Below are 113,595 nucleotides of genomic sequence, written 5' to 3' on the forward strand. Positions count from 1 at the left end.
GCGCCACAGGCCGCCACCAGCGGGGCCAGCGGGAGCGTGATCTTGTCGCCGACGCCGCCCGTGGAGTGCTTGTCGGCCGTCGGGCGGGACAGCGCCGAGAAGTCCATGCGCTCACCGGAAGCGATCATCGCGGCCGTCCAGCGGGCGATCTCGCGACGGTTCATGCCGTTGAGCAGGATGGCCATGTTGAGGGCGGCCATCTGGTAGTCGGCGACCTCACCGCCGGTGTACGCGTCGATGACCCAGTCGATCTGCGCGTCGCTGAGCTCACCGCGGTCCCGCTTGGTGCGGATGACGGAGACGGCGTCCATGGCCATGGGTTTCCTTCCGGTGGTGCACGGTGGTGCACGGTGGTGCGGCAAGACGTTCCAGAAACCGCGCGGCCCCTCTGCGCCAGTCAGAGGGGCCGCACGGGACTTACTTGGTGAGGTGACCCGGGCCGAAGGCCTGCGGGAGCATCTCGGCCAGCGGCAGGATGCCCGCCGGCGTCTCCAGCAGCAGCTCCGGGCCGCCGAACTCGTAGAGCAGCTGGCGGCAGCGGCCGCACGGGACGAGGATCTCGCCACGGCCGTCCACGCAGGTGAAGTGCGTGAGCCGGCCGCCTCCGGTGTTCTGGAGCTCCGAGACCAGCCCGCACTCCGCGCACAGGCCGATCCCGTAGGAGGCGTTCTCGACGTTGCAGCCCGACACGATGCGGCCGTCGTCGACGAGGGCCGCCACGCCGACCGGGAAGCCGGAGTACGGGGCGTACGCCCGGGACATGGCGTCCCGGGCCACCGTACGCAGCTTCTCCCAGTCGACCGTGTCGGCTGATCCGGCGGCGGGCGGGGTCACTTGCCCTGCCCCTTCCGGTACGGCATGCCGTCCGCCTTGGGCATCCTGAGGGACTGGGCGGAGAGCGAGAGCACCAGCAGGGTGACGACGTACGGCGCGGCCGTCACGACCTGGCGCGGGACCTCGTCCGTGCCGAGGTACCAGACGAACATCAGGGCCGAGATCAGCGCGGTGACGACGGCGGGGACGTACTTCTTCTGCCATGCCAGGTAGGCCGCGCCGAACACCAGGACGATCGCGAGGAGCAGGATCAGCGCGTGGACGTTGGTGGTGCCGCCGCGCAGGTTGAGGCTGTCGGTGTAGCCGAACAGGCCCGCGCCGAGGGCGAGGCCGCCCGGCATCCAGTTACCGAAGATCATCGCGGCGAGGCCGATGTAGCCGCGGCCCGCGGTCTGGCCGTCGAGGTAGACGTTCGAGGCCACGATGGACAGGAACGCGCCGCCGAGACCGGCGAAGCCACCGCTGATGATCACGGCGATGTACTTGTACTTGTAGACGTTGACGCCGAGGGACTCGGCGGCCACCGGGTTCTCGCCGCAGGACCGCAGCCGCAGACCGAAGGCCGTCCGCCACAGCACCCACCAGGTGGCCGGGACGAGGGCGACGGCGACGACGGTGAGCGGCGACAGGTCGGTGATCAGGCCGCCGACCAGTCCTGCGACGTCCGAGATCAGGAACCAGTGCTTCTCGTTGAGCGTGTCCAGCCAGCTCGACAGGCCCGGCACGTCGAAGGTGCCCAGCGAGTCGATCGGCGGGGACTGCTTGGCGGAGCCTCCGTCGGCGTTCTCGAAGGTGAACTTCGACAGGTAGCGGGTGGTGCCCAGGGCCAGGATGTTGATGGCCACACCGGAGACGATGTGGTTCACGTTGAAGGTGACGGTCGCGATGGCGTGCAGGACGGCGCCGAGCGCGCCGCCGATGATGCCGAAGGCGACGCCCGTCCACGGACCCCACTGGTAGCCGGCCCAGGCGCCGAACCAGGTGCCGAGGATCATCATGCCCTCGAGGCCGATGTTGACGACGCCCGCGCGTTCGGCCCACAGGCCGCCGAGACCGGCGAGGCCGATCGGGACGGCGAGGCGCAGCGCCGTGGACATCTGGCCGGTGGAGGTGATGCCGTCCGCGCCGGTGATGAGGCGGACGACGGAGGTCAGCACCAGAACGCCCGCGATGATCAGCAGGAGGACCGGGAGCGAGATTTTGCGGCCGCCCTTGCCGGGCTGCTTCGCCTGCGGCTTGGCGATGGTCGTGGTGCTCATCAGACCGTCACCTCCTTCTTGGTGTTCTGGGCGGCGGCGGCGAGCTCGGCGCCGACGCGCTTCTGCTGACGGCGCAGACCCCACTGGCGTACGGCCTCGTACGAGATGACGACCGCGAAGACGATGAGGCCCTGCATGATCGTGGCGATCTCCTTCTCGTACGCCACCGGGGTCGCGTAGTCGAGGGCGGGAGAGGCCTTGTCGAGGAAGGCGATCAGGAGCGCGGCGAAGGCGATTCCGACCGGGTTGTTGCGGCCGAGCAGGGCGATGGTGATGCCGGTGAAGCCGAGGCCCGTGGGGAAGCTCAGGCTGTAGGTGTGCGCGTCGCCGAGCAGCAGCGGCAGGCCGGAGAGGCCCGCGATGCCGCCGGAGATGAGCATGGCGGTCAGGACCATCTTCTTGGCGTCGACGCCGGAGGCCGCGGCGGCGGTCTCGGACTCGCCGGTGGCGCGCAGGTCGAAGCCGAAGCGGGTGCGGTTGAGGACGACCCAGTAGACGATGCCGAGCGCGATGGCGAGGAAGACCAGGCCGTAGATCTCGCCGACGTCCGCGCCGAGGTCGATGCCGGGCACCCAGCCGGAGTCCTTCATGATGCCGGTGGTGTTGTTGTTGCCGACCTGCACGCCCCACATGTTGTCGAGGGTGAGGTAGCCGATGACGCTGGTGGCGATCGCGTTCAGCATGATCGTCGCGACGACCTCGCTGACTCCGCGGGTGACCTTCAGGACGCCCGCGATGCCGGCCCAGAAGGCGCCGGTGAGGACGCCGACCAGGAGCAGCAGCGGGATCTGGAGGAAGGACGGCAGGGCGATGTTCGCGCCGACCACGGCGGTCATCATCGCGGCGAGGCGGTACTGGCCGTCGACGCCGATGTTGAACAGGTTCATGCGGAAGCCGATGGCGACCGCGAGGGCGGCGACGTAGTACATCGAGGCCTGGTTGACGATCAGAACCTGGACGTCGGAGTAGCCGGCCTGCTCCAGCATGAGCGTGTACGGCTCGATCGGGCTCTTGCCCGAGGCGATCAGCACGACCGAGGTCAGCAGGATCGCCGCGACGAGCGCGATGACCGGGCCGGCCACCGCGAGGAGCACGCGCTCCTTGTCGAACTTCTTCATCGGGCCTCGTCCTCCGGACCGGCAGCTTCCTCGGTGGTTTCCGCGTCGTCCGCGCGTTCTTCGTCCACGTGTTCCAGGTGACCGGACGCGGCGCCGGTCATGGCGGAGCCGAGCTCCTCCGGGGTGATGGTGGCGGGGTCGGCGTCCGCGACCAGCGTGCCGTTGTAGATCACGCGCAGGGTGTCCGACAGGCCGATGAGCTCGTCGAGGTCGGCGGAGATCAGCAGCACCGCCAGGCCCTCGCGGCGGGCCTCGCGGATGCGGTCCCAGATCTGGGCCTGGGCGCCGACGTCCACACCCCGGGTGGGGTGCGCGGCGATCAGGAACTTCGGGTTGTGGCTCATCTCGCGGCCGACGATCAGCTTCTGCTGGTTGCCGCCGGAGAGCGAGGCGGCGGTGACGTCGATGCCGGGGGTGCGGACGTCGTACTCCTCGACGATCCGGCGGGTGTCGGCCTGGGCGCCCTTGATGTTCAGCCAGAAGCCCTTGGCGTTGGGCGCCTCGGTGACATGGCCGAGGATGCGGTTCTCCCAGAGGGGCGCCTCCAGGAGCAGGCCCTGGCGGTGGCGGTCCTCGGGGATGTAGCCGACGCCGGACTCGCGCCGCTTGCGCGTGTTCCAGGGGGTGATGTCCTCGCCCAGGAAGGCGATGGTGCCGGAGTCGGCGTTCTTGGTGCCGATCAGCGCGTCGATCAGCTCGGTCTGGCCGTTGCCCTCGACGCCGGCGATGCCCATGACCTCACCGGCGTGGATGGTGAAGCTGACGTCGTCGAGGGCCTTCTTGACCTCGCCGCCGAGAGCGACCTCGGGCGAGATCATGCCGCTGACCCCGCCGGCCGTGGGCTCCGCCTCGACGCCCAGGGAGGCGCCGCCGCTGGCGTACACGGTGAGGTTGGCGACCTGGACGACGGGCTTGTCGGTGACCGTGGACTCGGCGGTCTCCGGGGTGGGCAGTTCGCTGCCGACCATCATCTCGGCGAGCTGGCGCGGGGTCGTCTCGGCGGGGACGGCCGTGCCGACGGTCGTACCGCGCCGGATGACGGTGATCTCGTCGGCGACGGACAGCACCTCGCCCAGCTTGTGGGAGATGAAGATGACGGACAGGCCCTCGGACTTCAGCTCGCGCAGGTTGTCGAAGAGCGCGTCGACCTCCTGCGGGACGAGCACGGCGGTCGGCTCGTCGAGGATGAGGGTCTTGGCGCCGCGGAAGAGTACCTTGAGGATCTCCACGCGCTGGCGGTCGGCGACCCCGAGGTCCTCGACCAGGAAGTCGGGGCGCACGCCGAGCCCGTAGCGGTCGGAGATCTCCTTGATCTTCTTACGGGCGTTGCCACCGATGCCGTACAGCTTCTCGCTGCCCAGCACCACGTTCTCCAGGACGGTCAGGTTGTCGGCCAGCATGAAGTGCTGGTGGACCATGCCGATGCCGCGTGCGATGGCGTCGGCGGGGCTGGAGAAGCTCACCTGCTCGCCGTCGATCGCGATGGTGCCCTCGTCCGGCTTCTGCATGCCGTAGAGGATCTTCATCAGCGTCGACTTGCCGGCGCCGTTCTCGCCGACGAGGGCGTGCACGGTGCCTTTGCGGACGGCGAGGTGGATGTCGTGGTTGGCGACGACACCGGGGAAGCGCTTGGTGATCCCCGCCAGCTCTACCGCGATCGTCGACTGTGCGGTGAGCGGAGGGCTGCTGGACGCGTCGATGGCGCACTCTCCTTGGGAAAGGGGCCGCTCTACGCGCGTAGCGCCCCTGCTTTAAATAGTGCCCGGATCGGGTCGAACTTGAATGATCTTGATAGCCGCCATGGCGGCATCCTGATCAGGTCTCGATCCGTTCCGAGCATTCTGCCGCGCGAACGGGGCGCGGGGAGGACATCCTTCCCGCGCCCGGTTCCGTGGCCGTAACGCTGCCATTACAGCGCTCCATTGGCCAAGGCCTCTGACAGAAGGTCAGGAGGTCTTCACCGTGATGGTGCCGTTCTTGATGCCCTCTTCGGCCTTCTTGATCGCGTCCTGGATCGCGGTGTTGCTCGCGAAGGCCGGGTTCGAGTCCGACACGCTCACGCCGCCGTTCTCGAGGCTGCCGCGGACGACACCGGTCGCCGGCTTGCCGTCCTTGACGGACTTGGCCAGCGTGTAGACCGCGCCCTCGACGTTCTTCATCGCCGAGGTGAGGATCGAGTCCTTGTACGCCTTCAGCGCGTCCTGCTTGTACTGGTCGGAGTCGACGCCGATCGCCCACACCTTGTTGGCGTTGGCGGCCTTGATGACACCCTGACCGGACAGACCGGCGGCGGCGTAGACGACGTCCGCACCGGCGTCGATCTGGCCCTCGGCGGCGCTCTCACCCTTGTCGGGGCTGGAGAAGCCACCCTCGGCGGCGGTCTCGGTCAGGTACTGCGACTTGACCGTGACGCCCTTCTTGGTGTCCTCGACGCCCTGCTTGAAGCCGGCCTCGAACTTGTGGATCAGCGGGACGTCCACGCCACCGACGAAGCCGACGGTGTTGGTCTTGGTGGCCTTGGCGGCGGCGACACCGGCGAGGTAGGAGGCCTGCTCCTCGTGGAAGACGAGGTCGGCGACGTTGTCGGCCTTGATCTGCTCGTCGTCGACGATGCCGAAGGTGGTCTTCGGGTACTTGGCCGCGACCTCCTTGACGGCCGGCGCGTAGGCGAAACCGACGCCGATCACCGGGTTGTAGCCCTGCTTGGCAAGGCTCTCCAGGCGCTGCACCTTGTCGGCGTCGGACTCGCCGTCCTGCGGCTCGACCGCGGTGGACTTGTAGCCGAACTCCTTGTCGGCCTTGTCCAGGCCGGCCGTGGCGGCGTCGTTGAAGGACTGGTCGCCCTTGCCACCGACGTCGTACGCGAGCGCGAGGCCCAGGTTCTTGTCACTGCTGTCGGAGGAGGACGACGACGTGGAGGAGCTTCCGCAAGCGGAAACGGTCACGGCGAGAGCTGCGGTGGCAACACCCGCAACCGCGATTCGGGACACCCGGCGCATGGAACTTGACTCCTTTGTGCAAGCGCCCAAACCAGGCGCTGGTTCCGCCGCAGCGTAACGCGCGTAGACCAGACGGAAAAACCCTTCTGTCCGGTCCGTTACCGAGCTGTGGCCACAGTTGCGGTCAAGGTTACGGACAGCAGTACGCCCCTTGCGGGAGGCAAGGGGCGTATGGGCTGCAAGGACGCTCGGAAGGGCGTAGCCGGAGCCGGTCGGAACGGGTTTCGGGCCGTTACTTGGTGTTTACCGTGATCTTGCCGTCGATGATGTCCTGCTTGGCCTTGTCGACGGCCGCGACGACGTCCGTCATCGCCTTGTACTTCGGGTTGCTGTCGGCGAATCCGACACCGTCGTTGGAGAGGCTGCCGCGGACCACACCGGACAGCGGCTTGCCCGCGTGGACGGACTTCACGAGGTCGTAGACGGCACCGCCGACGTTCTTCAGCGCCGAGCCGAGGATGTAGTCCTTGTACGCCGCCAGCGCGCTCTGGCTGTACTGGTCGGAGTCGACGCCGATGGCCCACACCTTCTTGGCCGCGGCCTCGGTGATCACGCCCTGACCGGAGAGACCGGCCGCGTGGTAGATGACGTCGGCGCCCGCCTCGATCTGACCGCTCGCCGCGTCCTTGCCCTTGTCGGGGCTGGAGAAGCCGCCTTCCTGGGCGGTCTCGGTCAGGTACTGCGACTCGACCTTGATGTTCGGGTCGACCGACTTGGCGCCCTGGACGTAACCGGCCTCGAACTTGTGGATCAGCGGGATGTCCACGCCGCCGATGAAGCCGATGTGCGACTTCTTGCTGGCCTTGGCGGCGGCGACACCGGCCAGGTACGAGGCCTGCTCCTCGTGGAAGACCATGTCGGCGACGTTCTTCGCCTGGATCTGCTCGTCGTCGATGATCCCGAAGGTGATCTTCGGGAACTTGGCGGCGACCTCCTTGACGGCCGGCGCGTAGGCGAAGCCGACGCCGATCACCGGGTTGTAGCCGGCCTGGGCGAGCTGGGTCAGGCGCTGCACCTTGTCCGCGTCGGACTCGCCGTCCTGCGGCTCGATGTCCTGGCCGCCGATCTTGAATTCCTTCTCGGCCTTCTCGAAACCGGCGTAGGCGGCGTCGTTGAAGGACTGGTCGCCCTTGCCGCCGATGTCGTACGCGAGGCCGATGCCCTTGCCCGAGTAGCCGCCGCTGCTGGATTCCGAGTCGCTCGACCCCGAGTCGGTGCTGGACTTCCCGCAGCCGGCGGCGGCGAGCGCGACGACCGCGACGGTCACCGCGGCCCGGGAGAATCTCGTCCTCCGAGATATCAGACGCATAGCAAGCACCCCTTCATCCCCACGGCGCCGTGACCGGCCCGCTTCCCCTTGGTGGCGCCGTTCAGGAGGGGCTCCCCAACAAGCCTTTCCCGGTGGCGATTCCGGCGCACAGTAACGCGCGTAGAAGCGGAGGGGAACGGGGTTTCTCCGGGCCGTTATCGATTCGTGCCGACGCGGGGTTACAAGCGCGTCCCCGCGGTTACGGGTGGGTGACACAAGGGGACGAAGGGGCGCCTTTCCGGCACCCCTTCGCCCGGCACCCTACGCCCGGGTTCCCCGCCGGCTTCCCTCGCCGGAGTCGCCTCAGTGAGCGCGGGTCGCCGCGTCCAGCAGCGCGGCCGCCGTGAAGAGCTCCACGCCGACGGTGATCGCCGACTCGTCCGCGTCGAAGTCGCCCTGGTGCAGATCGCGCACCGTGCGCTCGCCGGGCGGGCGGACCCCGAGCCGGGCCATCGCGCCGGGCACCCGCTCGAGGTACCAGGAGAAGTCCTCGCCGCCGAGGCTCTGTTCGGTGCTCTCCACGCCCGTCTCGCCGCGCCGGGCGACCATGGCGTCCCGCAGCAGCCCGGCGACGTCGCCGTCGTTGACGACGGGCGGGACACCCCGCACGTAGTTGATCTCCGACTTGGCCCGGTGCAGGTTGGCGACCTCGTCGATCGCCGCGACGACGATGTCCGGGGCCTGCCGCCAAGCCTCGATGTCCAGGCAGCGGACGGTCCCGGAGAGCTCGGCGTGCTGCGGGATCACGTTCGGCGCGTGGCCGCTCTCGATCCGGCCCCAGGTGACGGCCAGCCCGGCCCGGGTGTCGACGCGACGGCCGACCAGCGCGGGCACGTCGGTGACGACCCGGGCGACGGCGGTCACGAGGTCCGTGGTCAGGTGCGGGCGGGCGGTGTGGCCGCCGGGCCCGTCCAGCGAGATCTCCAGCCGGTCGCAGGCGGAGGTGATGGCACCCTCGCGCAGCCCGACCTTGCCCGCGTCGACCCGCGGGTCGCAGTGCACGGCGATGATCCGTCCGACCCCGTCCAGCGCCCCGCCCTCGATGGCGTCGGCGGCACCGCCGGGCAGCACCTCCTCGGCGGGCTGGAAGATCAGCCGCACGGGCCGCGGGAGCCGGCCCTGCCGGTGCAGCTCGGCGAGGACGAGTCCGGCGCCGAGGACGACGGTGGTGTGCACGTCGTGCCCGCAGGCGTGCGCGCGGTCCGGCACCGTCGAGCGGTACGCGCACTCGGTCTTCGTGTCCGGGATGGGCAGCGCGTCGATGTCGGCGCGCATCGCGAGGACGGGCACGCCGTCGGCCCCGGCCCCCGCCACGCCCCCTCCGCCCACGGTCCCGATGTCACAGATGAGACCGGTCCCTACGGCGAGTACGCGCGGCTTGAGGCCCGCCTTCTCTAGGCGGGCCTTGATCGCGGCCGTCGTACGGAACTCCTGGTTGCCGAGCTCGGGGTGCATGTGCATGTCGCGGCGGAAGGCCACGAGCTCTGCGCGCAGCGCCTCCGGCAAGGTGCCGGGAAGGGCGCCGGGCAGCGCACCCGGAAGTGCGCCGGGGAGCACGTCTTCCCCTGACGGATCGGCCTCGGACTCTCGGGACATCAGTTGCTTCACCCTCTGAAGGGTAGGACGCCGGGGCGGTCAACTGACCCGATCAACAAAACTTCAACCCGTTAGGCGAAGAAAAGCTGGCCGCGCGGCGCATGGCTGCTGTGGTGGATGGGTAAACTCGTCGGCTTCTCGGTCGGCACCCATACTTCTTCCTTCCTTTCACGATCGCATGGACCGCTCGAGGCACGCTGGGTTTGTCCACGTGCCGGGACCGATCCCGGAATCATCACCTCCGTGCAGCGATTGCGCCACGCTGGGCGACGGCCCGGGGCCCGGCCGGGCACCGTGCCCTCATGGAGACGATGACGTGCGGGTGCGGCGAGGATCAGATCCCCGGGGTCCTGGCGAGGGGCGTGGTGGCGCTGGCACTGACCGGGCTGACGGTGATGGCCGTCACGGCGTGTCTGCTCGCGGGTGTGCTGTGGGCGGTCACCCGGTGGCGCGACAGGGCGCGCGCCGAGCACGAGGAAAGCTTCTTCGACGGGTTCGGCCGTTGGGAGGAGGAACGGGCGGAGCCGCCGCTCCCACGGGGCGGCGGCTCGTAGACACCCTGGTCCCGGCCCTCGTCAGAGCACGCTCACCGCTGCCAGCCGGTGGACGTCCTTGGCCGTGCCCGTCACCCCGGACAGGAACCCCTGGGCTCTGGGCGAGGCGTGGTCCGTCAGCCAGGCCGGGTCGATGTCGCAGACCGCGACCCGGACGTCCGTGCCGGACAGGGCCAGCGGCAGGGTGTGGACGACCGTGGAGGGGAAGCTGAGGACGGTCCGGCCGATGGGGCCGCGGCGGGCGATCAGTTCCAGCGGGAGGTCCGGACGGACCACCTCCAGTCCCGTCTCGACGGCCAGCCGGTGGAGTTTCTCCGTGCTCTCCCGGCGGTGGGCGAAGTAGCGGGTCGCGCCGTGGGCCTTGGCCAGCGTCCGGACCGCCTCCACATAGCGGTCGGCGTCCACCACGCCGGTCTCCACCAGCGAGGTGCCGACCATGTCCGCGCTCTTCGTCACCCGCGGCGGGCCGAAGCGGTCGCGGGTCCAGGCGAAGACGTTGGACGTGATCGTGACGCCGTCGGGGGCGTCCTTCATGGGCATGGAGGAGAAGACCTCGACCTCGCGGTCCGGGCCGGGGGTCAGCCGGCGGCGGGCCGCGGCGGACACCGGGGCGAAGAGCACGTCGCGAGGGCCCGTGCGGCCGCCCTTGCGGTGCCAGCGGACGAGGCGTTCGCCGCGGGCCAGCTGGCCCACGAACTCCATCGTCGCCGTCCCGTCGTCCACCACGACCAGCTCGCTCGCCCTGGTGATGGTCAGCAGCAGCTGGACGTAGCGGGAGAACGGGTCGCCCATCACCATCCGTTCCGCGCGCCGCAGCAGTGGGGTGAGGCCGCCGATGGTGCGGAAGGGCGCCGTGGTGCCGCCGCGGGCCTCCTCCCAGCGGACCGTGTGCCCTTCCCGGCGGGCCAGCTCGGCCATGCGGCGCAGCTGGCCGCGGGTCATCGGGTCGGTCGGGGACAGGACGACGAGGGTCAGCCCCGCGCTGGGCTCCTCGCGCGGACGGAGTTCCCGGGCGTGCGCCCACTCCAGGACGTTCAGGAGCTGCACCGGACTCTCGACGAAGGCGAGGGTGTGGGGGGTGTGGCCGGTGTTCTTCCCGGCGCGAGGACTCATCGTCGGACGACCATCCCGTAAGGCACTCGGAGGGGTATTCAGGTCACACCGCGACCGGTTCGCCCGCCGCCGCCGCGATCTCCGCCTCCGCGACGACGCCCGAGACGCGGCGCAGCTTCTTCATGGGGCCGAGCTCCGAGTCGTAGACCTTCTTGACGCCGTCGCCGAGGGAGGCCTCGATGGTGCGGATGTCACGGACGAGGCGGGTGAGGCCGCCCGGCTCGACGGAGGCGGCCTGGTCGGAGCCCCACATCGCGCGGTCGAGGGTGATGTGGCGCTCGACGAAGGCGGCGCCGAGCGCGACCGCGGCGAGGGTGGTCTGGAGGCCGGTCTCGTGGCCGGAGTAGCCGATCGGGACGTTCGGGTACTCCTTCTCCAGGGTGTTGATCACGCGGAGGTTGAGCTCCTCGGCCTTCGCCGGGTAGGTCGAGGTGGCGTGGCACATGAGGATGTTGTCGCTGCCGAGGACCTCGACCGCGTGGCGGATCTGGCGCGGCGTCGACATGCCGGTGGAGAGGATGACGGCGCGGTTGGTGGAGCGCAGGGCGCGCAGCAGCTCGTCGTCCGTCAGCGAGGCGGACGCCACCTTGTGCGCGGGGACGTCGAACTTCTCCAGGAAGGCGACCGCCTCGGTGTCCCACGGGGACGCGAACCAGGCGATGCCCTTCTCCTTGCAGTACTCGTCGATCTGCCGGTACTCGTCCTCGCCGAACTCGACGCGGTGGCGGTAGTCGATGTAGGTCATCCGGCCCCAGGGGGTGTCGCGCTCGATGTCCCACTGGTCGCGCGGGGTACAGATCTCGGGAGTGCGCTTCTGGAACTTCACGGCGTCGCAGCCGGCTTCGGCGGCCGCGTCGATCAGCTTGAACGCGTTCTCGAGCTCGCCGTTGTGGTTGATGCCGATCTCGCCGCAGATGTAGACGGGCCTGCCGGGACCGACCTCGCGGGAACCGAAGGCGCGCAGACGGGAGTTGGTGCTCATGGCGCAGATGTCCTTACTTGGTGAGGGGGTCGAGAGAGGGTCCGAGGATCCAGCCGGCGATCTCCCGGATCGCGCCGTCGCCACCGGGGAGGGTGGTGACCGCGCGGGCGGCGCCGCGGACGACGTCGTGGGCGCTCGCGACCGCCACCGGCCAGCCCACGAGGGCGAAGCAGGGGAGGTCGTTGACGTCGTTGCCGACGTAGAGCACGCGCTCCGGCGCGATGCCCTGTTCCTCGCACCACTGCTTGAGCGCGAGGTCCTTGCGGTCGATGCCGTGCAGGACCGGGAGCTTCAGCTTCCGGGCCCGGGCGGCGACGACCGGGTTCTGTTCGGTCGACAGGATCAGCATCCGCAGGCCCGACCTGCGCAGGGCGGCGATGCCGAGGCCGTCGCCGCGGTGCACGGAGACGAACTCCCGTCCGTCGGAGTCGATCAGCACCCGGTCGTCGGTCTGGGTGCCGTCGAAGTCGAGGACGACCGCGTCGATGTCGGCGGCCGTGGGGAGGGAGCCGGGCCGGTTCGTGTCGAAGAGGGGCGCCAGCGCACGGGCCCGGTTCAGGTCGTGCGGGTCGTCGATCTCCAGGACCCGGGCGGGGTCGGTGCGGACGAGTTCCGTACGACCGAAGAAGCGGTGGCCGTGCGCGCGGAAGCCGTCGGTCTCCATGGCGTAGGCGGCGCCGGTCTCCAGGAGGTCCTGGGGCCGGTCCTGGCGGCGGGGGCGGAAGGCCTTGTCGTGGTTGACGCCGAAGCCGCCGGCCGGGCCGGGGCCCCCGTCTGTGTCGGCGTCGGCGTCGGCGTCCTGCGCGGTGTCCCCGTCGCGCCAGACGAAGCCGTGGAACGGGGCGACCGTCACCGCGGTGTCGGCGCCCTGCTCGACGACGGCCGCGGCGACGCCGTCGATGTCGTCGCGGACGAGGAAGGGGCTGGTGCACTGCACGAGCAGGACGGCGTCGACCGGGGAGCCGTGCAGTGCCTCGTGGGCGTCCAGGGCGTGCAGGACGGCCGCCTCGGAGGTCGCGGTGTCGCCGGCGATGGCGGCGGGCCGCAGCACGACCTCCGCGCCCGCCTCGCGGGCCGCCGCCGCGATGGCGTGGTCGTCGGTGGAGACGACGACGTCCGTCACGAGGCGGGTCGCCCGGCATTCGCGGACCGCGCGGGTGACGAGCGGTACCCCGCCCACGGGTGCGAGGTTCTTCGCGGGCACGCCCTTGGAGCCGCCGCGCGCGGGGATCACCGCGAGCACACGGCGCACCCCGGCTGGTGAGTCGGACATGGGTTTCTCTCCTTGACGGGTCACAGCTCCCCCATCCGCCGGATGACCGGGGCCACCCGCTGCACGCCGTGCCGGTAGGCGCCGCGCGCCGCCCGGCGCACGATCTGCCGGACCGGGCCCGGCTCCCGGTCGGCGGCGGGCGCGCCGGGCAGCGGGCTGCCGTCGGGGCCGAGGTGGTGGCGGGCGAGGATGCCGGGCAGATAGCCGGGCGCGGTGGCGGGCGTGTAGTAGGGGGTGAGGGGCGGAAGGCCTCCGGGACCGCTGAGCGCTTTGCCGATCCGCTCACGCGCCGCGTCGAAGGCCGTCGCGTACGAGCCGTCCACCGCGACGCCCTGCCGGGCCACCCACTCCTCGTCGGGGGCGGGCCGGTGCCCGGCGTCGAGCTGGTCCCAGGAGGCGAGGCAGCCGGAGCCGACGAAGTGGTGGTTGCCGAGCGCCTCGCGCACCCCGAGGTCGGTGAGGACGACCGTGGGGACCCGGCGGTGCAGGGACTCCAGGGCGGCCGTCGAACTGACCGTGACCATGAGGTCGGTGCGGTCGAGGACGTCGCCCATGTTTCCGTACACCAGACGGAAGTTGGGCGGCGGATCGAGCTTCTGCACCAGCTTCTGGTAGGGCAGCTCCTCGATGTGGGTGGTGTGCTCGCCCGGCTTGGAGCGGAGCTTCAGCAGCACCTCCCGCTCCGGGTGCAGCCGCGCGTGCCGCACCAGCCGGTCGAGCAGGTACGTACGGTCCCTGCGGTTCTCCGGCACGGAGGGCTGTGCGGCGAAGACGACGGTGTAGGGGTCGTGTTCACCGGTGTACGGGGCACCGCCCAGGAACGGCAGGGCCACTTCGGTCACCGAGGAGGCGTCGGCGCCCACGCCCTCGTACACGGCGCGGAAACGCTCCGCGTCCTGGCGGGAGTTGGCGAGGACGAGGTCGGCGCCGTGCCGCAGCAGCAGGCCGTCGGCGAGCTTCTCGTAGACGACGCCGACATAGCCGGTGACGACGACGGGACGCTCGGTCCGTCCCTCCCAGATCCGCTTCAGGCCGTGCAGGATCGCCTGGACGCCACCGCCGACCAGGGCGAGGACGAGGACGTCGTACGAGGTCCGCGTCATGGCGCGCAGGAACTCGAGCGCGGTGACCTCGCTCAGCGAGTCGGCGTGCACGCCGACCTCGGCCAGCTGGCGGGGGGTCGGGGTGGCCCGGCCGCGCAGCAGGAATCCGTCCAGGACGGGGGCGACTTGCGCCCCGCTCCCGGATCCGGCTTCCATGGAGGGCGCGATCCGCGTCGCGGTCAGCGCACCCCATTTCCATCGGGTGTCGGAGTCCGCGAGGACGGCAATCCGTGGGGGGTTGGCAGTACTTGCTGGCACAGCCAAGACGCTAGAAAGCAAAAGCCAGGCTTTGCCCAATCACCCCTCAACAAAAAGTTAACAGCGGACCACCGAACGCCGAACTGGCCCGCCTATCAAGCGAAAGCGCAGGGGGTGCACCATTCCGACACATCGAGTTCACCCCCCGTATCCGCACCGGAAAGTTTTGCCGCCGGGTGCCCTTCTAGGGTTTCGCAGGTGCCCAAGCTTTCCGTGATCGTGCCGTTCTACAACGTTCAGCAATACGCGCCCGACACCCTGACGAGCCTGCGTTCGAACGCACGCGAGGACTTCGAGTTCATCCTGGTCGACGACTGCTCGACCGACGCGACCTCGGAGATCCTGACGCGTGCGGAGCGAGAACTGCCGGGCGCGGTGTTGGTCAGACACGAAAAGAACGGAGGGCTGGCGACCGCGAGAAACACCGGCATAGACAAGGCGCGCGGCGATTATCTGACTTTCCTGGACGGCGACGACTGGCTTGCGCCCGGATACTTTCCCCGGCTCCTCGCCTCCATCGAGCAGCTGGGTTGCGACTTCGTCCGCACCGACCACGTGCAGTGCACCGCGCGGGCCCGGAGCATTCACCGCGTGCCGCACGGCAGGCGCGGGACGGTGATGAACCCGCGGGAGGCGATCCTGCCCGCCGACCGGTCCACTTCGGTGGACTACGCCTACGCCTGGGCCGGCATCTACCACCGCCGTCTCGTCGACCGCGGGCTGCTGCACTTCACCGACGGGCTGCGGACGGCCGAGGACCGGCCCTGGATCTGGAAGCTCCACCGGGAGGCCGACACCTTCGCCGTGGTGGGGCTGCTGGGCGTCTACTACCGGCGCGGGGTGGCCTCCTCCCTCACCCAGATCGGCGATGTACGCCAACTGGACTTCATCCGCGCCTTCGACCAGGTGATCGAGGAGACGGCGCGGGACGCCGAGGGCGAGAAGCTGCTGCCCAAGGCGGTGCGCACCTATTGCGCGATCATGACGCATCACCTCGGCTCGATCGAAAGGTTCGAACCCGCCGTGGCACGGAAACTGCGCTCCCTGTGCGCCGCCGCCCTGAAGCGAATGCCGCAGGACGTGCTCGCGGAGGTCATGGACTCGATGGACGTACAGCGGGCGAGTGCGCTGCGGCGGGTACGGCGCAGGCCGGTGGCGGCTCGGACGGTGGCCGTCTGATGCCTCGCACGACCCGGATCTTCTGCGTCTCGACCCTGTACGGCGCCGCGACCCTGGCCGCGGCCCTCGACGCCGGGCTCTTCGAACCGACCGACCGCCGGCTGCTGCTCGTCACCAACAACGCGGTCAATCCGGAGATCACGCCGTCCGTGGACGCCATGCCGGGCTTCGCCCGGATCCGTGAGCGCTTCGACGAGGTGCTGTCCTGGAACGAGACCATCGCCCCCTTCCACCCCGGCGGCTGGGGCCCCCGCGGGGACGACATCCCGATGTGGGAGCGGTACGTACGGCTGCTGTGGGACCTCGGTGACGACGAGGTCCGCCTGGCCGTGGAGTCCATCCAGGTGAACCCGGCCCTGGCGCTGTGCCAGATGTTCACCGGCGCGCCCGTCGACGCCTACGCCGACGGCCTGATGAGCTACGGCCCCACCCGCGACAAGATCGACCCGCTGGTCGGCACCCGGGTCGACCGGCTGCTGCACCTCGATCTGGTGCCGGGCCTCACCCCCCTGCTGCTCACCGAGTTCGGCGTGCCGCCGGTGCTGGTGCCGTCCGAGGCGTTTCTGAAGGTGCTGGGCGAACTCGCCGAGGACGAGACCGAGGTGCCCGCCCCCGAGGAGCAACCGGCGCTGCTCCTGGGGCAGTACCTCTCGGCGCTCGGCATCCTCGGCGACGCCGAGGAGGAGGAGCTGCACCTGGGCATGGTGCGCGGCGCCGTGGCGCTCGGGCACCGCAGGCTCGTCTTCAAGCCGCACCCCGTGGCACCCGCCCGCTGGTCCCGGCTGCTGGAGGACGAGGCGAAGAAGCTGGGCGCCGAACTCGCCCTCCTCGACCGGCCCGTCCTCGCGGAGGTGGCCTACCAGCGGCTGCGGCCCGCTCTCGTCGTCGGCTGCTTCTCCACCGCGCTGCTCACCGCCGCCGGTCTGTACGGCCTCCCGGTCGCCCGGGTCGGCACCGGCACGGTGCTGGCCAGGCTCGCGCCGTACCAGAACAGCAACCGGGTGCCGCTCACCATCGTCGACGCCCTGCTGCCGGATCTGGCGGACGGGCCGGCGGTGGAGGCGTGGGCCATGCCGTCGGCGGAGCGCGTGGCGGAGCTGGCCGCGCTGCTCAAGGCCGTCGGCTTCGCGATGCAGCCCAAGATCTACCCGGGGCTGCAGGCCGAGGCGGAGCGCTACCTCTCCACGCACCTCGACCCGCACACCTGGCGCTACTTCAAGCGCCGGCGCCTGGCGGCGCTGGCCCTCCCCGGTGCCGTCCCGGGCCAGCTCGCCTTCATCCCGCGCAACGCGACCGTCCGCCGCCTGGCGCGCCGGGCGCGGGCCCTGAAGCGCGCGACCGGCAAGCGGTAGCGGTCGGGTCTCCGGTGTGCCGGTCACCCCACGACCGGAAACCCGACATACCGGGACAGCTGTTCATCCGATCGTCATTCTTACGCCGCCGGTGAGTCAGCCGTCACTCATCCCGGACTTGTCGGAGCTGCATAGCGTTCCGTCGTCGAGCCGGCGGCCCATGGCCGTCCCTCACGACGGAACACCTCTCATGACTCCCACGGAAGGTCCCAGGATGAGCGCGGCTGACCAGGCGGCGGCACCGGCCCCGCCCCCGGCACTCCGGCTGAACCTTCTCATCCCCGACCGGGCGCCGGTCCGGCCCCGGGCGGAGAGCCGGCTGCGGGCCCTGGACGGGCTGCGCCTGCTGGCGGCCCTGATGGTCTGCTTCTACCACTACGCCGGCAAGAACGGCGAGGTCGCGCAGTCCTGGCACCAGTCCCCCGGCCAGAAGTTCCCGACGCTGTCGCAGTTCGCCACCTACGGCAGCCTGGGCGTGCAGTTCTTCTTCCTGATCAGCGGGTTCGTGATCTGCATGAGCAGCTGGGGCCGGAGCACGGGGGACTTCTTCCGCTCCCGGGTCGCCCGGCTGTACCCGGCGTACTGGGCGGCGATCGTCCTGGTCACCGCCGCGGGTCTGATCCTGCCGGTGGTGACCTCGCCGCTGCGCTCGGACGAGATCCTCACCAACCTCACCATGCTCCAGCAGCCGATGGGCGTTCCCCGGGTGCTGGGCGTGGACTGGACGCTCTGGGTGGAGGTGCGCTTCTACGCCCTGTTCGCGCTGTTCGTGGTCTGGCGGGGCGTCACCTACCGCAGGGTGGTGATCTTCTGCTGCCTGTGGACGCTGGCCGGTGTCTTCGCCCGGGTCGCCGACAACCCGCTGACCGACGAGCTGGTGATGCGTGACCACGCCCCGTACTTCATCGGCGGTCTGGCCTTCTACCTGATCCACCGCTTCGGCAACGACCTGCTGCTGTGGGGCATCGTCGGCTTCAGCTTCCTGCTCGGCCAGCGCTACTCGGTCACGGCCCTGTGGCACCCCGGCCCGCAGGGCCAGTTCCACCGCAGCCCGTACGTCATCCAGCTGATCGTCCTCGTCGCCTTCGTCGCCGTCGCCGCGGTGGCCCTGGGCTGGACGAGCCGGGCCAACTGGCGCTGGCTGACGGTGGCCGGGGCGCTGACGTACCCCTTCTATCTGATCCACGAGCATCTGGGCTGGTTCTTCATCCGGGTGCTGTACCGCGACTTCGGTCTGAACGCGTGGCTGACGTTCGGGACGACCGTCTTGTCCATGCTCGGTATCGCCTGGCTCCTGCACCGGTTCGTGGAGAAGCCGGTCGGGCCACGGCTGAAGCGGGCGCTCGCCGTGCGGCGGGCTTGAGCGGTCGGGCGGTGCCGCGGTACGCCGTAAGCCGTCCGCGGCACCGTCGTGGCCGGTCGCGCCCACGCGGCGGAGCCGCAGATCGACAGAGCCCCGCGCCCCTGAGCGGGGCGCTGCGCGTCCCCGCTCACCCACTCCGCCGCTATTGCGCCGTCTGCCGCAGCCGGCGTACCGCACGGCGTACCGCCGGGTGGCGGCGCAGGGCCTCGGCCCGGATCGGGCCGCCGCCGGGGAGGCGCAGGCTGGTGAGGCGGCGGCGCTTGAAGTAGCGCTGGTACGGGGACTGTTCGGTGAGATGCGCGGCGAGCCAGGTGACCGCCTCGGCGCGCAGGCTGTGGTACTTGCGGGACTGCATGCAGTACCCCACGGCCCGGATCAGCGGCGTCAGTCGCTCGGCCGCCCCCGCCAGTTCGAGCGGGGCGCCGAGCTCCGCGTGCTCCGCGTCGGGCAGCGCCACGTCGATGATGGTCAGCGGGACGCGGTTGCTGTTCTCGTACGGGGTGATGCGTTCCAGGAGCAGCTCCGTGCCGACCCGGGCGACGGGAATGCCGTAGAAGGCGGCGGCGGTCATCAGTGCCGTGGAGAAGCAGCCGATGACGAGCTCGGGCTTCAGGAAGGCGAAGACCGTCTCGGCGAGGATCGGTTCGTTCAGCACGGTGAGCCGCACGCCGAGTTCACCGGCGGCCGCCTCGAGGGACTCGCTGTAGACGGCGGGCGCGCTCGGGTGCGGCTTGAACAGCACGTCCCGGTGACCCGCGCGGGCGGCGGCACGCAGCATGCGGACGTGCAGCCGCTCCTCCTCGTCCTGGGTGATCAGGTCGATCGCGGAGAGGTACTGGCCGAGGAGCACGGCGGTGGCGCGGTGGTCGGCCGGGAGCCGCTCGGCGAGGACGCCGGCGCCGGACTCGCCGATCTGCGCGAGGACGTCGACCATCGCCTCGCCCGGCACGGCCTCGGGCCGGACGCCGTACTCGGACAGGAGCATCGGCCGCAGTCCGGGCACCAGGTCGAGGTGGAGCACGCGGGTGATGCGGCTGCTCATGCCGTGCGGGATGCGGTTGCGGGTCGGGCCGTAGCTCATCAGTCCGTCCGCGTACACGTGGATCGGGCTGTCCGCGAAGATGTCGGCGATCGCGCGGGACGGGTTGGCCTGGATGGACTCGCAGGCGATCTCGACCGGTTCCTCGCCCAGGTCCCAGGCGAGGCGTACGGCCTTCTCCCAGAGCCGGGTGTCCTGGGCGCGCGGCGACCAGCCGGCCGGGTGGTGCGGGGAGATGAACTCGTTCCAGGAGTACACCTGGTCGAACTCGGGGCGCAGCTTCTCGAAGCCGGCCATCCGGTCCAGTGGGGTGGAGACCTCGGGCGCGGCGGCGGTGTTGCTGACGACGAGGATGCGGCGGACGCCCTCGCGCGGGCCGAACCGGCCGGCGCGGATCGCGGCGGTGACGGTCGCGGCGGCGTACTGGGTGGCCGAGCAGAATATCTGGATCATGCCGCCACACCCTTCATACCGCCGCGGACCCGGCGCAGCACATGGACACGTTCCTCACCCATCCCCACCACGGCCTCGCTCAGTTCCTCCTCGCTCATCGCGCCCAGCGCCTCGGCGGCCAGCCGCTTCAGCTTCGCGGCGACACTGCGCTCGAACCGGCGCCGGTCGATCAGCTGGTGGGCGATGACGACGCAGAAGTTGCGCAGCGCCTTCCCGCGCAGCCGGTCCGCCTCGGGATCGTCGGCGAGTTCGGCGAGGACGAGGTCGAAGGAGCGGAAGAAGTCCAGCTGGCGCACGTCGCCGATCTGGGTGAGCGAACTGGCGATGCCCCGGCGGTAGAAGACCCCGTGCAGGCTGGCGACGACGTAGGACTCCGCCCTGCGGTGCAGGTCCCAGATCCACGGCCGGTCCTCGGCGGTGCGCAGCCCGTCGTGGAAGCGGAGCATGCCCCGCTCCAGGAGGCGGCGGTGGTAGACGCCGGCCCAGGCGTACGGATAGTCGACCATCGTGGTGTCGTCGACGGGGAGGATCGAGGTGCGCGGGTCGAGCGGGGTGTGGCGGCGGCCCTCGGGCGCCCGGTGAAGGGCCCGCTCGATACCGGTGACCTGCACATGGTCCGTGCGGACGAAGTCGACGTCGAACCGCTCGACGACGTCCACCAGCCGGGCCAGATAGCCGGGCGCGAGCCAGTCGTCGCCGTCGAGGAAGGTGAGGTAGCGGCCTTCCGCGACGTCGATGCCGGTGTTGCGCGCGGTGGCCAGTCCGCCGTTGTGCTCGTGCCGGATCACCCGGCTGTTCCCCAGCCGCTCCGTCAGGGCGAGGAGCGCTTCGTAGGTCCTGTCCTTGGTGGATCTGTCCTCGACGAAGATGAACTCGAAGTCGTCCCGCGCATTGTTGACCAGACTGGTCACCGTCTCGGGTAGATATGACTCGATGTTGTAGCAGGGGACGACGACGGACAGGGTCGGTGTGTTGGCCACGAGTGCGCACCTGGATTCTCAGCGGAAAGTCAAGTGATCCTAAGAAAGTAGGATCAGCTTCCGCATGTCCCGTCGCCGACCCTCAGGTGAATTCGGCGTGACATCCGGATCGGGTCGGGAAATGGCAGATGAAGAACGGGTGAGCCGGCGCCTCCCCTTTTCATCACCCCGTAATTCTCGCGGAATTCGATGCTACGTTCGCGCACGTGACCGACATATCCACCGCACCTCCGCCCGCCGCGCAGCGCGGGCGGAGTCCGCACGGACCGGCATCGCGTCGGCTGCGCCTCGGCTCTCCCGCGGGGTGGACCACCGCCCTCACCACGGCCGCGCTGCTGATCTACACGACCCTCACCGCCGGTGTCTTTCTCGACATCCGCTATGTACTCGCCGCCCTGCGGACGACGGGGGCGAGCGGGCTCTCCCCGTCCGAGATCTTCGCCCACCGGCCCTTCTTCTACCGCTGGCTGCTCGACGGTCTGGACTCCGTCACCGGCGGCTCGAACGCGGTGCGCGAGGCCCTCCTGCGGCTCATCGGCATCGCCCTGTGCGCGGCCGCCGGTCTGCTGCTGCACCGGACCCTGCGCCGCCGTATGCCCGAGCGGGACGCGCTGCTCGTCTCGGGCCTGATCGCCCTCACGCTGGCCTTCGCGCCCGTCATCGACTACTTGCAGCCGGAGTGGTTCGCGATCGTCTTCGCGACGGTCGGCGTCGCCGCCGCGCTGGGTGTCCGCGGCCGCTGGCAGGCCGCGGCGCTCGGCGCACTGCCGCTCGGTCTCGCCGTGCTGATGAAGTTCTCCACCGCGGGCACCGCCGCGATGGCGCTCCTCGTGGTCCTCGCCGTGGACCGGGTACGGGGCCTGCTGCTCGCCGCCGCGACCGCCGTCGGCACCGGCCTGCTGTTCGCGGTCAGCGCCTGGTCGGGCTCGCGCGAGCTCCAGTGGCTGCGCGACATGCCGCACATCAACGCGCACGCGCTGGGCAAGGACCCGATCGTCGCCTCCGACCTGCTGCTGCGGACCGCCGACTACCTGGGCGACCGGATCGCGGTGACGCCGGTGCTCGCGCTGCTGCCCGGCGCGCTGCTGCTGTTCGCCGCCACGCTTCCGTCGCGCCGGCAGCGCGTCGAGGCCGTGCTCGTCACGCTGCTGCTCCTGGTCGTCGGTCTGGCCGTCGTGGTCTACCAGGGCAACTGGTTCGCCTACCACGGCGAGAGCCTGCCGGTGGTGGCCGCGGCCCTGACCGCTCTCGCGATCGGCCGCTGGTACGGCGCGCACGGCCGGCCTCCGCTGTGCCTCACCGTGCTCGCCCTGCTGTACGGGGTACTGGCCCCGCTGCTCGCCCTCGTCCGTGCGGACGTGGACACGGACGTCGTCGCGTGGCTCGCCTCGGCGGCGGCGCTCCTCGCCGGGGTGATCGACCTGCTGTGGGTGCGGGCACCGCGCCCGCGCGCCCTTCGCGTTCCGGTCGCCCTGCCGGTCCTCGCGGTCGTCGTGTGCCTGGCCGCGACCGTGTGGCCCCTGTCCGGGGTCCGCGTGATCGAGGGGCGGATCGTCACGACCAACGCGGAGCTCAAGGAACAGGCGCGGTCGGCGCGAGCGGCGGCCGAGCAGGTGGACGCCCTGCTCCCGGACGGCGCGCCCGTGCTGTATCTGACCTTCGGCCAGCAGGCGTACTACATAGGCCACCCGACCGCCTGCCGGTATCCCTTCCCCACGTTCTTCAACGTGCCCAAGCAGCTCACCGACGTGCCTTCGCTGGAGTCGACCCGGGAGAACGTGCGCTGCATCACGCAGGAGCACCCGGCCGCCTACGCCGTCTACCAGCCCAGCTGGCTGTCGCTCGGCATCATCGACCCGCGGATCGCCGCCGACATCCGCAGGGCGTACAAGTGCCCAAAGCCGGAGGGGCAGCAGATCGTGGTGTGCACCGCGCGCCGCTGAGGCAGGTACGGCACAGCGGAACGGCCCCGGCGGTGAACTCCCCGCCGGGGCCGTTCCTGTGTGCGGCAGGCCGGGTCAGGCCACTCCCGCGATGCGCGCCGCCTTGTGCCCCAGCTCCACCGAGTAGCTCTGCCCCCGGTCCTGCGGGTAGATCTGCGCCATCGTCGCGAGGGTCACCCCGCTGAGATGGGTCTCGTGGCCGGGGATCAGCGCCTTGTACTCGGGCGTGACCACGGGCTGGGCGAAGGGCGCCCGCGAGAAGTGCCAGGCCTGGATCCAGGAGCGGTCGAACTCCGGGTTCACCCGCTGGAGCCACGGCAGGAACCGCTCCAGCAGCTCGGCCGGCTCGGTGGTGAAGCGCCGGTCGTCCCGCTCGACGTAGTTGCCCACGTAGAGGATGTGACGGCCCCCGTACTGCGCCGGGTCGATCATCTGTGTGTGCTCGACGACCGCCAGGAAGGGGAAGTCGGGCTCGTTGATGTTGAGCCAGTAGTACGGGATGGCGCTGCGGTCCAGCTCCAGGACGAAGCAGGTCGCGCCCAGGTACTGGTTGCGCCAGACGGCGTCGTCGGCGGGCGCGTCGGCGGCCTTGGCGAAGGCGGGCTGCGGAGTGGTGACGATCAGATGGTCGAAGGTGTACGAGGCGCCGTCGGCGGTGCGTACGGTGACCTGCCCGTCGCCGCCGTCCTGACGGATCGTCTCCATCCGCTTGCCGAACTCGACCTTGCCGCCGCGCTCGGCGATCCGGTCGGCGAGCGTCGCGTACACCCGCTCGAACCCGCCGTCCATATAGCCGAGTTCGAAGGTACGGCAGTGGACCCGCGCCCACAGCCAGGCCATGGACACCTGGTCGGCGCGGTCACCGAACTTGCCGCGCAGCAGCGGCTCCCAGACGGCCTCGGTGGCGCGCCGCCCGGCCCACTTGCGCAGCCAGCTCAGGGCGGTGCGGTCGGTGAACCGCTCCCCGTCGCGCACGACCTTCAGCCAGGCCGACGACAGACCGAAGCGGACGCCGGCGGGCAGGCCGTACAGCGGGGAGGTCAGCATCTCCAGCGGCGTGCTGAAGGGGTGGATGCGCCCGCCCCGGAACACACCGGTGGTGGTCTTGTGGAAGCGCAGGTCGCCGCCGAGACCCAGTTCCTCGATGAGCTCGATCATCGAGCGGTCGCTGCGGAAGATGTGGTGGTAGTAGCGCTCCAGCGGCACTCCCCCGACGGGGATGGACGCGGCGAGCCCGCCGAGTTCGTCGGCGGCCTCCAGGACGGTGACCGCGTGGCCCTGCTTGACCGCGTCGTACGCGGCGGTGAGGCCGGTCGCTCCCGCGCCGATGACGCCGAGGTTCATGCGAAACTCCACTTTCTGTTGAGCGCGAACTGGAAGACCAGCACCAACGGCAGCGAGCCGGCCTTCACCAGGTTCGGATCGATGCCGAGCCCTCGGGAGAACACCGCGAGCAGGACGAACGTCAGGGCGATACCGGTCAGGCCGACGGCGTAGAAGCGCAGATAGCGCCGCAGCAGACGGTCGCGCTTGCCGAAGGTGAACAGGGCGTTCAGGACGAAGTTGTTGGTGATGCCGAGGCTGGTGGAGAGCACGTTGGCCACCTGCTCGTGCAGGCCGGCCACGTTGTAGAGCAGCAGGAACGCGCCCAGGTCGAGGAGGACGCCGCTGCCGCCGACCAGCGCGTACGTGATCAGCTGCCGGAGGTCGCGGGTGCGGGTGCCGGTGCCGGTGTCCTTCGGGGTGTCGCCGCCCGCCGGGGCGTCGGTGCCCGTACGGGCGCCGGCCCGCACCATGTCCTCAGTGGCCATTGCCGGTGCCGTCACCGCCGGCCTCCGAGTCGTGCGAGATGACCTGCCGCACGGTGTACAGGGGCCGCCCCTGCACCTCGTTGTACGTCCGTCCGATGTAGCTGCCCAGCACGCCGAGCGACAGCATCTGCACGCCGCCCATGAACAGCACGACGACCATCAGCATCGTCCAGCCGGAGACGGTGATCTCGGGCCGCAGCACCTTCATGCCGAGCGCGTAGCAGATGCCGACGAGGGAGAGCGCGAGCACCGCGAAACCCAGCTTGGTGATCATCCGCAGGGGTGCGGTGGAGAAGCCGGTCAGGCCGTCGATGGCGAGACGCGCCATCTTGCGCAGCGGGTACTTGGTCTCGCCGGCGAACCGCTCGTCGCGGTCGAAGTGCACCTCGCTCTGCCGGAAGCCCATCGAGGCGACCATGCCGCGCACGAACCGGCTGCGCTCCCGGAAGCGTCGCAGCTCTTCGGCGGCGCGTCGGTCCATCAGCCGGAAGTCGCCGGTGTCCAGCGGGATGTCCACCTCGGTGGAGGACCGCAGCAGACGGTAGTAGGCGTGCGCGGTGGCCCGCTTGAAGAGCGTGTCCTGACGGCTGCGCCGACGGGCGTGCACGATCTCCGCGCCGTCCCGCCAGGCGTCGATCAGCTGGAGGCTGACCTTCGGTGGATCCTGGAGGTCGGTGTCCATGACGATCACGGCGTCGCCGCGCGCCTCGTCGATACCGGCCGTGATGGCCATCTGGTGGCCGAAGTTGCGTGCGAAGTCGACGACCCGGACGCGCCGGTCGTTCTTCGCGATGTCTTCCAGGATGAGCGAGGTGCCGTCGGCGGAGCCGTCGTCGACGTACACCAACTCGAAGGCGTACTCGGGGCGTTCGCGCAGGGCCGCCACGAGTTCCTCGTGGAAGTGGCGGATCCCGTCCTGTTCGTTGAAGACGGGCAGTACATAAGAGACGAGCGCGGCGCCACCCCGCTGACGGGGCACGCGGGACTCCTGCACCCGGCTGGATATGTCAGGCATTCGGCGAAACTAGGTGCGCGATGTGAACGCGATGAGAACGCGCGATGAGTGACGCAATGCGGTGAATCGACGGGCGTCTCCGGCTCGCGACCTACGGCCGACGGGCCTTGGCCATGGGGCCTACCGCACGCCGTACCGGGCGGCGATTCCGGCCACGATGATCTCCAGACCCTCCCCGAACTGCCGGTCGTAGTCCTCGAACATCTCCGCGCCCGCCTGCGCCGACAGCGGGAACTCGGCGAGCAGCCGGGCGCGTTCCGCCACGTCGAACCCCTCGCGCCGCTCGTCCGGCCGCGGGTACACGCCCTGTTCCTCGGTGACGAACCCGACGGTGTACGCGAACGCGGTCGACGTGGCGCGCACGGCGTCGGCGAGGGTGAAGCCGGCGGCGGTGAACAGGCGCAGGTTCTGCTCCAGCTGGACGGCGTGGTCGGTGCCGGTGAAGCGGGAGCCGCTGAAGACCCGCGCGCCGTCGCGGTAGGCGAGCAGCGCCGCGCGCAGCCCGTGGTTGGCCTTGCGCGTCCGGTCCTGCCAGGTGTCGGCGGGGTCGAGTGCCGTGTCCGCGACCATCCGCCGGAACATCTCGGTCGCCATCTCGTCCAGCAGGGCCTGCTTGTCCTTGAAGTGCCAGTACAGGGCGGGCGCCTTGACGTCCAGCTCCCGGGCGATGGCACGCAGGGTCAGCCCGTCGAGACCCGCCTCGTCGAGCAGCCTGAGCGCGGTGTCCGCCACCCGCTTGCGGTCGAGGGGGGCGCGTCGTTCGGTACTCACACTTGACAGCTTAACGCCGTTAAGGCCATTCTCGTGAACGACGGCACTTAACAGCGTTAAGGAGAGTTGCATGGATATGAACGTGGACGTCCTGATCGTCGGCGCGGGCCCCACCGGCCTCGCCCTCGGCATCGACCTGGCCCGGCGCGGAGTGGAAGCGCTGGTGGTGGAACGCGGCGAGACCCTCGCCCCCGGCTCCCGCGGCAAGGGCCTCCAGCCGCGCACGATGGAGGTCTACGAGGATCTCGGCGTCCTCGACGGGATCCTCGCCGCCGGTGGCGCGTACCCGGTCGGCATGGTCTGGGCGGACGGCGAGCAGGTCGGCGAGCACGCGATGTTCGACCCGATGGAGGACGGCGAGGAGGGCTGCCGCTTCACCGTCCCCTGGATGGTCCCGCAGTGGCGCAACCAGGAGATCCTGCTGGCGCGGCTGACGGAGCTGGGCGGGACCGTGGCCTTCGGCCGTGAGGTGGTGCGGCTGGAGCAGGACACCGAGGGCGTGACGGCACACTTCGCCTCCGGCGAGCCGGTCCGCGCCCGGTACGCCGTCGCGGCGGACGGCGGCCGCTCGGCGGTGCGCCGCGCGCTGGGCATCGAGATGCGGGGCGAGACGCTCGACCCGGACGCGGCCCTGGTGGCGGACGTGCGGATCCCCGACCTGGACCGGACCTGGTGGCATCTGTTCCCGCCGAGCGGGCCGGACTCGGGCTTCCTCGCACTGTGCCCGCTGGCCGGGACGGACCAGTTCCAGCTGGTGGCGCGGCTCCCCGGCGGGACGGATCCGGATCTCTCCCTGGAGGGCGTCCGCAAGCTGGTCTCGGAGCGCACCCACCTCGCACCCGGGGCGGTGACGGAGCTCTTCTGGGTGTCCGACTTCCGCCCGCGCGCCGCCCTGGCGGACCGCTTCCGCGAGGGACGGATCTTCCTGGCGGGCGACGCGGCACACGTCCACTCCCCGGCCGGCGGCCAGGGCCTGAACACCAGCGTCCAGGACGCGTACAACCTGGGCTGGAAACTGGGTGCGGTGCTGGGCGGGCGGGCTCCACAAGCCCTGCTGGACACCTACGAGGAGGAGCGCCGCCCCGTCGCCGAGCACGTGCTCGGCCTCTCCACCGCGATCCACCGCGAGGAGGCGAGGCGCGGTGCGTCGACCCGCCAACTGGGCCTGAACTACCGGCGTTCGTCACTGAGCGAGGAGACCCGGGAGAACCCCGGTCCGCTGTCCGCCGGCGACCGCGTCCCGGACCTGACGGTCGACGGCGTCCGCCTCTTCGACCGGCTCAGGGGCCCGGACTGGACCCTGGTGACCCTGCCGGACGGCGTGTTCCTGGTCCGCCCGGACGGCTATGTGGGCTGGGCCGGCGCCACGGAGGAAGGCCTCGCGTCCTACCGCGCACGGGTCGGCCTCGGCTAGTCGTCGCCGTCGAGGAGGGTGTCGACGGAGAGCTCGAGAGCGACACCGACGGACTCGGGAACGGGGACGGCCTGGCCTCGCTGGTAGCGGAGGGGGTCGGGGTACTTGCCGTCGACGGGGTCTCGATACAGGAGCACCACGTCATGCCTGCGGTCGGCGATGACGTAGACCGGGATGTTGGCCCTGGCGTAGATGTCGACCTTGGTGGCTGTGTCGTTCGTCCAGTTGGAGGACGTCACTTCCAACACCATGCGGAAGACATGCGGGGCATAGCAGTTCTTCTCGACCAGTGCGTCGTGGAAGTCGGCATCCACCACGGACAGGTCCGGCACGGCGTAATCATCCGGCCCGGTCGGCAACCACAAGCCGATTCCCCCGACCGTTTTCAGCCCGGCCTGCCGATCCCCGGCTTCGTGGCACGCCACGATCAGCCAGGACAGTGTCACTTGGTGCGGCCCATCCGGCGGCGGTGTCACGACAATGCTCCCGTTGAGGATCTCCACCCGGTGCCCGGGCAGCTCCTCCCACAGCCGGTCGGCAGCATCAGCGAGCGACGACTCGTGCAGCATCACAGCCACGGCACCCTCCTTATCGGGACCACCCTCCACGAGCCTAACCAGGAACGGGCATTTTCCGCCCCCGATCACCCATTCCAGGGAATCGCCCAGCTCAGAACGCATCCGACGGCACGTACGTCCCCCAGACCCCCCGGAGGGCGTTGCACACCTCGCCCACCGTCGCCCGGGCCCGCAGCGCGTCCTTCATCGGGTACAGGACGTTGTCCTCGCCCTCGGCCGCCTTCTTCAGGGCGTCCAGTGCCGCGTCCACCGCCCCCTGGTCGCGCTCGGCCCGCAGCTTCGCGAGCCGCTCGGCCTGCTGGGCCTCGATGGCCGGGTCGACCCGGAGCGGCTCGTAGGGCTCCTCCGTGTCGAGCTGGTAGCGGTTGACGCCGACCACGACCCGCTCGCCGGAGTCGGTCTCCTGGGCGATCCGGTACGCGCTGCGCTCGATCTCGTTCTTCTGGAAGCCGTGCTCGATGGCCGACACCGCGCCGCCGAGGTCCTCGACCTTCTTCATCAGCTCGACGGCCGCCGCCTCGACGTCGTCGGTCATCCTCTCGACGACGTAGGAGCCCGCGAAGGGGTCGACGGTCGCGGTCACGTCCGTCTCGTAGGCCAGCACCTGCTGGGTGCGCAGGGCGAGACGCGCGCTCTTGTCCGTGGGGAGCGCGATCGCCTCGTCGAAGGAGTTCGTGTGCAGGGACTGGGTGCCGCCGAGGACCGCGGCCAGGCCCTGGACGGCGACCCGGACCAGGTTCACCTCCGGCTGCTGGGCCGTCAGCTGGACGCCGGCCGTCTGCGTGTGGAAGCGGAGCATCAGCGACTTGGGGTTCTTCGCGCCGAACTCCTCCCGCATCACCCGCGCCCAGATCCGGCGCGCGGCACGGAACTTCGCGACCTCTTCGAGGATCGTCGTGCGGGCCACGAAGAAGAAGGACAGGCGGGGCGCGAAGTCGTCCACGTCCATCCCCGCCGCCACCGCCGTACGCACGTACTCGATGCCGTCCGCCAGGGTGAAGGCGATCTCCTGCGCCGGGGACGCGCCCGCCTCCGCCATGTGGTAGCCGGAGATCGAGATCGTGTTCCACTTCGGGATCTCGGCCTTGCAGTACTTGAAGATGTCGGCGATCAGCCGGAGCGAGGGCTTGGGCGGGAAGATGTACGTGCCGCGCGCGATGTACTCCTTCAGCACGTCGTTCTGGATCGTGCCCGTGAGCCGGTCGGCCGGGACGCCCTGCTCCTCGCCGACCAGCTGGTACATGAGCAGCAGCAGGGCCGCGGGGGCGTTGATCGTCATCGACGTCGACACCTTGTCCAGCGGGATCCCGCCGAACAGCACCCGCATGTCCTCGACCGAGTCGATGGCCACGCCCACCTTGCCGACCTCGCCGCTCGCGATCGGGGCGTCGGAGTCGTGGCCCATCTGGGTGGGCAGGTCGAAGGCGACCGACAGGCCCATCGTGCCGTTGGCGATCAGCTGCTGGTAGCGGGCGTTGGACTCCACCGCCGTGCCGAAGCCCGCGTACTGGCGCATGGTCCAGGGGCGGCCGGTGTACATCGACGGGTAGACGCCCCGGGTGAAGGGGTACTTGCCCGGCTCGCCCAGCTGCCCGGCCGGGTCCCAGCCCGCCAGGTCCTGCGGCCCGTACACCGGCTCGATGGGCAGTCCGGACTCCGACTCACGCGTCATGGGTGTGATGCCTCCCGCTGAGCAATACCCGCTGCTTCGACCACTCCGGTCACCTATCGGTCACCTGTCCGAACGGCCCGTAGGTTACCCGCCAGTACGGTCCGATCGTCCGACGGACTGTATCGGCACGCGCGCAGCCGGTGCAGAGGACCACGCTGGGACCTTCCTCACAGACTGTTCGCGGTGCCGCTCACCACAATGCCGGTCCGTTCGCGAGGCGTCATCCCGGGGGAACATCTCAGGCATGCGGATGCGGAGATCGATCGCCGTCCTGGCCGGTACGGCGGCTCTGGTGACGGTGTGCGGCTGTAGCGTGCAGGACCCGGACCGGGACGGAACGGCGCGCGCGCCCGTGCCTTCCGACGACGGCCGGACGGCCTCGCCGTCGGCGTCGGCCCGGACCACCACCGACGACAGGCCCAGCGCCTCGGCCATCGGCGCCCCGCCTCCCGCTGTCCTGTGGTCGCGCGGCGACAAGGGACGCGACGTCCGCGAGCTCCAGGCCCGGCTGCGCCAGATCGCCTGGCTCTTCGCCGGGCCCACGGGCACGTACGGCGAGGTCACCGAGGGGGCCGTGAAGGGCTTCCAGGGCAAGCGCGGGCTGCCGGTGACGGGGCGGACGGACACCGTCACCTGGCAGCGGCTGCTGAGGATGACCCGTGAACCCGGGGAGTGGGAGCTGTATCCGATGGGCGGCCAGCCGGCCGCCGCGCCCGATCCGCGCTGCCTGTCCGGACGGGTGCTGTGCATCGACAAGACGAGCAGGACCCTGCGCTGGATGGTCGACGGCCGGACCCTGACGACGGTGTCGGTCCGCTTCGGCTCGCAGTACACGCCCACCCGGGAGGGTGTGTTCCACGTCTACTGGAAGTCCCGCGACCACGTGTCCACGCTCTACCACTCACCGATGCCGTACGCGATGTTCTTCAGCGGCGGGCAGGCGGTGCACTACTCGTCCGACTTCGCCGCCCGCGGCTACGCGGGGGCCTCGCACGGATGCGTCAACGTGCGGGACGAGACGGCGATCGCGAGTCTCTTCGCACAGGTCAGGAACGGCGACAAGGTCGTCGTGTCCTGGTGAGCGCGGCGGCGCGAGAGCGGTGTGAGGTGTTTGGGGCGCGAGCGGGACCGGGGGAACGTGTCCCGCCCGCGCCGAGCGCACGAGCCGGAAGTACGGGGGGAACCCCGGCTCTGTGCAAGGGCCGATGACCAGTCGGCTCACTTCTTACTGCGCTCCGGCCGCCGAAAACGTCACACCCCTGGCGAAGAAACTTCGGCGATCCGCGAAACCGCAGGTCAGCGGCGGTGAGAAGACGAGTTTCCGCCGGAATCGCCGGAGCCGCCGCGCTCCCGGCCGTCACCACCACCGTCACCGTCACCGTCGTGGCCACCGCCGCCGTGTCCCTCGCCACGGCCACCGTGACCACGACCCCGGTCGCGGTCACGGTCACGGTCGCCGTAACGATCACGATCGCGGCCCCCGTCACCGTCGCCGTCGTCGTCGGAGCCGCCCTTGTCGCCCGAACCGGACCTGTCGCCCGTGGCGCCGCCGCGGCCTCCGCGGTCGCTCTGGTTCTTTCCGGTGTCCCGGCCGGTGGTGCCGTACGGATTGCGGTCGTCGCCTCGGGAGTTTTTGGCGGCGGTGCCGTCGAGGACACCCGCGCAGTACTCGGGCACGCGCTTCGGGCCGCCCGCGAGGTGCTCCAGGCTCTGGCGGCGCTCGGTGTCCAGGGTGCGGCCGGCGCTCAGGTCGCGGCAGGAAGAGGCCACGCCGGTCGGCCAGGTGCCGCGGGGGTCCGGGGTGGCCGAGGGCGCGCCGTCCGTCTTCCCGTTCCCGGCGTCCTCCCGGCCGGTGGCGCCCGTGCCGCCGTCCGGTGTCGCCGGGTCATCGTCGCCGCCCGAGGCGTCCGGCGTGGGCGGTACGAGCGCGCGCTCGTCCGGGGGCACGGGGGCCGAGACGGATGCCACGGGACGGGCGGGTTCGGCACCGTCGAACGGGGTCGGCAGGACACCGGTCCCGGCCGCGATCCCGCCCACCATCCCGGCGGCGAGCGCGGCGGCCAGCCCGAGCCGTACAGGTCGGCTCCACCGGGCCGGACGCCCGGTCTCCGGGACGCGGCCGCCGATGCGCACCAGTCCCGCGTCGGCGTCGTGCGTGCCCCGGAGCCGACCGGTGGCGGCGGCCTTCGTCCCACCGTGCAGGCCGGCGGGATCCGTGGCGAGGCCGGCCCGACCGGCCCGTCCCGCGAGGTCGGCGCGGTCCGCGTGGGCCTTGCGGAAGGCGGCCAGGGCCGCGGCCTCACCGGGCAGTTCCTCGTCGGCGGGCAGGGGCTCGGCGGCCAGCGCGGCGAGCGCGCCGAGGGTCCGGGCGAGCCGCTCGGCCTCTTCCCGGGCCACGGCATCGACAGCGTCGACAGCGTTGTCCGGTGACTCACCGCGCAGCAGACGCTCCGCCGTTTCGCGATCGAGCCACCTGTCCTGCTTGTCGGCCATCACATGTCCTTCTGCGTCCGCGCGCACGTATGCGTCACACCGGCGGACGTCACCGCGCGCGAGCGCGGTTCTCGCGGGGACGGCAGTGCGTCGAGCGCGCCGGCCGTCTCCGGGTCCTCGCCGAGCAGTTCGGCGAGCTTCTTCAGGCCGCGGTGCGCGGCCGTACGCACGGCACCGGGCCGTTTGCCGAGCGTCTCGGCGGCCGTCTTGGCGTCCAGGCCCATGACGACCCGCAGCACGACGGCCTCGGCCTGGTCCTGCGGCAACCGGGCTATGAGGTCCAGGGTGCGGCCGGTGGCCAGCGCCTCCATGGCCTCGCCCGCGGTGTCGGACTCGGCGGGGCGGCCGGTCAGTTCGGTCTCGTCGGCGACCGTCGCCGGGCGCCGGCCGCGCATGCGTATGTGGTCCAGCGCGCGGTTGCGGGCGATCCGGGCGGCCCAGCCGCGGAAACGGTCCGCGTCGCCGCTGAACCGCTCCAGGTCCCTGGCTATCTGGAGCCAGGCCTCGGAGGACACGTCCTCGGCGTCGAGGTCGCCGACGAGCGTGCGTACGTACCCGATCAGCCGCGGGTGCACCGTGCGGTACACAGTCCGGAACGCGGTCTCGTCCCCGTTCTGTGCCGCGAGCACCGCGGCTGTCAGCTCCGCGTCGTCCCCCACGTCGTGGTTCCTCGGTCGATGGTGCGCGGTTTTCTGGACCGCAGGTCGTTGCGGTGGTCTGCCGCTTGGCCGTCCGGCGCGAAAGGCACGTTACGACCTGAAACCGCCGCACGTCCATGTCCGTAGAACATGCAACTAACTCGTGACGCGAGCGGGCGCGCGCGGGGTGTGACAGAAAACGCACTCATGGCGCTGTAGGGAGTACGGGCCGCCGCGCGGCCCGTGCCGCGCGACGGCCGGGGCCTCTCCTGTGGGGGGTGGCGGCCTCGGCCGTTGCTTTGGCGGCAACCGGTTACTGGCTCCCGGCCCCGCTCTTGGCGGCCTTGGTGGCCTTGGTGGCCTTGGCGCTCTGCCCGACCTCGGGTGTCTTCCCGGCCTTCGGGGCAGGCTCGGCCTTCTGTGTCTTGCCGGCCCCGGAACCGACCTCCGCAGTCTTGTCGGTCTTCGGGCTCTTGCCGGGCTTCGGCCCGCCCCCGGCCGACCCCGATCCCGATGCCGATGTGGCTGCCGCTGCCGCCGCCTCGCAGTACGCCACGACGTTCTCCGCACCGCCCGCCGCCGTCACGAGCCGCTGCCAGGCGGTGGAGTCCGTCGCCTTGCCACGCCCCAGGACCTTCTCGTAGGCACGGCAGTGCGCGTCGGTGTCCTCGGCGCTCACGGAACGGTCCCGGTCGGTGGCAGCGGCGGGCGGCTGGGGGCTCACGGATTCGGCGTCGACGGACCCGGCCCCGGTCGCGGTCGCGGTCGCCGCCGGTTCGGGGCGACCCGCGCCGCCGGCGACGCCGTCCGTGGAGGACCCGACGGCGGCGAACGCGACCCCGCCCAGGGTGAGTCCGGCGACCAGCACGGAGAGCGTGGCCCGCAGCGAGCGGACCGTGTGCCGCCGGGCCCTGGGCCGCCAGTCGTCCCGGCGCCGGGTACGGGCCTTGTGCGCACCCGCGTCCCGGGCGGCCCGAAAGGCGGCGACGGCCCGCCGCTCGCCGTCGCCGGGCCCGCGCAGGCCCTGAGCGCGCGGGGCCTGAGAACTCAGGGGCCGAGCACTCAGGGCCTGGACGAGCAGCGCCTCCAGCGGGGGTGCCGCCGCCCCTGATGCCGCCGCTCCCGGTGCGTCGGCGGCGGCTTCGTGGCCGGCGGCGGCTTCGTGGCCGGCGGCGGCTTCGTGGCCGGCGGCGGCGTCCACGGGGTGTGTGCGCCGACGGCTGTGGTCCGCGCCGTCGTTCAGCCGTTCACCCATGTCCGTTTCCGCCTCTGTCGCGTCCGTCCGATCAGGCCGTTCGACCTGGTGGCCGGGCCCGCCACCGATCCATACGGTCCGCGGCCCTCGCCGTTCATGTCGACTCCCCCAGCGTTCGGGGGCCGCCATCCGTCACACCTTCGCCCGCGCCCGCGGCACCGAGTTGGTGGGCCAGCCGCTTGAGGCCCCGGTGCGCGGCCGTACGGACGGCGCCGGGGCGCTTGCCGAGGACGCGGGCCGCGGCGGGCCCGTCCAACCCGACGACCACCCGCAGCAGCACCGCCTCGGCCTGGTCGCGCGGCAGCCCGCGGACCAGCTCCAGGGCGTGTTCGGTGGAGAGCGACTCCAGCGCCTCGTCGTGCGTGCTGTGCGGACCGGCCAGGTCGAGGACGACGTCCTGGTCCAGCACCGCCGACCGGGGCCGGACCCGCAGCCGGCGCAGATGGTCGAGGGCCCGGTGCCGGGCGATGGTCGCGGTCCAGCCGCGGAACCCGGCGCCGTCGCCCTTGAACCGCCCCAGGTCCCGGGCGATCTCCAGCCAGGCGTCGGAGGCCACGTCCTCGGCGTCCTCGCCGACGATCCCGCGCAGGTAGCCGAGCAGTCCGGGCTGCACGATCCGGTACGCCACGGCGAACGCGGCCTCGTCGCCGTCCTGGGCCCGTGTCACGGCCGCGCCCAGTTCCCCGTCGTACGCCTGCGCGCGCCGGGGTTCCCCTCCCTGGCCCAAGACTGTCCTCGTTCGTGCGGAGTTCGTTCCGGCGCGCGACTCCCCCGCCGGACCTCGGGTCCGAACACGGCCACGCCCTCACGGTCATTCAGCGCCGGGCCGCGCAGAAGTGTCACAGCGCGCCGTCGGGCCGCCGGGTGCGGTCGCGCGGCGGCGGAGAGGAGGCGCGCAGAAAGGCCGGGCCCCGTCCGTCAGGACGGGGCCCGGCCCTTTTCGCCACTCGCTCAGGGATATGTCCCGTAGGGACTGAGGACGAAGCACAGCACGGCGACGTCCTCGTTCCGCTCACCGAACTCCCCCGCGTCGATCGCGGAGCCGGCGCCCGGGACGTCGATTCCGGCCCACGGCTCGGCGCGCTCGTTCAGCGTGACGTCCACGTAGGCACGGAACCGCGGGTCGTCCAGCCACACCCCATGGCGTTCCAGCAGCCAGACGGCCGCTTCCAGTGGCGGTGGCGGTCGTGGCGGCCTGAGCAGGGCTCGCGAGGCCGACCAGGCCGGCCAGCGGGAGCAGCAGCGTCGCCTGTCGGCCGAGGCCCGATTGACGCACCTTCAGACAGGTTTGGGTCCACCGGGGACGCCGGATCGGGCGGCGCTCAACCGCGCGAGCGGAACCGGGAGCCGGCCGCGCCCCCGCTCATCGCGTCCCGGCACAGCAGGCGGAGCGAACCGTGGCCGCCGAAGCAGCGGCGGGACTCGTCGAGGGGTTCCCAGAGACGGCCGTCGGGGGTGCGGACCCAGTGGTCGCCGGCGGAGCCCCACCACTCGGCGCCGGTCTGCCGGACGATCACCTCGCCGGCGTAGGCGCCGAACCCGCGCAGCACGTTCGCCACCGCGGTGTGCGGCGAGCCCTCGCGCCGCAGCTCCTCGATCAGGCGGTCGACACGCCACAGGCTCTGTGCGGAGTGGTCGAGATGGGGCCGGATGCCGTCGGGCGCGGCCGCCACCGCCTCCGCCGCCCACCGCACGGGCTTCGCGGCTGCGGAGGGACGGGGCGGCTGCTCGGCCCGGTCGCTCCGGTCGCTCCGGTCGCTCCGGTCACTCTGGTCGGTCGTCCTACGCGTCACATCAGGAAGAGCGAGGTCGGCGCGGGTTGCGTCACTCATATTCGGGGCCGTTCCGAGACCGGTGCAGGACCGCCCCACATCCCCCGCACTCCGCTCACTTACGTCCACGAGCCCGCCGCGAGACCACCGCGCGCAGCACCCGGCGGCCCTCCGTGGACACCTCCAGGGCACGGCGCAGTCCGCCCGCGCCATGACCGGCGAGCACCTCCAGGACGGTGACCTGGCGGCGCAGCTCGGCGGCGACGAGGGGGGACATGCCCTCCGTACGGCCTTCCCGGCGGGAGTCGACCGGGGAGGCGTCCTCGGCCGGATCGAGGAGGCGGTGGATCTGGAGCGAGGCGACGGAGCAGGCGTCGGCCCAGAGCCGCACCTCGGCGGCGGAGCGGCTCTCGGGTGCGGCGGCCAGCATCCGCCGGGCCAGCAGCTCGGCCTCGTCGCCCTCCTCCGCGGCCGACGCCAGCTTGCCGCGCGCCTGTTCCAGCAGTTCGCCCCAGTCGGCGGCGTCGGAGTCCTCCGTGAGGGTGCCCCACAGCGGTCGCAGGATCTCGTCGTCACCCCCGAGCAGGGGTATGCACCGATCCAAACAAGCCAGCCCACTGGCAGCCAGTCCGCGTTCGTCGGCCTGAGCGATCAGTTCCACCAGGCTCATCCATGCCCCCTCACCCCAGGGCACCGCCCTTACGGAGCCCGCACTTCCCCTTACTGCGCGCGACAGGCCAGGAGTATCACAGGAGGGTTTTTCAGCCAACCCTCAGCGGATCGGCAATCGTTCACCGCAGGGCCGGGAGCCCGCTCAACCGAGCCGGTTCGCCAGGGCCGTGAACTGTGTCCAGGTCAGCGGGGGCGTTCCGGCGTCCCACAGCTTCTGCGAGGTGGCCCGCAGCGGCATCCGGATCCCGGCCGCGATCTGGTCCTGGGTCTGCGAGTTCGCGAGGTCGCACCACACCGAGAAGGAGCCGCCGAGGATCTGGGCGTCGTACTTCGCGGGGACCGGCGTCGTGCCGCGCAGCACCCGCGGGGTCCACTGCTCGTAGATCCGCTTCCCGGTCGGGTAGACGAAGTCGTTCGGTTCGCCGAGGACGTAGTACAGGTACTCGTCGTTGTAGTTGAGCATCTTGAGCCCGGCGCTCAGGTACTCGACCGGCGGCCGGGCGCCGATCTCCTTGCCGGTCCAGTAGGCGACCACGAGGTCGGAGGCCGGCTTGACCGACGTGCCGCGGAAGAAGCCGTCGTTCCACACCCGCATGGTGCGGTCGTGGGCGCGGACGGTGTCGGCGCGGTCGTTGAGCCACCCGGTGGTGAGGTCGGCGACGCCCGCGCCGGAGCCGTACCGGGCCGTCGCGGCGGCGGCCAGCTGGGGGTAGGAGACGGCCGGATTCGAGACCGTCAGGGCCTGGTACTCGTCGCCGCCGAGGTGCCAGTAGGCGCCGGGGAAGACATCGGCGTACTCGTCCAGCAGGTCGTCGAGGAGGTCCGCGGACTCGTCCTTGGAGATGTCGATCGCCCCGCGGGTCGCGACCCCGTTCGCGTTGCGCAGCTGGAGTTCGGGGTGGGCCGCGAGAACGGCGCCCAGGTGTCCGGGTGAGTCGATCTCGGGCACGACGGTGATGTGCCGGCTCGCCGCGAGGTCGACGATCTTCTTCACCTCGGCCTTGGTGAGGTGCGGGTTCGAGACGATCTCCGGGTGGCTGTCGGACTCGATCCGGAAGGCCTGGTCGTCGGAGAAGTGCAGGCCGAGCTGGTTGTACTTCAGATCGCCGAGCTCGCGCACCCGGTCCTCGATCCAGGCGGCGGTGAAGTGCTTGCGCGCGATGTCCAGCGTGAACCCGCGCTGCGGCTTGGCCGGCTGGTCCCGTACGACGCCCTCCGGCGCCGTACCGCCGGCGTGCACCTCCTGCTTGAGGGTGCGCGTGCCGTAGAAGACGCCCGCGTCGGAGGGCGCGCTGATGGTGACCCGCCCGCCGCGCACGGTCATGGTGTACGACTCCGGGTTCGCGCCCTCGTCGTCGTTGAGCGCCAGCCGCAGGTCCCCGGCGCGCACGTCGTCCTTCTCCCCGGCGTACGTCAGCCCCAGCTCGCCGGCGACCAGCCGCCCCTCGTCGGCGAGGCCCGCGTCGCTCACCACCACCCGGCGGGTGGACTGCGGCTTCCACCCGGGGCCGCGCGCCGGGGTGTGGGCGCTGACGGCGGGGATGGTGCGGGGGGCGGTGGAGAGGGCGTAGGAGCGGGTGGGCGTCGGGGTCGGGGCCTGCGCGGCGGCGGCGCCGGTGTCACCCGCGCCGGGCGTCCTCGCGGCGGCCTGCCTGGAGGCGGCCGATCCGGCCGGTGTCGTGCCGTCGTCGTCCGACGAGGCCCACACGCCGAGCCCGACACCGAGCGCGGCGACCAGCCCGCCGGCCATCACTGCCCGCGCCGCGACCTGCTGGTGCGGCTTCCTCTGCGGCGCCCGGCGCCGGTGCCTGTGCCTGCTCACTCCGCCCACCGTACGACTCCCGGCCGCCCGAAGCGCGTCGAGCCCGTTGTGAGGGAGTCCACGACACATTCCGAAACTCTCTCGTTCGGGTGAAATTCAGGCATCGGTCAGACACGTCCTGACCGCTCTCGATAACGTGTCGACACACCTTTCACTGCATCCCCTGCCACATCACACGTGACGCGAGGATCCACGCTGCCTGCGCACCGTCTTTCCCCTTCCTCCGGCTGCCTCGCCATACCGGCGCAGACCCGGACCTCACCCGCACCTCTGCCGGACGGTTTCAACACCGCCCCCGCCGCCGAGGCGCACCGCACGCTCCTCGCCTGCCTGCGCAGCCTCCGCTGGGCCCGCCGGATCGCCGACCACCGCCCGTATCCGACGCTCGACGCCCTGCTGGCCGCCTCCGACGAGGCCGCGTACGACCTGAGCCCGGCCGATCTGGCGGAGGCCCTGGCGGCGGAGTCGCTGCCCGGCCTGCCCGCGGACGCGTACGGAGCGGCGCACATGGCGCTGGACGCGGCCCACGCGGCCTATGAGGCCCGATTCGGACACGCGTTCGTCATCTGCCTCGACGGTGTTCCCCAGGAGGAGTCCCTGGACCACGTCCTGGAGGGCATCCGGTCACGATTGACAAACGATCCCGAGGACGAACGGGTAGTGGCGGCAGAGGAACTCCGGAGACTGGCAAGGCAGCGGCTGACGCAGCTCGCCCGAGGGGCGCGGGGGCAGTGACCCGTGCGGCTGCGCCGCGGGGCGTGACCGGCCGGCACGGCGTCCCATCCGGACCCAAACGGGACACTCCACCCCAGATGCCGCAACGCTCACCCATCTGCGTGCCACTTTGATCACACAGGTAGGCCCGACGTAAGCCGAGCGCCAGTGCCTCGCTACGATGCTGGGGGCCGGTGGACCGTACCCGGCCGGGCCCGTCCGACACCCCAAGCCGGCAGGCCCCAATCCCCGCTCCCGGAGGGTTCTTCCGTGCCGGCTGGAACGCTGTACCGCGGCCGGGAAGGAATGTGGTCCTGGGTGGCTCATCGAGTCACCGGCGTCCTCATCTTCTTCTTCCTGTTCGTTCACGTGCTGGACACCGCCCTCGTGCGTGTCTCCCCCGAGGACTACGACAAGGTCGTAGCCACCTACAAGACGCCGGTCGTGGCGCTGCTGGAGTACGGCCTCGTGGCCGCCATCCTCTTCCACGCGCTCAACGGCCTGCGCGTCATCGCCGTCGACTTCTGGTCGAAGGGCCCGCGCTACCAGAAGCAGATGCTCTGGAGTGTCGTGGGCCTGTGGCTGCTGCTGATGCTCGGGGCGATCTACCCCGTGCTCGGCCACGCCGCTCGTGAACTGTTCGGGAGCTGAGACCGATGGCCACCACTGAAACCACCGCGGCCGGGATCGGCCCCGTCGAGGGCGGCTCCGTCTACGACGTGGACAACCCCGCGCCCTTCATCGAGCCCCCGCGCCAGCGCACCAAGAAGACCCCCAGGTCCACCCGGGGCAACTTCGAGATGGGCGCCTGGCTGTTCATGCGCCTGTCCGGCGTCGTCCTGGTCGTCCTGGTCCTGGGTCACCTGCTGATCCAGCTCGTCCTGGACGGCGGTGTCTCCAAGATCGGCTTCGCCTTCGTGGCCGGCCGCTGGGCCTCCCCGTTCTGGCAGGTCTGGGACCTGCTGATGCTGTGGCTCGCCATGCTGCACGGGACGAACGGCCTGCGCACGGTCATCAACGACTACGCGGAGCGCGCGAACACCCGGCTGTGGCTGAAGGGCCTGCTCTACACCGCCGCGGTGTTCACCATCCTGCTGGGCACGCTGGTGATCTTCACCTTCGACCCGAACATCCGCTAGGCGCACGGGACCGAGGGACTGAGAGAAACACTCATGAAGATCCACAAGTACGACACAGTCATCGTCGGCGCCGGCGGCGCCGGTATGCGCGCCGCGATCGAGTCGACGAAGCGCAGCCGCACCGCCGTGCTGACCAAGCTCTACCCCACCCGCTCCCACACGGGCGCCGCGCAGGGCGGCATGGCCGCCGCGCTGGCCAACGTGGAGGAGGACAACTGGGAGTGGCACACCTTCGACACGGTCAAGGGCGGTGACTACCTGGTCGACCAGGACGCCGCCGAGATCCTGGCGAAGGAGGCCATCGACTCGGTCCTCGACCTGGAGAAGATGGGCCTGCCGTTCAACCGGACGCCCAACGGCACGATCGACCAGCGCCGCTTCGGCGGTCACAGCCGCAACCACGGCGAGGCCCCGGTCCGCCGGTCCTGCTACGCGGCCGACCGCACCGGTCACATGATCCTCCAGACGCTGTACCAGAACTGCGTGAAGGAGGGCGTGGAGTTCTACAACGAGTTCTACGTCCTCGACCAGCTGATCACCGAGGTCGACGGTGTGAAGCGGTCCGCGGGTGTGATCGCGTACGAGCTGGCGACCGGCGAGATCCACGTCTTCCAGGCGAAGGCCGTCATCTACGCCTCCGGCGGCACCGGCAAGTTCTTCAAGGTGACCTCGAACGCGCACACGCTGACGGGTGACGGCCAGGCGGCCGTGTACCGGCGCGGGCTGCCGCTGGAGGACATGGAGTTCTTCCAGTTCCACCCGACCGGCATCTGGCGCATGGGCATCCTGCTGACGGAGGGCGCCCGCGGTGAGGGCGGCATCCTCCGCAACAAGGACGGCGAGCGCTTCATGGAGAAGTACGCGCCGGTCATGAAGGACCTGGCGTCGCGTGACGTCGTCTCGCGCTCCATCTACACCGAGATCCGTGAGGGCCGCGGCTGCGGCCCCGAGGGCGACCACGTCTACCTCGACCTCACGCACCTCCCGCCGGAGCAGCTGGACGCGAAGCTCCCGGACATCACGGAGTTCGCGCGCACGTACCTCGGCATCGAGCCGTACACGGACCCGATCCCGATCCAGCCCACCGCGCACTACGCCATGGGCGGCATCCCGACGAACGTCCAGGGCGAGGTCCTGAGCGACAACACGACGGTCGTCCCGGGCCTGTACGCGGCCGGCGAGGTCGCCTGTGTGTCGGTGCACGGCGCGAACCGTCTGGGCACCAACTCGCTGCTGGACATCAACGTGTTCGGCAAGCGGGCGGGCATCGCCGCCGCCGAGTACTCGCAGAAGGCGGAGTACGTCGAGCTGCCGGAGAACCCCGCGCAGCAGGTGATCGACCAGGTGGAGCACCTGCGCGCGTCCACCGGCACCGAGCGGGTGGCGGAGCTGCGCCGCGAGCTCCAGGAGACCATGGACGCGAACGTCATGGTGTTCCGCACCGAGCAGACGATCAAGACGGCGGTGGAGAAGCTCGCCGAGCTGCGCGAGCGCTACCGCAACATCTCGATCCAGGACAAGGGCCGACGGTTCAACACGGACCTGCTGGAGGCCATCGAGCTGGGCAACCTGCTCGACCTGGCCGAGGTCATGGCGGTGTCGGCGCTGGCCCGCAAGGAGTCCCGCGGCGGTCACTACCGCGAGGACTACCCGAACCGCGACGACGTCAACTTCATGCGCCACACCATGGCGTACCGCGAGGTCGGCGACGACGGCACCGAGTCCATCCGTCTCGACTACAAGCCGGTCGTCCAGACCCGCTACCAGCCGATGGAGCGTAAGTACTGATGGCAACTCCCGTTCTGGACAAGGTCGAGGCGGAGTCCGCGGCCTCTCCGTACATCACGGTCACCTTCCGGGTCCGCCGGTTCAACCCGGAGATCTCGGCGGAGGCCGTCTGGCAGGACTTCACGCTGGAGATCGACCCGAAGGAGCGCGTCCTCGACGGTCTCCACAAGATCAAGTGGGACGTCGACGGCACGCTGACCTTCCGGCGCTCCTGCGCCCACGGCATCTGCGGTTCGGACGCGATGCGGATCAACGGCAAGAACCGCCTCGCGTGCAAGACGCTGATCAAGGACATCAACCCCGAGAAGCCGATCACGGTCGAGCCCATCAAGGGCCTGACGGTCCTGAAGGACCTGGTCGTCGACATGGAGCCGTTCTTCCAGGCGTACCGGGACGTCATGCCCTTCCTCATCACGAAGGACACGAACGAGCCCACGCGTGAGCGCTTCCAGACCGCCGAGGACCGCGAGCGGTTCGACGACACGACGAAGTGCATCCTCTGCGCGGCCTGCACGTCGTCCTGCCCGGTGTTCTGGAACGACGGCCAGTACTTCGGTCCGGCCGCGATCGTGAACGCCCACCGCTTCATCTTCGACTCGCGCGACGAGGCGGGTGAGCAGCGCCTGGAGATCCTGAACGACAAGGACGGCGTCTGGCGCTGCCGTACGACGTTCAACTGCACGGACGCCTGCCCGCGCGGTATCGAGGTCACGAAGGCCATCCAGGAGGTGAAGCGAGCGCTGATCACGCGCCGCTTCTGAGCCTCCCGGCTCGCTGCTTTGCGCACACGGCGAGGGCCCCGCTCCTTGAAGGAGCGGGGCCCTCGCCGTGTTGCCGCGCCGGTGTCAGCCGCGCAGGACGCGACCCTGCTTGTCGGTGCGGTCGTTGCTCGTGAGGAACAGGATGCCGTCGACCAGCGCCCAGATGCCGAGGCCGCCGCAGGTGAAGAGCTGGGCGACGCCCACGCCGACGGAGCCGACGTAGAAGCGTCCGATGCCGAGGGTGCCCAGGAAGAGCTGGAGGATACCGGCGACGATCTTGGACTTGTCGGAGTACGGACGACCAAGCGGGTCGACCCCGTAGGGGGCCTGCGGGGTGGGGACGGTCATGACAACTGCTCCTGAAATGCCTGCGGGAGGCCGGTGCGGCCTGCTCCGAAATGGGGAGTCCAGGAGGCACGCGACGCGACAACCACACGCGTCGACCGACGTCGACCGATCTCGACCCACGCCCTCGCACGGCTCCGCCATGCCAGGACGTCCCCCCTGTGACTGGTGAGCCTAGAGAAAACAGAGGGTAAAAAGGGAGTACAAATGATCCATCGTTCCTGATCCGTGATCAAAATCAGTCAACTACGTTCCGGAGCACCGTCCACGCCACCGCGACACCGAGGACGAGCGTCAAAGCCCTTGGTCCCAGGCGCGGATGCCAGGTGCGGCCGTGCAGGCCCGCCCACATCCAGCGGACCAGCAGCGCGAGCGCGTACGGCGAGGCGAGCAGCAGGACACGGTTGTCGAGCCAGGCCTGCGTGAAGTGACCGTGCATCAGGTCGTACACCATGCGGGTGCCGCCGCAGGCGGGGCAGAGCTGCCCGGTGACGAGCCGGAACGGGCACCCTGGGAGCCAGTGGCCCGGCTGGTGCGGGTCGGTGACGTAGAGATACGCGGAGCCGCCCGCGCCGGCGGCGAGCACCACGAGGGGAGCCGCCGCCGGGTGCCGCAGCACGGCCGAACACCTCGCGGAGAGGCGCTCCGCGTCAGCCACGCAGGATCCGCCCGTTGGAGTCGGTCTTGTCGTCGCTGACCAGCAGGATGATGCCGTCGATCAGCGCCCAGATGCCGAGGCCGCCGCAGGTGAAGAGCTGGGCGAGGCCGATGCCGACGTCACCCATGTAGAACCGGCCGACACCGAAGCTGCCCAGGGTGAGCTGGAGCACGCCCGCGACGATCTTCGACTTCTCGGAGTAGGGGCGGCCCATGAGGTCGTACCCGTAGGGGGCCTGGGGGTCGCCGGTGAAGGTGCCGGGAGGTATGTAGCCGCCGGCGGGATAGCCGGGGCCCGGGTAGCCCGGGCCCGGGTAACCGGGGTGGGCGTAGCCCGGGTGCGGCTGACCGGCCTGGGGATAGCCGTAGGGGCCGGGACCCGGCTGGCCGGGGCCCGCGTCCTGCGGGCCGCCGGGAGCGCCGGGAGCGCCGGGAGCGCCGGCGGGGTACCCGTAGCCGGGCGGGGGCGGCTGCGGCGGCTGCTGGGGCTCATGGGGCTGCTGGGGCTGCTGGGGCGTTTCGGACAAGGTGAGTTCCCCCGAGGTCTGGTGATCGGATCATCCGCAGATGAGACGAGTGCGGATGAGTGCAGAACATCTTGCAGCAGAAAACCCGCCACGCGGAGACCGGGGTGCTCTTGACCGGTTTTCGGGCCCCCCGCACCTAATCTGACGGCATGTCAGATGACCAGTCGTACGAGCTGCTCGGTTTCGACAACCTGCTGCTGCCCGTCGGGGACCTCGGCGAGGCGGTCGACTTCTACGAGCGAGCCGGGTTCACGGTGGGGCTGCGGTTCGACGAGGCCGGGATCGCGCTGCTGAAGGTCGGGGGCGAGACACCGGGAGTCCTCCTCCGGCACGAGGAGGCCCTGGGGCACCGGCCGCCGCCCCGGCCGTCCCCGCGGGTCTGGCTGGAGGTGCCGGACGCGCGGGCGGCGGCGCGACGGCTGGCCGAGGCGGGCATCACCCCCCTGGATCCGCCGTTCTCCACGTCCACCGGTTGGACCGTCGAGATCGCCGACCCGTGGGGGAACGTCCTCGGGTTCACGGACTACCTCAAGCGGCCCGAGCTGGCGAGGCGTTAGGGCGACGAGGCGGCGGCACCCGGCCCGCACCCCTTCAGTTGAACGTGTTCAAAACAAGCGCTACAGTCGTCCACGACAGCGTTTTGAACGCGTTCAAGAAAGGGTGGGGAACATGGACCGCACGGTCATCGCCTACGTCGTCTACCTGGTCGTCAGCATCGGACTGACCGTCTGGGTGGCCAGGACCCTCAGCAGCAACGGACGGATCTTCCTCGCCGACGTGCTCCAGGGCAACGAGAAGCTCGCCGACGCCGTCAACCACCTCCTGGTGGTCGGCTTCTACCTCGTCAACCTCGGCTTCGTCGCCCTCTACCTGAGCGGCGACGACACCATCGAGGACACGCGCGGCATCTTCGAGGCCCTGTCGACCAAGGTGGGTGTGGTGCTGCTGGTGCTCGGCGCGATGCACCTGGCCAACGTGTACGTCCTCAACCGGATCCGGCGGCGCGGGGTCATGGAGCGGGAGCAGGTCCCGCCCGTCGCCCCGCAGGCCTGGGCCGCCCCCTCGGCGCCCACCGCCGGGGCGTGAGCACGATGGCCGCCGACCGGGCCGCCGACGACCGGGACGCCCGGCGCGTCCCGGTCCGCCGGCTGACCGTGCTCCACGACGCCGAATGCTCCCTGTGCGGCTTCCTGCGCGACTGGCTGGGCCGGCAGCCGCAGCTGGTGCCGCTGGAGTTCGTCCCGGCGGGGTCCGCGCAGGCGGCCGCCCGCTTCCCCGGCCTCGACCATCGCGCGACCCTCGACGAGATCACCGTCGTCGGCGACTCCGGCCAGGTCTACCGGGGCACCGCCGCCTGGATCGTCACCCTGTGGGCGCTGCGCGAGTACCGCCCGCTGTCCCACCGGCTGAGCACCCCCGCCGGGGCGAAACTGGCGCGGGGCGCCGTTCTCGCCGCCGCCAAGTGGCGCGACGGGCAGGGGCGGTCCGTGGGCTGGGGCGGGGGCGTCTACCGCCGTGGCGACGGCTGGTCGTACGACCCACAGCTGGGCTGGAGCTACCACCCGCCCACCTGTGCCGACGGCACCTGTTCCACTGGCTAGGCTCGTGCATGTGCCCGCGAACAACGACGGTCCCGCCGAGGCCGCTTCCCCGTCCGAGCCCCATGAGGCCGCTTCCGCGACCGAACGTCATGAGGCCGCCCCCACGTCCAAGTCCGAGCAGACCCGCGCTCTGATCCTGGAGACGGCGATGCGGCTGTTCCAGGAGCGCGGCTACGACAAGACGACGATGCGGGCCATCGCCCAGGAGGCCGGCGTCTCGGTCGGCAACGCCTACTACTACTTCGCCGGCAAGGAGCACCTGATCCAGGGCTTCTACGACCGGCTCGCCGCCGAGCACCGGGAGGCCGTCCGGGACGTCCTGGCGCGGGAGAGCAGCCTGGAGGCCCGGCTGGCGGGGGTGCTGCGGGTCTGGCTGGAGGTGGCCGAGCCGTACCACGAGTTCGCGGTCCAGTTCTTCAAGAACGCCGCCGACCCGGACAGCCCGCTCAGCCCCTTCTCCGCCGAGTCGGAGCACGCGCGCGTGGAGGCCATCGCCGTCCACAAGGAGGTGCTCGCGGGGTCGAAGGCGAAGGTTCCCGAGGAGCTGCGCGAGGTGCTGCCCGAGTTGATGTGGCTCTCCCAGATGGGCCTCGTCATGTACTGGATCTACGACCGCACGCAGGGGCGCGAGCGCAGCTACCGGCTGGCCGGCCGGGGCGCGCGCCTCACCGCGCGGGGCGTGGCGCTGGCCCGGTTCCGGGTGCTGCGGCCGCTCGTCCTCGAGGTCCACGACCTGTTCACCGACTTCCTGCCCGGCATGACCAACGCCCTGCCGGACCCCACGAAGAAGAGCCCGCCGGGCCGGGCGGGCTCTGAAGGCGCTGCGGGCCCCGAGGGCTCTGCGGGCTCTTCTCCGGACGGAGTCAGCTGACCTCCGCCGCCTCCTCCAGCTCCACGTCGTGGACCAGGGGCTCCCCCGCGACCGTCAGCTGCCGGGCACGCTTCAGCAGGGGCGGCGCGGCCGTCGTCGCCAGCAGATACGTTCCCGGGGCCGGGACGGAGAGGATGTACGAGCCGTCGGCGAGGGAGGTCACGCGGTCCAGTTCCCGTCCGCCCCGCGACATCAGGGTGACCGTCGCGTCCTCGACCGGTTCACCGGCCGTGTTCCGGACGAAGCCGTGCACGACCGAGGCCGGTCCTTCGCCCGCCCCGGCCGTCGCCGGCGCCGCCTCCTCCTTGGGCTCGACCGCGAGATGCGGCAGCCGCTTCTCCAGCCACCCGGGCAGCCACCAGTTGGAGTCGCCGAGCAGGTGCATCGCGGCCGGGACCAGTGCCGTACGCAGGATGAACGCGTCCAGCGCGACCGCGGCCGCGAGGCCGACGCCCGCCATCGCCGCGCCCGAGTCGCCGCTGAGCACGAAGGCGAGGAAGACGCAGACCATGATCAGGGCGGCGGAGTTGATGACCCGGCTGGTCTCCGCGAGGCCCACCCGGACCGCTCGCGCGTTGTCCCTGGTGTGCACCCACTCCTCGTGCATCCGGCTGACCAGGAAGACCTGGTAGTCCATCGACAGGCCGAAGAGCAGGGACAGCATGATGACGGGCAGGAAGGCGTTGATCGGCCCTTCCTTGCCGAGGCCGAGCAGATCGAGGCCCCAGCCCCACTGGAAGACCGCGACGAGGACACCGAAGGAGGCCGCGGCCGCGACCAGGTTCATCACGGCGGCCGTCAGCGGCACCACCAGGGAGCGGAAGGCGACCAGCAGCAGCAGGAAGCCCAGGCCGATGATGGTGGCGATGAAGAGCGGCAGACGGTCGCCGGTGACCGTGGCGAAGTCCTTGGACACCGCCGTGACGCCACCCACGTGCGCCTGGGCCCCGGCCTCCGGGATGACGTCGTCCCGCAGCCGGTCGATCAGGGTGTCCGTCTCCGCGGACTGCGGCGAGGTCGTGGGCACCACCTGGATGACCGTGACCCCGCTCGCGGGCGGCAGGGCGGCCACCTGGGCGACACCGGGCGTGTCCTTGATGCCCGCGGTCAGGGCGGTGGCGTCACCGCCGTCCACGACCACCTGGAGGGGGCCGTTGAAGCCGGGCCCGAAGCCCTCGGCGAGCAGGTCGTAGGCCTTCCGGGTGGTCGTCGAGGCGTCGTCGTTGCCCTGGTCGGTGGCGCCGAGGCGGAGCGACAGCACGGGGAGCGCGAGGACGGCCATGACGACCAGCGCGAGCGCGGCGATCGTCCGCGGCCGGCGCTGCACGCCCATCGACCAGCGGGCCGCGGGACCACTCGACCTCTCCGGCTCCGGGCCGGTCGCGGCCAGCACGCGCCGCTGCTTGCGGCTCAGCACCCGCGCGCCGAGGAAGCCGAGCAGCGCGGGCAGCAGGGTCGTCGCGGCGAGGACGCTCAGCACGACCGTCAGGGAGGTGCCGATGACGACGCCGTCCAGGAAGCGCAGGTTCGTCACCAGCATGCCGGCGAGGGCGATGCACACCGTGCCGCCCGCGAACAGCACGGCCCGGCCCGAGGTGTTGAGGGCGACGACCGTCGACTCCTCCGGATCCAGGCCGCGCAGGACGCCCTTGCGGTGCCGGGTGACGATGAACAGCGCGTAGTCGATACCGACGCCGAGGCCGATCAGCGAGGACAGCAGCGGGGCCAGGTCCGGGATGTCGGTGACATGGCTGAGCAGCTGGGTCGAGAACAGGCCCATGCCGACGCCGAAGACCGCCACGGCGAGCGGCAGCAGCATCGCGTACAGCGAGCCGAAGGCCAGGAACAGGACCACCGCCGCCGCGGCGAGGCCGACCATCTCGGCGAGACCGGTGGGCGGTTCCTGCACCCGCTGGATGGCCTGGCCGCCCACCTCGACCTCCAGGCCGTCCTGTCCGGCACCCCGCGCGGTGTCGACGACGTCCTGGACGAGTTCCTTCGGTACGGCGTTCGCCTGCTCGGTGAAGGTGATCTGGGCGTAGGCGATCCGCCCGTCACCGCTGATCTGCGCCGCGCCCGCCGTGTCCGCCGCGTAGGGGCCGGTGACCCCGCCGACGCCCTTCATGCCCGCGATTCTGTCGAGCGCGGGCTGGATCCGGGACCGTACGTCCTGGTCCCGTACCGAGCCCTCGTCGACCTTCCACACGACCGTGTCGGTGTCGCCGGCGCTCGCCGGGAACGCCTTCTCCATCAGGTCGTACGCCTTCTTGGAGTCCGTGTCGGGGAGGGAGAAGACGTTCGCGTAGTCCGTGCCCGCCGTCGAGGCCGAGAATCCCAGGCCGAACAGCGCCCCCACCCAGAGCAACAGGACCACCAGCCGGTGCCGATAGCACCAGCGTGCCAATGCCGCCACGCTCAATCTCCTTCACCAGATCGTCGGTCGGTCCCCCAGGTCCTGGGCAACAGGATCGGTGGCGCCACGCGTGCGTGGACATGTGACGACCATGACTCTCAAGGAACTCCAAAGCGTGAACCGGCGCGATCGTCGGTGGGTCCGCCGATACTGGGGGCATGACGACGGCTTGCGGCACCGTGCTGGTCGTGGAGGACGAACCGAGCATCGCGGACGTCCTGGCCATCGCCCTGCGCTACCACCGTTTCGAGGTCATGACGGCGGGCACCGTCCGCGAGGCCCTCGCCCTCGCCGACCGCACCCGGCCCGACGTGGCCCTGCTGGACGTGATGCTGCCGGACGGCGACGGCCGGGCCCTGGGGCGTGAACTGCGGTCGCGCAGACCGGACCTGGCGCTGGTGTTCCTCACCGCGCGGGACGCGCCGACCGAGATCGTCGGCGCCCTCGGCTTCGGCGACGACTACATCACCAAACCGTTCGACATCGACGTGGTCGTCGCCCGCATCACCGCCGTGCTGCGCCGCACCCGGCCGGCCGACGTCCTTCCGCAGCGGCCGCCGCTGCGGTACGGCGACCTGGAGCTCGACGAGACGACGTACAGCGTGCGCCGCGCGGGCCGCTCGGTCGAGCTCACCCCCACCGAGTACGCGCTGCTGCGGTTCCTGGTGCGCAACGGCGGCCGGATCGTGCCCAAGGAGCAACTCCTGCGCCATGTCTGGCAGTACGAGCACACCCCGCCGGAGTCGACGGTCGTCGAGACCTACATCAGCTATCTGCGGCGCAAGCTGGACGTCCTGGGAGCGCCGGTGATCACCACCCGGCGCGGCGTCGGATACGGGCTGGCGTGAGGCGGATCCACCGGCACGGCATCCACTCGCTGCGTGCCAAGCTGACGGCGGCGAACGTGGGGCTGCTCGCGCTCGGCATCGTCGTCGCGACCGCCGTCAGCCTGATGGGGATGCGGCACTACCTGCTCGACCAGGTGGACGCCGAGCTGACCAAGATGCGTGACTCGCTGGGCAGTTCGCAGCTCACCCTGCGCCAGATCGACTCGCTGTCCGTGCTGAGCGTGGTCAGCGACCGGCTCGTGCCCCAGAACACGGACACGCAGAACACGGACACGCAGGGCACGGACACCCGGCCGGCACCGGACTCGATCTTCACCGCCGTCGACGGCCGGGGCACCGCCCTCGCCATCTTCGACGTCCGGCCCACCGAATCCCAGCGCGGCCTCGCGGACGCGGTGTCCGACCCGCTCGCCCTCAGCACCGACGCCGACCCGCACGACGTCACCGTGCACGGCGACACCTACCGCGCGACCGCGACCCGGCTGCCCGACGGCACGTACATCCTGCTGGCCACCTCCACCGAAGCCCTCCACCAGGGCATAGCGAAGGCCCTGAAGCTCGACCTCGCCGTCGGCACGCTGCTGCTGGCCCTGCTCGCCTGTCTGACCCTGTTCAGCGTGCGGCAGCGGATGCGGCCGCTGGAGGACATGGTGGAGACGTCGTCGGCGATCGCCGAGGGGGACCTGACCCGGCGCGTGCCGTCCAGCCACCACCCCACCCAGGAGGTCGAACAGCTGCGGCTCGCCCTGAACTCCATGCTCCACCAGGTGGAGACGGCGTACCGCACGCGCGAGCACAGCGCGGCCCAGCTGCGCCGCTTCGTGGCCGACGCCTCGCACGAACTGCGCACCCCGCTCTCCGCGATCCGCGGCTATCTCCAGCTGTACGACCAGGGCATGCTGGTCGAGCAGGAGGAACGCCGGCGGGCCTGGGACCGGATGAACGGCGAGGTGGACCGGATGGGCCGGCTCGTCGACGAGCTGCTCACGCTGGCCCGCCTCGACCAGCGGCCCGAACTGCGGCTGCGGGGCGTCGACGTGAGCCGTCTGGTGCGGGACTCGGCGCAGGACCTGCGCGCGCAGCAGCCCGGGCGGCCGGTGACGGTCGAGGCCGAGGGCGCCGTACTGGTGCGGGCCGACGAGTCGGGGCTGCGTCAGGTGCTGGGCAACCTGGTCGCCAACGTGCGCACGCACACCTCGGCCGAGGTGCCGGTGCGGCTCGGTGTGGAGCGGGGGGACGGGGTCGTACGGCTGTCGGTCGCGGACAAGGGGCCCGGGCTGGGACCTGAGGACGCGGCGCGGGTCTTCGACCGTTTCTTCCGGGCCGGGGGCGGCGCGGGCAGCGGCCTCGGTCTGGCGATCGTGCAGGGGGTCGTCCGGGCGCACGGCGGCGAGGTGAGCGTGCGGACGGCACCGGGCGAGGGGCTGGCCGTCACGGTGACGCTGCCGGCCCGGCCGAAGGCCTGCGTCTGAGCGCGTGCCACGCCGGGGCAGGCCCGTAGTGATCGTCTAGGTGGGGGCCGTGACCAGGGCCCAGACCGTCTTGCCGTGCCGGCCTCTGCTCCACACGCCCCACGCGGCGGCGAGGTGCTCGACCAGGTGCAGCCCGCGGCCGTGTTCCTCCGCCTCCCCGACCGGCCGCAGCCGGGGTTCGAGCCGGCCCTCGTCGGAGACCTCTATGAGGCAGGAACCGTCACCGAGGGCGGTGACGGCCACCTCGAACTCCCGCTCGAGGAGGGGGCCGTGGCGTACGACGTTGGTGGCCAGCTCGGACACGACGAGGACGGCGTCGGCCAGCGCCGGGTCTTCGGGGCCGTGCCCCCAGTCCGCGAGATGGTCCCGTACCCGGCGCCGGGCGAGACCGACGGACGCCGGATGCCGGGGCAGCCGGAAGGAGTTGCGTCTCAGCACGTCTGCTCCTCACCCCGTACACACCTCCGTCACATGGTGCCGCTTGGGGTGCCTGCCCGGTGCGACGGGGGCGCATGCCCGGCTCACGGGATCAAGTGTGCGAGCCGGGTGGGTACTTCGGCTCAGATCCAGTCGAGTTTCCAGAGGCGGAACACGCCGTTGCCGTCCGCGAGGAACTGTCCGCCGCCGATGTCCGCGCTGGTGACGATGTACTCCTTGCGCTGCCACAGCGGGACGACCGGCACGTCCTGGGCGATGACCTGCTGGAGGTCGCGGAAGTCGCCGGCGGCCCGGCTGCGGTCGGCGAACTGCCGGCTTCCGGCGATGTACTTGTCCACGGCCTTGCTGCTGTAGCCGGTGTTCATGGTGGAGTCGGTGCCGACGAGCGGGCCCGCGAAGGTGTCCGGGTCGGGGTAGTCGGCGACCCAGCCGACCGCGTACGCGTCGAGTTTGCCGGTGGCCCACCGCTTCTGGAAGTCGGTCCACTCGTAACCCTTGACGTCCACCTTGAACAGACCGCTCGCCTCCAGCTGCCGCTTGAGTTCCTGGGCCTCGGCCGCCGCGGCGCCGCTGCCCAGGCCGTAGCCGTAGGTGAACTCCACCGGGATGCTCACGCCGGCCGACTTCAGGAGCTTGCGGGCCTTCTCGGCGCTCCGGTCCGGATAGCTGTCGAAGAAGGAGGTGGTGTGTCCGGTGATGCCGGTCGGGATGAGCGAGTACAGCGGGTCGACGGTCCCGTCGTACACGCTCGCCGCCAGCTGCTCGCGGTCGATCAGCCAGGCCAGCGCCTTGCGGACGTCCGTCTCGTGCAGCGGTGAGCCGGAGCGGGTGTCGAAGTACAGGTTGCGGGTCTCGGAGCCGTCGGCCTCGTAGACGCGCTGGCCGGGGTCGCTGGTGTCGAGGGCGGCCAGCACCGCGGGCGGCAGCTGACGGGTGGCGGCCTCGACCTGCTTGGCCTTCCATGCCTTCTCCAGGGCCTGGGGGTCCGCGTAGTAGCGCAACTCGATCGGGGAGCCGGTCGACACGGCGCCCTTGTAGCGCGAGTTGGGCGACAGCAGGACCTTCTTGCCCTTCGTGTACCCGGTCAGCCGGTACGGTCCGGTGCCGTCGACGCTGCTGCCGACGCGCAGCCCGTCCGCCGGGTAGCGGGTGTGGTCGACGATCGAGCCGGCTCCGGTGGCCACCTTGAACGGGAAGGTGGCGTCCGGCGACGACAGGTGGAAGGTGACCTTCAGGCCTTTGGCGTCCACCGACTTCAGGGTCGAGAACAGGGATGCCGGGCCGACATCCGAGTTGATCTTCTTGACCCGGTCGAAGGAGTACTTCACGTCCTCGGCGGTCACCTCGGAGCCGCTGTCGAAGGTGAGGTCGTCACGCAACTCGCAGGTGTACGTGACGAGGCTGCCCTTGTCGAAGGCACAGCTCTTGGCCGCGTCCGGTACGGGCGAGACGCCGCCCGGCTCGTAGGTCAGCAGCGACTGGAAGACGTTGCTGAACAGCGCCCAGGATCCGGCGTCGTAGGCGCCCGCCGGGTCGAGCGAGGTGACGGTGTCCGTGGTGCCGACCGTGATGGTCGCGCCACCGCTGTCCTGCGACGGCAGCAACTGCCAGCCACCCACTCCGACGACCGCGAGAACCAGCAGCGTCAGGAGTATCCGCATGCGAACAGATCGCATGGTGATGCCCTGCCTCCCCAGGCCGCCAGACGGGCCCAGTCCACAGAAAAAGTGCCGCTCCCCTTGGCGGCGGGCTCACCTAATCACACGTGTTTCGCCAGGGGGAAGAGGATTCTGGCGAGATGGGAAAGAACTTACCGACGCCTTGTTTCGACCGGGTTTCACAGCCTCTCCACAGGCTTCTGACCGGCCGTCAGGCGTGCGTCGAGGCCAGTTCGACGACGGTGATGTCGGAGGGGGCCCCGACGCGGGTGGGCGGGCCCCAGGCGCCCGCGCCCCGGGACACGTACAGCTGGGTGTCGCCGTAGCGCTCCAGCCCCGCCACGGTCGGATTCGCGGCGGCCGCGAGGAGGTTGCCGGGCCACAGCTGGCCGCCGTGCGTGTGGCCGGAGAGCTGGAGGTCGACGCCGTGGGTTACGGCGTCGTGGATCTGGACCGGCTGGTGGGCGAGGAGCACGCACGCGCGCGTGGTGTCACGGTCGCCGAGCGCGCCGGTGAAGTCGGGCCCCTGGCCCTCGCTCTCGCCCGCGATGTCGTTGACGCCGGCCAGGTCGAACCAGGGCAGCTCCGTACGGGCGTTCTCCAGCGGGTTCAGGCCGAGCCGCCGCACCTCCTCGACCCACTGTTCGGCGCCGGAGAAGTACTCGTGGTTGCCGGTGACGAAGAAGCTGCCCTGCCGGGCCTTCAGCCGCGCGAGCGGGGCCGCCGCCGGGCCCAGGTCCTTCACGCTGCCGTCGACCAGGTCGCCGACGACCGCGATCAGGTCGGGCTGCGTCGCGTTGATCGTGTCGACGACCCTCTGCGCGAAGCCCCGGCCGAGGACCGGGCCCAGATGGATGTCGCTGACGACCGCGATCCGGTAGCCGTGGGCGCCGCGCGGGAGCTTGGCCAGGGGCACAGTCACCCGCTTGACCCTGGGGCCGCGCAGCACGCCGTAGGTGCCGTAGCCGACCGTGCCGACGGCGGCCGCGGCCGCCGCACCGGCCACGACCCGGGACACGAAGAGCCGACGGGACGGAGCGGAAGCGGGCGGTGCCGGGTCCTCGGGCTCCGGTGACCGGGGGGCGGGCCCGCCGACCGGGAGCGGGCTGGGCTCGGGGTGCGCCGCGGGTGCCTCGACGGGCGCCTCGGCGGGCGCCCGCTTCGCCCGCTTCTCCAGGAAGCGGCGCAGCAGCGGCCGTACGGCCTCGCCGACGATCACGGCCAGCAGCAGGTAGACCGACAGGGCCAGCCACAGGAAGCCGGGCCAGGCCAGTGCGCGCTGGAGCCAGAAGGGGGCGCCGGTGCGTTCGGCGACCAGGGCGCCGATCGCCAGCGCCCAGCCGCCCGCGACCAGCACCGCGCCACCGCGGCGCGCCCGGCCGGGGCCGCGGGTGGTGTCGCGGAACAGCCGCCGCCACAGGTACCAGTTGGCCGTGACCAGCACGGTCAGGGCGAGCAGGGCGAAGACGATCACCATGGCTATGACGCCTGCCGCAGTGCGCGCAGACCGCGCAACCCGATGGCCCCGACGACCGTCCCCAATACGAAGGAGACGACAGCGAGCGTCAGGTGGACCCAGAAGTACGCCGTGGGATCGCCGTCGTCGAAGGCGAGCCCGCTGCTGTCCTTGATCAGGTTCTTGACGAAGGTGACCCAGATGATCCAGCTCCACACCCCGAAGGCGAGCAGGAACCAGGAGACGGGGCGGCTGAGCTTCATGGGTTCAGTATCACCGGCGGTTTTCCGGTTCCGTGACCGGGGTGGGGAGGGTGACGGGACTTCCCGTCGCGTGCCAGGTACGTTCTCCGTCGTGCCCGCACCCATGAAGCAGACCGTCAGGCGAACCCTGCTGGTCACCTCCGCGACCCTCGCGTCCCTCGCGCTCACCGCGCCCGCCTCGCTCGCGGCGCCGAGCCCGTCACCGTCCCCGGCGGCGTCCGGATCGCCGTCCGCGTCGGTCTCGCCGTCCGGATCGCCGTCCGCCTCACCGTCCGCGTCCGCCTCGCCGTCGGTCACGCCCCCGGCGAACATGTCGTCCTTGGGCGGTACGCGGCTCGGGCAGGCCGGGACACAGGTGGCGATCGCGGGTGGCGCGCCGGTGCTGCCGAAGGACCTCACCGCGCGGTCGTGGATCGTCGCCGACGCCGAGTCGGGGGACGTGCTCGCCGCGCACAACGCGCACTGGCGGCTGCCCCCGGCGAGCACGATGAAGATGCTCTTCGCCGACACCGTGCTGCCGAGGTTCCCCAAGACCACCGTGCACAAGGTCGAGGCGAAGGACCTGGCCGGCATGGGGGCCGGTTCCAGCCTCGTCGGGATAAAGGAGGGCGAGACGTATACGGTCCACGACCTGTGGCTCGGCGTCTTCCTGCGCTCCGGCAACGACGCGGTGCACGTCCTGTCGCAGATGAACGGCGGCATCGGCGAGACCGTCAAGGACATGAACGAGCACGCCGAGGAGCTCCAGGCCCTCGACACGAACGTCGTCTCCCCGGACGGCTACGACGCCCCGCACCAGGTCTCCTCCGCGTACGACCTGACACTGTTCGCCCGCTCGGGGCTCCAGAAGCAGGACTTCCGGGAGTACTGCTCGACCGTCACGGCCAAGTTCCCCGGCGAGACGACGAAGAAGAAGGGCAAGACGACCCGGGGGACCTTCGAGATCCAGAACACCAACCGGCTGCTCAGCGGCGACTACGACATCTCCCAGTACCCGGGCATCGCGGGCGTCAAGAACGGCAACACCACCAACGCGGGCGCCACCTTCACCGGCGTGGCCGAGCGCAACGGCAAGGTGCTGCTCGTCACGGTCATGAACCCGGAGAAGACCGACCACAACGAGGTCTACAAGGAGACCGCCGCCCTGCTGGACTGGGGCTTCCAGGCGGCCGGCAAGGTGACGCCGGTCGGCGAGCTGGTCGCGCCGAAGGGCACCGCGCAGGCCAGCGCGCAGCCCGGCGCCAACCCGTCGGCCTCCGAGGGGTCCGGGCAGGCGGGCGGCGCCGGGGACGTGTCGGCGAAGCCGGTGGCGGGCGCGGTGACCGAGAACGGCTCGGGCGGCATGTGGATCGCGCTGGCGATCACCGGCGGACTGCTGGTGCTGCTCGCGGGCGGCGGGTACCTCGTCAACCGCCGCTGGCCGCTGCCGGACCTGGTACGACGTCGTCGCTGACGTCGATGTCCCGCGGGTTGTCGGGGACGCTGCCCGTCGCCGTCCAGGCCGCGCAGTACAGGACCAGCTTCGAGGTGAAGTTGATCCACAGCAGCAGGGCGATGGGCACGCCGAACGCGCCGTACATGCTCTTGGCGGCCACGCCCTGCATATAGCCGCTCAGCAGCAGCTTCAGCAGTTCGAAGCCGACGGCGCCGATGAGCGCGGCGACGACGAGGCGGCGGCGCGGGGGTTCGACGCCGGGCAGCAGGGTGAGGACGTAGAGCAGGAGCAGGAAGTCGGCGAGGACGGCGACGGAGAACGCGGCGACGCGCAGCAGCACGCTGCCCCAGCCCTCCTTGTCGATGCCGGACTGCTCGATGATCCAGCCGACCAGCGCCGAGGCGACGGTGGAGATGGCGAGGGTGAGCAGGACCGCGCCGCCGAAGCCGACGAGAACGCCCGTGTCCTTGGCCTTGCGCAGGACGGGGTTCTCGTCGTCGTCGGGCCGCTCCCAGACGGCGCGCAGACAGTCCCGCATCTGGCCGACCCAGCCGATGCCGGTGAGCAGCAGCAGCGCACCGGCGATGAGACCGATGGCGCCCGCGTTCTGGACCAGGCCGTTGATGTCCAGCTGGTCGGAGATGCCGGGGACCTGATCGGCGATCTTGTCCTGCAGCTCCTGCTGCTGGGACTCGCTCACCGTGGCGGCGGCGACGGCGGCGGCCACGGTCAGCAGCGGGAAGAGCGCGACGAAGCTGACGAAGGTCATGGCGGCGGCCAGCCGCGTCCACTTCACCCGGTCCAGTCGCTCGTACGACCGCCACGCGTGCGTGGCCATGAGGCGCGCGACCCACGGCCCGATGCCGGGGAGCTTCTTCAGCCAGTCCATGATCCGACTCTGCCCCTGTCCGGCGGAAAGACGCGGATATCGCCGATGCGGATATCGCGGACCACCAGAACTCGGGTACCCCGGAATCGCGGGACGGTGGCCGGTGCCGGGCCTCCTGGTCGCGGCACGCGCGCGTGGCTCACCAACCGGCCACGGCCAGCGCGTACATGGCCAGCCAGGCCAGGCCGATGAGGGCGAGGGCGCGGTCGCCCAGGACGACCTCCTCGGGCTCGCCCGCGGTGCCCCGGTCGGCGAAGACGGCGTACCGCAGGACGGCCAGGATGAACGCGACCACGGACAGCTGGCGCCAGGGCAGCACGCCCGGGTGCGGGACGCCGCCCTCCTCCAGGGCCCACAGGCAGTAGCCGAGCACGGCGACGCCGGCCGCCAGCTGCCAGACGAAGCGCAGGTAGCCGGTGGTGTACTCGGTGAGCAGCACGCGCGTGGCGCCCGCCGTGCCGGCCAGCTGGACGGCCTCCGAGTAGCGCTTGGCCGCCACCATGAACAGCGCCCCGAACCCGGTGGTGATCAGGAACCACCGGGAGAGCGGGATGCCCAGGGCGAGTCCGCCCGCCATGGCCCGCATCAGGAAGCCGGTCGTGACGACGACGAGGTCGACGACCAGGACGTGCTTCAGGCTGACGCAGTACGCCAGTTGCATGCCCAGGTAGGCGGTGAGCAGCAGCGCGACGGCGGGTGTCGTCAGCCGGGCCGCGGCGGCCGGCGCGAGGACCGCGAGGGCGACCGCGACGCCGTACGCGACGGGCACCGGGACCTGTCCGGCGGCGATCGGGCGGTGCCGTTTGGTGGGGTGGGCGCGGTCGGCCTCGGCGTCACGGGCGTCGTTGACCAGGTAGACGGCCGCGGCGCAGGCGGTGAACAGGGCGAAGACGAGGGCGAGTCGGGTGACCGCGTGCAGGGAGAAGAGCCGGCCGGCCGCTGCCGGGGCGGCGACGACCAGGATGTTCTTGACCCACTGCTTGGGACGAGTGGTCCGCAGGATGCCGCCGACGAGGGTGCCGGGGCGGTCGCTCGGGGGCCGGGGGGCCGGCGGGCGGTGCGTGCGCTGTTGGTGGAGCAGTGCCTCAGCCATGGTGGCCCTCTCTCATCCAGCGCGCCCCCAGCCGTGCGGTGACCGCCCCCAGGGCCGCGCCCGCCGCCACGTCGGAGGGGTGGTGGACACCGGCGACCAGACGGGAGAGGCACATCGCGGCGGCGAGCGGCGCGGTGGCGTACGCCCCGAGCGAGCCGTAGGCGACGGCGGCGGCCGTGGCGGAGGTCGCGTGCGAGCTGGGGAAGGAGTGCCGTCCCGCGGTGCGCACGAGGGGTTCGACGTGGGCGGGGCGCGGGCGTCGGACAAGACGTTTCATCCCCATGCTGGCGGCGTGCGCGCCCGCGGTGAGCGCGGTGGCGCGCAGCCAGGCGCCGCGCCGGGAGCTGTCGACGGCGGCTCCCGCGACGCCCGCCGCGAGCCACAGGGCGGCGTGCTCGCCCGCCCAGGAGAGGGCGCGCGCGACGCGGGCGACGCGTGGGTCCGCGCCCCGGGCGTGGAGCGCCGAGAGGATCCGGTGGTCCAGGTCGTCGAGTTCGTCCATGTGGACTCACTGTTCACGCCTGTGTCCTCGGAACTCCGGCAATATTGAGCGACATCCCATTAATCACCCATTTCGGGGAGTGATGCATGTTTCAAAATTAATCGCCCATATAGAGGCGATACGGTCACCAGCATGCCTGCCGAGACCACTACCGAGAACGTCTCCGTCACGGGATGGGGCCGCACCGCCCCCACCACCGCACGCCTGGTCCGCCCCCGGACCTACGCGGAGGCCGTGACGGCGGTCCGGGAGTGCGGGCCACGCGGAGGCATCCCCAGGGGGCTGGGGCGCGCCTACGGAGACGCGGCGCAGAACGCCGGCGGGGCGGTGATCGACCTGACCGGGCTGGACCGGATCCACGTCATCGACGCCGACGACGGGAGCGTCCTGTGCGACGCGGGGGTCTCCCTGCACCGGCTCATGGAGGTCCTGCTGCCGCTCGGCTGGTTCGTGCCGGTGACCCCCGGCACCCGGTATGTGACCGTGGGCGGCGCGATCGGCGCCGACATCCACGGCAAGAACCACCATGTGTCCGGGTCCTTCGCCCGGCATGTGCTGTCCTTCGAGCTGCTCACGGCGGACGGCACGATCCGCACGGTGGAGCAGGGCACCGACCTGTTCGACGCGACCGCCGGCGGCATGGGCCTGACCGGCGTCGTCCTGACGGCCAGGATCCGGCTCCAGCCGGTCGGGACGTCGCTGATGTCGGTCGACACCGAGCGGGCCGCCGACCTCGACGACCTGATGGCCCGGCTGACGGCCGGCGACCACCGCTACCGCTACTCGGTCGCGTGGATCGACCTCCTCGCACGCGGCGCGGCCACCGGACGCGCGGTGCTGACCCGCGGCGAGCACGCGCCCCTGGACGCCCTGCCCGCCCGCGCGCGCAGGGCCCCGCTCGCGTTCCGCCCGTCCCGGCTCCCGGCCGCTCCCGCGTTCCTGCCGAGCGGCCTGCTCACCCGGACGACCGTCGGACTGTTCAACGAACTCTGGTACCGCAGAGCGCCCCGCGCGCGTACCGGCGAACTCCAGAGCCTGTCCGCCTTCTTCCACCCCCTCGACGGCGTCCCGCACTGGAACCGTGTCTACGGCCGCGACGGCTTCGTGCAGTACCAGTTCGTCGTCGGGTACGGACGCGAGGACACCCTGCGCCGGATCGTGGGACGCCTCTCCGCCCGCCGCTGCCCGTCCTTCCTGGCCGTCCTCAAGCGGTTCGGGGACGCCGACCCCGGCTGGCTGTCCTTCCCGCGTCCGGGCTGGACCCTCGCCCTGGACATCCCGGCCGGACTGCCCGGCCTCGGCGCCTTCCTCGACGAGCTGGACGCGGAGGTGGCCGCCGCGGGCGGCCGCGTCTACCTCGCCAAGGACTCCCGGCTGCGCCCCGAACTCCTCACCGCGATGTACCCGCGCCTCGACGACTTCCGCGCGCTGCGCGCGGAGCTGGACCCGCGCGGGGTGTTCGTGTCGGACCTCGCCCGCCGGCTCAACTTCCAGGAGTCACCATGAAGGACGCCTTCGGCCTCCCCCAGTCCCTGCTCGTCCTCGGCGGCACGTCCGGCATCGCGCTGGCCACCGCCCGCCGGCTGATCGTCCGCCGCACCCGCACGGTGTGGCTGGCCGGGCGCCCGTCGCCCGCCCTGGAGTCGGCCGCCGCCGAGCTGCGCACCCTGGGGGCGGACGTCCACACCGTGCCCTTCGACGCGCTCGACCCCGCGTCCCACGAGACGGTCCTCGGCAAGGTCTTCGCCGAGGGCGACGTCGACGCGGTGCTGCTCGCCTTCGGCGTCCTCGGCGACCAGGCGAACGACGAACGCGACCCGGCGGCCGCGGTGCGCGTCGCGCAGACCAACTACACGGGGGCGGTGTCGGCGGGGCTGGTCGCCGCGCGCGCCCTGCAGACCCAGGGGCACGGCTCCCTGGTCGTCCTCTCCTCCGTCGCCGGCGAGCGGGCCCGCCGCTCGAACTTCATCTACGGCTCCAGCAAGGCGGGCCTCGACGCCTTCGCCCAGGGACTGGGCGACGCGCTGCACGGGACCGGCGTGCACGTCATGGTCGTACGCCCCGGGTTCGTCCGGACGAAGATGACCGCCGGGCTGCCCGAGGCGCCGCTGGCGACCACCCCCGAGGCGGTCGCCACCGCCGTCGAGCTGGGGCTGCGGCGCCGCTCGGAGACGGTGTGGGTGCCGGGCGTGCTGCGCGTGGTGATGTCGGCGCTGCGTCACGCGCCCCGCGGGCTGTTCCGCAGGCTGCCGATCTAGCGGAGCCGCCGGGGCGCGCCGCTAGCGCGTCGGCAGCGAGCCGCGGTCGACGTGGGCCGCCTGCGGGGGTACGACCGCGCCCCCGAAGGCGTAGTCGCGCAGTTTGCGCCAGACGCCGTCGGCGCCCTGCTCGGCGAGGGCGAAGCCGGTGCAGGACCACTCGGCCTCGTAGTGGGCGAGCTCGTCGAAGGCCCGGTCCATCGCCGCCTCGTCGATGCCGTGCGCGACGGTGACGTGCGGGTGGTAGGGGAACTGGAGCTCGCGGGTCAGCGGCCCGGAGGCGGACCGGATCCGCTGCTGGAGCCAGGCGCAGGTCTCGGTGCCCTGGACGACCCGCACGTAGACCACCGGCGACATGGGCCGGAAGGTGCCGGTGCCGGACAGCCTCATCGGGAAGGGGCGGCCGGCCGCGGCGACCTCGCCGAGGTGCGCTTCGACGGCGGGCAGCGCGTTCGTCCCGACCTCGGTCGGCGGCAGCAGTGTGACGTGCGTGGGGATGCCGTGAGCCGCGACGTCGCCGAAGCCCAGGCGCCGCTCCTGGAGCAGGCTGCCGTGAGGCTCCGGGACCGCGATCGACACACCGATCGTTACGGTCCCCACGTCTTCTCCTGTCGTCATGTCGTCCTGGCGGGGTGTGTTGCCGGGTTCGTACTCAGTCGTACGGCTATCGACTGTACGGCCACAGCTGTGCTCTGGGCAGGCGCAGGGAAAGTGATGTGCAGCGCTCTGCCCAGAGGAACAGGTGTGCGGTGCGCCCCGAGTGCTTCCGCGTGCTTCCGAGCGCCGCTCAGTGCTTCGCGGGCAGGAAGCCGACCCGCTCGTACGTCCGGGAGAGGGTCTCCGCGGCGACGGCGCGCGCCTTCTCCGCACCCTTGGCCAGGATCGAGTCGAGCGTCTCGGGGTCGTCCAGGTACTGCTGGGTGCGGTCCCGGAACGGCGTCACGAAGTCGACGACGACCTCGGCGAGGTCCGTCTTGAGCGCGCCGTAGAGCTTGCCCTCGTAGCGCTGCTCCAGCTCGGGGACGCTCGTGCCGGTCAGCGTCGAGTAGATGCCGAGCAGGTTGCTGACGCCGGGCTTGTTCTCGGTGTCGTAGCGGACGACCGTGTCGGTGTCCGTGACCGCGCTCTTGACCTTCTTCGCCGTCGCCTTCGGCTCGTCGAGCAGGTTGATGAGGCCCTTCGGCGTGGACGCCGACTTGCTCATCTTGATCGACGGGTCCTGAAGGTCGTAGATCTTCCCGGTCTCCTTCAGGATGTGCGGCTTCGGGATCGTGAAGGTCTCGCCGAAGCGGCCGTTGAAACGCTCCGCGAGGTCGCGGGTCAGCTCGATGTGCTGGCGCTGGTCCTCACCGACCGGCACCTCGTCGGCCTGGTACAGCAGGATGTCCGCGACCTGGAGGATCGGGTACGTGAACAGGCCCACGGAGGCGCGGTCGGCGCCCTGCCTGGCGGACTTGTCCTTGAACTGGGTCATCCGGCTCGCCTCGCCCATGCCGGTGAGGCAGTTCATGACCCAGGCGAGCTGGGCGTGCTCGGGGACGTGGCTCTGGACGAAGAGCGTGCAGCGGTCCGGGTCGAGACCGGCCGCGAGGAGCTGGGCGGCGGCCAGCCGCGTGTTCGCGCTGAGCTCCTTCGGATCCTGCGGGACCGTGATCGCGTGCAGGTCGACGACCATGTAGAACGCGTCGTGGGTCTCCTGGAGCGCCACCCACTGGCGGACGGCGCCGAGGTAGTTGCCGAGGTGGAACGAGCCGGCGGTGGGCTGGATTCCGGAGAGCACGCGGGGTCGGTCTGAGGCCATGTCCATCATTGTCTCAGAGCGCGGAGACCGCCCGGAACGGGTCCCGGGCGGCCACGGGGGCCGCCCGGGGTGCCGCCGGGGTCAGCCGAGGTCGATCTCCGGGTACAGCGGGAAGCCCGCCACCAGGTCGGTCGCCCGCCGGGAGATCTCGTCCGCGACCTTCGCGTCCAGGACGTGGGCGGCCTTCGAGGGGGCGCCCGACTTCGTCGTGCCGGGCTCCGTCGTGGTCAGGACCCGGTCGATCAGGGACGCGACCTCGTCCATCTCGGCCGTGCCCAGGCCCCGGGTGGTCAGCGCCGGGGTGCCGATGCGGATGCCGGAGGTGTACCAGGCGCCGTTCGGGTCGGCGGGGATGGCGTTGCGGTTGGTGACGATGCCCGAGTCCAGCAGCGCCGCCTCGGCCTGCCGGCCGGTGAGCCCGTAGGAGGAGGCCACGTCGATCAGGTTCAGGTGATTGTCCGTGCCGCCGGTGACCAGGGTCGCGCCGCGCCGCGTCAGGCCCTCGGCGAGGGCGCGGGAGTTGTCGACGATGCGCTGGGCGTAGTCCTGGAAGGACGGCCGGCGGGCCTCCGCCAGGGCGACGGCCTTGGCGGCCATGACGTGCGGGAGCGGGCCGCCGAGGACCATCGGGCAGCCGCGGTCGACCTGGTCCTTGAGGGAGTCGTCGCACAGGACCATGCCGCCGCGGGGGCCGCGCAGGGACTTGTGGGTGGTGGTCGTCACGATCTGGGCGTGCGGGACCGGGTCGAAGTCGCCGGTCAGGACCTTGCCCGCGACCAGGCCGGCGAAGTGCGCCATGTCGACCATGAGGGTCGCGCCGACCTCGTCGGCGATCTCGCGCATGATCCGGAAGTTCACCAGCCGGGGGTACGCGGAGTAGCCGGCGACGATGATCAGCGGCTTGAAGTCGCGGGCCGAGGCACGCAGGGCCTCGTAGTCGATCAGGCCGGTGGCCGGGTCCGTGCCGTAGGAGCGCTGGTCGAACATCTTGCCGGAGATGTTGGGGCGGAAGCCGTGGGTGAGGTGGCCGCCGGCGTCCAGCGACATGCCGAGCATCCGCTGGTTGCCGAAGGCCTGGCGCAGCTCGGCCCAGTCGGCCTCGGAGAGGTCGTTGACCTGGCGGACGCCCGCCTTCGCGAGGGCCGGGGCCTCCACGCGGTCGGCGAGGATCGACCAGAAGGCGACGAGGTTGGCGTCGATGCCGGAGTGCGGCTGGACGTACGCGTGGCGGGCGCCGAAGAGCTCGCGGGCGTGCTCGGCGGCCAGCGCCTCGACGGTGTCCACGTTGCGGCAGCCGGCGTAGAAGCGGCGGCCGATGGTGCCCTCGGCGTACTTGTCGCTGAACCAGTTGCCCATCGCGAGGAGGGTGGCCGGGGAGGCGTAGTTCTCCGAGGCGATCAGCTTGAGCATCTCGCGCTGGTCGTGGACCTCCTGGCCGATGGCGTCGGCGACGCGCGGCTCGACGGCGCGGATCACGTCGAGTGCGGCACGGAAGGCGGTGGACTCGGTGGAGAGGGACTGCTGCTCGGACATGTCGTCGGCCTCCGGGGGCGTGGCGTGCGGTCACGGTTCTCGGTCTGGCCCAGGCGCACGGCACTCTTGTCGCTCACAGGCCGCTCCCCGATGGTCCGTCCCATCCCAGCGCGCCAGTCACGGCCCGCTCGCCAGCCTACCGGGCAGGCCCGAATCCCAAGGTCCGGCGTCCACCATGCGAGCGACGTCGGATCCGCGCAGGAGCACGCCTCCGGTCGCCCTGGAGCAGCCGTCGGACCGGGGTCGCGGCGCCTAGAGGATCACGTGGGGCAGGAAGCGGGCGTACTCGTCCGTGATCAGGCCGGAGGACTCGCGGATGCCGAGGCCGGCCGACTCGTCCTCCACCGTCCACGCGCCGAGGACGACGTGGTTGCCGTCGAACGTGGGCAGGGGCGCCAACTGCTGGTAGCAGCAGGCTTCGTCGGTGCGCGGGGCGGGATCGCCGCCCGGTGCGTGCAGGGTGACGCCGGCGCCCTCGCGGCCCAGCAGCGGCTTGGCGACATAGCCGGTGGTGGCCGCCAGTTCGCGGGGCCCGTCGAGGTAGGCGGGGAGGAGGTTGGGGTGTCCGGGGTACAGCTCCCACAGGACGGCCAGCAGGGCCTTGTTGCTGAGGAGCATCTTCCAGGCCGGTTCGATCCACAGGGTCGTGCCGGTGCCGCCGCCGTTGTCGAGGGTGTCGAGGACATGGCCCGCGAAGCGGTCGGTGGTCAGCCACTCCCAGGGGTAGAGCTTGAAGCAGCTGCGGATGAAGCGGAGTTGACGGTCGACGAAGCGGCCGGACAGCGGGTCCCAGCCGATCTCCTCCATGGAGATCCAGGCCGTGTCCAGGCCGGCCTGCTCGGCGGTCTCCTTGAGGTAGGCGACCGTCATGAGGTCCTCGCCCAGCTCGTCCGCCGAGGAGTGCGCGAAGTGGAGCGGGCTGCCGGGCGGGAGCAGGGGGGCCTGCTTCCTCCAGGCGGCGACCAGGCGTTCGTGGAGGGAGTTCCACTGGTCGGCGCCGGGGAATCGTTCCTCCATCCAGAACCACTGGGGGGAGGCCGCCTCCACGAGCGAGGTGGGGGTGTCCGCGTTGTACTCCAGGAGCTTCGCCGGGCCGGTGCCGTCGTAGTGGAGGTCGAAACGGCCGTAGACGGAGGGGAGTTCGGCACGCCGGTGCCAGGCCTCGGCGACCGCCGCCGCGATCCGCGGGTCGGTGATGCCGAGGTCGGCGAGGCGGTCGGTCTCGACGAGGTGGGCGGCGGCCGCCAGGCACATGGTGTGCAGTTCCTCGACGGTCTCCTCCAGCGCCTCGACCTCGTCGAGGGTGAAGACGTAGTACGCGCTCTCGTCCCAGTAGGGGCGCAGCCGGCCGTCGGGGTGACGGGTGAGGGGGTAGACGAGACCCTGGTCCTCGACGGTCCGCTGCCAGTCGGGGCGGGGTTCGATGGTGTGACGTCGCACGGTGCCGGTGTCCTGTTCAGCCGCTCGGGCGCTCAGCCGCCCGAGCTGCCCTTGCCGACACCGCTGCCGCTGTCGCTGTCGCCGCCGAACCCGTTCCGGTCGACTCCGCTGCCGCCACTGCTGCCGCTGCCGCCGCTGCTGCTGCTGCCGCCACTGCTACTGCTGCCGCCACTGCTGCTGCTCGAACCGGTCGAGCCGCTGGACCCCTTGCCCGGCTTGGTGAAGGAGCCGCCGTCGACCCAGGAGCCCTTCTTGTCGCCGCCGTAGTACCAGGCGGCGTCGGTGGCGGCCGTGGCGGACTTGCCGACCTTGCCGGCCGAGCCGGACTTGCCGGACGTGGACTTGCAGTTCTTGTCGGCGACGACCTTGTAGCCCTTGGTGAGGTTGTAGCTGTCGCGGTCGACGCACCGCTTGTCGGGGTCGGAGGAGCAGGCGGACAGGGCCGCCGCGAGCACTCCCATGCCGCCGAGTACGACCGTGCCCGAGCGAAGTCTGCGACGCGCGTCCGCCATGTTCCGTCTCCCCGTTTCCGCATCGCCGCTACGACGATTTCCGGCCGTCAGCCTAGACACCGTGCCGAGAGCGACCGAAGGCGGCCCGCCCACCAGCCGTTCCCCTACAGTCCTTTCGTGCTCTTTGGAATGGTGTGCGCACTCGGCGCGGCGGTCTGCTTCGGTACGGCGACGGTGTTGCAGGCGATGGCGGCGCGGGCGGCCGTCGGCGGGAGCGGCGGGGACGCGGCGCTGCTGCTGCGGGCGGTGCGGGAGTGGCGGTATCTGGCGGGGCTCGCGCTGGACGGGCTGGGGTTCCTGTTCCAGATCGCCGCGTTGCGCTCGGTGCCGATCTACGCCGTGGGGGCGGCCCTCGCGTCGAGCCTGGCGGTGACGGCGGTGGTCGCGGCGCGGCTGCTGCGGGTGCGGCTGAGCCGGACCGAGTGGGCGGCGGTGGGGGTGGTGTGCGCGGGCCTGGCGATGCTGGGCCTGGCGGCGGGGACGGAGGGCGAGGAGAGCGGACCGCAGGCGCTGCCGTGGGTGATGCTCGGCGCGGCGGGCGGGGTGCTGCTGCTGGGACTGGCCGGACGGCGGCTGACCGGACGCGCACGGGCGCTGGTGCTGGGCCTCGGGGCCGGTTTCGGGTTCGGGGTGGTGGAGGTGGCGGTGCGGCTGATCGACTCGCTCGACCCGTCGGAGCTGCTCACCGACCCGGCCCTGTACGCGCTGCTGCTGGGTGGCGGTGCCGCGTTCCTGCTGCTGACGACGGCTCTCCAGCGGGGGTCGGTGACGACCGCCACGGCCGGGATGGTGATCGGCGAGACGATCGGTCCGGCGCTGGTGGGCGTGGTGTGGCTGGGCGACCGGACCCGGGAGGGGCTCGGCTGGCTGGCCGTACTCGGTTTCGCCGTCGCCGTGGCGGGAGCGCTGGCACTGGCCCGGTTCGGGGAGGCGCCCGAAGAGGCGTCCGTGACGGAGCCGGCACCGGAGCCGCCGGTCAGGCCATCGCCTCCGTGATGCCGTCCCACAGGCGGATCCTCGCCTCCAGCGCGAGGGTGGCCGTCTCGACGGCCTCCTGCCAGCGCGTGTCGTCCGTGCCGCACAGGTCGGCGACCATCTGCATGGCCATGGGGGTGTGCTCCTCGCCGTCCACCTCGATGTGGCGGGCCAGGTAGTCGCGGAAGAGCGGGAACCGGTCGGTGCCCTCCTTCTTGATCACCTGGTCGAACATGTCCGGGATGAGGTCCCCCCGGGAGAAGGCGAAGGCGGCGGCCCGGCAGTGCAGCGGCCGGTCGGCGATGATCTGAAAGGTCGTGCGCACGAACTCGGCGGCGGGGGCGGGGACCCGGGCGACCCGCAGCGCCGACGGCACGTCGTGGCCCTCGCCGATCAGCGCGAGGAAGGTGTCGATCCGGGTGGTGTCGGCGTCCGCCTCGGCCATGCCGGCCCGGTACAGCTCGAAGTGGCTGGTGAAGCCGCCGTTCAGCTCGTCGCTCTCCTCGACGAGGACGATGTCGTTGATGAGCCGCCGGCTCACCTCCGAGCCGCGCGGCACCCAGGGGACGTCGACGCAGGTGAGGTCGCGCTGGAGCGACTTGAGCAGGGACATGAAATCCCATACCGCGAACACGTGGTGCGCCATGAAGACGGCCATGTGTTCCCGGCTGCTTATCCGCTGATAGACCGGATGAGCGGTCACTTCCTTTCGGACCGGTTCTATTGCCGAACGGGCCCTTTCGATTCCCTCATGGGTCAGCTTCCAGTCGTACCTGGACATGGTTCTCCTTCGACGGGGGAGCTCGATCGTGCACTTCTCCCGACGCACCGGCAAGCGCTTCCAGGAATCCCGGAGAAGTTACCGGCAGTACCGCTCGACAGAAGGAGTCAAGACCGCCGAAAAGGAGATTAAAAGCCGCGTTCCGGACAGTCGAAGACAGTTGTAGAAGTTTGAAGAACCTGTGAACGCAAGCGCTCTCTCCCGCGTACTCGACGGTGTGACCAGTAATCCCGTCACCGTCACCGCCGCATATCGCGTGGTGCCGGGCCGCGAGGCCGACTTCCACTCCTGGGGGTGGGCCATGCTGGGCGCGAGCGCACGGCAACCCGGCTTCCTGGGGGGCGGTGTACTTGTCGATGGAGAGGCGGAGTGGCATGTGGTCTATCGCTTCGCGACCGAAGGCACAGCCCGGGCCTGGGAGGACTCGGCCGCCAGGGTCGAGTGGGACGGCCGGGCGCTGGACATCGCCCGGCAGACGGACCGCAGGAGCGTGCGCGGCTCCAAGGCCTGGTTCGACGCCCAGACCCCCGCACCGAAGGCGCCGGCCCCGCCGTCGAAATGGAAGTTATGGTTCGTGAATATGAGCGCGGTTTTCCCACCGGTGCTCCTGTTCAATCTGATCGTGCTTCCCTATCTCGGTGACCTCAACCCGTTCATTCGTACACTGCTGCTCTGCCTGTGCGTGACGGCCCTGGTCACCTGGATTCTCATGCCTCGCCTTCAGCGTTTCTTCAAGAAATGGCTGTATCCACCGCTCCAGGCGCTTCGCGGACGGCATAAACGACGGACCGCATAGAGCCAGAGAACGACCCCAAGGAGGTGGGCGGGTGAAGACCCTGCTCATCGACAATTACGACTCGTACACGTACAACCTGTTCCAGCTGATCGCCGAGGTCAACGGCGAGGAGCCGGTGGTGATCCTCAATGACGCCCCCGCGGACGCCGTTCCCGATATCTGCGCCTTCGACAACGTGGTGGTGTCGCCGGGACCCGGACATCCGTCGAGGACGCGTGACTTCGGCATCAGCGCCAGAGTGCTCGCCGAGTCCCCGGTGCCGGTGCTCGGGGTCTGCCTCGGCCACCAGGGCATCGCGCACGGGGAGGGCGGGCGGGTGGTGCCCGCCCCGGAGCCGCGGCACGGGCATCTGTCGGCCGTCCGCCACAACGGTCGGGACCTGTTCCAGGGGCTGCCGCAGAACTTCACCGCGGTCCGCTACCACTCGCTGTCGGTACGCGAGCCGCTGCCCGACTCCCTGGAGCCGACCGCCTGGGCGGAGGACGGCGTCCTGATGGGACTGCGGCACCGCGAACGGCCCCTGTGGGGCGTGCAGTTCCACCCGGAGTCGGTGCTCACCGAATACGGCCACCGGATGCTCGTCAACTTCCGGAACCTGACGGCCGAGCGGGCCCGCAGGCCTCGCACGAAGAACACCGCGGTCACCCCGGCCGCGGCGGCGATGCCGAGCCCCAGGGTGACCGTCCCCCGCCCGCGCCGGGCCGACCGGCCCGCCCTCCGGCTGCACACCCGCCGCATCGCCGAGGCGATCGACGCGGAGGCCGCCTTCACGCGGCTGTACGCCGACTCGCCGCGGGCGTTCTGGCTGGACAGTTCCCGGGTCGAGCGGGGACTCTCCCGCTTCTCGTTCTTCGGCGACGACAGCGGTCCGCTCGCCGAGTTCGTCCGGTACGACGTCGAGGCCGGCCTCTGCGAGATCGAGCGGGCCGGGCGGCCGACGCGCAAGGTCCGGGCGAGCGTCTTCGACTATCTCAAGCGGCAGCTGGCGAGCCGTCGGGTCGACGCCACCGGGCTCCCCTTCGACTTCACCGGCGGCTATGTCGGCTACTTCGGCTACGAGACCAAGGCCGACTGCGGCTCCCCCAACCGGCATCGCGCCACCACCCCGGACGCCTGCTGGCTGTTCGCCGACCGGCTGATCGCGGTGGACCACGAGAAGGGCTTCACCTACGCGGTCTGTCTGGCGGAGGACACCCCCCAGGCCGCCGGCGAGGCCACCGACTGGCTCGAGACCATGCTGGTCCGGCTCACCTCCCTCCCCGCCGAGCCGGACCGGCCCCGCCCGACACCGCCCGGGACGGGCGGCACGGGCAGGACGGGCGGGACGGGCGGGACGGACGGGACGGACGGGACGAGAACGACACGGCGTGCGGCCGCACGTGAAGGCGGTGGGGTCGCACCCGGGACGGCCGGAGCCGGGCTCGGTACCGGCGGGCCCGAAGCCCGGGCCGGGTTCCACACGGCCGGAGGCGGACTCGGGGTCGGGGGTCACGGGGTCGGGGATCACTTGGTCGGGGATCACTTGGTCGGGGATCAAGAGGTCGGGGACGTCGAGCCGTGGCTGGTGCGGGACCGGGCGACCTATCTCGCGGACATCGCGGCCTGCCGGCGCGAGCTCGCCGCGGGCACCAGTTACGAGATCTGTCTGACCGACGCCGCGGTGTTACCCGCTCCGGACGACGCGTACGGCTTCTACCGGGTGCTGCGCCGGGTCAACCCCGCGCCGTACGCGGCCTTCCTGAGATTCGGCGACCTCGACGTGGTGGGCTCCTCGCCCGAACGGTTCCTGCGGATCACCCGGGACGGTGTCGCCGAGGCCAAGCCCATCAAGGGAACCGCGCCGCGCGGTGCCGGTCCGCTGGAGGACGCCCGGCTCAGGGACGCGCTGGCGGCGGACGCCAAGACCCGCGCCGAGAACCTGATGATCGTCGACCTGCTCCGCAACGACCTGGGGCGGGTCAGCCGGACCGGGACCGTGCGGGTCTCCCGGCTCATGGCCACCGAGACGTACGCCACCGTGCACCAGCTCGTCTCCACCGTCGAGGGCCGGCTGCGCGAGGGCACCGACGCGGTGGACTGCGTGCGCGCCTGCTTCCCCGGCGGTTCGATGACCGGGGCGCCGAAGCAGCGCACCTTGGAGATCATCGACGGTCTCGAGACCGAGGCGCGCGGTGTGTACGCGGGTGCCCTCGGCTACCTGGGGTGCAGCGGCGGCGCGGACCTCAACATCGTCATCCGCACGGCCGTCCTGGCCGACGGCCTGATGCGGATGGGGGCCGGGGGCGCGATCGTCCTGGACTCCGATCCGGCCGCGGAGTACGACGAGATGCTGCTGAAGACGGCCGCGCAGATGCGGGCCCTGCGGGAGCACGGCGCGGCGCTCACCCGGGCGCCCGGGGAGCGGGAGCCGGAACCTGCCGAGGCACGGGCGGGCGCGGGCCGCTCCCGGGGCACCACCCCCGGCCCCGCCCCGGCCGGCGCGAAGGGGGCCAGCCGATGACGCCCCCGCGGTCGACGACGACGTCACAGCCCGCCGCCGACTCCCGTGAGCAGGGGGTGGGCGTCGGGGCCGGGAATCTCGCCGCGGAGCTTGCCGATCTCGCCGAGCGGAGTGGGTGGGGTGGGCGGGCCGCGTTTCATCAGGGGCACCAGGTGTGGACCCACGGTGAGGTGCACGAGCTGGGGGCGCGGGCGGCCGGGGTGCTCACGGAGCTCGGGGTGCGGGCCGGGGACCGGGTGCTGCTGGCGCTGCCCGACGGGATCGCGTGGGTCGCGGCCTTCCTCGGCGTCGCCCGGCTCGGGGCCGTGGCCGTCCTGGTCAATCCCGAACTGCCCGCGCCCGAGCACGCGTTCATGGCCGCGGACGTCGACGCCGTGCTGTGTGTGACCGGGCCGGGTCTCGAGGACCGTTTCCCGGACCGGGCATGCCTCGGCGCCGACCAGTTCCTCGCGCTCGCCCCCGCCGCCGAGCCGGCCGCCGCCCACCCGGTGGACGCGCGGACGCCGCTGTACGTGCAGTACACCTCCGGCACCACAGGCCGCCCGAAGGGGGTCGTGCACACGCACGGCGACCCGGGGACGTACCACGACCTCATCGGCCGGCGGCTGCTCGGGATCACCGAGGAGGACGTCACGCTGTCGGTGTCGAAGCTGTACTTCGCGTACGGCTTCGGCAACGCCTTCGTCTTCCCGCTCTTCTCCGGCTCCAGTGCCGTCCTGGTGGACCGGCGTCCGACACCCGCCGCCGTCGACGAACTCGTCGCCCGGCACCGGGTGAGCCTGCTCTACTCCGTGCCGTCGGCGTACGCGGCGCTGGTCGCCGACCGGGGCAGCGGTCACGCGGCCTGTTTCGCCTCGGTGCGCGCCGCGGTGTCGGCCGGCGAGGGCCTGCCGGACGGGCTCGGCGGACAGATCACCGAGCTGCTCGGCGCGCCCGTGCTGGAGCAGATCGGTTCGACCGAGGCCGGTCACGCCTTCTGCGCCAACAGTCTCGGCCACGACCGTCCGGGCACCGTCGGGCGTCCCGTGCCGGGGTTCGAGGTGGAGCTGCGCGACCGCGCCGGTCGGCCGGTGCCCGACGGGGCGGAAGGGGAGCTGTGGGTGCGCGGGCCGACGGTGACACCCGGGTACCTGAACCGGCCCGAGGAGACGCGGCGCACGTTGGTCAGCGGCTGGCTGGCCACCCACGACCGGGCGCGCCGCGAACCGGACGGCACCTACCGGCACCTGGGCCGCACCGACGACATGGAGATGGTCGGCGGGATCACCGTCTCCCCGCTGGAGGTGGAGGCCGTCCTGCGCACCCACCCGGCGGTCCGCGAGGTCGCGGTCGCCGCCGTCCCGGACGGGCAGGGCCGCACCCGCCTGCGCGCCTTCGTCGTCCCCACCGGCCCCACCGGCCCCACCGGCCCCACCGGCCCCATCGGCCCCATCGGCCCCGCCGGTCCCGCCGGTCCGGCCCGGCTGGAGGCCGAGCTCGTCGCGGTCGCGCGGGAGCGGCTGGCCGCGTTCAAGGTGCCGCGGGGTGTCAGCTTCGTCGCGTCGCTGCCCCGTACTCCCACCGGCAAGCTCCGTCGTCACCTGGTCCGCCAGGGGGCGTGGTGACGGCGTCCCCCTCCCCCGTCCGTGTCCCCGTCCGTGTCCCCGTCCGTGTCCCCGTCCGTGTCTGAGAGGAACAGCCACATGTCGCAGCAACCCCTGCTCGCCGACCGCGGGTTCTATCCGGGTCCGTTGTTCCGGCGGGCTGCCGAGCGGCACGGAGCCGTCTTCGTCACGCTGGACCGGCCGCTGGACACCCACCCCTGCCTCGGGGTCGACCTCGACTACCGGAAACTGGCCGACGTGGTCGAGGAGTTGTCGGGCCGGCTGTGGGCGGCCGGGGTACGGCCCTCGGAACAGGTGGTCGTCCACAAGACGGACAACGTCGACATCGTGTTGCTGGCCTGCGCGGTCTCCCGTATCGGCGCGGTCCCCGTGCTCCTCTCCCCCGGTCTGGCCGGACCGGTCGTCGGGCAGCTGCTCGAACGACTGCGGCAGCCCTGGCTGATCACCGACCGGGCCAAGCTGGAGGGGCCGCTGAAGGACGCCGGCATCGCCTCGCAGGTGCGCCGGACCCTCTCCGTCGACGACGCGCCCGGCGCCGAGCCCCTCGCGAAGTACACCGGCGCCGAGCCGCCCGCTCCCGTACGGTTGCACCCGCGTGAGCCCGCCCTGATCACCCACAGCTCGGGCACGACCGGCGTCCCCAAGCTGGCCGTGCACTGCCCGAACACCATGTGGAACCGGCTGGTGCCGCAGAAGGCGATGGGCTGGCCCACCCGGGGCGAGACCGCCGCGCTGCACATGTCGTTCGTGCACTCGCGCTTCTACCACCTGCTCGGCGTCCTGCTGCACTTCGGCAGCCCGCTGGTGCTGATCACCGACCCGGAACCGGCGAGCGTGGGGCCGCTGCTGGCCCGGCACCGCCCCGGCATCGTCGAGACCCACCCCAACACCTTCGTGCTGTGGGAGGAGTTGGCCGACGCGCCCGGCGCTCCGCTGTCCCGGGTGAAGTCGTACGGCTCCACCTTCGACGCGATCCATCCGCGCACCGTACGACGGCTGCTGGGCGCCTCGCGTCGCCGTGCGCCGTGGCTGATCCAGCTGTACGGGCAGAGCGAGACCGGGCCCGTCGCGTTCCAGTGGTTCACCCGGCGCAGCGCGGAGCGGGCGGACGGGCGGCGGGTCGGGATCGCGATCCCCGGCTTCACCCGGGTCCGGGTCGCGGACCCCGACGGCAGGCCGGTCCCGCCCGGCACTCCCGGGCGGATCGAGGCCCGCACCAGGGGGCGCATCCTCACCTACCTCGGCGCGCGGGCGCAGTACGAGCGTCAACTCGACGGCGGCTGGTGGCAGATGGGCGACCTGGGATACATGAGCCGCCTGGGCGCGCTGCATCTGATCGACCGGGAGGTCGACCGGATCGACGCCGTGCACAGCAATCTGGCGGTCGAGGACGCGCTGATGGAGCGGCTGGAGGAGCTCCGCGAGGTCGTGATCGTGGCCGGCGCGGACCGTGAGCCGGTGCCGGTGGTGTGCGTGCGGGGCGAGCAGCCGCTCGACCCTGAGCGCTGGCGGGAGGCGACCGCCGATCTGCCCGCGATGGCCGAGCCGCGCCAGTGGCGGTTCGAGGAACTGCCGATGACGGCGACCTGGAAGGTGAAGCGGGTGGAGATCACCCGAATGCTGACGCAGCCGACACAGACCCCGGCGAGCGTGCGCGCGTGAATCCCGTGATCGTGGTGGGCGCGGGTCCGGTCGGCCTGTCGGCCGCGCTGGCCCTGCGCGCGCACGGGCTGCCGGTCGCGCTCCTGGAGGCGGACCCCGCCGGCCGTGAACGGCCGGGCAGCCGGGCCCTGTTCGTGCACCGGGAGACCCTGCGGCTGCTCGACGGGATGTCCCCGGGCCTGGCCGCCGAGATCACGGCGTACGGCCGGACCTGGCACACCCGGCGCACCCTCTACCGGGGCCGCGAGGTGTACGCGCGCACCTTCCCGCCCCCGTCCGGGCTGCCGCCCTTCACGAGCCTGCGCCAGCTCGACACCGAGCGCTTCCTGCGCGCGGCGTGCGAGCGGGCCGGGGTGGACTTCGTCTGGGACGCGCGGATCGAGGGCGTCCGCACCTCCGGATCGGGTGTGACGCTCGTCGGCGAGGGCGGACGGGAGTGGGGCGCCGGATACGTCGTCGCCGCCGACGGGGCCCGCTCGGCCGTCAGGGGCGGGCTGGGCATTCCCCTGGAGGGCGTGCGCGGCGAGGGCTTCCATGTCGTCGTCGACGTGGCGGACGTGCCGGGCGCCGAGCTGCCGCTGGAGCGGGTCTTCCACTACGAGCATCCGGGCGTCGGGGGCCGCAGTGTGATGCGGGTGCCGTTCACCGGCGGCTTCCAGGTCGACCTCCAGTGCCGCGACGACGACCCGGAGGAGGCCTTCGGTACCGAGGACGCCGTGCGGGAGTGGCTGCCCGGGGTGGTGGGCGACGGGTACGCCGACCGGATCCTGTGGGTGTCGACGTACCGCTTCCTGCGCAAGGTCGCGGCCTCCTTCACGGACCCGCACGGGCGGGTGCTGCTCGTCGGCGAGGCCGCGCATCTGTTCCCGCCGTTCGGCGCGCGCGGCATGAACAGCGGGATCGCCGACGCGGCGGCGGCCGCGCGGGCCGTGGCCGCCGGGACGCCGGAGGCGGTGGCCGCGTTCGCGGACGTACGGCGGGCCGCGGGGCTGTTCAACAGCGAGGCCGCCGGCCTGGCCCTGGAGCATCTGCGGCCACGGCGTCGGACCGTGCGGCTCAGACAGCGCGCGGCGGCGGCCCTCGCGCCCGTGCTGCCCTCGTGCGGCTCATGGCTGGAGCACGCGCCGTACGGACCCCGGGGCGGGGCGCCGGCGGTGGCGGGCGGGAAGTACTGAGGAGGACCGAGTGGGTGCACGACCGACCGTCGGTGAGGGGCTGTCGACGTGGACGCCCGGCCGTGGGCTGACCGTCGCCGCGGAGTCCGTGGCGGACGGGCCGCTGCTGGTCGCGGACTCGTGGCTGGTCCGCGAGGGCCGGGTGCGCGGGTACGGCCGGCACCGGGAGCGGTTTCTGCGGGCCTGCGCGGAGTGCGGCGGCCCGGGGCCCCGCCGGCTCGTCGAGTTCTGGCAGGACATGACGGCGGCGCTGCCGCGCACCGGCGACTGGTTCCCGCGGGTGGAACTCACGGCCGGTTCAGCCGGTTCACGGGAGTTGAGACTGCGGTTGCGGCCCGCCCCGCCGCTCGGCACGGAGGTGCGCCTCTGGTCCGTCGGCCAGCCGGACCGGCGGACCGCGCCCCGCCGCAAGGGCCCGGACCTGGACGTCCTGGCCCGGGTGCGGGGGCGGGCGGTCGACGAAGGGGCGCAGGAAGGGGTGCTGGTCGGTCCGTCCGGGGTGGTGCTGGAGTCGGCCACCGCGAGCGTGCTGTGGTGGGAGGGCGATCGCCTGTGCCTGCCGCCGCCCCGGCTGCCCGTCCTGCCCGGAGTGACCGTGGGACTCGTCCGGGAGCGGGCCGCACGGTCCGGGATCCCCGTCGCCCACCGCGAGCGGACCCTCGCCGAGCTGGACGGCCGGGAGGTGTGGACGGTGAACGCGTTGCACGGGCTGCGACCGGTGACGAGCTGGATCGGTGAGCCGATGACAGCCGGGCGCGCGGTACGGGCGCCGGAATGGCGGGAATGGCTGGAGGGATTGCCGGAGCCGCTTCCGGGTCAATAGAGCACAGCGCGAAGAAACAAAAAGACGGGCATCGGCGAATATCGCCGATGCCCCGATTCCGCATGGTCCGGAAATGCTTTTTCCGGGATGGTGCCCGGAATTAGCTCTTGGCCGGCTGATAGGCCCCCGGCACCATGCGCGTCGCAATGGCGATCCGGTTGTACGCGTTGATGACCGTGGCCGTCCAGATCAGCGCCGCCACCTGGGCCTCGTCGAAGACCTCGGCGGCCTCGGCGTACACCGCGTCCGGCACCTGCCCGTCGTGGACCAGGGTCACCGCCTCGGTCAACGCCAGTGCGGCGCGCTCCCGGGCGCTGAAGAAGGGGGTCTCCCGCCAGGCGTTCAGCGCGTAGATCCGCTGCTCGGCCTCGCCCCGGGCGCGGGCGTCCTTGGTGTGCATGTCGAGGCAGAACGCGCAGCCGTTGAGCTGTGAGGCGCGGATCCTGACCAGTTCCAGGATCTCGGGTTCGACCTTGGCGTCCTGGGCGGCGGAAACGGCGGCGCCGTGCAGGGATCCCATTGCGGCGGAAACATCGGGGGTTATCTTCTTGAGGGCCACGCGGGACACGGAATTGTTGTTCGTCATGGGGTGACTCTAACCCTTGCGACCGGGAATCTATCCGGGAAAAGGAATTCCGGAGCCGTTCTCACCGAAAGGAAGCGCCGCGCACAACGCGTCCAGCGCGCCGGACCAGGCGTGGTCCGGCGGGGTCCCGTAGCCGACGACCAGGGCGTCGAGGGGCTCGGTGACCGCGTCGGGGTGGCGGTAGCGGGGGGTGAGGCCGTCGACCGCCAGGCCCTGGTAGGCCGCCGCCCGTAGCACCGCCTCCTCCGTGCCGGGCGGCAGCCGCAGCACGGCGTGCAGGCCCGCCGCGATACCGGTGACGCGGATCGCGGGGGCGTGCGCGGCCAGGGCCGCGACCAGCGCGTCACGGCGCCGGCGGTAGCGGGTGCGCGCCGCCCGGACATGACGGTCGTACGCGCCCGACGCGATGAACTCCGCCAGCGTCAACTGGTCCAGCACCCCCGAGGTGTCCACTCCGCCCTTGGCCGCCAGCACCTCCTCCGTGACGTCCGGCGGCAGCGCCATCCAGCCCAGGCGCAGGCCGGGAGCCAGTGACTTGCTCGCGGTGCCCAGGTACACCACATGGCCGGGGTCCAGGCCCTGGAGGGCGCCGACGGGCTGGCGGTCGTAGCGGAACTCGCCGTCGTAGTCGTCCTCCAGGACCAGCCCGCCGGTGTGCCGCGCCCAGTCCACGACGGCCGCCCGCCGGTCGTGGTGCAGCGGCACGCCCATCGGGAACTGGTGGGCGGGGGTGAGCAGGACCGCGCCCGCGCCCTGCGACAGCCCTGGGCCCGTCAACAGGCGTGTGTCCGTGCCGCGTTCGTCGACGGGCAGCGCGGTCATGGCCAGCCCGGCCGACGCCAGCAGCCTCCAGTGCTCGTCCAGGCCGTACGAGTCGACGGCGATCGTGCGCACCCCGCGCGCCCGCAGGACGGTGGTGAGCAGTCTCAGGCCGTGCGCGAACCCGGCGCACACCACGATGCGTTCGGGGTCGGCGCGCACGCCGCGGGCGCGGGCGAGGTAGCCGGCGAGGGCGGTGCGCAGTTTGGCCCGGCCGCGGGGATCGCCGTAGCCGAGGGCGTCGGAGGGGGCGGCGGTGAGGGCGCGGCGGGCCGCCCTGAGCCACTCGGCGCGCGGGAAGGACCCGAGGTCGGGGGTGCCGGGGCGCAGGTCGTAGGCGGGCCGGCGGCGCTCGGGGCGAGGGGGTACCGCGCCCGCGGTCGGGGCGGTCCTCCCCTCGGCCACCCGCGTGCCCGAGCCCTGGCGGGCGGTGAGCCAGCCCTCGGCGACGAGGTCGGCGTAGGCGTCGGCGACCGTGTTGCGGGCGATGCCCAGGTCGGCGGCGAGCGAGCGCGAGGAGGGGAGCCTGGTGCCGGCGGGCAGCCGGCCGCTGCGGACGGCCTCGCGCAGGGTGTCGGTCAGGCCCCGGCGCAGGTGCGGTCCGGTCGGTTCCAGATGCAGGTCGACGCCGAAAGTGGCCCATGATCTCGCCATGGAAATGGACCATACTCCTGGGCTGCCCCGCTCCTAGGGTCGAGGGCATGACGACGCACGCAGACCCCACGACCACCGACGAACAGGTTCCCTACGCCCCCGAACACGCCCCCCGGCTGAACTGGTCCGCGCACGCGCCCGAGGTGCTCAAGGCGATGCTCCGGCTCGACGCCGCCGCCCGTAAGGGCCTCGACCCGAAGCTGGTCGAGCTGGTGAAGGTCCGCGCCTCGCAGATCAACCACTGCGCGCTCTGCGTCGACATGCACAGCAAGGACGCGCTCGCGGCGGGCGAGAGCGTCGAGCGGATCATCCAGCTCAGCGCGTGGGAGGAGTCGGCGCACTTCTACACCGAGAAGGAGCTCGCGGCGCTGGCCCTCACGGAGGCGGTGACCGTGCTGACGGACCGCTTCGTGCCCGACGAGGTGTACGAGCGGGCCGCCGCGCACTTCGAGGAGGCCGAGCTGGCGCAGCTGATCGCCGCGATCACGGTGATCAACGCGTGGAACCGGTTCGGCGTGACCTGCCGCCTGGTGCCGGGCCACTACCGGCCGGGGCAGCACGCATGAGCCGCACGAACCTCCTCGACCGGGAGGTCGGCCGGGCCATGTCCACGCTCAGCGCGGTCGCGAAGCAGGGTCTCGGTGACCCCGCGCTCGCCGAGCTCGTGGTGATTCGCGCCTCGCAGCTCAACCACTGCGCGTTCTGCCTCGACATGCACCTCACCATCGCCCGCGAGCACGGGGTGAGCGAGAAGCAGCTCGATCTGCTGAGCGCGTGGGAGGAGGCGGGGGAGCTCTACGACGAGCGGGAGCGGGCCGCGCTCGCGCTCACCGAGGCGGTGACCCTGCTGACCGGGGGCGCCTCCCAGGCTTTTGGCTCTGGGGGAGGCTTCGTGCCCGACGCGGTGTACGAGCGGGCGGCCAGGCACTTCGACGCCCCGCGGCTCGCCCACCTCGTCGCGCTGATCACCGCCATCAACAGCTGGAACCGGGTGATGGTCGCCCGCCGTATCCCGCCCGGGGGATACACACCATGAGCGAGGTGGACGCCAAGAGCAAGGTGGGCGAATTCCGTCGGCTGCACCACGGCCGGCTGCCGGACGATCCGCTCGTGCTGCCCGGCCCCTGGGACGCGGCCGCCGCCCGGGTGTTCGCCGAGGCCGGGTTCGCGGCACTCGCCACGCCCAGCGCGGGCGTCGCCGCCTCGCTCGGGTACGCGGACGGGCGGACCCCGGCCGACGAGATGTTCGCGGCGGTCGCCCGGATCGTACGGGCGGTGGACGTGCCGGTGTCGGCGGACGTCGAGGACGGGTACGGGCTGGCGCCCGGGGAGCTGGTGGAGCGGCTGCTGGAGACGGGCGCCGTCGGCTGCAACCTGGAGGACTCGACCGACGGCGTCCTCAAGGACCCGCGCGAACACGCCGAGTGGCTCGCCGAGGTGCGGCGGGCGGCGGGCGACCGGCTCTTCGTCAACGCGCGCATCGACACCTTCGCGTACGGCGACGGGGACCCGGACGACGCCATCGGACGGGCGGCGGTGTACGTGGCGGCGGGCGCCGACTGCGTCTATCCGATCGGCGCCCCGGCGGCCGTCCTGCCGTTGCTGCGGTCCGGGACGCAGGGGCCGCTGAACGTGTTCGCGCAGGTCGGCGCGGGCCCCTCGCCCACCGCACTCGGTGAACTCGGGGCCACTCGCGTCACGTTCGGACCGGGACTGCAGCAGCGGGCGACGGTCCTTCTGCGGGATCTCGTCACCGAGCTGAGGCCGTGACCGTCAGGACAGCCACGCCTTCCACGTCGACGCGTGGCTGTCCACCCACTTCTTGGCGGCCGCCTCCGGAGTGAGCTTCTGGTCCGCGATCATCAGGGACACCTCGTTCTGGTCCTCCGTCGTCCACTTGAACTTCTTCAGGAAGGCGGCCGCCCTGCCGCCGTCCTTCGAGAAGTCCGCGTTGAGGTACTTCTGGAGCGGGGTGTGCGGGTAGGCGCAGGCCACCTTGTCCGGCTCCGCGTCGCAGCCCTCCTTGTAGGCGGGCAGCTTCACCTCGGTCATCGGGACCTTCTTGAAGAGCCACTGCGGGGCGTACCAGTAGGTGAGGAAGGGCTTCTTCTCCTTGGCGAACTGCCTCATCTGGGTGATCTGGGCGGCCTCGGAACCGGCGAAGACGACCTGGTAGTCGAGCTTCAGGTTCTGCACCAGGGCCTTGTCGTTGGTGACGTAGGACGGGGAGCCGTCCATGAGCTGGCCCTTGCCGCCGCTCTCGGCGGTGCGGAACTGCGACGCGTACTTGTTGAGGTTCTTCCAGTTCGTGACGTCCGGGTGCTGCTTGGCGAAGTACGTCGGGACGAACCAGCCGATGTGCCCGGTGACGCCGAGGTCGCCGCCGCGCGCGATCGTCTTCTTGTCGTCGACGTAGCGCTGCTCCTGGTCGGGGTGGCCCCAGTCCTCCAGGATCGCGTCGACCCGGCCCTGGCTGAGCGCGTCCCAGGCGGGCACCTCGTCGACCTGGACGGTGTCGACGCGGTAGCCGAGCTTGTGCTCCAGGAGGTACTGGGCGACGGCCACGTTGGCCTGCGCGCCCACCCAGGACTGGACCGAGAGGGTCACGGTCTTGGCGCCCTGCGCGTTGGCGAAGGGCGACGCCTGCTTGGTCATGTCGGCGGCGCCGCAGCCGGTCAGCAGCAGGAGCGCGGACGCCCCGGCGGTCATGGCAGTCGTACGAAGCCGCAGGTCACGAAGTCGCATGTCACGCTCCCTTCTTCACGCGGCGGTCGGCCGGCTGGGTCACCCGGTCGAGCATCAGGCCGAGGCAGACGATCGCGGCGCCGGCCACCAGACCGGTCGCGAGGTCGCCCTGGGCGAGCCCGAACACGGCGTCGTAGCCGAGCGCGCCGCCGCCGACCAGACCGCCGATGATGACGACGGCGAGGACGAGGACCACGCCCTGGTTCACGGCGAGCAGCAGCGCGGGCCGGGCGAGCGGGAGCTGGACCTGGCGCAGTTGCTGCGCGCCGGTCGCGCCGAGGGACCGGGCGGACTCCATCGCCGCCGGGTCGACCTGGCGCAGGCCCTGGGTGGTGATGCGGACGACGGCGGGCAGCGCGTAGACGACGGCCGCCGCGACGGCGGGGGCGCGGCCGACGCCGAACAGGGCGACGACCGGGATGAGGTACACGAACTGCGGCATCGTCTGGAACACGTCCAGGACCGGGCGCAGCACCTGTTCGACGCGGTCGCTGCGGGCGGCGGCGATACCGGTCGCGAAGCCGAGGACGAGGGTGACGGCGACGGCGGCCAGCACCTGGGAGAGGGTGTCCAGGGACGGTTCCCACACGCCGAGCACGCCGGTCGCGGCCAGCGCGAGGACGGCGGTCAGCGCGGTGCGCCAGGTGCCGATCGGCCAGGCGATCGCGGCGACCAGCAGCAGCACGGCCCACCAGGGCAGGCCCTGGAGGCCGGCCCTGAGGGGGTCGAGGACCCAGGTGGTGAAGTGGCCGGCCCAGTCGGCGGTGCCGCCGATCACGGGCACCCCGGAGTAGAGGTGGTCGGTCATCCAGTCGACGGCGTCGTTGACCGGGGCGGCGATGCTCACCGTCCAGGCGTCGGGCCAGTCGAGCCGGCCGACCAGGCGCCCGACGAGGGCGACGGCCACGGCGGCGCCGGCGGCGTAGAGCCAGCCGGCCCGGTGGCTGCCCGGTTCGCCGTCGCCGGCGTGGCCCGCGGCGGCCGTGACGCGGTCCAGGACGACCGCGAGGAGCACGATCGGGATACCGGCGGCGAGGGCGGCGCCCACGTCGACCGAGGCCAGTGCCTGGTAGACGCGGTCACCGAGGCCGCCCGCGCCGATCACCGACGCGATGACCGCCATGCCCAGCGCCATCATGATCGTCTGGTTGAGGCCGAGGAGGAGTTCCTTGCGGGCCAGCGGGATCCGGGCGGTCAGCAGGCGTTGCCGGGCGGTCGCGCCCAGCGACTCGACCGCTTCCAGGACCTCCTTGTCGGCGCCGCGCAGCCCGAGCGCGGTGAGCCGGGCCATGGGCGGGGCGGCGTAGACGACGGTGGCCAGGACGGCCGCCGGGACGCCGATACCGAAGACGAGCACGACCGGGAGCAGGTAGGCGAAGGCGGGCAGTACCTGCATGGTGTCGAGGATCGGGCGCAGACCGCGGTCCAGGCGCTCGGAGAGACCGCCGGCCAGGCCGAGCACCACACCCACCACGACCGACACGAGGACGGCGACGATCATCAGGGCCAGTGTCTGCATGGTCGGCACCCACATGCCGAGCAGGCCGCAGGCCAGGAAGGCGGCCGCCGTGCCGAGCGCGAGCCGCACTCCGGCCACCCGCCAGGCGACCAGTGCGGCCGCCGCGGTGACCCCGGCCCAGCCCGCGCCGAGCAGCACCAGGTACACGGCGCGCACCGAGAGGACCACGCCGTTGCTGAGGTAGCCGAAGAAGTAGAGGAACAGGGGGTTGCTGTCGCGGTTGTCGACGATCCAGTCGCTGGCACCGGTGAGCGGGTCGGTCAGGTCGACGGTGAGCGCGTGCGGCCAGGTGCCGCTGGACCACCGGGCGTTGGCCAGGGGGACGAGGATCGCGGCCGCGAGCGCGAGCATCAGGAGCTTGCGGACGGCCTGGTGTTTGAGGAAGCCCGGGAGGGCGACCCGGGGGGCGGGTGTGGTCAGCGTGGCCATCAGACCGCCTCCTTACGGGGCTCCGTTCCGACGGCGACGGATCCGGGCCCCCGTCCGGCCGGGACGGCTGCGGGGCCCGTGCCGGCCACCACGCCGAGCAGTCCCTCGTGGTCGACGACGCCGAGGCAGCGGGCCGAGTCCATGACCCGTACCGGGACGCCCGCCCGGGCGACCGCCTCGATGGCCTGGGACACCGTGGCGTCCGGGGACACGGCCGGGCCGGTGCCCGCCTCCTCCAGGGACGCGGGCCGCATGGCCGTACGCACCGTCAGGACCTGCTCGCGCGGTACGTCACGGACGAACTCGCGGACGTAGTCGTCGGCCGGGGAGCCCACGATCTCCTCGGGCGTGCCCAGCTGCACGACCTCGCCGTCGCGCATCAGGGCGATCCGGTCGCCCAGCTTCAGCGCCTCGCTGAGGTCGTGGGTGATGAAGACCATCGTGCGGCCCTCCTCGCGGTGCAGCCGGACGACCTCCTCCTGCATGTCGCGCCGGATGAGCGGGTCGAGGGCGCTGAAGGGCTCGTCGAAGAGGAGCACCTCCGGGTCGACGGCCAACGCGCGGGCCAGGCCGACGCGTTGCCGCTGGCCGCCGGAGAGCTGGGCGGGCCTGCGCTGTTCCATGCCGTCCAGGCCGACCTTGTCGACGACCTCCTTGGCGCGGGCGCGTCGCTCGGCGCGGCCCATGCCCTGGATCTCCAGGCCGTAGGCCACGTTGTCGAGGACCGTGCGGTGCGGGAGCAGGCCGAAGTGCTGGAAGACCATCGCGGCGCGGTGCCGGCGCAGTTCGCGCAGCCGGGTGCGGTCCATCGCGCGGACGTCCTCGCCGTCGACGACGATGGTGCCGGCCGTCGGCTCGATCAGCCGGGTCAGACAGCGCACCAGGGTGGACTTGCCGGAGCCGGACAGGCCCATGACGACGAAGACCTCGCCCTTGCGCACGTCGAAGGAGACGTTGCGGACGGCGGCGGTGCAGCCGGTGCGGGAGCGGAGTTCGGTCGGCGGGAGCGCGGCGAGTTCGGGGTCGGCCGGGATGCTCTCGGACTTGGGTCCGAAGACCTTCCAGAGGCCGTCCACCGAGAAGACGGGGGCTTCGGTGTCCGCGGTGGGCGGCTTACGGGTGGCGGGCATGATCGTCATCGCGCATCGTCTCCGATCAGGTCGACGGCTTTCTCGCCGACCATGAGCACCCCGATCATGGGGTTCACGGCGGTCATGGTGGGGAACACGGAGGCGTCCGCGATGCGGATGCCGTCCAGGCCTCGGATCCGCAACCGTGGGTCCACCACGGCCAGTTCGTCGTCCTCGGCGCCCATGCGGCAGGTGCCCGCGGGGTGGTAGACGGTGTGTGCGACCTTGCGGGCGTACTCGCTCAGTTCCTCGTCGCCCGTGATGTCCGGGCCCGGCGCCACCTCGCGCTTGAGCCAGCCGGCCAGCGGCTCGGTCTTGGCGATCTCGCGGGCGATCCTGATCCCGTCGACGAGGGTGCGGCCGTCGTAATCGTCCTCGTCGGTGAAGTAGCGGAAGTCGAGGGCGGGCTTCACGGCCGGGTCCGCGCTCTCCAGGTAGAGCCGGCCGCGCGACTTCGGCTTGGGGATGTTGGGGGTCATCGAGACGCCGTACGGCGGGCGTTCGTAGCCCAGGCGTTCCGGGTTGTCCGTGAAGGGGACCTGGTAGAAGTGGAACATCAGGTCGGGGCCCTGGTGGGCGGGGTCGCGGCGGACGAAGAGACCGGCGTCGGAGTCCATCGCGGAGTTCTCCGGGAGCGGCCCGTGGGTCTCCCAGACGATCACCGACTCGGGGTGGTCGAGGAGGTTCTCGCCGACGCCGGGCAGGTCGAGCACGACGGGTATGCCGAGCGCGTCCAGGTCGGCCTTCGGGCCGATGCCGGAGTGCAGGAGCAGGCGCGGCGAGTCGACGGCGCCCGCGCACAGCACGACCTCGCGCCGGGCCCGTACGAGGATCTCCTCGCCGTCCTTCGTGCGGACGTGCACGCCTTCGGCGCGGGTGCCGTCGAGCTCCAGCCGGTGGGCCCAGCTCTCCAGCAGGATCGTCAGGTTGGGCCGCTCGTCCATCACCGGGTGCAGATAGGCCACCGAGGCGCTCGACCGCTTGTTGGTCTCCGGGTGGTAGGCGAGGTCGAAGAAGCCGACGCCGTCGTCGAAGGGCTTGCTGTTGAAGCCCTCGATCCGCGGCACTCCGGTGGCCTGCTGAGCGGCCTCGACGAAGTCGCGGGCGATGGCGTTCCGGTCCTTCTCGTCGACCGGGACGATGTTGTTCAGCAGGCGCGCGTAGTACGCCTCCATCGGGACCGCGCCCCACCCGCGGGCGCCGGCCGCCTCCCACTCGTCGAAGTCGGACGGCAGCGGCTTGAAGGCGATGAGCGTGTTGTGCGAGGAGCATCCGCCGAGGACACGGGCGCGGCTGTGCCGGATGTGGGAGTTGCCGCGCGGCTGCTCGGTGGTCGGGTAGTCGTAGTCGAGCTCGCCACCGAGCAGGCCCATCCAGCGGCGCAGGGTGAGGACGTCGTCGCGGCCGACGTCGCTGGGGCCGCCCTCGATGACGGCGACGGTGGTGTCGGGGTTCTCGGTCAGCCGGGAGGCGATGACGGAACCGGCGGTTCCGCCTCCGATGACGACGTAGTCGTAGACATGTGCGTTCTCTGGCATGGGGGGTACTCCAGGGGCGTGCGAAGTCTTCGAGCAGGCTCGGTCGGGCGGGGGGTCAGCCGGCGAACCAGCGGACGGGGCGCGGCGCGAGGTTCTGGTAGATGTGCTTGGACTCGCGGTACTCGGCGAGCCCGGCGGGGCCGAGTTCGCGGCCCACTCCGCTCTTCCCGAAGCCTCCCCACTCCGCCTGCGGCAGATAGGGGTGGAAGTCGTTGATCCAGACGGTGCCGTGCCGCAGCCGGCCGGCGACCCTGCGGGCCCGGCCCGCGTCGGCGGTCCAGACGGCGCCCGCGAGGCCGTACTCGGTGTCGTTGGCGAGCGCGACGGCCTCGTCCTCGGTGCGGAAGGTCTCGACGGTGAGGACCGGTCCGAAGACCTCCTCCCGCACGACCCGCATCTCGCGGTGGCAGCGGTCGAGGACGGTGGGCTCGTAGAAGTAGCCGGACTCCGGCCGCTGCGGGGCGGGTTCCGGACGCCGGCCGCCGGACCGCAGCACGGCGCCCTCCGCGAGCGCGGAGGCGACGTACGCCTCGGTCTTGGCGCGCTGCTGCTCGGAGACGAGCGGACCGCACTCGACGCCGTCCTCGGTGCCGCGGCCGAGCCGGATCTGCTCGGCCCTGCGGGCGAGTTCGGCGACGAAGCGGTCCCGGACCGATTCCTCGACGATGAGCCGGGAGCCCGCCGAGCAGACCTGGCCGCTGTGGATGAAGGCGGCGTTGAGGGCCTGGTCGACGGCGGTGTCGAAGGCCTCGTCGGTGGCACAGGCGTCGGCGAAGACCACGTTGGGGTTCTTGCCGCCGAGTTCGAGGGCGACCTTCTTGACGGTCGGCGCGGCCGCCTGCGCGACCTTCGTGCCGCTGACCAGGCCGCCGGTGAAGGAGACGAGGTCGACGTCGGGGTGCTCGGCGAGCCGCGCGCCGACCGTGTGCCCGGGTCCGGTGACGATGCCGGCGACCCCGGCGGGCAGCCCGGCCTCGAGGAGCAGGTCGATGAGCGCGATCGTCGTCATCGGGGTGATCTCGCTCGGCTTGACGACGAACGTGTTGCCCGCGGCGAGCGCCGGGGCGATCTTCCAACTCGCCTGCAGCAGCGGGTAGTTCCACGGGGTGATGAGCGCGCACACGCCGACCGGCTCGTGTACGACGACGCTGTGGATGTCGGGCGAGCCCGCGTCCACCACCCGGCCCGGGGACTCGGCGGCGACGAGGGCGGCGAAGTAGCGGAAGGCGTCGGCGACGCAGTCGATGTCGACGCGCCCCTCCTCGAGCGTCTTGCCCGCGTCCCGGCTCTCCAGCAGGCCGAGCCGTTCGCGATCGCGCACGAGAAGATCGGCGACGCGGTACAGCAGGGCGGCGCGTTCGGCGACGGGGGTGTGCGACCAGTCGCCCTCGTCGAAGGCGGTGCGGGCGGCCGCGACCGCGAGGTCGGTGTCCTTCTCGTCGCCCTCCGCGACCACCGCGAAGGGGCGGCCGTCCGCGGGGTCGAGAATCTCGCGGGTCGCGCCGGAGACGGCTTCCAGCCACTCTCCGCCCGCATGGATCGTCCGGTGGTCGCGCTGTTCCGGCTGTTCCGTCCTGTCGGCCATGATCGCTGTCGCCTTCCGTTCCTGTTCAGTCCCCCTGCGTCACCTGTGGCTCCGTCTCGGCGACGGCGTCCACATGCCCCCAACCTCTCATTGCATGCGCAATGTTTGGCCGAAAGTGCGCTGCATCACTGAAGTTATGGACATAAAGTGACAAACCGTACGTCTGATCACGACCGGTCGACCTGGCCGGACCATGGACGCGGCCAGAACCTTTGACTAAAGTCAAAGAACTATGGAGCCAGTGCGGACGGAGCCGGTGCCGGCTGAGCCGGTGCCGGCTGAGCAGGTGGCGGCCTTCCGCCGCTTCAACCGCTACTTCACGCGCCGGATCGGCGCCCTGGACGACCACTACCTCGGCCAGGGCCGCCCGCTGGGCGAGGCTCGGCTGCTGTTCGAGGTCGCCGACGCCGAGACCGGCGTGTCCCTGCGCACGCTGCGCGCGCGGCTCGGCCTGGACGCCGGGTACCTGAGCCGGATGGCGAAGGCCCTGGAGGCGCAGGGCATGGTCCGCATCAGCGTGCACCCCGACGACAACCGGCTGCGGATGGTCGAACTGACCCCGGCCGGACACGTCGAGCTCAAGGAACAGAACCGCCGTGCCGACGTGCGCACGGCGGACCTGCTGACCGGGCTCGACGCGCGACAGCGCACGGAGCTGACCGAGGCGATGGCCACCGCACGCCGCCTGCTGCGCCTGGCCGCCATCACCGTCGAGCGGGTCGACGGCGCCGCGCCGGACGCCCGCGCCTGCCTGGAGGCCTACGCCGCCGACCTCACCGCCCGCTTCGGCAGCTTCACCGCGTCCGACCTGGTCGGCCCGCAGGAGGTCTCCGGCGCGACCGGCGCCTTCTTCATGGCGTACGAGGAGGGACGGGCGGTGGGCTGCGGAGGGCTGCGCACCCTGGAACCCGGCGTCGGCGAGCTCAAGCACGTCTGGGTGCACCCGGACGCCCGCCGCCTCGGCCTGGCCCGGCGGCTCCTCGAACAACTGGAGGGCGCGGCGGCCCAGCGCGGCCTGAACCTGCTGCGCCTGGACACGAACGCGTCGCTCACCGAGGCACGCGCGATGTACCGGGCGTGCGGATACCGCGAGATCCCGGCCTACGTCGACCACGTCTACGCCGACCACTGGTTCGAGAAGCGGCTCACGCCTTCGGCGCCGCTCCGCTGACTACCGGGCGAGCAGGTCCCGCACCGCGCCGCGCAGCCAGGCGTGGGCCGGGTCGGCGTCGTGGCGCGGGTGCCAGGCCATGCCCAGCCGGAGCGGGGGCAGGGGCAGCGGCACCTCGAAGGAGACCAGGCCGAGGCTCTCCGCCAGCGGCAGCCCCCAGGCGGTGTTGAGGCCCACCAGATCGGTGTCGCGGATGACGAACAGGGAGGAGGGCAGGGAACCGACGGTTCCCACCACCCGCCGCTCCAGGCCGAGTTCGGCGAGGGCGGCATCGATGGGCCCGTGCAGCCTGCCGCGCCGGGACACCAGGATGTGGTCGGCCTCCCGCGCGTACCGCTCGGGCGTCAACTCGCCCTCCAGCAAGGGATGTCCGGCGCGGGCGACCCCCATCATGCGGTCCTCGTGCAGCTGTTCGCGGTGCACCTCGGGGGCGGCCGTGTCGAGTACGCCCACCTCCAGATCGGCGGTGCCCTCGCGCAGGAACGGCGCGTCGATGTGACTCTCGCTCAGGAAGCGGAGCCGGATACCGGGCGCCTCGGCGGCGATGCGGGCGTAGAGGGCCGGCCCGTGGGCGGCCGCGATGGCGTCGTGGCCGAGGATCGTGAAGGAGCGGATTACCGTCCTCAGGTCGGTGCCCCCGACCGGCGCGAACAGCGCCCGCGCCCGTTCCACGACCGCGCCCACCTCGGCCCGTACGGCGATCGCGCGGGGCGTCGGCACCATCCGCCGCCCGGCCCGCACCAGAACCGGATCGCCGAGCGCCTTGCGGATCCGGCCGAGGGTGCGGCTCATCGCCGGTTCCGACAGGTGCAGGCGCCGGGCCGCGCCCTGCACGCTCTGCTCCTCCAGCAGCACATCCAGCGCGACCAGCAGATTCAGGTCGATGCCCGCGGGGCCGCCCGCGGATCCGTCCAGCGGCCCGATCGCGGATTGCGTCATACGCATTCGTCCCTTGCAAAGGTTGCACTGGAAAGCAGGTCGGAGGCGAGCCTACGGTGACGGGGCCTGAAAGGGCATCCCACTCCAACGAGCTCCCCGGGAGGAGCCGTGCCCTCGCACGCCCTGAAACGGTCCACCCTCCTCGCGCTGTGCGCCTGCGTGCTGGTCGCGCAGAGCATGGTCGCCGCGATCAACCTCCTCATCCCGCAACTGGGTTCGTCGTCCCTGCACCTCTCGCACACCGAGATCCTGTGGACCGTCGACGCCTACGTCATCGCGTTCGCCGGTCTGCTCATCCCGGCCGGCGCGCTCGGCGACCGTTACGGCCGCAAGGGCGCCCTGCTCGCCGGGCTCGGCCTGTTCGCCGCGGGCGCCGCCACCAGCGCGTTCGCAACCCACCCGGCGGTACTGATCGCGGGCCGGGGCATCTCGGGAGCGGGCGCGGCACTCATCACCCCGGCGACGATGTCGATCCTCGTCCACCTCGCCGGACCGCGGCGCAGGGCCCAGGCGATGGCGTCCTGGACCCTCGCCCTCGGCCTCGGCGGCCTGGCGGGCAACCTGGGCGGCGGCCTGGTCGGCCAGTTCCTGACCTGGCGGGCCCTGTTCGGCGCGATGGTCCCGCTGGCGGCGCTGCTGGCGCTCGCCGTGGCACTGACCACCCCGCGCACCGACCGCTCCCCGCACAGCAACCTCGACCCGCTGGGCACCCTGCTGCTCACCGCCGGGCTGGTCGCCGTCCTCTTCGGCATCATCGAGGGACCGGACCACGGCTGGACCTCACCGCGCATCCTGGGCTCGTTCGGTGCCGGAGCCCTCCTCGTCGCCGCCTTCACCCTCCAGGCCCTGCGCTCCCGCACCCCCCTCTTCGACCCCCGCGTGTTCCGCTCCCCCGGCCTGCGCGCGACCGGCCTCGGCCTGGCGACCGGCTTCTTCGGCCTGTTCGCGCTGTTCTTCGTCAACTCCCAGTACCTGCAGGACGTGAAGGGCTACGGGCCCGCCGTCACCGGGCTCGCGATCGTCCCCCTGATCACCGGCATGGCCCTCGTCCCGAAGCTGGCCGCCCGTTGGTCGGCGCACCCGCGCCCGGTCATCGGCACCGGCCTCGCCCTGATCGGCCTGGGCCTGCTCGGCGCGTCCACCGCGGACGCCGGCACGCCCTACGCGCTGTACGCCTGCTGGCTGCTGGTCATCTCGGCGGGCACGGGCCTGTCGATGCCCGCCCTCACCCTGGGCGTCGTCGCCTCCCTCCCCCACCACCAGGCGGGCCTCGGCTCCGGCCTCGGCACCTCGGCCCGGGAGATCGGCGCGGCCCTGGGCGTCGCGGTCACCGGCACCGTCCTGGCCGGCCACACCGACTTCACGGGCGGCATGGGCCCGGCCCTGCGCACGGTCGCCGTGCTCGTCCTGGCCGCGACCGCCGTGGTCGTGACCGGCCTGCGCGACCGCGGGGCGACCGCCGACCAGGCAGTACCGGCGAACCACCTGATCCCGGAACGGCGTTGAATTACTCTGCGTGTTCCAGGGGTTACACCGAGGAGCGTGCGATGCCATCGCGACGAGTGGTCACCGGACGGAGCCAGGAACCGCGCCGCCGGTTCGCCGAGGAACTGCGGCTGCTGCGCGGCGCGCGCGGGGAGAGCCTGCGCCAGGTGGGCGAGCGGCTGGGCTGGGACCCGTCCACCTTCGGCAAGATGGAGAGCGGGGAGTCGCTGGGCAGCCCCGAGATCGTCGAGGCGCTGGACCAGCACTACGGCACGCCGGGGTTGCTGCTGACGCTGTGGGAACTGGCGCTGGCGGATCCGAGCCAGTTCCGCGAGCAGTACCGGCGGTACATGGTGCTGGAGGCGGAGGCGGTGAGTTTGTGGCACTACGCCGTGAGCGCGCCGCCCGGTCTGCTCCAGACCTCTGGGTACGCGCGGGAGGCGCTCGCGGCGGGCGGCCTGCGGGACGCAGAACTCAACCAGCAAGTTGAAGCCCGCATGGGACGACGAAAGCTGCTCGAAGGGAAGGAGGCGCCGCAGTTCCGCGCCATCCTCTCGGAGGCGGTACTCCGTACGCAGCTGCACGATCGGCAAGAGTGGCGGGAACAGCTGGAGCACCTGGCGGACGTCTCCGAGCGTCCGAACATCACCGTCCATGTCCTGCCGTTCAGCGCTGGTCCGCACGGCCTGATGAACAGCGCCATGATGTTCCTTCGCTTGCCGGACGCCCGTACCGTGGCCTACAGCGAGAACGATGTACGCGGTGAACTGGTCGAGGAAAACAGGTCGGTTGAGCAGCTGCAACGTGCCTACGATGCGGTGCGCGACCTGGCGCTGTCCCCGGTCGAGTCGCGGAAGTTCATCACGCGGATGTTGGAGGAAGTGCCGTGCGAGCCATCGATCTGAGCAACGCCACATGGCGCAAGTCCAGTTACAGCAACACCACCGGCGGTGAGTGCCTCGAAGTCGCCGAAGACATCCCCTCTCTGGTCCCCGTGCGGGACAGCAAAGCCCCGGAGCGCGGAGCGCTCCTGTTCGATGCGGGGGTCTGGTCCGTTTTCGTCTCGTCGATCACAATGTCGGCGTGGCCGAACCGATAAGCGCAGAGGCAGAGTTGGAGGACGGGACACCCGTCAGATTCCTCCTCACGCCCAGGGCCGCTCCCGTCCCGGCGGGCGGTGACGGCCTCCCCGAGGGCATGGGCCGGGCCGTCCCCGTGGCCACCGGTGGCGCCGCCGTCGCCAGTTTCGCGGCGGGGGCACTGAAGGCCGCGCTCAAGCCGCTCGGGCCGCTGCTTCAAGAGGTGCACGACGTCGTCTCGGCCGTGCCGGACCCACCGGCCGAGCTGAGCGTCACGTTCGGTGTCCAGATCGGGCAGGACCTGAAGCTCGGGATCGTGGGCGGGAACGGGCAGGCGCATCTCACGGTGACCGCCAGTTGGAAACCGGCGCCCGGCGCGGAGTGAGCCATGGGGTGGTTCAGGGCCGTGGGGGCATCCGGCGACAAGGAGACGAGGTCGCGCGTGGCGTCCGTGCGCCGGGCGGCCGACGGCTCGCCGGCGGGCGCGGCGGTCATCCTCGGCATCGACACGGTGCTGACCTGCGCACATGTCGTCAACGACGCTTTGGGCAGGGATCTGTTCGAGGCCCGGACACCGAGGCTCGACGACGTGTTCGTCGCGCTGGACGGGCCGCGCAGCACGGAGCGGTTTCCCGCGCGCGTGGTGCACTGGATCGCCCCACGCGCGCGGGACGGCGGGGCCGTACGGGACGGCGACAGCGAGTGGCTCGGTGACCTCGCGGTACTGCGGGTGGACGCACCTCTCGGCAGCATCCCCGCCCCGGTTCCCTGTGCGGCCATGGCGCCGGGCCAGAAGGTGCGGGCCTGGCACGGCAGTGGGCACGGCGCGACCTTCGCCGATCTGCGGGTCGCCGCTCTGGACGGCCCGATCGGCTACCTCGACGGAAAGAGCACCGGTATGGCGGTCGGCCCCGGCTACAGCGGGGGCCCGTTGTGGTCGGAGGAGGACGGGGCCGTCGTAGGACTCGTCGCCGCGCATTTCATGCCGCCGTGCGATCCGGGCGGAGCACCCCTCCCGGCCTCCCCCCAGCACCTGATCCGACGAAGTTGGGGCATCCCCTGGCAGCGGGTCGAGGCGGAACTGCGGCCCTTCGGTGTCCTCGACACGGGAGATCGAGGCAACGCGGGGGGCGCGGGTGGCGCCGAGTCCGACGACCCCGCTCGCGGCATGCTCGTGATGGCGCTGCGGAACGTCCTGGCGTCGCCGTACACGCTCGGCGACACCGCCCGCCGGCTCGCGCACGAGTGCGGGATCGAACCGGGCAGCCCGGTGACGCCGCCCGCGGTCGAGGAGTTCGCGGACTTCCTGGTCACCCACCCGCGAGCGCTGCCCGCCCTGGTCGAGATCCTGCGGCCCAGGGATCCTGGCTCCGCCGACCGGCTCCTGGTCGCCGGCCGGCTCACCGACACGCCATTGCTGCTCGCGCCGCGCGAGCACCGCCGATTGCACCAGGTGCTGCGCCGGGTCGAGCGGCCCGTCCTCGCGCGGTTCCCCGAAGCGGTGCGCGAGGCGACGAAGCGGGTCGCGGTGCCCGCCGACGGGGACACCCTCGACGTCGTCCTCGACCGTCTGGAGACGCTGCCCGGGGACGGCCACTCCGACGACGGCGGGCCCCGGGTCCCGGCGCTGCTGCGGGTCGTCGAGTACATCGCCGCGCTCTGTCCGCAACCCCGCAAGGCGGACCTGCGGCTGTGGTCGGACGCGGTGGCCGGACGGCTCGGCATCCCCGCGGCGGCGCTGCGCGAGCGGCGCTCCGACGCGGAGGACTGGGCCCGGATGCTGCGGGGCGGGGCCCGGCGGGTGCGGGTCCTGGCCCAGGTGACGCGGGCCGGGCGGGGGCGTCACCGGCTGCGCGTGTGGTGCGACGAGGGCACGGGGCCGCGCCAGATGTCGACCGACAGCTCCGCCGCGTTCTCGGCGTCGGGAGCGGCACGCGAACTGCTGCGCGTCCTGGAATCCCTCGCGCCCTCGGCCACGGACGGGGCGCGGCCGCTGGTCGAGGTTCTCGTGGACCGCGCCGACCTCAATCTCCCGGTCGACGAATGGGCCGCCCAGTCGCCGGGGGAGATCGTGCCGGGTGTGCTCGGGGTCGAGTTCCCGCTGGTGGTGCACTGCCCGGAACTGCTGCGACGGCACGAGCGTTTCCTGCCGGACTGGCGTGAGCGGTGGAGGCAGCTCGACTCGGGGGAGACGCTGGTCGTCTCGGACCCCTCCCAGGATCCGCACCAGATCTACTACGAGCTGATGGGCCGCCTCGACACGGTCCGCGTCTCCGTCGACGTCCCCCCGGGCCCGCGCGACGCCATCGTTCAGATCTGCCTCGCCGTGGGCATACCGGTGGTGGTGTGGGACCGCGGGGACGGCACGGAGGCGTCCTCGCGGATTTCCGCACCGTCCTCGCCCCCGGTGTCATCCTCTGCGGCCCCCACTGCGTCCACCTCTTCGACGTCGTCGCATGTCGTCCGGCACATGGAGGGAGTCGCCACCCGTGAACTGCCCGACGGAGTCCGCGTCTACCGGGCCAACGCCAAGGGGAAGCGCGCTCCGGAGTTCCCCGGCCGCCCGGTCCTCGCCTGGGCGGACGCCGACCGCACGGTGCCCCGGCTGCACCTGACCGAACCACAGGAGAGCGCATGACCTCCCCAGAGGACTCCGGGGCCGGCGCCGACTGGCGCCTGTTCCGCGGTGACGGCGTCCCGCGGGCCGTCGACCTGCCCTCGGCCCCGCCATGGCGGCGTTTCAGCCCGACGCCGGCCGTCCGACCCGAGCTTCCGTACCTGATCGAGCCGCAGCACGCCGATGTCGTCAACGCCGCGCTGCACCTGCGCCGTCCGCTGCTGGTCACCGGACCGGCCGGCACGGGCAAGTCCTCGCTGGCGCGGGCCGTCGCGCACGAGTTGCGGCTCGGCGAGCTGCTGCGGTGGTCCATCAACAGCCGGTCGACCGTGCGTGAGGCGCTCTATCAGTACGACGCGATCGGGCGACTGCGCGAGACCACCCTCAGTCGCGACCGGGGCGAACGCGAGCCGTCCATCGGGACGTTCATCCGGCTCGGCGCGCTCGGCACCGCGCTGGTACCGAGTGTCACGCCTCGCGCCCTGCTCATCGACGAGATGGACAAGGGTGACGTCGACCTGCCCAACGACCTGCTCACCGTTTTCGAGGAGGGCTACTTCGACATCCCCGAACTGACCCGGCTGCCCGAGGACATGGCGGAGGTGGAAGTACAGACCGCCGACCATCGGGGAACCGTGACGGTACGCCAGGGACGGGTCCAGTGCGCCGAGTTCCCGGTGGCCGTCATCACCAGCAACGGCGAGCGCGACTTCCCGCCCGCCTTCCTGCGCCGCTGCGTCCGGCTCGACCTGCCGGTGCCCGACGAGGCACGGCTGCGGGCCATCGTCACCGCCCACCTCGGTGAGGAGGCGCTGCGCGAGGCCGACGATCTGATCGACGCGTTCCTGCGCCGCCGCGCCCCCGGCGAACTCGCCACCGACCAGCTCCTCAACGCCGTGTTCCTGCGCACCGGCGGTGTCGACCTCGACGCGGAAGGCCTTCTGGACGCCGTACTGCACCAGCTCACCGGCGCGATGTGAGGCGGCCGTGACCAGGGGGGTGTGGTGACCGGGGCCCGGGAAGGTGGTGCGCGGCTCGCGGAGGCCCTGCGGGTACTGCGGGCCTGCGGGCACGAGCTGGACGCGGACCAGGTACTCGACGTGCTGTGGCTGGCCAGGGCGCTGCCCGCCGGAGCGGCCACCCCGCTCAGCCGGTCCACCGCCGCCGACCACCCGACGGACGCCGAACCGTCCGCGCCCGAGGCCGACGAGCCCGACCGGGAGCGGACCGCGCCCGGCCCCGACGACCCGGACCTGCCCGACCTGACCGCGTCCTCGCTGTACGGGTCGGCCCGTCCGGCACCGCCGCAGCTGCCCGACATCCGGCTGCGGCCGAGCACCGAGCCGAACCGGGCGATGCCCGTCCGGGTGCCCGAGGACAAGGCCCTCGCGGCCGAACTGGCTCTGGGCCGCGCGCTCCGGCCGTTGCGCCGCCGCCGGCCCAGCCCGCACCGTCTGGAGATCGACGAGGAGCGCACCGCCGCCGAACTCGCCGAGACCCGGCTGCCCGACGTGGTGCAACGGCCCGTGCAGGAACGGTGGCTGCATCTGGTGCTGCTCGTCGACGACGGCCTGTCGATGCTCCTGTGGCACCGCCTCGGGGCGGAACTGCGCACCCTCCTCGAACGGCTCGGCGCCTTCGCCACCAACCGCGTCCTCGGCCTCGACACCCGCAGCGCCCAGGAACCCCGGCTGCACGCCCGCCCCTTCCGGCACGACAGCCCGCCCGTGCCGCTCAGCTCGGTCAGCGACCCCTCGGGACACACCCTCGTCCTCGTCGTCAGCGACGGCACGGGCGCCTCCTGGCGCAGCGGCTCGCTGCACCGGCTGCTGTCGCAGTGGGCAGCCCGCGGACCCACCGCGGTGCTGCACACGCTCCCGCCCGACCTGTGGGAGGGATCCGGCATCCACGCCGAACGCTGGCAGGCCACGACCCGGCGCATCGGCGGAGCCAACACCTCCTGGGAGATCACCGACCCGGTCCTCCCGGCCGATCTCGCCGCCTTCGACGGCGTGCCGGTACCCGTCCTGGAGCCGACGGCCGCCTCCCTGCGGAACTGGGCCCACCTCCTCGCTTCCCCCGGCGCCACGGTCCCGCTGCCCCTGCTGTCCCGGCCCGGCCGGTACAGCGCGGCCGGACCCGCCCCCGACCCGGGCGACGCCCAGCACTTCCGGGACGCCGCCACCCCGGAGGCATACCGGCTCGCGGCGCATCTGGCGGCCGTGTCGCCGCTGACCGTGCCGGTGATGCGGCTCGTGCAGACGGCGGTCCCGTGGCGGGCTCGGACCTCCCACCTCGCGGAGGTCTTCCTCGGCGGACTCATGCGCCCGCACCCCGCGCCGGTGCCGGGTCCGCTGCCCGCCAAACACCAGGTCTTCGACTTCTCCGACACCTCCAGACTGGTGCTCCTGGACGCGGTTCCGCAGGCCGAACTCCTCAGGACCAGCCGCAGCATCGGACAGCGCCTGGAACAACTCGCGGGCCATTCACCCGACTTCCCCGCCTGGCTCGCCCACCCGGACGGCCCGGCCCATCTCCCGGGCAGCCACCGCCCGTTCACCAGCGTCGAACGCCGGCTGCTCACCCGCTTCGGGGTGTCGTTCGAGCGGGAGGCGCAGGGGCTGGAAGCGGGGCGCGGCCGCAGCGCCGACTCGGCGGACGGCTGGACCCGGCTGATCGAGGACGACCCGCGGCACCTCGGACCGTACCTGCTGCTGCGACGCCGACGACTGCGACGGACGGTGGAGTACGAGGGCGTCGACCAGCAGGGCGGCCGCGCCCTGGTCCGCACCCCGCGCCCCGAACTCCCGGCCGGCGACGCCCTGGCGGCCGAGACGGAGGCGCTGCGCCGGCTGGGCGGCCAGTACGCCCCCGCCCTGCTCGCCACCGGGGTCCGCGACGAGCGGCCCTGGCTGGCGGTGGCTCCGATCGGCGACGGCCCGCAGCAGCCCAGCCTGGCGGTCCTGTCGGACATCTTCAACGCGGCCCACGCGGGGGGCCGCGCCCCCTTCGACAAGATCACCGCGCTGGTCGTCGGCTGGCACCTCGCCAGCGCCCTGGCCCTGTGCCACCTGCACGGAATCGTCCTCACGGACCTCAACGCCGAGAACATCCACGTGCTGCGCCGGTCGGTCGTCCTCGCGGACCTGTCCGACTGCGCCGTGGACGGTGCGTACGCGGGCACCGGGCCCACGCCGACCCCCGAGGACAACGTGCGCGCGCTGGGCGAGCTGCTCCAGATCGTCAGCAGCAAGGCGGGCTGGGAACTGCCCGGCCGCCCGGAGGGCATGCACCTGTGGCAGGGCGACACCTGGAAGCAACTGCGGCGGCGCGTCCTGCGCTGCCTGGCCGCGGACCCGGCCGAGCGGCCCAGCGCGGCCGAGGTCGCGGACGTCCTGGCCCGGTACATCGCCCAGTCCCGCGTCACCCGCACCGTCCCGCCGGCGTCCGCGGTCAACGCACTGCCCACGGAGCGCGTTCCGCTCGCCCTGCCGCCGGCCGCCGCTCCGGCGGGAGCCGGCGCGCCGTCGGCCCTGCGCCCGCCCCGCTTCGGCGCCGCCCGCCGTGCGGCGGAGGCCCGGCTGACCCGGCTGCGGACGCCGCTGCGCCACGGCAGGCGCCTCACCGTCGTCGGTGCCTACCACTACAGCGGGCGGGCGACCACCACCATGGTGCTCGGCTCCCTGCTCGCCTCCGTCCGGGGCGAGCCCGTCCTGGCCCTCGACGGGGCGGCCCACGAGGGGGCCCTGGGCCGCTTCCTGACGGACCGTAACCCGGCTACCGTGCGCGATCTCGCGGGCCTTCCCGCCGACTCCCCGTACGACGAGGTCCGCGCCCTCACCACCCGTCTGCCGTCCGGGCTGGAAGTGGCCGCGCACCCCACCGGCCACGCCAACCCGAACCTGGTGCACGCCCAGGCCTATGAGCATGTGCTGGCCCGGACGGAGCCCTTCTACTCCTTCGTGCTCACCGACTGGGCCCCGCAGCGGCTCGACGACTCGGCGGACGCCGTGCTGGACCTGACCGACCGGCTGATCCTGTGCTGCGGCACCGCGGACTGGTTCCTCACCGCCGCCCGGCAGGTCCTCGAGCGGCTGCGCGCCGCTCGCCGCTGGCGGCTGGCCGACGAGGCGATCATCGTCGTCACCGAGGTCGAGGGGCCCTCCGCCCGGCGGGTACCGGCCGCCCTGGCAAGCCGTATCGGGGTGAGCGTGAACCAGGTGATCGCGGTCCCCTTCGACCGGGCGCTGAGCTCTCCGCGCTTCCAGGACCGGGAGCTGAGCCAGCTGCGGCCGCCGACCCTGAACGAGTTCCTCGACCTGGCCGAGCGGGTCGTGAGGACCCGGACGCACTGATCCCCGGGCAGCCGAAGCCACCCGGGGATCAGAAACAGTCAGCAGCGGTCAGGGACCGGCCGGCAGGACTCAGATGAGGCCGAGGGCGCGGACCGCCTCGCGCTCCTCCGCCAGCTCCTGCACCGACGCGTCGATGCGGGCGCGGGAGAACTCGTTGATGTCCAGGCCCTGGACGATCTCGTAGACGCCGTCCTTGGTGGTGACCGGGAAGGACGAGATGAGGCCCTCGGGGACGCCGTAGGAGCCGTCCGACGGGATGCCCATGGAGGCCCAGTCGCCGTCCGCCGTGCCGTTGACCCAGGTGTGCACGTGGTCGATGGCCGCGTTGGCGGCGGAGGCGGCGGAGGACGCGCCACGCGCCTCGATGATGGCCGCGCCGCGCTTGGCGACGGTCGGGATGAAGTCCTCGGCCAGCCACTTCTCGTCGTTCACGGTCTCGGCCGCGTTCTTGCCGGCGATCGTGGCGTGGAAGATGTCCGGGTACTGGGTCGCGGAGTGGTTGCCCCAGATGGTCAGCCGCTTGATGTCGGCGACCGTCGAGCCCGTCTTCTTCGCGAGCTGGGTCAGCGCGCGGTTGTGGTCGAGGCGGGTCATCGCGGTGAAGCGCTCGGCCGGTACGTCCGGGGCGGCGGCCTGGGCGATCAGGGCGTTGGTGTTGGCCGGGTTGCCGACGACCAGGACCTTGATGTCGTCCGCGGCGTGGTCGTTGATGGCCTTGCCCTGCGGCTTGAAGATGCCGCCGTTGGCCTCGAGGAGGTCACCGCGCTCCATGCCCTTGGTGCGCGGGCGGGCGCCGACGAGGAGGGCGACGTTGGCGCCGTCGAAGGCGACGTTCGGGTCGTCGCTGATGTCGATGCCCTGGAGCAGCGGGAACGCGCAGTCGTCGAGCTCCATGGCGGTGCCCTCGGCGGCCTTCAGCGCGGGAGTGATCTCCAGCAGGCGCAGCTTGACCGGCACGTCCGCGCCGAGCAGCTGGCCGGAGGCGATGCGGAAGAGCAGGGCGTAACCGATCTGGCCGGCCGCGCCGGTGACGGTGACGTTCACGGGAGTGCGGGTCATGGCGTTCTCCGTATGACAGCTGTCGGTGGGGCGTCCCTGCCCCTGGTGGGACGTACAAATGATCGATCTCTTGGTATCAAGAGATCCAACCAGCGGTCAGGCTATCGCGCCGCCGGGATCCCGGGCGGCCGGGGTTGTGTGGCCCGTCCCACAGAGTGGTCCCGGCTGCCCGGCCGGAGTGGTCCCGGCGGTCCCGGTGGAGCGGCCCCGGCCGTACGGAAAGCGGCGGCCGCCGGTCCGGGAGAGGTGGAACCGAGCGGCCGCCGTGGCGGGGGTACCGGGTCGCGCCGGACTCCCGTGGGGGTACGGTTCGCGTGCCCGGGGCGGAGGCGGGTATTCCTGCCCGCTCCGACTTTTTTGCGCCAGGTTCCACCGACGCCGCTCACCTCACCCGTTCGGCCCAGCGCCGGGCCCGGTGTCCGGCCGTCTCAGGGCGTGCACCCCTGCTCCCCCGACGCCAGCACCGCGCACGCCGTCGCGTCCGCCGCGCTCTTCACCGCCACCATCGGGGTGTACGCGATCGTGTCGCCGGCCACCGTGACGGCGCCGGTCTGCCGCACCGGACCCACGGTCACCCGCACCCCGTCGCCCTGCGCGGCCCGGGTGATCCGGCCCCAGGCCGCCCCGCACGTCCTGCTGTAGCGGACCTCGACCAGGGTCGTCCCGACCGTCGCGCTCCTCGCCGTCGTCACGAGGTCGCCGCTGCACCCCATCTCCTCCGCGTCGCGGCCCGTGCAGTCGGCGCCGGCGCACAGCACCCCGGAGGGCAGGGCGGTGCTCGGCGCGGCCGAGGAGGGCGACGGCGACCCGGTGGTGCCCACCGCCTGCCGCGGGTCCCCTCCGTCGGTCAGCAGGAACGCGCCGACGACGATCGTCACCACCCCCACGACCCCCGCGAGGAACAGCGTCGTGCGTCGTGGGCCGGAACCACCCGGGGCACCCCCCGCGGAACCGCGCGTCTCCCGTGTCTCCCGCGACACCGGCATCGTCGGTGACACGCCCGCCGGCCCCGCGACGCCCGGGGTCAACGCCATCCGGCCCGCGTCGAACTCGCGCACATCGGGCGCCGGCCCGAACTCCCCCAGCGCGGCCCGCGCCTGGGAGATCCGGACGGCCTCCATCGTCCGGTCGTGCCGCGACTCCGAGCGGCTCCAGGCCCGCTCGGCCAGTTCCCACATGGTGGTGAGATGGATGGGAGGCGTGCCGGTGACCTCGGCCAGCGCGACGATCGCGCCCTTGGGGGCCAGCAGCCGGCCGTTGAGATACCGCTCCCAGGACGTCTTGCTGTAGCCCGTACGGTCGGCCACCGCCGCGACACTCAGTCCCGTGCGGTCCACGACCCGCCGCAACTGCTCGGCGAACTCCCTCACCTGCGGGTCGAGTTCACCGGGCAAAGCCCTCCAGCGAGCCATCGAACCCCCTCCCTCCGCCAAGTCCCCCATTGGCCACGTTAGACCCGATGACGAGACGATTCGGGACAGATACCCGAACTGTCAACGTATCGACACGACGAGCGCACATCCGCACGACGAACGCACATCAGCCGAAGACGACCGCTCCCCCGACGGCGGTGCACAGCAGGGCCAGCAGAAGCACGGCCGCGTACAGCAGCAGGCGTCCGGCGGGCCGGGGCGAGGCCTGCGGAGCGGGCTCCTCCAGGCGGTCCCACCAGGGGATCGTCGGGTCGTCCCGGTACTCCTCGGCCGGGTTCGCCGGCACCGGCCGCGGCCAGACCTCGACGGCCAGCTCCCAGCGCACGACGTGCCGTTCGGCGTCCGCGCCGGCCAGACCCGCCACCCGGCACAGCGCGGCGACGGCCTGCCGGGGCGGCGGCTGGACGGCGTTGAGGTAGCGCTGCCAGGAGGACTTGCTGTACGCGGTGCGCGCGCCGAGCGAGGCCAGACTGAGGCCCGTACCGTCCTTGAGCTGCCGCAACTGCTCCACGAAGTGCCGTACCTCGGACGGCAGCCCGTCCGGCAGCGGCTGCCAGGCGCCCATCCCGCCCACCTTTCCTTCGATCCGTTGGGGGGACGACACGGGACGGCCGGACGGTTCCCGGAGCGGGGGCGGCTGTGGCGGGGCGCGCACACCGTGGCGGAACGGTCACTTCCGTGCCACAGCGACCGGCCGACTGTTGAACAGGCAGTTCAAGAGGGTGGAACGTGGAACGCGTCGACGGCCCGTCCTCCTCGGGGGATGGGGACGGGCCGCCGACGCGTTGCGCTGTGCCGGACTCGGTTCGGCTCAGCTGCTGACCGTGAAGTGCAGGGTGTCCTTCAGGAAGGGGATCTGGAGCCACGGCTCGGGCTGCGCCATCAGCGACAGCAGGACGATCGCCGTGCCCAGCACGGTGTACGTCACGATGTCGGTGAAGCGGGAGCGTACGGCGAGCATGCCGACCCCGGGCAGCAGCCAGCGCAGCGCCGCGCCGACCAGCAGCCCGACGCCGATCAGGATCGTGCCGATCCGGAACACGTCGAGCGCGGTCACCAGCAGACCGAGCGCGACGATGCCCAGGACGACGATGATCGGCCACTGCCGGGCGGCCAGCGCGTCACCGGGCGCGGCCCGGCCGCCGCCCTCGGGGCGCGCGGTGTCCCGGGTGAACAGCGGGAAGCGGCGGGTGGTGCGACGCGGCACCCCGTCGGCGTCGGGCGCGCTGACCGGGTCCCGCACCTCGATGCCGTCGATGCCCTCGGTGACTGCGGCGCTGGTGGTGCCGGCGGCGCTGGTGGTGCCGCCACCGTCGGTGACGTCGGCGCTGTCGGTCTCGTCGATGTTCCCGGCCTTGCCGGTCGTTCCGTCAGTCGACACTGCGCTCCGCCGCCTCCACCACGTTGACCAGCAGCTGGGCGCGGGTCATCGGGCCCACGCCACCGGGGTTCGGGGAGACCCAGCCGGCCACCTCGCGGACGTCCGGGTGGACGTCGCCCACGATCTTGCCCTCCGCGTTGCGGGAGACACCGACGTCCAGCACGGCCGCACCCGGCTTGACGTCCTCGGCCCGGATCAGGTGCGCGGAACCGGCCGCGGCGACGATGATGTCGGCCCCCTTCAGGTGCGCCGAGAGGTCCCGGGTACCGGTGTGGCACTGGGTCACCGTTGCGTTCTCGCTGCGCCGCGTCAGCAGCAGCGGCATCGAGCGGCCGATGGTGACACCGCGGCCGACGACCACGACCTCGGCGCCCTTGATCTCGACGCCGTACCGGCGCAGCAGCGTGAGCACGCCGTTGGGGGTACAGGGCAGCGGGGCGGGCTCATTGAGGACCAGCCGGCCGAGGTTCATCGGGTGCAGGCCGTCGGCGTCCTTGGCCGGGTCCATGAGTTCCAGGATCCGGTTCTCGTCGATGCCCTTGGGCAGCGGGAGCTGGACGATGTAACCGGTGCAGGCGGGGTCGTCGTTCAGCTCGCGGACGACCGCCTCGATCTCCTCCTGGGTGGCCGTGCCGGGCAGCTCGCGCTGGATAGAGGCGATGCCGACCTCGGCGCAGTCACGGTGCTTGCCGGCGACGTACTTCTGGCTGCCGGGGTCGGTGCCGACGAGGATCGTGCCGAGTCCGGGCGTCACGCCCTTCTCCCTGAGCGCCGCCACCCGGGCGGTCAGATCGGACTTGATCGCGGCTGCGGTGGCCTTGCCATCGAGAATCTGGGCGGTCATGGACCCATCCTCCCGGATGACGGGCCCCCGGTTCCAATCCGGATGAACCCGGGCACCGGCGAACCCGGCTCCGGCCACCCCCTCGGCGGGTCCGCCCGGTGCCGTTTCGGCCATGATCGGGAAGGTTGCACTTGCACAAAGCCTGCGGAATGCGGCTGGACAGGAGCACACCTGTCCAAGAACGATGGGTCTCCGCAGTATGCGGTCGGTGTTGGGGGGCAAACCGCTCATCTGAAGATGTTCCTCCGCGCACTCCGCGTCGTCCCCGCTTGTGCAACGGAGGAAAATCGCCATGAGCTTCGGCCCGCCCAACGACCCCTACGGTCAGCCGCAGAACCCCCAGCAGGGGCAGCCCGGTTACGGCTACCCCCAGCAGGGCCAGCCCGGTTACGGCCAGCAGGCGCCGCAGGGCGTCCCCCCGCAGGGGTACGGCCAGCCGCAGCAGCCCGGCTACCCCCAGCAGCCCGGCTACCCGCAGCAGCCGGGTTATCCGCAGCAGGGTTACGGCTACCCGCAGCAGCCCGGCTACGGCGGTCAGCCGCCGTACGCGAACTGGGGCCAGCGGTTCCTGGGCACCCTGGTCGACATGCTGGTGTTCGCGGTGCCCTACGCCCTCGTCATCATCGGCAAGGACACTCCGGCGCTGATGGCGATCGGCGCCGCCGCCCTGCTCGGCCTCGCGATCTGGCAGCTGATCCAGGAGGGCCGCACCGGCCAGACGGTCGGCAAGAAGGCGCTGGGCATCCGCCTGGTGCGGGAGATCGACGGGCAGCCGCTCGGTGTCGGCATGGCGTTCGTCCGCCGCCTGGCCCACTTCCTGGACAGCCTGGCGTGCTACCTGGGCTGGCTGTGGCCGGCCTGGGACGCCAAGAAGCAGACGTTCGCCGACAAGGTGTGCAGCTCGATCGTGATCCGCACGCACTGACGCACGCGCTGACCCACACACGCTGACGCACGCGCTGCGCCGCGGATGAACGCACATCGGCCCCGGTCCCCCCTCCTGATTCCAGGAGAGACGACCGGGGCCGCTGCGTCGATCGGGGAAGATCAGTGGAAGAAGTGACGCGTCCCCGTGAAGTACATCGTCACGCCCGCCTTCTCGGCGGCCTCGACGACCAGCTCGTCACGGACCGAACCACCGGGCTGCACCACGGCCTTGACGCCCGCCTCGACCAGCACCTCCAGCCCGTCGGGGAAGGGGAAGAACGCGTCGGAGGCGGCGTACGACCCGCGCGCCCGCTCCTCACCGGCCCGCTCGACGGCCAGCTTCGCCGAGTCGACCCGGTTGACCTGCCCCATGCCGACGCCGACCGAGGCGCCGTCCTTGGCGAGCAGGATGGCGTTGGACTTGACGGCCCGGCAGGCCCGCCAGGCGAACGCCAGCTCGGCGAGCTCGGACGCGCCGAGCGCCTCGCCGGTCGCCAGGGTCCAGTTCGCCGGGTCGTCGCCGTCGGCCTGGAGCCGGTCGGTGACCTGGAGCAGCGCGCCGCCGCCGACGGGCTTGAGCTCGACGGCGCCCGCGGGGCCCTGCGGCGCCCTGAGCACCCGGATGTTCTTCTTCTTGGTGAGGGCCTCGAGCGCCCCCTCCTCGTAGTCGGGCGCGACGATGACCTCGGTGAAGATCTCGGCGACCTGCTCCGCCAGCTCCTTGCTGACCGGCCGGTTGACGGCGATGACGCCACCGAAGGCCGACAGCGGGTCACAGGCGTGCGCCTTGCGGTGCGCCTCCGCGACGTCCGCGCCGACGGCGATCCCGCACGGGTTGGCGTGCTTGATGATCGCGACGGCCGGCTCGGCGTGGTCGTACGCGGCACGGTGCGCGGCGTCCGTGTCCGTGTAGTTGTTGTACGACATCTCCTTGCCGTGCAGCTGCTCGGCCTCGGCGAGACCGGCACCGCTGCCGTCCACGTAGAGCGCGGCGGGCTGGTGCGGGTTCTCGCCGTAGCGCAGGGTGCTCTTGCGCTCCCAGGTGCCGCCGAGGAAGTCGGGGAACCGCGACTCGTCCACGGGCGCGTAGGAGGACGCGAACCAGGAGGCGACCGCCACGTCGTAGGCGGCGGTGTGCTGGAAGGCCTCGGCGGCGAGCCGCTTGCGGGCGGCCAGGTCGAAGCCGCCGGACTGTACGGCCGAGAGGACGTCGGCGTACCGCGCCGGGCTGGTGACCACGGCCACCGACGGGTGGTTCTTCGCGGCGGCGCGCACCATGGACGGCCCGCCGATGTCGATCTGCTCGACGCACTCGTCCTCGGAGGCGCCCGAGGCGACGGTCTCCCGGAAGGGGTAGAGGTTCACCACGACGAGGTCGAACGGCGCGACGCCCAGCTCGTCCAGCTGCTGCCGGTGGCTGTCGAGTCGCAGGTCGGCGAGGATGCCGGCGTGCACCTTGGGGTGCAGGGTCTTGACCCGGCCGTCCAGGCACTCGGGGAAGCCGGTGAGCTCCTCGACCTTGGTGACGGGGACGCCGGCGGCGGCGATACGGGAGGCGGTGGACCCGGTGGAGACGAGCTCGACGCCGCTCTCGTGCAGCCCGCGCGCGAGCTCTTCCAGACCGGTCTTGTCGTAGACGCTGACGAGCGCGCGACGGATGCCCCGCTTGCTGCTCTCTGCCGTGACAGTGCTGTCGGCGGTCACTGGATAACTACCTTTCGTCCCTCAATGCGATAGCCGTTGCGGGCGAGCCGCCCCACGACCTCGACGAGCAGCCTTCGCTCGACTTCCTTGATGCGCTCGTGCAGAGCGCTCTCGTCGTCCTCGTCCCGGACCTCGACCACGCCCTGGGCGATGATCGGTCCGGTGTCGACGCCGTCGTCGACGAAGTGGACGGTGCAGCCGGTGACCCTGGCGCCGTACGCGAGCGCGTCCCGCACACCGTGGGCCCCGGGAAAGCTGGGCAGCAGGGCCGGGTGCGTGTTGACGAACCGCCCCCCGAACCGCGCCAGGAATTCCTTCCCCACGATCTTCATGAACCCGGCGGAGACGACGAGATCCGGCTCGTGGGCGGCCACCGCCTCGGCGAGCGCGGCGTCCCACTCCTGTCGGCTCCCGAAGTCCTTGACCTTGCGCACGAAGGTGGGAATCCCGGCGCGCTCGGCCCGGGCGAGCCCCTCGACGCCCTCCCGGTCGGCTCCGACGGCGACGATCTCGGCGCCGTAGGCATCGACGCCGGTGGCCGCGATGGCGTCGAGGAGAGCCTGGAGGTTCGTACCGGATCCGGAGACCAGCACGACGAGGCGCTTGGCCACGGGCTTGGCGGCCACGGTGGGGGCCCTTTCTCGGGGAAGCGTTTGCACGGCCGGTTTATACATTCGTACGAATGCTTCGCGCCCCGGGATACGGGGAAGTCTACGAAGCGGCCGACCGTCAGCAACGATACCGGCACACCGGACGGCCCCCACGGGACGGGGGCGTGGCCGGAAGGTAGCGTCTGGGGCGAGCGGGCTCGGGAACGCGGTGGCGACGCGGTGCGTTCTGCAGGTGACGGCCCAGCTAGGCAGTACCAGCCCAAAACCGTTCATTACCAGCCAAAGCCGATCACTAGCCGATCACTAGGGGAAGACGCCCACTTGATGCCGGACCGCAGTCTGCGACTCCTCACGCTCCCCCCGCAGTCACGGCAGGGAGGGGAGCGCGGCGCCGTGCTGCTGCGAGAGCGCCCAACCTCTCCCCCCGACGCCCCCTCGGGCGACAACCCGGGCGACAACCCGCCCCCCGAGGACGACAACCCCTTCGCCCCGCCCCCCGAGGGCACCCCGGACCGTCCCTGGCAGCCCCGACGCCCGGCGGGCGGCGCCCCCGAGGGCGGGCGCACCCCGTGGGGCGGCCAGTGGAGCGACCGGCAGCCCGGCCGCTCCCCCGGCGGCTTCGGCGAGCGCCCCGGCGGCACCCCCGAGGGCGGCGGCCCCGGCACCGACCCCGCCAAGCGGTGGGACCCCACCGACCCCGCCCAGCGCCACGCGCGCTACGCCCTGCTCTGCGGGATGTGGGCCTTCTTCTTCGCGCTCTTCGGCTGGCCGTACGTGGCCCTGCTGCTCGGCGCACTGGCCCTGAACTGGGGAATCAGCGCCCTGCGCGCCAAGCCCCGCACCCCCGACCCCGACGCCCCGCCCGCCCCGGAGCCCACCGGCCGCCCCCAGAAGACCGCCGCCGTCAGCGGCCTGGTCACCGCATCCCTGGCCCTGGCCCTGGTCGCCGCGAGCTTCACCGCGCAGCTGGTCTACAGCGACTACTACACCTGCACGAACGACGCCCTCACCAACGAGGCCAAACAGTCCTGCGACGACCTGCTCCCCAAGGAACTGAAAAACATCCTGGGCGCCAACGCGTGACTCTCAGCCCGTCCCGGCGTGCTGCCACCCCGTCCCGGCGTGCTGCCACCCCGTCCCGGCGTGGTGACAGCCCGTCCGGCGTTTGAGGACGAGGCCCGTTCAGGGCCGAAAGCGGGGGTCCGGGGGCGGCAGCCCCCAGGGACGGGAAGGGAAGGGGCGGCGGGGGCGAAATCCCTCTGGACGGTCACCGCCCCACCCCACCCCCCTGACTCCCCTCCGAACCGTCCACGCCCTCGTCCTCCCCCGCCTCCCGCAACACCGCCCACCGAGCCTCCCGAGCCACATCCCCATGCCACACCGGCTCCACGTAACCCACGGGACCCCTGGGGTCCAGGGGGTCGAAGAGGTCCCGGGGGTGCATCGAGTCCCGGGGGTGCAGGGGGTCCCGGGGGTGCAGGGGGTCCCGGGGGTCCATGGCGTCGGTGTCCGGAGGGCCGAAGGGGTCCACCAGCTCGACAGGCGCGGGCGCAACACCAGGCACGGGCGGCACGGCCTGCCCGGTCGGCTCGACCTGCCCGGTCGGCGCAGGCGGCACAGGCGGCACAGGCGGCACGGCCGACCCGGGCGCGACAGTCCCGACAGGGTCGTCATACGTCACCGCACCGCCGTGCGCCCCCGCACCACCGCGTTCAACCGGCGAGAAGTCATACAGCCCGGCCCCCACCACCGAGCCCGCGGCAGCAGACCCCGCAGAACCCGCGGAGCCCACAGCCCCCTCCTTCCCCACCCTCGCCGCCCCCCAGCGCCGCCACCCCCGCACCACCAAGGCCACCGGCACCCCCACCCCCACGGTCCACAACAGCACCGCACCCCCGACCTGCCACCACACCGGCCCGAACCGAGCCAACGCGGAGACCCCCAACGGCCCACCGGCCAACCCCGCGAGCCCTCCCATCAGCAGCCCGCACAGCACGCCCGCCAGCACCACACACCCCGCGGTCCGCCCGCGCGACCAGGCGCCTCCGGCCCCCGCACCCCGAGCCACGAACACCCCCACCGTCACTCCGGCGATCACCGGCACCACCCCGACCGCCCAGTTCCACGGCGTCCCGCCGCCCGCCTCCGGCACCGCCGCCAGCAGCGGAAACTGCGGCAGCAGGGGCGCCGGGTCGGAGGACAACGGCGCCACCACATGTCCGGCACCGAGGACGTACCCCGGCCCGAGGGCGTACGCCGCCCCCCACACCGCCGCGTTCGGAACCAGCGCCACGCACAGCAACAGCACCGCGAACCGCCCCGACCAGCCCTCCGTCAGCTGGAGAAACGCCTCACGGGCCGCGCCCAGGTGCCACACCGAGGACACCGCCACCAGCGCCGCCCCGCCCCCGAAGAGCACCGCCGCCCCGGCCCCCGCCGCCCGCCCGGCGACCGCGAGCCGCTCCCGCCCGTCCGGCTCGAGCAGCAGCCGCCGCACACCGCGGGGCAGTACCAGCAGCGCGCTGTCGACGGGCCCGCGGGGACAGCCGTGGGCCGACCACACCCCCGCCCCGGCGGCCAGCACCGCGACCGCCGGCACGCACACCGCCGTCCACGCCCACGAGGGCCGCAGCGCGCCACCGGTGGCGGCGTAACAGGCGACGCCCGTCCCGACGGCGAGGTAGCCGAGCACGACACCCGCCCACGCCGTACGGGCACTTCCGAGCGCCGCGCCCTCGTCGTCACCGCCGCCGCCGTCCACCGCGTCCCGCGCGGCGCGCCGCACCAGCCACACCGGCAACGCGAGCAGCAGCAGCGGGGTGACGCCGACCGGCGCCGGGACCCCGGACAGCGTGTCGACGCGTACCAACTCCGCGCCATGAGCCAGCAGCCACAGCGCGGCGGCGACATGCAGCGCGCCGTCCGGCCCGCTGTCGGGATACGGCGAGCTGATCCACAGCACCATCACGAGCACGGCGAACGAACCGAGCCCGAGCCCGGCCGCGAGCGCACCGCCCAGGAGGCCGGCGGCCAGCCCGGAAGATCGGTCACGCATCCGGCTGAGCAGGGGCGACAACGACAGTCGGCGAGCGGTCATCTGGGTCACGCCCGTCATGCTCCCAACGACACGCGCTTTCCCGTCGTAACAGGCGAAGTACCGTTGTGTCGCTCAATATACGTTTATGTACATTTTCGCGCGAAGGGTTCCCCTGTGACACAGAGCCCTGCCCCACTCCCCCCGCCCAAGCTGCGCCGACACCTGCGCGAGGCGGCCTCGCTGACACATGATCAGGTCGCCGAGCGGGTGGGCGTCGCCCGGGAGACGGTGCGCGCGTGGGAGTCCGGCTGCACGACGCCACGCGGCCGCAGGCGGGAGGCGTACGCGAAACTGCTGGCATCGCTGACCGAGGCGGACATGGTGACGAACCCCCAGGAGGCAGCGCACCCGCCCCAGGTGACGGTGTGCCCGAACAACGACCCTCACCACCCCGAAACCCCCGAAGCCCCCGGAGGCCGGCCCACCGGGACCACTCTGACGCCCGCTCAGGCCTTCGACGCCCTCTACGCCTTCTGCGCCCCCGCCCTCGTACGGCAGGCATACCTGCTCTCCGGCCGCCGCGAACTCGCGCGCGAATCGGTCGAGCGGGCGTTCCAAGTGGCCTGGCAGCGCTGGCCCGAGGTGGCCGTGGACCGGGACCCGGCCGGCTGGGTGCGGGCGACGGCGTACGAGTACGCGCTCTCGCCCTGGCACCGGTTCCGCCCCCGCTACCGCCACCCGGAGCCGCCCCCGTCCGACGCCGCCGACCGCGCGCTGCTGGACGTCCTGCTGACCCTCCCCACGCCCTACCGCCGCACGCTCCTCCTCTACGACGGTGTCGGCCTCGACCTCCCGGAGACGGCGGCGGAGACGGAGGCGAGCACCCCCGCGGCGGCGAACCGGCTGCTGCACGCCCGTGAGGCGGTGGCCGCGCGGCTGCCCGAGCTGGCGAGCCCCTCGGCACTGCACCGGCGGCTGGCGGAGGTGGCGTCCGCCGAACGGCTGCGTGCGGCTGAGCCGACCACCGTGCGGGCGGGCAGCGAACGGCGAGCTCGCTTCTGGACCAGGGTGGCGATCGCGTTCACGGTCGCGATCATCGGCGCGACCGCACTGACCGTACGTACGGCCCCCACCCGCTACGAGCCCGCGGTACCCCCCGGTGAGACGGTGCAGGGCATCCCCCCGCGATCCGCCCCCGGCACGCTCTCGGACGCGGAACTGGACCTGCGCGCCAAGCTGAGGTCCGGGATCCAGCACGGCCCGCAACGGCTGATCCCGCTGGCCGAATGAACCCGGCCCGCCCGGCCCGCCCGAACCGCCCGGACCGCCCGGACCGGCGCCCGCGCCCCGGAAACGCCGGTGGGCCCGCTCCCCACAAGGGGAGCGGGCCCACCGGTACCCGGCCTGGAACTCAGCCGGCCGCGAGGATCTCGCGGGCCAGCTTCGCCGTCTCGGTCGGCGTCTTGCCGACCTTGACGCCGGCGGCCTCGAGGGCCTCCTGCTTCGCCTGGGCGGTGCCGGAGGAACCGGAGACGATGGCGCCGGCGTGGCCCATGGTCTTGCCCTCGGGCGCGGTGAAGCCCGCGACGTAGCCGACGACCGGCTTCTTCACGTTGTCCTTGATGAAGGCCGCGGCCCGCTCCTCGGCGTCGCCGCCGATCTCACCGATCATGACGATCAGGTCGGTGTCGGGGTCGGCCTCGAACGCGGCGAGCGCGTCGATGTGCGTCGTACCGATGATCGGGTCGCCACCGATACCGACGGCGGACGAGAAGCCGATGTCACGCAGCTCGTACATCATCTGGTAGGTCAGCGTGCCGGACTTCGAGACCAGACCGATACGGCCCGGCTTCGTGATGTCGCCCGGGATGATGCCGGCGTTCGACTGGCCCGGGGTGATGAGACCGGGGCAGTTCGGGCCGATGATCCGGGTCTTGTTGCCCTGCGACACGGCGTACGCGTAGAACGCGGCCGAGTCGTGGACGGCGATGCCCTCGGTGATGACGACGGCCAGCGGGATCTCCGCGTCGATCGCCTCGACGACGGCGGCCTTCGCGAAGGCCGGCGGCACGAAGAGGACGGACACGTTGGCGCCCGTCTTCTCGATCGCCTCGGCGACCGTGCCGAAGACCGGGATCTCGGTACCGTCGATGTCGACGGACGTGCCCGCCTTACGGGGGTTCACGCCACCGACGATGTTGGTGCCGTCCGCCAGCATGAGCTTGGTGTGCTTCATGCCCGTGGCACCGGTCATGCCCTGGACGATGACCTTGCTGTCCTTGTTCAGGAAGATAGCCATGGCTGTTCTGTCCCTCTTCCCTTACTTCGCAGCCGCGAGCTCGGCGGCCTTGTCGGCCGCGCCGTCCATGGTGTCCACGCGCTGGACCAGCGGGTGGTTGGCGTCGGAGAGGATCTTGCGACCCAGCTCGGCGTTGTTGCCGTCGAGACGCACGACCAGCGGCTTGGTGACTTCCTCACCCTTGTCCGCGAGCAGCTGAAGCGCCTGGACGATGCCGTTGGCGACCTCGTCACAGGCGGTGATGCCACCGAAGACGTTGACGAAGACGGACTTGACGTCCGGGTCGCCGAGGATGATCT

105 protein-coding genes and 1 riboswitch (2 of these 106 only partly in view) are annotated in these 113,595 nt (G+C 71.8%); of the genes, 42 read left to right on the plus strand and 63 right to left on the minus strand.

Translation table 11 applies throughout. The annotated features are described in order from the left end of the window. From OG933_RS17345 to OG933_RS17380, 8 genes are all read right to left on the minus strand, one after another. Nucleotides 1-317 carry the beginning of a thymidine phosphorylase gene (locus tag OG933_RS17345; RefSeq protein ID WP_362268578.1) on the minus strand. The gene continues 967 nt to the left of window position 1, outside the view, so only the first 317 of its 1,284 coding nucleotides appear in the window; its start codon is at nt 315-317; its stop codon lies beyond the left edge, outside the window. A gap of 100 nt (nt 318-417) precedes the next feature. Beyond that, the gene (locus OG933_RS17350) at nt 418-834 is read right to left on the minus strand and encodes a cytidine deaminase (protein ID WP_020131010.1); all 417 of its coding nucleotides are present in this window, start codon (nt 832-834) and stop codon (nt 418-420) included. Continuing rightward, a complete protein-coding gene (locus OG933_RS17355; RefSeq protein WP_362517453.1) occupies nt 831-2,093 on the minus strand; it encodes an ABC transporter permease in 1,263 nt (420 codons plus the stop codon). The genes OG933_RS17350 and OG933_RS17355 overlap by 4 nt, the downstream gene beginning before the upstream one ends. After that, entirely contained in the window at nt 2,093-3,211 is a 1,119-nt protein-coding gene (locus OG933_RS17360; protein WP_171399079.1) for an ABC transporter permease, read from the minus strand. Before OG933_RS17360 ends, OG933_RS17355 begins: the two co-directional genes overlap by 1 nt. Next, nucleotides 3,208-4,911 (minus strand): ABC transporter ATP-binding protein, encoded by a 1,704-nt coding sequence (locus OG933_RS17365; protein ID WP_405633419.1) that lies wholly within the window; start codon nt 4,909-4,911, stop codon nt 3,208-3,210. The genes OG933_RS17360 and OG933_RS17365 overlap by 4 nt, the downstream gene beginning before the upstream one ends. A 246-nt stretch (nt 4,912-5,157) precedes the next feature. After that, nucleotides 5,158-6,210, minus strand: coding sequence for a BMP family protein (locus OG933_RS17370; RefSeq protein WP_020131014.1), 1,053 nt, complete (start codon nt 6,208-6,210; stop codon nt 5,158-5,160). 232 nt (nt 6,211-6,442) lie between these two features. Continuing rightward, nucleotides 6,443-7,519 carry a BMP family ABC transporter substrate-binding protein gene (locus OG933_RS17375; protein ID WP_362517457.1) on the minus strand — a complete coding sequence of 359 codons (1,077 nt, stop codon included), beginning with the start codon at nt 7,517-7,519 and terminating at the stop codon, nt 6,443-6,445. Between the two features lie 303 nt (nt 7,520-7,822). Further along, nucleotides 7,823-9,115, minus strand: a complete 1,293-nt coding sequence (locus tag OG933_RS17380; RefSeq protein ID WP_362517460.1) for an amidohydrolase — start codon at nt 9,113-9,115, stop codon at nt 7,823-7,825. Nucleotides 9,116-9,417: 302 nt separating this feature from the next. Here OG933_RS17380 and OG933_RS17385 point away from each other — a divergent pair, with 302 nt between their 5' ends. After that, entirely contained in the window at nt 9,418-9,669 is a 252-nt protein-coding gene (locus OG933_RS17385; protein WP_362517463.1) for a hypothetical protein, read from the plus strand. 21 nt (nt 9,670-9,690) lie between these two features. On the opposite strand, the gene OG933_RS17390 is transcribed toward OG933_RS17385, so the two are convergent. The 4 genes from OG933_RS17390 to OG933_RS17405 are packed head-to-tail and all read right to left on the minus strand — an operon-like array spanning nt 9,691 to nt 14,398. Beyond that, nucleotides 9,691-10,782, minus strand: a complete 1,092-nt coding sequence (locus tag OG933_RS17390; protein ID WP_405627724.1) for a hypothetical protein — start codon at nt 10,780-10,782, stop codon at nt 9,691-9,693. 43 nt (nt 10,783-10,825) lie between these two features. Then, nucleotides 10,826-11,764, minus strand: coding sequence for an N-acetylneuraminate synthase family protein (locus OG933_RS17395; RefSeq protein ID WP_057603054.1), 939 nt, complete (start codon nt 11,762-11,764; stop codon nt 10,826-10,828). Nucleotides 11,765-11,777: 13 nt separating this feature from the next. After that, nucleotides 11,778-13,037 (minus strand): cytidylyltransferase domain-containing protein, encoded by a 1,260-nt coding sequence (locus OG933_RS17400; RefSeq protein ID WP_405627726.1) that lies wholly within the window; start codon nt 13,035-13,037, stop codon nt 11,778-11,780. A gap of 20 nt (nt 13,038-13,057) precedes the next feature. Then, the gene (locus OG933_RS17405; RefSeq protein WP_405627728.1) at nt 13,058-14,398 is read right to left on the minus strand and encodes a DUF6716 putative glycosyltransferase; all 1,341 of its coding nucleotides are present in this window, start codon (nt 14,396-14,398) and stop codon (nt 13,058-13,060) included. 198 nt (nt 14,399-14,596) lie between these two features. Between OG933_RS17405 and OG933_RS17410 the strand changes: the two genes are divergently transcribed. From OG933_RS17410 to OG933_RS17420, 3 genes are all read left to right on the plus strand, one after another. Then, entirely contained in the window at nt 14,597-15,577 is a 981-nt protein-coding gene (locus OG933_RS17410; protein WP_327184757.1) for a glycosyltransferase family 2 protein, read from the plus strand. Then, complete coding sequence (locus OG933_RS17415; RefSeq protein ID WP_362517478.1) at nt 15,577-16,929, plus strand: polysialyltransferase family glycosyltransferase; 1,353 nt, start codon at nt 15,577-15,579, stop codon at nt 16,927-16,929. Before OG933_RS17410 ends, OG933_RS17415 begins: the two co-directional genes overlap by 1 nt. 214 nt (nt 16,930-17,143) lie before the next feature. After that, nucleotides 17,144-18,292, plus strand: coding sequence for an acyltransferase family protein (locus OG933_RS17420; RefSeq protein ID WP_405627730.1), 1,149 nt, complete (start codon nt 17,144-17,146; stop codon nt 18,290-18,292). Nucleotides 18,293-18,434: 142 nt separating this feature from the next. Here the strand turns inward: OG933_RS17420 and OG933_RS17425 are convergent, their stop codons facing one another. Both OG933_RS17425 and OG933_RS17430 read right to left on the minus strand, forming a co-directional pair. Further along, complete coding sequence (locus OG933_RS17425; RefSeq protein ID WP_405627731.1) at nt 18,435-19,784, minus strand: polysialyltransferase family glycosyltransferase; 1,350 nt, start codon at nt 19,782-19,784, stop codon at nt 18,435-18,437. Further along, nucleotides 19,781-20,764 carry a glycosyltransferase family 2 protein gene (locus OG933_RS17430; protein ID WP_405627732.1) on the minus strand — a complete coding sequence of 328 codons (984 nt, stop codon included), beginning with the start codon at nt 20,762-20,764 and terminating at the stop codon, nt 19,781-19,783. Before OG933_RS17430 ends, OG933_RS17425 begins: the two co-directional genes overlap by 4 nt. Nucleotides 20,765-20,970: 206 nt before the next feature. On the opposite strand from OG933_RS17430, the gene OG933_RS17435 reads away from it, so the two are divergent. Then, nucleotides 20,971-22,707, plus strand: coding sequence for a hypothetical protein (locus OG933_RS17435; RefSeq protein ID WP_405627734.1), 1,737 nt, complete (start codon nt 20,971-20,973; stop codon nt 22,705-22,707). 75 nt (nt 22,708-22,782) lie between these two features. On the opposite strand, the gene OG933_RS17440 is transcribed toward OG933_RS17435, so the two are convergent. From OG933_RS17440 to OG933_RS17455, 4 genes are all read right to left on the minus strand, one after another. Then, nucleotides 22,783-24,051 (minus strand): NAD(P)/FAD-dependent oxidoreductase, encoded by a 1,269-nt coding sequence (locus tag OG933_RS17440; RefSeq protein ID WP_405627736.1) that lies wholly within the window; start codon nt 24,049-24,051, stop codon nt 22,783-22,785. Then, nucleotides 24,048-24,518 (minus strand): GtrA family protein, encoded by a 471-nt coding sequence (locus tag OG933_RS17445; protein ID WP_362517496.1) that lies wholly within the window; start codon nt 24,516-24,518, stop codon nt 24,048-24,050. Before OG933_RS17445 ends, OG933_RS17440 begins: the two co-directional genes overlap by 4 nt. Then, nucleotides 24,508-25,533, minus strand: coding sequence for a glycosyltransferase family 2 protein (locus tag OG933_RS17450; protein WP_405627738.1), 1,026 nt, complete (start codon nt 25,531-25,533; stop codon nt 24,508-24,510). The genes OG933_RS17445 and OG933_RS17450 overlap by 11 nt, the downstream gene beginning before the upstream one ends. Nucleotides 25,534-25,653: 120 nt before the next feature. After that, complete coding sequence (locus OG933_RS17455) at nt 25,654-26,304, minus strand: TetR/AcrR family transcriptional regulator C-terminal domain-containing protein (RefSeq protein ID WP_362517502.1); 651 nt, start codon at nt 26,302-26,304, stop codon at nt 25,654-25,656. A 76-nt stretch (nt 26,305-26,380) separates the two neighbouring features. Here OG933_RS17455 and OG933_RS17460 point away from each other — a divergent pair, with 76 nt between their 5' ends. Beyond that, entirely contained in the window at nt 26,381-27,718 is a 1,338-nt protein-coding gene (locus tag OG933_RS17460) for an FAD-dependent monooxygenase (RefSeq protein ID WP_405633421.1), read from the plus strand. On the opposite strand, the gene OG933_RS17465 is transcribed toward OG933_RS17460, so the two are convergent. Together OG933_RS17465 and OG933_RS17470 are read right to left on the minus strand one after the other, a co-directional pair. After that, complete coding sequence (locus OG933_RS17465) at nt 27,715-28,287, minus strand: Uma2 family endonuclease (RefSeq protein ID WP_362268728.1); 573 nt, start codon at nt 28,285-28,287, stop codon at nt 27,715-27,717. The two genes, OG933_RS17460 and OG933_RS17465, sit on opposite strands and share 4 nt — an antisense overlap. A gap of 100 nt (nt 28,288-28,387) precedes the next feature. Then, complete coding sequence (locus tag OG933_RS17470) at nt 28,388-29,968, minus strand: methylmalonyl-CoA mutase (RefSeq protein WP_405627740.1); 1,581 nt, start codon at nt 29,966-29,968, stop codon at nt 28,388-28,390. 244 nt (nt 29,969-30,212) lie between these two features. Between OG933_RS17470 and OG933_RS17475 the strand changes: the two genes are divergently transcribed. Next, nucleotides 30,213-31,049, plus strand: coding sequence for a L,D-transpeptidase family protein (locus OG933_RS17475; RefSeq protein ID WP_405627742.1), 837 nt, complete (start codon nt 30,213-30,215; stop codon nt 31,047-31,049). A gap of 215 nt (nt 31,050-31,264) precedes the next feature. Here the strand turns inward: OG933_RS17475 and OG933_RS17480 are convergent, their stop codons facing one another. From OG933_RS17480 to OG933_RS17515, 8 genes are all read right to left on the minus strand, one after another. After that, a complete protein-coding gene (locus tag OG933_RS17480) occupies nt 31,265-32,461 on the minus strand; it encodes a hypothetical protein (RefSeq protein ID WP_405627744.1) in 1,197 nt (398 codons plus the stop codon). Continuing rightward, nucleotides 32,461-33,120 (minus strand): RNA polymerase sigma factor, encoded by a 660-nt coding sequence (locus tag OG933_RS17485; protein ID WP_362517511.1) that lies wholly within the window; start codon nt 33,118-33,120, stop codon nt 32,461-32,463. The genes OG933_RS17480 and OG933_RS17485 overlap by 1 nt, the downstream gene beginning before the upstream one ends. A gap of 292 nt (nt 33,121-33,412) precedes the next feature. Further along, nucleotides 33,413-34,354: a hypothetical protein gene (locus OG933_RS17490; protein WP_405627746.1), complete on the minus strand. Its 942-nt coding sequence runs from the start codon at nt 34,352-34,354 to the stop codon at nt 33,413-33,415. 94 nt (nt 34,355-34,448) lie between these two features. After that, complete coding sequence (locus tag OG933_RS17495) at nt 34,449-35,081, minus strand: RNA polymerase sigma factor (protein ID WP_054242480.1); 633 nt, start codon at nt 35,079-35,081, stop codon at nt 34,449-34,451. A gap of 224 nt (nt 35,082-35,305) precedes the next feature. Further along, nucleotides 35,306-35,458 (minus strand): hypothetical protein, encoded by a 153-nt coding sequence (locus tag OG933_RS17500; protein ID WP_362517517.1) that lies wholly within the window; start codon nt 35,456-35,458, stop codon nt 35,306-35,308. Nucleotides 35,459-35,676: 218 nt separating this feature from the next. After that, complete coding sequence (locus OG933_RS17505; RefSeq protein ID WP_405627748.1) at nt 35,677-36,186, minus strand: hypothetical protein; 510 nt, start codon at nt 36,184-36,186, stop codon at nt 35,677-35,679. 55 nt (nt 36,187-36,241) lie between these two features. Then, entirely contained in the window at nt 36,242-36,796 is a 555-nt protein-coding gene (locus OG933_RS17510; RefSeq protein WP_362268606.1) for a hypothetical protein, read from the minus strand. Nucleotides 36,797-36,940: 144 nt separating this feature from the next. After that, nucleotides 36,941-38,548, minus strand: a complete 1,608-nt coding sequence (locus tag OG933_RS17515) for a beta-N-acetylhexosaminidase (protein WP_405633424.1) — start codon at nt 38,546-38,548, stop codon at nt 36,941-36,943. 249 nt (nt 38,549-38,797) lie between these two features. Between OG933_RS17515 and OG933_RS17520 the strand changes: the two genes are divergently transcribed. From OG933_RS17520 to OG933_RS17540, 5 genes are all read left to right on the plus strand, one after another. Next, nucleotides 38,798-39,355 (plus strand): 2-oxo-4-hydroxy-4-carboxy-5-ureidoimidazoline decarboxylase, encoded by a 558-nt coding sequence (locus tag OG933_RS17520; protein WP_362517526.1) that lies wholly within the window; start codon nt 38,798-38,800, stop codon nt 39,353-39,355. 249 nt (nt 39,356-39,604) lie between these two features. Continuing rightward, nucleotides 39,605-39,985: a succinate dehydrogenase, cytochrome b556 subunit gene (sdhC, locus tag OG933_RS17525; protein ID WP_078615861.1), complete on the plus strand. Its 381-nt coding sequence runs from the start codon at nt 39,605-39,607 to the stop codon at nt 39,983-39,985. Between the two features lie 5 nt (nt 39,986-39,990). Further along, complete coding sequence (locus tag OG933_RS17530; RefSeq protein ID WP_362268608.1) at nt 39,991-40,473, plus strand: succinate dehydrogenase hydrophobic membrane anchor subunit; 483 nt, start codon at nt 39,991-39,993, stop codon at nt 40,471-40,473. A gap of 33 nt (nt 40,474-40,506) precedes the next feature. Then, nucleotides 40,507-42,261, plus strand: a complete 1,755-nt coding sequence (sdhA, locus tag OG933_RS17535; protein WP_362517529.1) for a succinate dehydrogenase flavoprotein subunit — start codon at nt 40,507-40,509, stop codon at nt 42,259-42,261. Continuing rightward, nucleotides 42,261-43,022, plus strand: coding sequence for a succinate dehydrogenase iron-sulfur subunit (locus OG933_RS17540; protein WP_362517532.1), 762 nt, complete (start codon nt 42,261-42,263; stop codon nt 43,020-43,022). The genes sdhA and OG933_RS17540 overlap by 1 nt, the downstream gene beginning before the upstream one ends. A gap of 84 nt (nt 43,023-43,106) precedes the next feature. Here OG933_RS17540 and OG933_RS17545 read toward each other — a convergent pair whose 3' ends face one another. From OG933_RS17545 to OG933_RS17555, 3 genes are all read right to left on the minus strand, one after another. Further along, entirely contained in the window at nt 43,107-43,370 is a 264-nt protein-coding gene (locus OG933_RS17545; RefSeq protein WP_142265854.1) for a TM2 domain-containing protein, read from the minus strand. Between the two features lie 235 nt (nt 43,371-43,605). Then, nucleotides 43,606-44,025, minus strand: coding sequence for a DUF2752 domain-containing protein (locus tag OG933_RS17550; protein ID WP_362517534.1), 420 nt, complete (start codon nt 44,023-44,025; stop codon nt 43,606-43,608). Then, nucleotides 44,018-44,551 (minus strand): TM2 domain-containing protein, encoded by a 534-nt coding sequence (locus OG933_RS17555; protein WP_405627750.1) that lies wholly within the window; start codon nt 44,549-44,551, stop codon nt 44,018-44,020. The genes OG933_RS17550 and OG933_RS17555 overlap by 8 nt, the downstream gene beginning before the upstream one ends. Nucleotides 44,552-44,700: 149 nt before the next feature. On the opposite strand from OG933_RS17555, the gene OG933_RS17560 reads away from it, so the two are divergent. The 4 genes from OG933_RS17560 (at nt 44,701) to OG933_RS17575 (ending at nt 47,023) form a co-directional block, all read left to right on the plus strand. Next, nucleotides 44,701-45,108, plus strand: a complete 408-nt coding sequence (locus OG933_RS17560; protein ID WP_405627751.1) for a VOC family protein — start codon at nt 44,701-44,703, stop codon at nt 45,106-45,108. A gap of 112 nt (nt 45,109-45,220) precedes the next feature. Continuing rightward, nucleotides 45,221-45,637 carry a hypothetical protein gene (locus tag OG933_RS17565; protein ID WP_020131054.1) on the plus strand — a complete coding sequence of 139 codons (417 nt, stop codon included), beginning with the start codon at nt 45,221-45,223 and terminating at the stop codon, nt 45,635-45,637. A gap of 5 nt (nt 45,638-45,642) precedes the next feature. Further along, nucleotides 45,643-46,152: a DCC1-like thiol-disulfide oxidoreductase family protein gene (locus OG933_RS17570; protein ID WP_362518323.1), complete on the plus strand. Its 510-nt coding sequence runs from the start codon at nt 45,643-45,645 to the stop codon at nt 46,150-46,152. Nucleotides 46,153-46,162: 10 nt separating this feature from the next. After that, on the plus strand, nt 46,163-47,023 hold the full coding sequence (locus OG933_RS17575) for a TetR family transcriptional regulator (RefSeq protein WP_362517543.1): 861 nt from the start codon (nt 46,163-46,165) through the stop codon (nt 47,021-47,023). Here the strand turns inward: OG933_RS17575 and OG933_RS17580 are convergent. After that, on the minus strand, nt 47,016-49,427 hold the full coding sequence (locus OG933_RS17580; protein ID WP_362518326.1) for an MMPL family transporter: 2,412 nt from the start codon (nt 49,425-49,427) through the stop codon (nt 47,016-47,018). The genes OG933_RS17575 and OG933_RS17580 overlap by 8 nt on opposite strands. A 167-nt stretch (nt 49,428-49,594) precedes the next feature. Here OG933_RS17580 and OG933_RS17585 point away from each other — a divergent pair, with 167 nt between their 5' ends. Both OG933_RS17585 and OG933_RS17590 read left to right on the plus strand, forming a co-directional pair. After that, nucleotides 49,595-50,284 (plus strand): response regulator transcription factor, encoded by a 690-nt coding sequence (locus OG933_RS17585; RefSeq protein ID WP_362517546.1) that lies wholly within the window; start codon nt 49,595-49,597, stop codon nt 50,282-50,284. Next, nucleotides 50,281-51,756, plus strand: a complete 1,476-nt coding sequence (locus tag OG933_RS17590; protein WP_405627753.1) for an ATP-binding protein — start codon at nt 50,281-50,283, stop codon at nt 51,754-51,756. The genes OG933_RS17585 and OG933_RS17590 overlap by 4 nt, the downstream gene beginning before the upstream one ends. 36 nt (nt 51,757-51,792) lie before the next feature. Here OG933_RS17590 and OG933_RS17595 read toward each other — a convergent pair whose 3' ends face one another. The 4 genes from OG933_RS17595 to OG933_RS17610 all read right to left on the minus strand — a co-directional run bounded on the left by OG933_RS17595 (nt 51,793) and on the right by OG933_RS17610 (nt 55,571). Further along, nucleotides 51,793-52,194, minus strand: coding sequence for an ATP-binding protein (locus OG933_RS17595; protein WP_362517552.1), 402 nt, complete (start codon nt 52,192-52,194; stop codon nt 51,793-51,795). A 122-nt stretch (nt 52,195-52,316) separates the two neighbouring features. Beyond that, a complete protein-coding gene (locus OG933_RS17600) occupies nt 52,317-53,855 on the minus strand; it encodes an ABC transporter substrate-binding protein (RefSeq protein WP_405627755.1) in 1,539 nt (512 codons plus the stop codon). 208 nt (nt 53,856-54,063) lie between these two features. Then, nucleotides 54,064-55,329: a metallophosphoesterase gene (locus OG933_RS17605; RefSeq protein WP_362517558.1), complete on the minus strand. Its 1,266-nt coding sequence runs from the start codon at nt 55,327-55,329 to the stop codon at nt 54,064-54,066. Between the two features lie 2 nt (nt 55,330-55,331). Further along, on the minus strand, nt 55,332-55,571 hold the full coding sequence (locus tag OG933_RS17610; protein WP_362517561.1) for an SCO4848 family membrane protein: 240 nt from the start codon (nt 55,569-55,571) through the stop codon (nt 55,332-55,334). Nucleotides 55,572-55,662: 91 nt separating this feature from the next. Between OG933_RS17610 and OG933_RS17615 the strand changes: the two genes are divergently transcribed. Continuing rightward, the gene (locus tag OG933_RS17615) at nt 55,663-57,024 is read left to right on the plus strand and encodes a D-alanyl-D-alanine carboxypeptidase family protein (protein ID WP_405627756.1); all 1,362 of its coding nucleotides are present in this window, start codon (nt 55,663-55,665) and stop codon (nt 57,022-57,024) included. On the opposite strand, the gene OG933_RS17620 is transcribed toward OG933_RS17615, so the two are convergent. From OG933_RS17620 to OG933_RS17630, 3 genes are all read right to left on the minus strand, one after another. Next, nucleotides 56,978-57,895, minus strand: coding sequence for a YihY/virulence factor BrkB family protein (locus tag OG933_RS17620; protein WP_405627758.1), 918 nt, complete (start codon nt 57,893-57,895; stop codon nt 56,978-56,980). The genes OG933_RS17615 and OG933_RS17620 overlap by 47 nt on opposite strands. A gap of 139 nt (nt 57,896-58,034) precedes the next feature. After that, nucleotides 58,035-58,988 (minus strand): decaprenyl-phosphate phosphoribosyltransferase, encoded by a 954-nt coding sequence (locus OG933_RS17625; RefSeq protein ID WP_362517570.1) that lies wholly within the window; start codon nt 58,986-58,988, stop codon nt 58,035-58,037. Next, the gene (locus OG933_RS17630) at nt 58,981-59,490 is read right to left on the minus strand and encodes a phosphatase PAP2 family protein (protein WP_405627760.1); all 510 of its coding nucleotides are present in this window, start codon (nt 59,488-59,490) and stop codon (nt 58,981-58,983) included. Before OG933_RS17630 ends, OG933_RS17625 begins: the two co-directional genes overlap by 8 nt. 132 nt (nt 59,491-59,622) lie before the next feature. On the opposite strand from OG933_RS17630, the gene OG933_RS17635 reads away from it, so the two are divergent. Next, entirely contained in the window at nt 59,623-60,996 is a 1,374-nt protein-coding gene (locus OG933_RS17635; protein WP_405627761.1) for an FAD-binding protein, read from the plus strand. Further along, the gene (locus OG933_RS17640; RefSeq protein ID WP_362517579.1) at nt 60,993-61,748 is read left to right on the plus strand and encodes a decaprenylphospho-beta-D-erythro-pentofuranosid-2-ulose 2-reductase; all 756 of its coding nucleotides are present in this window, start codon (nt 60,993-60,995) and stop codon (nt 61,746-61,748) included. Before OG933_RS17635 ends, OG933_RS17640 begins: the two co-directional genes overlap by 4 nt. A 21-nt stretch (nt 61,749-61,769) precedes the next feature. Here the strand turns inward: OG933_RS17640 and OG933_RS17645 are convergent, their stop codons facing one another. From OG933_RS17645 to OG933_RS17665, 5 genes are all read right to left on the minus strand, one after another. Further along, nucleotides 61,770-62,348, minus strand: a complete 579-nt coding sequence (locus OG933_RS17645) for a 2'-5' RNA ligase family protein (RefSeq protein WP_362517582.1) — start codon at nt 62,346-62,348, stop codon at nt 61,770-61,772. A 187-nt stretch (nt 62,349-62,535) separates the two neighbouring features. After that, nucleotides 62,536-63,549 carry a tryptophan--tRNA ligase gene (gene trpS / locus OG933_RS17650; protein ID WP_362517585.1) on the minus strand — a complete coding sequence of 338 codons (1,014 nt, stop codon included), beginning with the start codon at nt 63,547-63,549 and terminating at the stop codon, nt 62,536-62,538. 81 nt (nt 63,550-63,630) lie between these two features. Further along, the gene (locus tag OG933_RS17655; protein ID WP_405627764.1) at nt 63,631-65,082 is read right to left on the minus strand and encodes a glycine hydroxymethyltransferase; all 1,452 of its coding nucleotides are present in this window, start codon (nt 65,080-65,082) and stop codon (nt 63,631-63,633) included. Nucleotides 65,083-65,122: 40 nt separating this feature from the next. Further along, nucleotides 65,123-65,213: riboswitch (ZMP/ZTP riboswitch) on the minus strand. 121 nt (nt 65,214-65,334) lie between these two features. Further along, on the minus strand, nt 65,335-66,522 hold the full coding sequence (locus OG933_RS17660; RefSeq protein WP_405627766.1) for a glutathionylspermidine synthase family protein: 1,188 nt from the start codon (nt 66,520-66,522) through the stop codon (nt 65,335-65,337). Nucleotides 66,523-66,554: 32 nt separating this feature from the next. After that, a complete protein-coding gene (locus OG933_RS17665; protein ID WP_405627768.1) occupies nt 66,555-67,034 on the minus strand; it encodes a hypothetical protein in 480 nt (159 codons plus the stop codon). Nucleotides 67,035-67,163: 129 nt separating this feature from the next. Here OG933_RS17665 and OG933_RS17670 point away from each other — a divergent pair, with 129 nt between their 5' ends. Then, nucleotides 67,164-68,030 carry a DMT family transporter gene (locus OG933_RS17670; protein ID WP_405633426.1) on the plus strand — a complete coding sequence of 289 codons (867 nt, stop codon included), beginning with the start codon at nt 67,164-67,166 and terminating at the stop codon, nt 68,028-68,030. Here OG933_RS17670 and OG933_RS17675 read toward each other — a convergent pair. Next, nucleotides 68,011-68,790 carry a DUF3050 domain-containing protein gene (locus OG933_RS17675; protein WP_405627770.1) on the minus strand — a complete coding sequence of 260 codons (780 nt, stop codon included), beginning with the start codon at nt 68,788-68,790 and terminating at the stop codon, nt 68,011-68,013. The two genes, OG933_RS17670 and OG933_RS17675, sit on opposite strands and share 20 nt — an antisense overlap. A 217-nt stretch (nt 68,791-69,007) precedes the next feature. Between OG933_RS17675 and OG933_RS17680 the strand changes: the two genes are divergently transcribed. The 6 genes from OG933_RS17680 (at nt 69,008) to OG933_RS17705 (ending at nt 77,350) form a co-directional block, all read left to right on the plus strand. Continuing rightward, nucleotides 69,008-69,586, plus strand: a complete 579-nt coding sequence (locus tag OG933_RS17680; RefSeq protein ID WP_054243020.1) for an antibiotic biosynthesis monooxygenase — start codon at nt 69,008-69,010, stop codon at nt 69,584-69,586. 31 nt (nt 69,587-69,617) lie between these two features. Next, on the plus strand, nt 69,618-72,086 hold the full coding sequence (locus OG933_RS17685) for a chorismate-binding protein (RefSeq protein ID WP_405627772.1): 2,469 nt from the start codon (nt 69,618-69,620) through the stop codon (nt 72,084-72,086). 152 nt (nt 72,087-72,238) lie between these two features. Next, nucleotides 72,239-73,690 (plus strand): AMP-binding protein, encoded by a 1,452-nt coding sequence (locus OG933_RS17690; protein WP_405627774.1) that lies wholly within the window; start codon nt 72,239-72,241, stop codon nt 73,688-73,690. A gap of 78 nt (nt 73,691-73,768) precedes the next feature. Further along, nucleotides 73,769-75,352, plus strand: coding sequence for a class I adenylate-forming enzyme family protein (locus tag OG933_RS17695; protein WP_362517606.1), 1,584 nt, complete (start codon nt 73,769-73,771; stop codon nt 75,350-75,352). Beyond that, nucleotides 75,349-76,527, plus strand: a complete 1,179-nt coding sequence (locus tag OG933_RS17700) for an FAD-dependent oxidoreductase (protein ID WP_405627775.1) — start codon at nt 75,349-75,351, stop codon at nt 76,525-76,527. The genes OG933_RS17695 and OG933_RS17700 overlap by 4 nt, the downstream gene beginning before the upstream one ends. 10 nt (nt 76,528-76,537) lie before the next feature. Then, nucleotides 76,538-77,350: an aminotransferase class IV gene (locus OG933_RS17705; protein ID WP_405627777.1), complete on the plus strand. Its 813-nt coding sequence runs from the start codon at nt 76,538-76,540 to the stop codon at nt 77,348-77,350. 100 nt (nt 77,351-77,450) lie between these two features. Here OG933_RS17705 and OG933_RS17710 read toward each other — a convergent pair whose 3' ends face one another. Together OG933_RS17710 and OG933_RS17715 are read right to left on the minus strand one after the other, a co-directional pair. Continuing rightward, the gene (locus OG933_RS17710; RefSeq protein ID WP_362517615.1) at nt 77,451-77,936 is read right to left on the minus strand and encodes a carboxymuconolactone decarboxylase family protein; all 486 of its coding nucleotides are present in this window, start codon (nt 77,934-77,936) and stop codon (nt 77,451-77,453) included. 30 nt (nt 77,937-77,966) lie between these two features. Continuing rightward, entirely contained in the window at nt 77,967-79,409 is a 1,443-nt protein-coding gene (locus tag OG933_RS17715) for a PLP-dependent aminotransferase family protein (RefSeq protein WP_405627779.1), read from the minus strand. Between the two features lie 47 nt (nt 79,410-79,456). Between OG933_RS17715 and OG933_RS17720 the strand changes: the two genes are divergently transcribed. The 3 genes from OG933_RS17720 to OG933_RS17730 are packed head-to-tail and all read left to right on the plus strand — an operon-like array spanning nt 79,457 to nt 81,179. Further along, nucleotides 79,457-79,975: a carboxymuconolactone decarboxylase family protein gene (locus tag OG933_RS17720; protein WP_362517620.1), complete on the plus strand. Its 519-nt coding sequence runs from the start codon at nt 79,457-79,459 to the stop codon at nt 79,973-79,975. Beyond that, entirely contained in the window at nt 79,972-80,445 is a 474-nt protein-coding gene (locus tag OG933_RS17725) for a carboxymuconolactone decarboxylase family protein (RefSeq protein WP_362517623.1), read from the plus strand. Before OG933_RS17720 ends, OG933_RS17725 begins: the two co-directional genes overlap by 4 nt. Then, nucleotides 80,442-81,179 (plus strand): isocitrate lyase/phosphoenolpyruvate mutase family protein, encoded by a 738-nt coding sequence (locus OG933_RS17730; RefSeq protein WP_362517626.1) that lies wholly within the window; start codon nt 80,442-80,444, stop codon nt 81,177-81,179. The genes OG933_RS17725 and OG933_RS17730 overlap by 4 nt, the downstream gene beginning before the upstream one ends. A gap of 3 nt (nt 81,180-81,182) precedes the next feature. On the opposite strand, the gene OG933_RS17735 is transcribed toward OG933_RS17730, so the two are convergent. Genes OG933_RS17735 through OG933_RS17755 form a run of 5 tightly spaced genes read right to left on the minus strand, consistent with a single transcriptional unit; the run spans nt 81,183 to nt 88,355 of the window. Beyond that, nucleotides 81,183-82,154 (minus strand): ABC transporter substrate-binding protein, encoded by a 972-nt coding sequence (locus OG933_RS17735; RefSeq protein WP_362517629.1) that lies wholly within the window; start codon nt 82,152-82,154, stop codon nt 81,183-81,185. A 1-nt stretch (nt 82,155) separates the two neighbouring features. Then, entirely contained in the window at nt 82,156-84,102 is a 1,947-nt protein-coding gene (locus OG933_RS17740) for an ABC transporter permease (RefSeq protein ID WP_405627782.1), read from the minus strand. After that, a complete protein-coding gene (locus tag OG933_RS17745; RefSeq protein WP_405633428.1) occupies nt 84,102-85,232 on the minus strand; it encodes a glycine betaine/L-proline ABC transporter ATP-binding protein in 1,131 nt (376 codons plus the stop codon). Before OG933_RS17745 ends, OG933_RS17740 begins: the two co-directional genes overlap by 1 nt. A gap of 5 nt (nt 85,233-85,237) precedes the next feature. Next, a complete protein-coding gene (locus OG933_RS17750; RefSeq protein WP_362517635.1) occupies nt 85,238-86,770 on the minus strand; it encodes a GMC oxidoreductase in 1,533 nt (510 codons plus the stop codon). Nucleotides 86,771-86,825: 55 nt separating this feature from the next. Beyond that, nucleotides 86,826-88,355: an aldehyde dehydrogenase family protein gene (locus OG933_RS17755; protein ID WP_405627784.1), complete on the minus strand. Its 1,530-nt coding sequence runs from the start codon at nt 88,353-88,355 to the stop codon at nt 86,826-86,828. A gap of 232 nt (nt 88,356-88,587) precedes the next feature. Between OG933_RS17755 and OG933_RS17760 the strand changes: the two genes are divergently transcribed. Continuing rightward, entirely contained in the window at nt 88,588-89,526 is a 939-nt protein-coding gene (locus tag OG933_RS17760) for a GNAT family N-acetyltransferase (protein ID WP_405627786.1), read from the plus strand. On the opposite strand, the gene OG933_RS17765 is transcribed toward OG933_RS17760, so the two are convergent. Then, nucleotides 89,527-90,471, minus strand: coding sequence for a LysR family transcriptional regulator (locus tag OG933_RS17765; protein WP_405627788.1), 945 nt, complete (start codon nt 90,469-90,471; stop codon nt 89,527-89,529). Between the two features lie 102 nt (nt 90,472-90,573). On the opposite strand from OG933_RS17765, the gene OG933_RS17770 reads away from it, so the two are divergent. From OG933_RS17770 to OG933_RS17800, 7 genes are read left to right on the plus strand one after another with little or no spacing between them, the layout of a single operon-like run. After that, the gene (locus tag OG933_RS17770; protein ID WP_405627789.1) at nt 90,574-91,971 is read left to right on the plus strand and encodes an MFS transporter; all 1,398 of its coding nucleotides are present in this window, start codon (nt 90,574-90,576) and stop codon (nt 91,969-91,971) included. A 41-nt stretch (nt 91,972-92,012) separates the two neighbouring features. Further along, nucleotides 92,013-92,855 carry a helix-turn-helix domain-containing protein gene (locus OG933_RS17775; RefSeq protein ID WP_405627791.1) on the plus strand — a complete coding sequence of 281 codons (843 nt, stop codon included), beginning with the start codon at nt 92,013-92,015 and terminating at the stop codon, nt 92,853-92,855. Then, nucleotides 92,837-93,049: a DUF397 domain-containing protein gene (locus OG933_RS17780; protein ID WP_405627793.1), complete on the plus strand. Its 213-nt coding sequence runs from the start codon at nt 92,837-92,839 to the stop codon at nt 93,047-93,049. Before OG933_RS17775 ends, OG933_RS17780 begins: the two co-directional genes overlap by 19 nt. Continuing rightward, nucleotides 93,034-93,414, plus strand: a complete 381-nt coding sequence (locus OG933_RS17785) for a CU044_2847 family protein (protein WP_362517656.1) — start codon at nt 93,034-93,036, stop codon at nt 93,412-93,414. The genes OG933_RS17780 and OG933_RS17785 overlap by 16 nt, the downstream gene beginning before the upstream one ends. Nucleotides 93,415-93,417: 3 nt before the next feature. Then, nucleotides 93,418-95,667, plus strand: a complete 2,250-nt coding sequence (locus OG933_RS17790) for a trypsin-like peptidase domain-containing protein (RefSeq protein ID WP_362517659.1) — start codon at nt 93,418-93,420, stop codon at nt 95,665-95,667. Beyond that, nucleotides 95,664-96,626 carry an AAA family ATPase gene (locus OG933_RS17795; RefSeq protein WP_405627795.1) on the plus strand — a complete coding sequence of 321 codons (963 nt, stop codon included), beginning with the start codon at nt 95,664-95,666 and terminating at the stop codon, nt 96,624-96,626. The genes OG933_RS17790 and OG933_RS17795 overlap by 4 nt, the downstream gene beginning before the upstream one ends. A gap of 24 nt (nt 96,627-96,650) precedes the next feature. Beyond that, nucleotides 96,651-100,001, plus strand: a complete 3,351-nt coding sequence (locus OG933_RS17800; protein WP_362517662.1) for an SAV_2336 N-terminal domain-related protein — start codon at nt 96,651-96,653, stop codon at nt 99,999-100,001. Nucleotides 100,002-100,070: 69 nt separating this feature from the next. Here the strand turns inward: OG933_RS17800 and OG933_RS17805 are convergent, their stop codons facing one another. The 5 genes from OG933_RS17805 to OG933_RS17825 all read right to left on the minus strand — a co-directional run bounded on the left by OG933_RS17805 (nt 100,071) and on the right by OG933_RS17825 (nt 104,718). Then, complete coding sequence (locus OG933_RS17805) at nt 100,071-101,060, minus strand: malate dehydrogenase (RefSeq protein WP_362517665.1); 990 nt, start codon at nt 101,058-101,060, stop codon at nt 100,071-100,073. A gap of 428 nt (nt 101,061-101,488) precedes the next feature. Beyond that, the gene (locus OG933_RS17810; protein ID WP_405627797.1) at nt 101,489-102,472 is read right to left on the minus strand and encodes a helix-turn-helix domain-containing protein; all 984 of its coding nucleotides are present in this window, start codon (nt 102,470-102,472) and stop codon (nt 101,489-101,491) included. Nucleotides 102,473-102,599: 127 nt separating this feature from the next. Then, nucleotides 102,600-103,058, minus strand: a complete 459-nt coding sequence (locus tag OG933_RS17815) for a helix-turn-helix transcriptional regulator (RefSeq protein WP_362517670.1) — start codon at nt 103,056-103,058, stop codon at nt 102,600-102,602. Nucleotides 103,059-103,304: 246 nt separating this feature from the next. Then, nucleotides 103,305-103,874, minus strand: a complete 570-nt coding sequence (locus OG933_RS17820) for a DUF3017 domain-containing protein (protein ID WP_405627799.1) — start codon at nt 103,872-103,874, stop codon at nt 103,305-103,307. Beyond that, entirely contained in the window at nt 103,864-104,718 is an 855-nt protein-coding gene (locus OG933_RS17825; protein ID WP_020131105.1) for a bifunctional methylenetetrahydrofolate dehydrogenase/methenyltetrahydrofolate cyclohydrolase, read from the minus strand. The genes OG933_RS17820 and OG933_RS17825 overlap by 11 nt, the downstream gene beginning before the upstream one ends. 292 nt (nt 104,719-105,010) lie before the next feature. Here OG933_RS17825 and OG933_RS17830 point away from each other — a divergent pair, with 292 nt between their 5' ends. Further along, a complete protein-coding gene (locus OG933_RS17830; protein ID WP_171399011.1) occupies nt 105,011-105,643 on the plus strand; it encodes an RDD family protein in 633 nt (210 codons plus the stop codon). A 122-nt stretch (nt 105,644-105,765) separates the two neighbouring features. Here the strand turns inward: OG933_RS17830 and purH are convergent, their stop codons facing one another. Then, nucleotides 105,766-107,349 carry a bifunctional phosphoribosylaminoimidazolecarboxamide formyltransferase/IMP cyclohydrolase gene (gene purH / locus OG933_RS17835; protein WP_405627801.1) on the minus strand — a complete coding sequence of 528 codons (1,584 nt, stop codon included), beginning with the start codon at nt 107,347-107,349 and terminating at the stop codon, nt 105,766-105,768. Next, nucleotides 107,346-107,975, minus strand: coding sequence for a phosphoribosylglycinamide formyltransferase (gene purN, locus OG933_RS17840; RefSeq protein ID WP_054242420.1), 630 nt, complete (start codon nt 107,973-107,975; stop codon nt 107,346-107,348). The genes purH and purN overlap by 4 nt, the downstream gene beginning before the upstream one ends. 309 nt (nt 107,976-108,284) lie before the next feature. On the opposite strand from purN, the gene OG933_RS17845 reads away from it, so the two are divergent. After that, nucleotides 108,285-109,043 (plus strand): hypothetical protein, encoded by a 759-nt coding sequence (locus OG933_RS17845; protein WP_362517680.1) that lies wholly within the window; start codon nt 108,285-108,287, stop codon nt 109,041-109,043. A gap of 184 nt (nt 109,044-109,227) precedes the next feature. On the opposite strand, the gene OG933_RS17850 is transcribed toward OG933_RS17845, so the two are convergent. Next, nucleotides 109,228-111,075: a DUF6350 family protein gene (locus OG933_RS17850; protein ID WP_405627803.1), complete on the minus strand. Its 1,848-nt coding sequence runs from the start codon at nt 111,073-111,075 to the stop codon at nt 109,228-109,230. A 96-nt stretch (nt 111,076-111,171) separates the two neighbouring features. Between OG933_RS17850 and OG933_RS17855 the strand changes: the two genes are divergently transcribed. Further along, the gene (locus OG933_RS17855; protein WP_405627805.1) at nt 111,172-112,287 is read left to right on the plus strand and encodes a helix-turn-helix domain-containing protein; all 1,116 of its coding nucleotides are present in this window, start codon (nt 111,172-111,174) and stop codon (nt 112,285-112,287) included. 121 nt (nt 112,288-112,408) lie between these two features. Here the strand turns inward: OG933_RS17855 and sucD are convergent, their stop codons facing one another. Together sucD and sucC are read right to left on the minus strand one after the other, a co-directional pair. Further along, nucleotides 112,409-113,296 (minus strand): succinate--CoA ligase subunit alpha, encoded by an 888-nt coding sequence (sucD, locus tag OG933_RS17860; protein WP_020131111.1) that lies wholly within the window; start codon nt 113,294-113,296, stop codon nt 112,409-112,411. A gap of 21 nt (nt 113,297-113,317) precedes the next feature. After that, on the minus strand, nt 113,318-113,595 hold the 3' portion of the coding sequence (gene sucC / locus OG933_RS17865) for an ADP-forming succinate--CoA ligase subunit beta (protein ID WP_020131112.1). It continues 901 nt past the right edge of the window; the window shows 278 of its 1,179 coding nt (coding positions 902-1,179); the start codon falls outside the window, past its right edge; it ends in the stop codon at nt 113,318-113,320.

The sequence above is a fragment of the Streptomyces sp. NBC_00016 genome, from assembly GCF_045040885.1.
GTDB classification, from domain to species: Bacteria; Actinomycetota; Actinomycetes; order Streptomycetales; family Streptomycetaceae; genus Streptomyces; species Streptomyces coriariae.

Bases quoted from the DNA above. Each gene is read 5' to 3' on its own strand.
- OG933_RS17605 (WP_362517558.1), bottom strand. From the start codon at position 55,329: ATGGTGATCGTCTTCGCCCTGCTCGCCCTGACCGTGCTGGTCACGGCC.
- OG933_RS17380 (WP_362517460.1), bottom strand. From the start codon at position 9,115: ATGTCCCGAGAGTCCGAGGCCGATCCGTCAGGGGAAGACGTGCTCCCC.
- OG933_RS17560 (WP_405627751.1), top strand. From the start codon at position 44,701: ATGTCAGATGACCAGTCGTACGAGCTGCTCGGTTTCGACAACCTGCTG.
- OG933_RS17830 (WP_171399011.1), top strand. From the start codon at position 105,011: ATGAGCTTCGGCCCGCCCAACGACCCCTACGGTCAGCCGCAGAACCCC.
- OG933_RS17720 (WP_362517620.1), top strand. From the start codon at position 79,457: ATGACGACGCACGCAGACCCCACGACCACCGACGAACAGGTTCCCTAC.
- OG933_RS17760 (WP_405627786.1), top strand. From the start codon at position 88,588: ATGGAGCCAGTGCGGACGGAGCCGGTGCCGGCTGAGCCGGTGCCGGCT.
- OG933_RS17620 (WP_405627758.1), bottom strand. From the start codon at position 57,895: ATGGACTGGCTGAAGAAGCTCCCCGGCATCGGGCCGTGGGTCGCGCGC.
- OG933_RS17390 (WP_405627724.1), bottom strand. From the start codon at position 10,782: ATGAGTCCTCGCGCCGGGAAGAACACCGGCCACACCCCCCACACCCTC.
- OG933_RS17395 (WP_057603054.1), bottom strand. From the start codon at position 11,764: ATGAGCACCAACTCCCGTCTGCGCGCCTTCGGTTCCCGCGAGGTCGGT.
- OG933_RS17445 (WP_362517496.1), bottom strand. From the start codon at position 24,518: ATGGCCACTGAGGACATGGTGCGGGCCGGCGCCCGTACGGGCACCGAC.
- OG933_RS17540 (WP_362517532.1), top strand. From the start codon at position 42,261: ATGGCAACTCCCGTTCTGGACAAGGTCGAGGCGGAGTCCGCGGCCTCT.
- OG933_RS17515 (WP_405633424.1), bottom strand. From the start codon at position 38,548: ATGGCCGGCGGGCTGGTCGCCGCGCTCGGTGTCGGGCTCGGCGTGTGG.
- OG933_RS17630 (WP_405627760.1), bottom strand. From the start codon at position 59,490: ATGGACGAACTCGACGACCTGGACCACCGGATCCTCTCGGCGCTCCAC.
- OG933_RS17545 (WP_142265854.1), bottom strand. From the start codon at position 43,370: ATGACCGTCCCCACCCCGCAGGCCCCCTACGGGGTCGACCCGCTTGGT.
- OG933_RS17420 (WP_405627730.1), top strand. From the start codon at position 17,144: ATGAGCGCGGCTGACCAGGCGGCGGCACCGGCCCCGCCCCCGGCACTC.
- OG933_RS17530 (WP_362268608.1), top strand. From the start codon at position 39,991: ATGGCCACCACTGAAACCACCGCGGCCGGGATCGGCCCCGTCGAGGGC.
- OG933_RS17385 (WP_362517463.1), top strand. From the start codon at position 9,418: ATGGAGACGATGACGTGCGGGTGCGGCGAGGATCAGATCCCCGGGGTC.
- OG933_RS17765 (WP_405627788.1), bottom strand. From the start codon at position 90,471: ATGCGTATGACGCAATCCGCGATCGGGCCGCTGGACGGATCCGCGGGC.
- OG933_RS17670 (WP_405633426.1), top strand. From the start codon at position 67,164: ATGGTGTGCGCACTCGGCGCGGCGGTCTGCTTCGGTACGGCGACGGTG.
- OG933_RS17655 (WP_405627764.1), bottom strand. From the start codon at position 65,082: ATGTCCGAGCAGCAGTCCCTCTCCACCGAGTCCACCGCCTTCCGTGCC.
- OG933_RS17715 (WP_405627779.1), bottom strand. From the start codon at position 79,409: ATGGCGAGATCATGGGCCACTTTCGGCGTCGACCTGCATCTGGAACCG.
- trpS (WP_362517585.1), bottom strand. From the start codon at position 63,549: ATGGCCTCAGACCGACCCCGCGTGCTCTCCGGAATCCAGCCCACCGCC.
- OG933_RS17490 (WP_405627746.1), bottom strand. From the start codon at position 34,354: ATGGGTGAACGGCTGAACGACGGCGCGGACCACAGCCGTCGGCGCACA.
- OG933_RS17805 (WP_362517665.1), bottom strand. From the start codon at position 101,060: ATGACCCGCACTCCCGTGAACGTCACCGTCACCGGCGCGGCCGGCCAG.
- OG933_RS17370 (WP_020131014.1), bottom strand. From the start codon at position 6,210: ATGCGCCGGGTGTCCCGAATCGCGGTTGCGGGTGTTGCCACCGCAGCT.
- OG933_RS17775 (WP_405627791.1), top strand. From the start codon at position 92,013: ATGCCATCGCGACGAGTGGTCACCGGACGGAGCCAGGAACCGCGCCGC.
- OG933_RS17585 (WP_362517546.1), top strand. From the start codon at position 49,595: ATGACGACGGCTTGCGGCACCGTGCTGGTCGTGGAGGACGAACCGAGC.
- OG933_RS17635 (WP_405627761.1), top strand. From the start codon at position 59,623: ATGCCTGCCGAGACCACTACCGAGAACGTCTCCGTCACGGGATGGGGC.
- OG933_RS17355 (WP_362517453.1), bottom strand. From the start codon at position 2,093: ATGAGCACCACGACCATCGCCAAGCCGCAGGCGAAGCAGCCCGGCAAG.
- OG933_RS17475 (WP_405627742.1), top strand. From the start codon at position 30,213: ATGCGGATGCGGAGATCGATCGCCGTCCTGGCCGGTACGGCGGCTCTG.
- OG933_RS17465 (WP_362268728.1), bottom strand. From the start codon at position 28,287: ATGCTGCACGAGTCGTCGCTCGCTGATGCTGCCGACCGGCTGTGGGAG.
- OG933_RS17470 (WP_405627740.1), bottom strand. From the start codon at position 29,968: ATGACGCGTGAGTCGGAGTCCGGACTGCCCATCGAGCCGGTGTACGGG.
- OG933_RS17725 (WP_362517623.1), top strand. From the start codon at position 79,972: ATGAGCCGCACGAACCTCCTCGACCGGGAGGTCGGCCGGGCCATGTCC.
- OG933_RS17610 (WP_362517561.1), bottom strand. From the start codon at position 55,571: ATGAAGCTCAGCCGCCCCGTCTCCTGGTTCCTGCTCGCCTTCGGGGTG.
- OG933_RS17695 (WP_362517606.1), top strand. From the start codon at position 73,769: ATGTCGCAGCAACCCCTGCTCGCCGACCGCGGGTTCTATCCGGGTCCG.
- OG933_RS17750 (WP_362517635.1), bottom strand. From the start codon at position 86,770: ATGCCAGAGAACGCACATGTCTACGACTACGTCGTCATCGGAGGCGGA.
- OG933_RS17745 (WP_405633428.1), bottom strand. From the start codon at position 85,232: ATGCCCGCCACCCGTAAGCCGCCCACCGCGGACACCGAAGCCCCCGTC.
- OG933_RS17425 (WP_405627731.1), bottom strand. From the start codon at position 19,784: ATGATCCAGATATTCTGCTCGGCCACCCAGTACGCCGCCGCGACCGTC.
- OG933_RS17825 (WP_020131105.1), bottom strand. From the start codon at position 104,718: ATGACCGCCCAGATTCTCGATGGCAAGGCCACCGCAGCCGCGATCAAG.
- OG933_RS17790 (WP_362517659.1), top strand. From the start codon at position 93,418: ATGGGGTGGTTCAGGGCCGTGGGGGCATCCGGCGACAAGGAGACGAGG.
- OG933_RS17755 (WP_405627784.1), bottom strand. From the start codon at position 88,355: ATGGCCGACAGGACGGAACAGCCGGAACAGCGCGACCACCGGACGATC.
- OG933_RS17450 (WP_405627738.1), bottom strand. From the start codon at position 25,533: ATGCCTGACATATCCAGCCGGGTGCAGGAGTCCCGCGTGCCCCGTCAG.
- OG933_RS17440 (WP_405627736.1), bottom strand. From the start codon at position 24,051: ATGAACCTCGGCGTCATCGGCGCGGGAGCGACCGGCCTCACCGCCGCG.
- OG933_RS17735 (WP_362517629.1), bottom strand. From the start codon at position 82,154: ATGCGACTTCGTGACCTGCGGCTTCGTACGACTGCCATGACCGCCGGG.
- OG933_RS17665 (WP_405627768.1), bottom strand. From the start codon at position 67,034: ATGGCGGACGCGCGTCGCAGACTTCGCTCGGGCACGGTCGTACTCGGC.
- sucD (WP_020131111.1), bottom strand. From the start codon at position 113,296: ATGGCTATCTTCCTGAACAAGGACAGCAAGGTCATCGTCCAGGGCATG.
- OG933_RS17400 (WP_405627726.1), bottom strand. From the start codon at position 13,037: ATGTCCGACTCACCAGCCGGGGTGCGCCGTGTGCTCGCGGTGATCCCC.
- OG933_RS17480 (WP_405627744.1), bottom strand. From the start codon at position 32,461: ATGGCCGACAAGCAGGACAGGTGGCTCGATCGCGAAACGGCGGAGCGT.
- OG933_RS17565 (WP_020131054.1), top strand. From the start codon at position 45,221: ATGGACCGCACGGTCATCGCCTACGTCGTCTACCTGGTCGTCAGCATC.
- OG933_RS17360 (WP_171399079.1), bottom strand. From the start codon at position 3,211: ATGAAGAAGTTCGACAAGGAGCGCGTGCTCCTCGCGGTGGCCGGCCCG.
- OG933_RS17675 (WP_405627770.1), bottom strand. From the start codon at position 68,790: ATGTCCAGGTACGACTGGAAGCTGACCCATGAGGGAATCGAAAGGGCC.
- OG933_RS17845 (WP_362517680.1), top strand. From the start codon at position 108,285: ATGCCGGACCGCAGTCTGCGACTCCTCACGCTCCCCCCGCAGTCACGG.
- OG933_RS17730 (WP_362517626.1), top strand. From the start codon at position 80,442: ATGAGCGAGGTGGACGCCAAGAGCAAGGTGGGCGAATTCCGTCGGCTG.
- OG933_RS17505 (WP_405627748.1), bottom strand. From the start codon at position 36,186: ATGAGTGACGCAACCCGCGCCGACCTCGCTCTTCCTGATGTGACGCGT.
- OG933_RS17415 (WP_362517478.1), top strand. From the start codon at position 15,577: ATGCCTCGCACGACCCGGATCTTCTGCGTCTCGACCCTGTACGGCGCC.
- OG933_RS17795 (WP_405627795.1), top strand. From the start codon at position 95,664: ATGACCTCCCCAGAGGACTCCGGGGCCGGCGCCGACTGGCGCCTGTTC.
- sdhA (WP_362517529.1), top strand. From the start codon at position 40,507: ATGAAGATCCACAAGTACGACACAGTCATCGTCGGCGCCGGCGGCGCC.
- OG933_RS17600 (WP_405627755.1), bottom strand. From the start codon at position 53,855: ATGCGGATACTCCTGACGCTGCTGGTTCTCGCGGTCGTCGGAGTGGGT.
- OG933_RS17570 (WP_362518323.1), top strand. From the start codon at position 45,643: ATGGCCGCCGACCGGGCCGCCGACGACCGGGACGCCCGGCGCGTCCCG.
- OG933_RS17625 (WP_362517570.1), bottom strand. From the start codon at position 58,988: ATGGCTGAGGCACTGCTCCACCAACAGCGCACGCACCGCCCGCCGGCC.
- OG933_RS17510 (WP_362268606.1), bottom strand. From the start codon at position 36,796: ATGAGCCTGGTGGAACTGATCGCTCAGGCCGACGAACGCGGACTGGCT.
- OG933_RS17640 (WP_362517579.1), top strand. From the start codon at position 60,993: ATGAAGGACGCCTTCGGCCTCCCCCAGTCCCTGCTCGTCCTCGGCGGC.
- OG933_RS17375 (WP_362517457.1), bottom strand. From the start codon at position 7,519: ATGCGTCTGATATCTCGGAGGACGAGATTCTCCCGGGCCGCGGTGACC.
- OG933_RS17460 (WP_405633421.1), top strand. From the start codon at position 26,381: ATGAACGTGGACGTCCTGATCGTCGGCGCGGGCCCCACCGGCCTCGCC.
- OG933_RS17810 (WP_405627797.1), bottom strand. From the start codon at position 102,472: ATGGCTCGCTGGAGGGCTTTGCCCGGTGAACTCGACCCGCAGGTGAGG.
- OG933_RS17740 (WP_405627782.1), bottom strand. From the start codon at position 84,102: ATGGCCACGCTGACCACACCCGCCCCCCGGGTCGCCCTCCCGGGCTTC.
- OG933_RS17710 (WP_362517615.1), bottom strand. From the start codon at position 77,936: ATGACGAACAACAATTCCGTGTCCCGCGTGGCCCTCAAGAAGATAACC.
- OG933_RS17815 (WP_362517670.1), bottom strand. From the start codon at position 103,058: ATGGGCGCCTGGCAGCCGCTGCCGGACGGGCTGCCGTCCGAGGTACGG.
- OG933_RS17850 (WP_405627803.1), bottom strand. From the start codon at position 111,075: ATGACGGGCGTGACCCAGATGACCGCTCGCCGACTGTCGTTGTCGCCC.